Annotated in this window: 84 protein-coding genes; 53 read left to right on the top strand and 31 right to left on the bottom strand. The window is 41.9% G+C overall.

The annotated features are described in order from the left end of the window. Positions 1 to 42 precede the first annotated feature (42 nt). Positions 43 to 339, bottom strand: a complete 297-nt coding sequence (locus MTBBW1_RS04515; protein ID WP_080799856.1) for a helix-turn-helix transcriptional regulator — start codon at positions 337 to 339, stop codon at positions 43 to 45. Positions 340 to 890: 551 nt separating this feature from the next. Here MTBBW1_RS04515 and MTBBW1_RS04525 point away from each other — a divergent pair. The 10 genes from MTBBW1_RS04525 to MTBBW1_RS04575 all read left to right on the top strand — a co-directional run bounded on the left by MTBBW1_RS04525 (position 891) and on the right by MTBBW1_RS04575 (position 12,151). Continuing rightward, a complete protein-coding gene (locus tag MTBBW1_RS04525) occupies positions 891 to 1,595 on the top strand; it encodes a substrate-binding periplasmic protein (RefSeq protein ID WP_080799858.1) in 705 nt (234 codons plus the stop codon). Between the two features lie 13 nt (positions 1,596 to 1,608). Beyond that, positions 1,609 to 2,037, top strand: coding sequence for a response regulator (locus MTBBW1_RS04530; protein WP_080799861.1), 429 nt, complete (start codon positions 1,609 to 1,611; stop codon positions 2,035 to 2,037). Positions 2,038 to 2,552: 515 nt separating this feature from the next. Further along, positions 2,553 to 2,804, top strand: a complete 252-nt coding sequence (locus tag MTBBW1_RS04535) for a hypothetical protein (RefSeq protein ID WP_222423985.1) — start codon at positions 2,553 to 2,555, stop codon at positions 2,802 to 2,804. Positions 2,805 to 2,810: 6 nt separating this feature from the next. After that, entirely contained in the window at positions 2,811 to 3,218 is a 408-nt protein-coding gene (locus tag MTBBW1_RS04540) for a pepsin/retropepsin-like aspartic protease family protein (protein WP_080799863.1), read from the top strand. 420 nt (positions 3,219 to 3,638) lie between these two features. Next, positions 3,639 to 4,115, top strand: a complete 477-nt coding sequence (locus tag MTBBW1_RS04545) for a cache domain-containing protein (RefSeq protein WP_186441078.1) — start codon at positions 3,639 to 3,641, stop codon at positions 4,113 to 4,115. A 105-nt stretch (positions 4,116 to 4,220) separates the two neighbouring features. Further along, the gene (locus MTBBW1_RS04550) at positions 4,221 to 4,976 is read left to right on the top strand and encodes an RNA ligase family protein (RefSeq protein ID WP_222423986.1); all 756 of its coding nucleotides are present in this window, start codon (positions 4,221 to 4,223) and stop codon (positions 4,974 to 4,976) included. A gap of 15 nt (positions 4,977 to 4,991) precedes the next feature. Next, positions 4,992 to 6,779 carry a methyl-accepting chemotaxis protein gene (locus MTBBW1_RS04555; protein ID WP_080799867.1) on the top strand — a complete coding sequence of 596 codons (1,788 nt, stop codon included), beginning with the start codon at positions 4,992 to 4,994 and terminating at the stop codon, positions 6,777 to 6,779. A 95-nt stretch (positions 6,780 to 6,874) separates the two neighbouring features. Continuing rightward, positions 6,875 to 7,723: a hypothetical protein gene (locus tag MTBBW1_RS04560; RefSeq protein WP_080799870.1), complete on the top strand. Its 849-nt coding sequence runs from the start codon at positions 6,875 to 6,877 to the stop codon at positions 7,721 to 7,723. Positions 7,724 to 8,135: 412 nt separating this feature from the next. Then, positions 8,136 to 9,026 (top strand): phosphorothioated DNA-binding restriction endonuclease, encoded by an 891-nt coding sequence (locus MTBBW1_RS04570; RefSeq protein ID WP_080801070.1) that lies wholly within the window; start codon positions 8,136 to 8,138, stop codon positions 9,024 to 9,026. A 158-nt stretch (positions 9,027 to 9,184) separates the two neighbouring features. After that, positions 9,185 to 12,151, top strand: coding sequence for an ABC transporter substrate-binding protein (locus MTBBW1_RS04575; protein ID WP_186441079.1), 2,967 nt, complete (start codon positions 9,185 to 9,187; stop codon positions 12,149 to 12,151). A gap of 197 nt (positions 12,152 to 12,348) precedes the next feature. On the opposite strand, the gene MTBBW1_RS04580 is transcribed toward MTBBW1_RS04575, so the two are convergent. Further along, entirely contained in the window at positions 12,349 to 12,750 is a 402-nt protein-coding gene (locus MTBBW1_RS04580) for a PilZ domain-containing protein (protein WP_080799881.1), read from the bottom strand. Positions 12,751 to 13,219: 469 nt separating this feature from the next. Between MTBBW1_RS04580 and MTBBW1_RS04585 the strand changes: the two genes are divergently transcribed. From MTBBW1_RS04585 to MTBBW1_RS04610, 6 genes are all read left to right on the top strand, one after another. Beyond that, a complete protein-coding gene (locus tag MTBBW1_RS04585) occupies positions 13,220 to 16,192 on the top strand; it encodes an ABC transporter substrate-binding protein (RefSeq protein ID WP_186441080.1) in 2,973 nt (990 codons plus the stop codon). A 35-nt stretch (positions 16,193 to 16,227) separates the two neighbouring features. Continuing rightward, positions 16,228 to 17,568 (top strand): TolC family protein, encoded by a 1,341-nt coding sequence (locus MTBBW1_RS04590; RefSeq protein WP_080799888.1) that lies wholly within the window; start codon positions 16,228 to 16,230, stop codon positions 17,566 to 17,568. A gap of 244 nt (positions 17,569 to 17,812) precedes the next feature. Continuing rightward, complete coding sequence (locus MTBBW1_RS04595) at positions 17,813 to 18,073, top strand: DUF433 domain-containing protein (RefSeq protein WP_080799891.1); 261 nt, start codon at positions 17,813 to 17,815, stop codon at positions 18,071 to 18,073. 75 nt (positions 18,074 to 18,148) lie between these two features. Beyond that, positions 18,149 to 19,969 carry a peptidase domain-containing ABC transporter gene (locus tag MTBBW1_RS04600; protein WP_080799895.1) on the top strand — a complete coding sequence of 607 codons (1,821 nt, stop codon included), beginning with the start codon at positions 18,149 to 18,151 and terminating at the stop codon, positions 19,967 to 19,969. A 98-nt stretch (positions 19,970 to 20,067) separates the two neighbouring features. Continuing rightward, positions 20,068 to 21,354 (top strand): HlyD family type I secretion periplasmic adaptor subunit, encoded by a 1,287-nt coding sequence (locus MTBBW1_RS04605; RefSeq protein WP_080799899.1) that lies wholly within the window; start codon positions 20,068 to 20,070, stop codon positions 21,352 to 21,354. A 60-nt stretch (positions 21,355 to 21,414) separates the two neighbouring features. Continuing rightward, on the top strand, positions 21,415 to 22,806 hold the full coding sequence (locus MTBBW1_RS04610; protein WP_080799903.1) for an FAD-dependent oxidoreductase: 1,392 nt from the start codon (positions 21,415 to 21,417) through the stop codon (positions 22,804 to 22,806). A 422-nt stretch (positions 22,807 to 23,228) separates the two neighbouring features. Here the strand turns inward: MTBBW1_RS04610 and MTBBW1_RS04615 are convergent, their stop codons facing one another. Together MTBBW1_RS04615 and MTBBW1_RS04620 are read right to left on the bottom strand one after the other, a co-directional pair. Further along, positions 23,229 to 23,990 (bottom strand): transglutaminase-like domain-containing protein, encoded by a 762-nt coding sequence (locus tag MTBBW1_RS04615; RefSeq protein WP_080799906.1) that lies wholly within the window; start codon positions 23,988 to 23,990, stop codon positions 23,229 to 23,231. A 22-nt stretch (positions 23,991 to 24,012) separates the two neighbouring features. Then, positions 24,013 to 24,840, bottom strand: coding sequence for a crotonase/enoyl-CoA hydratase family protein (locus MTBBW1_RS04620; RefSeq protein WP_080801073.1), 828 nt, complete (start codon positions 24,838 to 24,840; stop codon positions 24,013 to 24,015). Positions 24,841 to 25,222: 382 nt separating this feature from the next. On the opposite strand from MTBBW1_RS04620, the gene MTBBW1_RS04625 reads away from it, so the two are divergent. Both MTBBW1_RS04625 and amrA read left to right on the top strand, forming a co-directional pair. Continuing rightward, complete coding sequence (locus MTBBW1_RS04625) at positions 25,223 to 26,107, top strand: methylenetetrahydrofolate reductase (RefSeq protein ID WP_080799909.1); 885 nt, start codon at positions 25,223 to 25,225, stop codon at positions 26,105 to 26,107. A 133-nt stretch (positions 26,108 to 26,240) separates the two neighbouring features. After that, a complete protein-coding gene (amrA, locus tag MTBBW1_RS04630; protein ID WP_080801076.1) occupies positions 26,241 to 26,843 on the top strand; it encodes an AmmeMemoRadiSam system protein A in 603 nt (200 codons plus the stop codon). 284 nt (positions 26,844 to 27,127) lie between these two features. Here amrA and MTBBW1_RS04635 read toward each other — a convergent pair whose 3' ends face one another. The 13 genes from MTBBW1_RS04635 to MTBBW1_RS04695 all read right to left on the bottom strand — a co-directional run bounded on the left by MTBBW1_RS04635 (position 27,128) and on the right by MTBBW1_RS04695 (position 43,534). Next, positions 27,128 to 28,213 (bottom strand): AAA family ATPase, encoded by a 1,086-nt coding sequence (locus MTBBW1_RS04635; RefSeq protein WP_139786662.1) that lies wholly within the window; start codon positions 28,211 to 28,213, stop codon positions 27,128 to 27,130. Between the two features lie 125 nt (positions 28,214 to 28,338). After that, on the bottom strand, positions 28,339 to 28,842 hold the full coding sequence (locus tag MTBBW1_RS04640) for a hypothetical protein (protein ID WP_080799912.1): 504 nt from the start codon (positions 28,840 to 28,842) through the stop codon (positions 28,339 to 28,341). A gap of 1,099 nt (positions 28,843 to 29,941) precedes the next feature. Further along, a complete protein-coding gene (locus MTBBW1_RS04645; RefSeq protein ID WP_139786663.1) occupies positions 29,942 to 30,169 on the bottom strand; it encodes a hypothetical protein in 228 nt (75 codons plus the stop codon). Between the two features lie 66 nt (positions 30,170 to 30,235). Then, on the bottom strand, positions 30,236 to 31,846 hold the full coding sequence (locus tag MTBBW1_RS04650) for a fumarate hydratase (RefSeq protein WP_080799918.1): 1,611 nt from the start codon (positions 31,844 to 31,846) through the stop codon (positions 30,236 to 30,238). Between the two features lie 433 nt (positions 31,847 to 32,279). After that, entirely contained in the window at positions 32,280 to 33,014 is a 735-nt protein-coding gene (locus MTBBW1_RS04655) for a fumarate reductase iron-sulfur subunit (RefSeq protein ID WP_080799921.1), read from the bottom strand. Then, positions 33,014 to 34,984, bottom strand: a complete 1,971-nt coding sequence (locus tag MTBBW1_RS04660; protein WP_080799924.1) for a fumarate reductase flavoprotein subunit — start codon at positions 34,982 to 34,984, stop codon at positions 33,014 to 33,016. Before MTBBW1_RS04660 ends, MTBBW1_RS04655 begins: the two co-directional genes overlap by 1 nt. Positions 34,985 to 35,006: 22 nt before the next feature. Then, positions 35,007 to 35,852 carry a fumarate reductase cytochrome b subunit gene (locus MTBBW1_RS04665; RefSeq protein ID WP_080799927.1) on the bottom strand — a complete coding sequence of 282 codons (846 nt, stop codon included), beginning with the start codon at positions 35,850 to 35,852 and terminating at the stop codon, positions 35,007 to 35,009. Positions 35,853 to 36,303: 451 nt separating this feature from the next. Continuing rightward, positions 36,304 to 37,173, bottom strand: a complete 870-nt coding sequence (gene sucD, locus MTBBW1_RS04670) for a succinate--CoA ligase subunit alpha (RefSeq protein WP_080799930.1) — start codon at positions 37,171 to 37,173, stop codon at positions 36,304 to 36,306. Positions 37,174 to 37,185: 12 nt separating this feature from the next. Next, a complete protein-coding gene (gene sucC, locus MTBBW1_RS04675; RefSeq protein WP_080799933.1) occupies positions 37,186 to 38,343 on the bottom strand; it encodes an ADP-forming succinate--CoA ligase subunit beta in 1,158 nt (385 codons plus the stop codon). Positions 38,344 to 38,513: 170 nt separating this feature from the next. After that, positions 38,514 to 39,662 (bottom strand): methylmalonyl Co-A mutase-associated GTPase MeaB, encoded by a 1,149-nt coding sequence (gene meaB / locus MTBBW1_RS04680; protein ID WP_080799934.1) that lies wholly within the window; start codon positions 39,660 to 39,662, stop codon positions 38,514 to 38,516. Further along, positions 39,662 to 41,785: a methylmalonyl-CoA mutase gene (gene scpA / locus MTBBW1_RS04685; RefSeq protein WP_080799936.1), complete on the bottom strand. Its 2,124-nt coding sequence runs from the start codon at positions 41,783 to 41,785 to the stop codon at positions 39,662 to 39,664. Before scpA ends, meaB begins: the two co-directional genes overlap by 1 nt. 231 nt (positions 41,786 to 42,016) lie before the next feature. Next, complete coding sequence (mce, locus tag MTBBW1_RS04690; protein ID WP_186441081.1) at positions 42,017 to 42,421, bottom strand: methylmalonyl-CoA epimerase; 405 nt, start codon at positions 42,419 to 42,421, stop codon at positions 42,017 to 42,019. Positions 42,422 to 42,883: 462 nt separating this feature from the next. Next, positions 42,884 to 43,534, bottom strand: a complete 651-nt coding sequence (locus tag MTBBW1_RS04695; RefSeq protein ID WP_245809260.1) for a TetR/AcrR family transcriptional regulator — start codon at positions 43,532 to 43,534, stop codon at positions 42,884 to 42,886. 795 nt (positions 43,535 to 44,329) lie between these two features. On the opposite strand from MTBBW1_RS04695, the gene MTBBW1_RS04700 reads away from it, so the two are divergent. Next, positions 44,330 to 45,034 carry a substrate-binding periplasmic protein gene (locus MTBBW1_RS04700; RefSeq protein ID WP_186441082.1) on the top strand — a complete coding sequence of 235 codons (705 nt, stop codon included), beginning with the start codon at positions 44,330 to 44,332 and terminating at the stop codon, positions 45,032 to 45,034. Positions 45,035 to 45,222: 188 nt separating this feature from the next. Here MTBBW1_RS04700 and MTBBW1_RS04705 read toward each other — a convergent pair whose 3' ends face one another. Then, entirely contained in the window at positions 45,223 to 46,641 is a 1,419-nt protein-coding gene (locus MTBBW1_RS04705; protein ID WP_245809261.1) for a trimethylamine methyltransferase family protein, read from the bottom strand. A 518-nt stretch (positions 46,642 to 47,159) separates the two neighbouring features. Between MTBBW1_RS04705 and MTBBW1_RS04710 the strand changes: the two genes are divergently transcribed. From MTBBW1_RS04710 to ilvN, 23 genes are all read left to right on the top strand, one after another. Then, positions 47,160 to 48,557, top strand: a complete 1,398-nt coding sequence (locus MTBBW1_RS04710; protein ID WP_245809262.1) for a vWA domain-containing protein — start codon at positions 47,160 to 47,162, stop codon at positions 48,555 to 48,557. Further along, on the top strand, positions 48,547 to 50,256 hold the full coding sequence (locus MTBBW1_RS04715) for a sensor histidine kinase (RefSeq protein ID WP_080799947.1): 1,710 nt from the start codon (positions 48,547 to 48,549) through the stop codon (positions 50,254 to 50,256). The genes MTBBW1_RS04710 and MTBBW1_RS04715 overlap by 11 nt, the downstream gene beginning before the upstream one ends. Before the next feature lie 37 nt (positions 50,257 to 50,293). After that, the gene (locus MTBBW1_RS04720) at positions 50,294 to 51,094 is read left to right on the top strand and encodes a response regulator transcription factor (RefSeq protein WP_080799951.1); all 801 of its coding nucleotides are present in this window, start codon (positions 50,294 to 50,296) and stop codon (positions 51,092 to 51,094) included. 140 nt (positions 51,095 to 51,234) lie between these two features. Then, on the top strand, positions 51,235 to 51,642 hold the full coding sequence (locus MTBBW1_RS04725; RefSeq protein WP_080799954.1) for a hypothetical protein: 408 nt from the start codon (positions 51,235 to 51,237) through the stop codon (positions 51,640 to 51,642). Between the two features lie 78 nt (positions 51,643 to 51,720). Beyond that, positions 51,721 to 52,638 carry a hypothetical protein gene (locus MTBBW1_RS04730; RefSeq protein WP_080799957.1) on the top strand — a complete coding sequence of 306 codons (918 nt, stop codon included), beginning with the start codon at positions 51,721 to 51,723 and terminating at the stop codon, positions 52,636 to 52,638. Beyond that, positions 52,635 to 54,731, top strand: a complete 2,097-nt coding sequence (locus MTBBW1_RS04735; RefSeq protein WP_080799959.1) for a transglycosylase domain-containing protein — start codon at positions 52,635 to 52,637, stop codon at positions 54,729 to 54,731. Before MTBBW1_RS04730 ends, MTBBW1_RS04735 begins: the two co-directional genes overlap by 4 nt. Positions 54,732 to 54,904: 173 nt before the next feature. Beyond that, entirely contained in the window at positions 54,905 to 56,257 is a 1,353-nt protein-coding gene (locus MTBBW1_RS04740) for an SPOR domain-containing protein (protein WP_186441083.1), read from the top strand. Positions 56,258 to 56,558: 301 nt separating this feature from the next. Further along, positions 56,559 to 58,115, top strand: a complete 1,557-nt coding sequence (locus MTBBW1_RS04745) for a type I restriction-modification system subunit M (protein ID WP_080799968.1) — start codon at positions 56,559 to 56,561, stop codon at positions 58,113 to 58,115. A gap of 81 nt (positions 58,116 to 58,196) precedes the next feature. After that, complete coding sequence (gene fic / locus MTBBW1_RS04750; RefSeq protein WP_080799970.1) at positions 58,197 to 58,802, top strand: protein adenylyltransferase Fic; 606 nt, start codon at positions 58,197 to 58,199, stop codon at positions 58,800 to 58,802. 1 nt (position 58,803) lies between these two features. Next, positions 58,804 to 59,658 (top strand): BRO-N domain-containing protein, encoded by an 855-nt coding sequence (locus MTBBW1_RS04755; RefSeq protein WP_080799973.1) that lies wholly within the window; start codon positions 58,804 to 58,806, stop codon positions 59,656 to 59,658. Continuing rightward, entirely contained in the window at positions 59,651 to 60,994 is a 1,344-nt protein-coding gene (locus MTBBW1_RS04760; protein WP_222423988.1) for a restriction endonuclease subunit S, read from the top strand. The genes MTBBW1_RS04755 and MTBBW1_RS04760 overlap by 8 nt, the downstream gene beginning before the upstream one ends. A 10-nt stretch (positions 60,995 to 61,004) precedes the next feature. Next, positions 61,005 to 62,054 carry a PDDEXK nuclease domain-containing protein gene (locus MTBBW1_RS04765; RefSeq protein WP_080799976.1) on the top strand — a complete coding sequence of 350 codons (1,050 nt, stop codon included), beginning with the start codon at positions 61,005 to 61,007 and terminating at the stop codon, positions 62,052 to 62,054. Beyond that, on the top strand, positions 62,047 to 65,160 hold the full coding sequence (locus tag MTBBW1_RS04770) for a type I restriction endonuclease subunit R (protein WP_080799979.1): 3,114 nt from the start codon (positions 62,047 to 62,049) through the stop codon (positions 65,158 to 65,160). The genes MTBBW1_RS04765 and MTBBW1_RS04770 overlap by 8 nt, the downstream gene beginning before the upstream one ends. Positions 65,161 to 66,003: 843 nt before the next feature. Further along, positions 66,004 to 67,053 carry a 3-deoxy-7-phosphoheptulonate synthase gene (locus MTBBW1_RS04775; RefSeq protein ID WP_080799981.1) on the top strand — a complete coding sequence of 350 codons (1,050 nt, stop codon included), beginning with the start codon at positions 66,004 to 66,006 and terminating at the stop codon, positions 67,051 to 67,053. A gap of 166 nt (positions 67,054 to 67,219) precedes the next feature. Further along, positions 67,220 to 67,789, top strand: a complete 570-nt coding sequence (locus MTBBW1_RS04780) for a manganese efflux pump MntP (RefSeq protein WP_080799983.1) — start codon at positions 67,220 to 67,222, stop codon at positions 67,787 to 67,789. A 36-nt stretch (positions 67,790 to 67,825) separates the two neighbouring features. Next, positions 67,826 to 68,614, top strand: a complete 789-nt coding sequence (locus MTBBW1_RS04785; RefSeq protein WP_080799986.1) for a class I SAM-dependent methyltransferase — start codon at positions 67,826 to 67,828, stop codon at positions 68,612 to 68,614. A gap of 50 nt (positions 68,615 to 68,664) precedes the next feature. Continuing rightward, positions 68,665 to 69,756 carry an AmmeMemoRadiSam system radical SAM enzyme gene (amrS, locus tag MTBBW1_RS04790; protein ID WP_080799989.1) on the top strand — a complete coding sequence of 364 codons (1,092 nt, stop codon included), beginning with the start codon at positions 68,665 to 68,667 and terminating at the stop codon, positions 69,754 to 69,756. 514 nt (positions 69,757 to 70,270) lie between these two features. Next, the gene (locus tag MTBBW1_RS04795) at positions 70,271 to 71,143 is read left to right on the top strand and encodes a UbiA-like polyprenyltransferase (protein ID WP_080799992.1); all 873 of its coding nucleotides are present in this window, start codon (positions 70,271 to 70,273) and stop codon (positions 71,141 to 71,143) included. 74 nt (positions 71,144 to 71,217) lie between these two features. After that, the gene (locus MTBBW1_RS04800; protein ID WP_080799996.1) at positions 71,218 to 71,826 is read left to right on the top strand and encodes a UbiX family flavin prenyltransferase; all 609 of its coding nucleotides are present in this window, start codon (positions 71,218 to 71,220) and stop codon (positions 71,824 to 71,826) included. A 199-nt stretch (positions 71,827 to 72,025) separates the two neighbouring features. After that, positions 72,026 to 72,268 carry a BrnT family toxin gene (locus MTBBW1_RS04805; RefSeq protein ID WP_245809263.1) on the top strand — a complete coding sequence of 81 codons (243 nt, stop codon included), beginning with the start codon at positions 72,026 to 72,028 and terminating at the stop codon, positions 72,266 to 72,268. Next, positions 72,258 to 72,512: a type II toxin-antitoxin system BrnA family antitoxin gene (brnA, locus tag MTBBW1_RS04810; protein WP_080800000.1), complete on the top strand. Its 255-nt coding sequence runs from the start codon at positions 72,258 to 72,260 to the stop codon at positions 72,510 to 72,512. The genes MTBBW1_RS04805 and brnA overlap by 11 nt, the downstream gene beginning before the upstream one ends. 232 nt (positions 72,513 to 72,744) lie before the next feature. After that, positions 72,745 to 74,199 carry a CCA tRNA nucleotidyltransferase gene (locus MTBBW1_RS04815; RefSeq protein WP_080800003.1) on the top strand — a complete coding sequence of 485 codons (1,455 nt, stop codon included), beginning with the start codon at positions 72,745 to 72,747 and terminating at the stop codon, positions 74,197 to 74,199. A 73-nt stretch (positions 74,200 to 74,272) separates the two neighbouring features. Beyond that, the gene (ilvN, locus tag MTBBW1_RS04820; RefSeq protein ID WP_080800006.1) at positions 74,273 to 74,758 is read left to right on the top strand and encodes an acetolactate synthase small subunit; all 486 of its coding nucleotides are present in this window, start codon (positions 74,273 to 74,275) and stop codon (positions 74,756 to 74,758) included. Positions 74,759 to 75,121: 363 nt separating this feature from the next. Here ilvN and MTBBW1_RS04825 read toward each other — a convergent pair whose 3' ends face one another. From MTBBW1_RS04825 to MTBBW1_RS04840, 4 genes are all read right to left on the bottom strand, one after another. Further along, positions 75,122 to 75,733: a PD-(D/E)XK nuclease family transposase gene (locus tag MTBBW1_RS04825; protein WP_080800009.1), complete on the bottom strand. Its 612-nt coding sequence runs from the start codon at positions 75,731 to 75,733 to the stop codon at positions 75,122 to 75,124. 2 nt (positions 75,734 to 75,735) lie between these two features. Next, complete coding sequence (locus tag MTBBW1_RS04830) at positions 75,736 to 77,541, bottom strand: PDDEXK family nuclease (protein WP_080800012.1); 1,806 nt, start codon at positions 77,539 to 77,541, stop codon at positions 75,736 to 75,738. 356 nt (positions 77,542 to 77,897) lie between these two features. After that, positions 77,898 to 78,677 (bottom strand): enoyl-CoA hydratase/isomerase family protein, encoded by a 780-nt coding sequence (locus MTBBW1_RS04835; RefSeq protein ID WP_080800015.1) that lies wholly within the window; start codon positions 78,675 to 78,677, stop codon positions 77,898 to 77,900. A 193-nt stretch (positions 78,678 to 78,870) separates the two neighbouring features. Beyond that, positions 78,871 to 79,689, bottom strand: a complete 819-nt coding sequence (locus MTBBW1_RS04840; RefSeq protein ID WP_080800018.1) for an RDD family protein — start codon at positions 79,687 to 79,689, stop codon at positions 78,871 to 78,873. A gap of 683 nt (positions 79,690 to 80,372) precedes the next feature. Between MTBBW1_RS04840 and hybA the strand changes: the two genes are divergently transcribed. From hybA to MTBBW1_RS04855, 3 genes are read left to right on the top strand one after another with little or no spacing between them, the layout of a single operon-like run. Then, entirely contained in the window at positions 80,373 to 81,332 is a 960-nt protein-coding gene (hybA, locus tag MTBBW1_RS04845; RefSeq protein WP_080800021.1) for a hydrogenase 2 operon protein HybA, read from the top strand. Continuing rightward, a complete protein-coding gene (gene nrfD, locus MTBBW1_RS04850) occupies positions 81,332 to 82,534 on the top strand; it encodes an NrfD/PsrC family molybdoenzyme membrane anchor subunit (protein ID WP_080800025.1) in 1,203 nt (400 codons plus the stop codon). Before hybA ends, nrfD begins: the two co-directional genes overlap by 1 nt. 29 nt (positions 82,535 to 82,563) lie before the next feature. Beyond that, positions 82,564 to 84,570: a tetrathionate reductase family octaheme c-type cytochrome gene (locus MTBBW1_RS04855; RefSeq protein WP_342743882.1), complete on the top strand. Its 2,007-nt coding sequence runs from the start codon at positions 82,564 to 82,566 to the stop codon at positions 84,568 to 84,570. Between the two features lie 92 nt (positions 84,571 to 84,662). Here MTBBW1_RS04855 and MTBBW1_RS04860 read toward each other — a convergent pair whose 3' ends face one another. After that, on the bottom strand, positions 84,663 to 84,926 hold the full coding sequence (locus tag MTBBW1_RS04860) for a hypothetical protein (RefSeq protein ID WP_080800028.1): 264 nt from the start codon (positions 84,924 to 84,926) through the stop codon (positions 84,663 to 84,665). A gap of 460 nt (positions 84,927 to 85,386) precedes the next feature. Between MTBBW1_RS04860 and MTBBW1_RS04865 the strand changes: the two genes are divergently transcribed. The 8 genes from MTBBW1_RS04865 to MTBBW1_RS04900 all read left to right on the top strand — a co-directional run bounded on the left by MTBBW1_RS04865 (position 85,387) and on the right by MTBBW1_RS04900 (position 106,847). Beyond that, positions 85,387 to 86,943, top strand: a complete 1,557-nt coding sequence (locus MTBBW1_RS04865) for a histidine kinase N-terminal 7TM domain-containing diguanylate cyclase (RefSeq protein WP_080800030.1) — start codon at positions 85,387 to 85,389, stop codon at positions 86,941 to 86,943. A 271-nt stretch (positions 86,944 to 87,214) separates the two neighbouring features. After that, a complete protein-coding gene (locus tag MTBBW1_RS04870; protein ID WP_080800033.1) occupies positions 87,215 to 90,763 on the top strand; it encodes an EAL domain-containing protein in 3,549 nt (1,182 codons plus the stop codon). Between the two features lie 314 nt (positions 90,764 to 91,077). Beyond that, entirely contained in the window at positions 91,078 to 94,320 is a 3,243-nt protein-coding gene (locus MTBBW1_RS04875) for a response regulator (protein ID WP_186441085.1), read from the top strand. A 526-nt stretch (positions 94,321 to 94,846) separates the two neighbouring features. Then, positions 94,847 to 99,643 (top strand): transporter substrate-binding domain-containing protein, encoded by a 4,797-nt coding sequence (locus tag MTBBW1_RS04880; RefSeq protein ID WP_080800040.1) that lies wholly within the window; start codon positions 94,847 to 94,849, stop codon positions 99,641 to 99,643. Positions 99,644 to 99,735: 92 nt separating this feature from the next. After that, complete coding sequence (locus MTBBW1_RS04885; RefSeq protein ID WP_245809264.1) at positions 99,736 to 100,935, top strand: response regulator; 1,200 nt, start codon at positions 99,736 to 99,738, stop codon at positions 100,933 to 100,935. A gap of 33 nt (positions 100,936 to 100,968) precedes the next feature. Continuing rightward, positions 100,969 to 101,970, top strand: coding sequence for a diguanylate cyclase domain-containing protein (locus tag MTBBW1_RS04890; protein WP_080800049.1), 1,002 nt, complete (start codon positions 100,969 to 100,971; stop codon positions 101,968 to 101,970). Between the two features lie 306 nt (positions 101,971 to 102,276). Then, the gene (locus MTBBW1_RS04895; protein WP_080800052.1) at positions 102,277 to 102,999 is read left to right on the top strand and encodes a response regulator; all 723 of its coding nucleotides are present in this window, start codon (positions 102,277 to 102,279) and stop codon (positions 102,997 to 102,999) included. 347 nt (positions 103,000 to 103,346) lie between these two features. After that, the gene (locus tag MTBBW1_RS04900; protein WP_080800055.1) at positions 103,347 to 106,847 is read left to right on the top strand and encodes an AfsR/SARP family transcriptional regulator; all 3,501 of its coding nucleotides are present in this window, start codon (positions 103,347 to 103,349) and stop codon (positions 106,845 to 106,847) included. 197 nt (positions 106,848 to 107,044) lie between these two features. On the opposite strand, the gene MTBBW1_RS04905 is transcribed toward MTBBW1_RS04900, so the two are convergent. From MTBBW1_RS04905 to yedF, 8 genes are all read right to left on the bottom strand, one after another. Continuing rightward, positions 107,045 to 107,716, bottom strand: coding sequence for a hypothetical protein (locus MTBBW1_RS04905; RefSeq protein ID WP_080800058.1), 672 nt, complete (start codon positions 107,714 to 107,716; stop codon positions 107,045 to 107,047). A 304-nt stretch (positions 107,717 to 108,020) separates the two neighbouring features. Next, the gene (locus tag MTBBW1_RS04910) at positions 108,021 to 108,500 is read right to left on the bottom strand and encodes a HyaD/HybD family hydrogenase maturation endopeptidase (RefSeq protein WP_080800060.1); all 480 of its coding nucleotides are present in this window, start codon (positions 108,498 to 108,500) and stop codon (positions 108,021 to 108,023) included. Positions 108,501 to 108,853: 353 nt separating this feature from the next. Then, entirely contained in the window at positions 108,854 to 110,491 is a 1,638-nt protein-coding gene (locus MTBBW1_RS04915) for a nickel-dependent hydrogenase large subunit (RefSeq protein ID WP_080800063.1), read from the bottom strand. Between the two features lie 167 nt (positions 110,492 to 110,658). Next, complete coding sequence (locus tag MTBBW1_RS04920) at positions 110,659 to 111,606, bottom strand: hydrogenase small subunit (RefSeq protein WP_080800066.1); 948 nt, start codon at positions 111,604 to 111,606, stop codon at positions 110,659 to 110,661. Between the two features lie 250 nt (positions 111,607 to 111,856). Continuing rightward, a complete protein-coding gene (locus MTBBW1_RS04925) occupies positions 111,857 to 112,405 on the bottom strand; it encodes a hypothetical protein (protein ID WP_080800069.1) in 549 nt (182 codons plus the stop codon). A gap of 74 nt (positions 112,406 to 112,479) precedes the next feature. Further along, on the bottom strand, positions 112,480 to 112,791 hold the full coding sequence (locus tag MTBBW1_RS04930) for an IscA/HesB family protein (RefSeq protein ID WP_080800072.1): 312 nt from the start codon (positions 112,789 to 112,791) through the stop codon (positions 112,480 to 112,482). Between the two features lie 53 nt (positions 112,792 to 112,844). Continuing rightward, a complete protein-coding gene (locus MTBBW1_RS04935; protein WP_080800074.1) occupies positions 112,845 to 114,137 on the bottom strand; it encodes a (Fe-S)-binding protein in 1,293 nt (430 codons plus the stop codon). A gap of 353 nt (positions 114,138 to 114,490) precedes the next feature. Next, positions 114,491 to 115,051, bottom strand: coding sequence for a sulfurtransferase-like selenium metabolism protein YedF (gene yedF / locus MTBBW1_RS04940; RefSeq protein ID WP_281255615.1), 561 nt, complete (start codon positions 115,049 to 115,051; stop codon positions 114,491 to 114,493). Positions 115,052 to 115,343 lie beyond the last annotated feature (292 nt).

A 115,343-nucleotide genomic window follows, 5' to 3' on the forward strand; every position in this document is an offset into this window, starting at 1 on the left:
TTACCTTCTTTTTGTTTTTAAATGCCATGGAGTCAACAGGGTTTAAGCAACTGATACGATATAGTCAAGGTTTTCCTGCCTTAACATATCCTGCAATGCTAACTGCAACCAGAATTGTACGGGTTGCTGAATCAATCTTGCAATCTTTACTGCATGGCTGGGTGATGGAATACGCCTTCCTTTCTCAATCTCACATAGGCTTTGCGAAGATATTCCGAGCATCAAGGCAAATTCTTTCCGGGAAAACTCCTCACACTTTCTGAAAGATTCAAGAGCATTGCCGAACGTCAGAACGCCATAATCTCTTTGAAGTTCCTTGATTCCATATTCAGTACTCATGTTTATTCACCTCTATAACGTACATGGCTGATGACCGCCACAATCGAAAAGATGAAAGTCGTTTTAAAAACAGGCTGTTACCGAGACTTTCATATAAAACCTCTATGATAATTTTATTTTCATGTTCGACATAAAAAGCCCTGTACGATTTGGATAATCTGATTGACCTTTGCCCTTTTCTATCCCCTTTCAAAGGTTCATCATGATAACCAATATATCTTCTTAAACCTGTAATCCCAATATCTTCAACCTGTCCAGCCCAAATCTGTAATTTTCTTACAATATGGCAAGGTAATTTCATAAGCTGCTTCTGGACTTTTTTGGAAAATATAACTTTATTCATACTTTAAACAAATACGTCTTTAAAGGGTAAAAAACAAGTGGATATATCCAGCACCAATAATAAATGTGTCGATATTTTTCTCATTCCTTTTGATTTTTTTTGAGCAATATGTTATTCTGCAAAAATATTAAAGGGAGAGAACATCTTCCATCCGCAGTTCCTGTTTTTCGCCATTATTTACCCTGAAATCACAAAAAAGGAGATCAAGATGAAACATCTATTTGTTAATTTTATTTTTACAATATGCGCCCTGATTATCTCTTTTAATGTAAATGCTTCCGATGAAAAACTTCTTTTGATGACTGACGAACGTGCTCCTTTTGAATTTGCAAATGACAAGGGAGAACCAGACGGAATTGCTGTAAAAGTTATGCAATGTGCCCTTGAAAAAATGGGTATCCCCTTTGAGATCAAGGTGGTACCCTGGAAAAGAGCACAGGAATTGACAAAACAAGGCAAAGCTGATGGTTTCTTTTCCGCATCACAAAACAGTGCAAGGGACGAATATGCAACCCTATCTTCTGTTGTTGTTGATCAATACTGGAGCTGGTACCTGTTAAAATCAAGCAAATTTGACCCCAAATCAGAAAACTTCAAAAAAGAGGCCAGAACAGGAAGCTGGTTTGGTTCAAACTCCCTTAAATGGCTCAAAAATAACGATTATATAGTTAAAGCTGACCCACAAAGTGTGGAACAGCTGATCAAGCAACTCCAGGTTGACAGAATTGATGCTGCATTTGGCAGCAACACTGTTTTTGATGATGCATTAGAAAAAATGGGCATAGGAGATACAATTCACTCATTCAAGGAGCTTCATAAACCCATGGGAGTATATATCTCAAAACAATATCTTGAAAAACATAGTGACTTTATGGAAAAACTCAATGATGCCATAGGACAATGTACCCATTAAGAGGAGAGAAGCAATGAACACAAGGCTGCTTCTTGTGGATGATGAAGAGGAATTTGTCGATACACTTGCAGAACGTCTTGCCCTGAGAAACTTTCAGGTAACCAGGGCATATTCCGGGGAACGGGCACTGCAACTGTGCAATGATAAAAATTTTGATGTGATTCTGCTTGACATTATGATGCCAGGCATATCAGGCATTGATGTTTTAAAAAAAATTCATCAAAAGATGCCTCTAACCCAGGTGATAATGCTAACAGGTCATGCCACTGTCAAAAATGCCATTGAAGGCATGAAGCAAGGCGCCTTTGATTTCCTGCTGAAACCGGCAGACATGGAGCTGCTTACTTCCAAAATTACTGAGGCCGTTGAAATTAAACAGAAACATGAAGAACGTATCCGTAAGGCTGAAATGGAAAACATAATAAATCGTCGGGGATGGTAAGGCTCCCTTAATTTACTCAAAATCGACATCTTGTTGGCTTTTTTGGCATTTATTGCATTTGTCTGAATCAGGATAACCAGGATTTACAGGATGCTCAAGATTTTTATCCTGTAAATCCTGGTTATCCTGGGCATCCTGATTCAGACAGTATTAACAAGGCTCATAAGGTCATAGGTGTCGTTTTTGAGTAATTTAACGCCATTCGAGCAGACTTCTCCATAACTATAGACTTCCAGAAAAATATTTTTTCAGATCAACTCTGAAGGGCAACCACATAGGGTTGCCCCTACATTGTGCTTGCAATTTAACTATCTGGAAAACTATATTTGCTTTTGAATAAACCTTCACGTTTGCGAGGGCATCACAACGATTCATGAAAGCCATGACATATCAATATATTATGGAGATTTTAAAATAAAATATCATAAAATTCTCGTGCAAAAATAATCGACAATATAATCAAGCAACTACAGACATTTGACAGGCGAACCATCAAGTAACAGGAATTTATTTTTATGGAAACAGCACATGTTCTCAAAAACACTCAAATAATGGACACTCTGGACGGAATTCTGCCTTCGGTCAGGCAGCTCACACCAGTTGACAAACTCAAGCTGATTCGCATTCTTGCTGAAGACCTTGATAAAAACAAATATATGTTTCCTTTTGAACCTGATAAAATTTATGACTTACCAACACCTTATAACACATTTGGCGCTGCTGAGATATTAATAGAAAAGCTAAAACAACCAGATACAGAAGTCTGAAAAAATATGAAGGTCAAATACACTATAGTCGATCCAGCACAGAACGAATTGGACAGCCTCCCCCGTTTAATATTGTCACTAAGTTCCAAAAACCAACAGGTTACAGCCTCGGGTTTAGTTGACAGCGGGGCAACAATAAACGTACTTCCTTATCAAATCGGCATCCGGTTGGGAGAACTCTGGGATGACAGAAAAGCAAATATTCATCTTGCAGGTAATCTGGCAAAATCCATGGGGATTCCTTTGGCATTAAAGGCAACGATAGGAGACTTTGAACCTGTAAGACTGGCATTTGCGTGGGTCAAAAATGATAATATCCCTTTAATTCTCGGGCAAGTAAATTTTTTTATGGAATTTGATGTGTGCTTTTACCGATCAAAACTCGAATTTGAAATCAAGCAGAAATCTATGTAAGGACATGGACTAAAGTTTTTTCCGGTTATGATTTGGATATACTCTGAAATTTCCAGGGCACCCCACTTAGGTAAAGAGGAAAAAATATATGTCCGACTACTTTAAGGAACTCGTCAGTCATAAATTCTTTCAGTAGCCACCACTCATAGTATTTTTAAAACGAATCAAAATACAATATATGGTGGCTTACATGAGAAGTTACGACTCTTGAGTTAAGGAACAGAGATGAAATAACTTGGACATTTCATTTTGGTCCACCGTTGAATAGCGGTGCATCTCGATATCAAATTGGGAAATTATTTCGTCCTCATTCCTAACATATTCAAAGTTGACACATATATCACTTATTGGCATTCAATTTTTCCTCAATGCCATATGCGGCATGAAAACAACACAACAACTTTTGCAAAGGAGAAAAACATGAAAAGTTTCAAATGGTTTACTGTCATCTTGGTACTGTCTGTTTTTGTATCACAAATTGCAACATCAGAGGAACTTGCCACAAAGGAAGAGTGTATCCAGAAATGCGGAGAAGTTGCTGCAATCATAAAGGAGAAAGGCGCTGATGAAGCCATTAAACTTGTGAATGACAACTCAGGTCCATTTGTCTGGAAAGACACATATGTCTATATTATGGATCTTGAGGCAACCATAGTTGCACATGGCCCACAGCCAAAATTCATAGGAAAAAATCTTATGGGTCTAAAGGACCCTGTCAGCAAACAACCCTGGTATCCCGCTCTTTTTGAAAAAATAAAGGCAGGAACCAACAGTGGCTGGTTTGATTATCACTGGAAAAAACCAAATGCAGAAGGTGTCTATACAAAAAACTGCTACTTTGAACAAGCCGGTGACCTTGTTGTGTTTGCAGGTATTTACGGCGACAAAGTAAAATAATTATTATATCCCGAAACCACTGACAACGCCCACAAAAAAGCATACCCCTGGAAATTTGTGTAAACGGACATAACTAACGCTCAGTCACCCCCGATCATGGAAATAATGCATCCATTTCCACGGCAAACCGTCATGGGCAGAGTCCGGCCACCCCCCGACTATGGAAACAATGTATCTTTTTCCACTGTAAATAATAAGTCAGGGTTTCGGGACAACAGGGAAACCGGAGACACAGCAATGAAAGCATACCACAAAATTCAAACCGTATTTCTAAGGGATCCTGAAACAAAATATAAGTCATTGCTTGAAGGAACATTTGCAAAACCTGAATTTGAGTATCTTAAAAAAAACATGTGGATTTTTACAGAAAAAGTTGACGGGACCAACATCCGTGTCCAGTGGGATGGAGACAGCTTAAGCTTTTTTGGTAAGACAGACAGAGCTGAAACACCTCCGCATCTTCTGAAAAAACTTGAAGAGCTTTTCAAGCCGGACACATTCAAAAACTGTGAACTTCCACCTTTGTGCCTCTACGGAGAGGGCTATGGGGCAAAAATACAAAAAGGTGGCGGCAACTACATACCCGACGGTGTCAGCTTTATCCTTTTTGATGTCAATATCGAAGATATGTGGCTTGAACGCCATAATGTCGAGGATATTGCGGCAAAGCTTAACATAGAGGCAGTTCCCATTGTTGGAAAGGGGACACTTATTGAAGGTGTTGAAATGGTAAAAAACGGCTTTACTTCAAAACTTAGAAAAACACCTCCCGAAGGCATTGTAATGCGTCCTGAAGTTGAGCTTTTCAACAGACGGGGAGAACGGGTCATCGCAAAAATCAAAATGCAGGATTTTGCATAGGAAAAAAAAGAGACCATGAAAAAAAGACGATTTGCGCTACTGCCCCAGGGCCTGTTTCCCAAAATACTGATAATATCACTTCTGGGAATTACAGGAATCATACTTCTTGCAACAATCATTTTCCATGTCTCGTCCAACAGCAGAAAAGCCATTGTTTCAAGTCAGTCAGGTAATACAATTATTCAGAAGGTTCTTCAGATCTGTATGCTGGAAGGTAAATATATCAACTCAAGTGATAACTCAATCCCACCCCTAATCGAAAAGCACCTCATGGAGCTACAGAAAACCATAGATGCCTCAGAACAGGAAAATGTCGATCCCGAAATTAATGATCTTCTCAAAAATACCAGGGATCTGCAAAAACAACACCTTGATCTCCTTGAAAAGCTCATACCCCAGGTTAAAGATCTCAATGGACTTGTCAAGAAAATAACGGCACACTTTAATGCTGGCAACGAACATATACAAAAAATGATAAACCTGCTGAACGAAGAGGAGATGGAGCTATCCCTGATGGTGGAAGAGCTGCCCCAGCCAAAGGCTCAATTGCGTGATCAGGCCAGCCAGTTTCTTGGCAATTTCCAGACAATGGTTGTAACTGTTCAGCAGCTTCTGCTTGATAATGACGGCGAGGCATTTATCAAAAAAAGGGAAAATCTTTTAAAAAGACTCAACGAAAAAAGAGTCAATACAGGAGCGCAGGCAGGAGTTGTCAATGAAGAGCAGTATTCCGGATGCTGGGCTGATGTGGAAAAAGAGCTTGAAGCAATAGCACCTCTTCTTGAATCACTCTATACCTTCTGGGATAACAGGGAAAACCGGAAAACAGAACTCCTGGCAATCAATGAAAAGATGAACAGCAATGCAGAGAAACTTGTAACCATTGCCACTGGGTCTGTATCAGAAGAACTTGATTTTGCAAATTCAATAACAATCGTTGCCATATGCACCATAAGTGCAGCCCTGCTTATTCTTGGATTTCTGATTGCACGCAGCATAACAAAACCCATTAACACAATTACAGAGGGGATGAAACAGGGAGCGGAACAGGTGGCACAGGCATCCGGCCATGTTGCATCTTCAAGTCAGTTGATGGCCAAAAGTGCATCTGAACAGGCAGCCGCCATTGAGGAGTGCAACTCATCCATGAAAGAGGTGGCATCCATGACCCGCACAAGTGCTCAAAATGCAGGCAGGGCAAACAGCATGATGGAAAAGGTATCTGATCTTGCAAAAAAAACCTATGATTCAATGGAACAGCTTACACTCTCCATGAATGCCATATCAGAGGCAACCAATGACACTTCAAGAATCATAAAAACCATAGAGACAATTGCATTTCGTACCAATCTTCTTGCACTTAATGCTGCTGTGGAAGCTGCAAGAGCAGGGGAAGCCGGTGCAGGGTTTGCAGTTGTTGCCGATGAAGTGAGAAATTTATCCATCCAGGCTTCAGATGCTGCAAAAAGCACAGCATCAATAATAGAAGGCACTCTTAACAAGGTCAAAAACGGCCATGATATTGTTTCCACAACCAGGACGGCATTCAGTCAGGTTCAGGAGACCACGGCAGAAACAGCTAAAATCCTTAACAATATTGACAAACTCTCATCCACCCAGTCCAACGGCATTGAACAGATAGACAAAGCAATTGATGAGATTAACAGAACAGTTCAGGACAATGCTGCCAATGCAGAAGAGTCAGCCTCTGCATCAGACGAGATGCACTCGCAGTCTGAGCATCTCAAGGACTATGTGACAAAACTTACTCTTCTGATCAACGGAAAAGTATCCCACTTGTAAGCAACCTCAATTCTCATTATATTGCCTTTATGGAAAACAACATCGAAACAAATAGTCACGAAGAAAGAGTCAACTGGCACCGATTACTCGGTTTGATGATTACACCTCTTTTTGAAAAACTTGGATGTGAGGTCACTGTTGAGTTTGATCTCTCTTTAAAAAAACAGCTTCTTGATGTGGTGGTTGTATATAAAAAGTTACCTCTCTTTTTTGATGACGTTAATCCTGATTATTATGAGGGTTTTGAAAATCTCAATGAACACAATCTTATCTCATTCAAATCCTTTCATGAAGTTTTTAATATGGACGCACTTGAAGAATTTTATGGGCATTTCACAAACTATAAAAAAATCAAAAATCTTAAAAGTGGTGACAACATAAACCTCTATGCTGTCACAAACCATTTTCCTGAAACACTGTTTAACAGATTTAAAGGTACTGGCCTTATTGAATGCATTGTAAAAAACAAAATTTATGATTGCAAGGTTCTGACTCCGGTACGCTTCATAATTACAAAAGACTCCAACCATCCAGTACTTGGGCTTTTTTCTAATAATACAGAACAGATTATGAAGAGCAGAGAACGCCTGCAAAAGGATGTTTGGCTGCTGAAAAATATCAGTGGTTATCTATACAAACTTTATGATTACTATGGCTTAGAGGGGGTTGAGATGCCTTATACAAAAGAGATGTTTGTTAAAGAATATTATCCGGAATATTATGGTCAATTTCTCCTTGGTGAACAGAAAGGACGCAAAGAAGGACGACTGGAAGGACGACTGGAAGGTCGCAAAGAAGGTGAACTTTCAGGGAAAATCCAGTTGCTTCAACAAATCCTGAAACAACCTGTATCTCCAAAAGAAGAATTGCTTTCAAAAGATGTTAATGAACTTCAAAATATCTATAATCATCTTGAAAAAATGTGGCAACAGATTGAAAACTAAAAAACGCCATACAGGTTAGGGCAATCACAACAAGTAAGGCACAAAGTGCAAAAATCTTTTCAGACTATATGTAGATGCCTTATTGGGCATGTTTCATTTATCGGTTTACATTTTTTTTGAAACAGGATTTTAATGATTTGTCATCATGTTAATCCTTAAATCATCTATATGGTTAAATATTTTTCGAATAGTGCAAACGACTTTTTATTTGATACAAGGGATGTTTTTTATTGATGCCATAATTGTTCAAATTCTTTTTTTGACGGCCCTCTTACTATTCCGGGCTGAAGCCCTGTACTGCTTTGAAGAATACAAAATTATTCCATTTATTCAGACATATGCAATAAATAAAGGGATGGCCGATTTTGAGTATTAAATTTTCATTATGCTTAAAACCAAAAAATTCAGTAATATGAATGTCACCACCGCCAAAAAACTTTTCGATAATATTTCCATGTGGAAAAAGGGTGGACAGAGAGCTCCGCACAAACCACTGCTTATCCTGCTTACTATTGCACATTGCATCGAAAGTAAAAACAGGTTTATCAGCTTTTCCGATATAGATCAAAAACTGAAACAACTTCTTATAGAGTTTGGCCCTGCAAGAAAAAGCTATCATACTCAATACCCTTTCTGGCGACTACAACATGATGGGCTTTGGGAGCTGACAAACACAAGCTCTTTTGCCGGTAAAATCGGCAAAGGAGATGCTAAAAAAAGCGATCTTGTCAAATTTGATGTACATGGTGGATTTTCTCAGGATGTATATGAATTCCTGATGTCAAACCAAGATCAAATACCAATAATCGTCTCATCCATATTGGACAAAAATTTTCCATCCTCAATACATGAAGATATTTTGCTGGCAATCGGGCTTGACCTTGAGTCTGACTTCAGCACAAAAAAACGCCGTGATCCCAACTTCAGGGAAAAAATACTGAATGCTTATGAATATCAGTGCGCTGTCTGCGGATTTAACGTAAGAGTCGGCAATTCTATTGTAGCACTTGAAGCTGCCCACATTAAATGGCATCAAGCAGGAGGTCCTGACAGTGAAGAGAATGGAATTGCATTATGCGCTCTGCATCATAAACTTTTTGACAGAGGGGCTTTCACTCTGTCCAATGATATGAAAATCATGGTCTCGGACAGGGCATACGGTACAAAGGGGTTTAATGAATGGCTGATGGCTTTTCATGGAAAAAGAATAACTGATCCCCAGAGACCTTCGTTTTTTCCTGAACCTCGATTTCTCTCATGGCATGTAAAAGAAGTCTTTCAAGGCTATGAAAGGCACCATTAAAAATTGCCTGGATAAAAACATCCTCCCACATCCCCTCAAAAAAACAACACCCCTGACATTTATGCGAAAAACTTGACAATATCACCAGATTAGGCCAAACATAAATTTTTACTACACAACTCATGATGACCAGCCCCAAGCTTTTCTGGAGAACACAATTGCTTATAAAACATAACTACACCCCCGAATATTCAGCAACCTTTTATCAAAGAGTGCCTGTTATAATTATTACATGGATTATGTTTTCCATCTTGTTTCAGACAACGGCATTTTGTAAAAACAGTCTGGAAACAGTCACGCTTCAGCTTGCCTGGAAACACCAGTTCCAGTTTGCTGGATACTATGCAGCACTACATAAAGGCTACTATGAGGTCGCAGGTCTTGATGTAAAAATCAATGAAGGAGGAGAAGGTAAATTTGCCAGGGAAGAGGTTTTAAGCAACAGAGCACAATATGGTATTGCCGGAGCAGAGCTTCTTCTGCACAAAGCTGAAGGGGAGCCGTTTGTGGTTCTTGCGCCTATTTTTCAGCATTCACCCTCGGTTTTGATTACACGGGCGGATTCCGGTATATCCAATCCCCAGCAGCTTATCGGCAAACGGGTAATGATGCTTCCGGAAAACAAGGATGCCGATATTCTTGCTGTTCTCTTAAACGAAAATGTCTCCTTGGATAGCATAGAGCGCCTTGACCAGTCCTATAACATAAATGATCTTATTGAAGGCAAAACAGATGCTGTAACTGCATATCTGACTAATGAACCGTGGCATATGCAGCAACTTGGTGTTAGAGCCAACATAATAAGACCATCCACATATGGTGTCGATTTTTACAGTGACTGCCTCTTTACAACCGACAGTGAAGCAAAAAAACATCCAGAACGGGTAAGGTCATTTTTGACAGCTTCCATTAAGGGATGGGAATATGCCATGCAGCACACAGAGGAGCTTGTTGATATCATTATCCTGGAATATGGAGTTTCAAAGACAAGGGAACATTTGCTTTTTGAGGCCGAAGCCATAAGAGGAATCATGCTGCCTGATCTAATTGAAATCGGGCACATGAACCCTGGACGATGGAGACACATTGCAAACACATATGCCAGACTTGGCATGCTGCAACCTTCGTATCCCATAGATGAATTTATTTACAATCTCAACCCTGAAAACGATTACAGATGGATGCGATGGGCTCTTATCTTCCTTGCCCCTGCTACCATTATTTTTACAGTTATTTCAATATCTCTTCTCTACCTCACAAAAAAGCTCCAAAAGGAGATTAAAGAGAGAAAAAAGGTGGAAAATGCTTACAGAGAATCACGACGGGAGATTTCAACCCTTCTTGCCAACCTGCCGGGCATTGCTTTTAGATGTAAAAATAAGGAAAATCAATGGACAATGGTCTATATAAGCGAGGGTGTATATTCATTGACAGGATACACCCCTGATGAACTGATCAACAGTGATGTGATGACATTCAAGGAGATTATCCATCCTGATGATCGTAAAATGGTCGGAAAACACATAACCAGCGCAATTGAACAGCAGTTACCCTATGAACTTGAATATAGAATAATAACAAAAGACAATAAAGAAAAGAACCTGTTTGAAAAGGGTATTCAAATATTTTCGGATACAGGGGAACCTATGTTTATTGAAGGGTTTATTTCCGATATCACACAGAGGGTACTTGACCAGAAGGAGAAAACCAGCCTTGAGATTCAGCTTCATCAATCTCGCAAAATGGAATCAATAGGAACCCTTGCAGGTGGAATCGCACATGATTTCAACAATATAATGGGCATTATTCTTGGTAATGCAGAGCTTGCCATGATGAACATATACCCACATAGCTATCTGGATAGCACAAGAAACAACAAAAATGATATTGATGGCAGAAAATCCTTTCAAAAGAGTACCTTCGGCTCTTCTGATATTGACACAAACCAACTTCAACACTACCATGAAGAGAGCAACCGAGATTATCTTTATGAAATACACACAATAGAACAGAACCTCAACGAGATTAAAACAGCCTGTCTCAGGGCAAAGGAAGTTGTGCGTCAGCTTCTTGACTTTGCAAGAAAGTCAGATCCAATACAAATAGAGATCCAACTCAATTCAGTTATTACTGATGCCCTTAAGCTCCTGAGATCATCACTTCCTGCAACAATTGATATAAAATTCAATCTTGCAGAAAAATCTCCGACCATTCTTGCAGATCCTACTCAGATGAGCCAGATCATAATCAACCTGTGTGCCAATGCCACCCATGCAATGCCGGATGGTGGTCTTCTTCAGATAATCTCCGGCAGCGTCAACCTTGAACACAAAAGCCATTTTAAAAAGAGCATGGAGAAAGGAGAGGAGAAAAACGACAAACAGCTAACAAGAAAAAATATTGCTGAAATGTTTCGTGATCTTCCGGAACAAAAGTATGCTATACTCATAATAAAGGACACCGGACACGGCATTTCAGAGGAAAATATAGACCGTATTTTTGACCCATACTTCACAACCAAGCCTGTGAACGAGGGTTCAGGATTTGGTCTGGCTGTGGTACATGGAATAGTACGCCAGCATAAGGGCGGAATTTCAGTTGCAAGCAGGGAGGGTGAAGGGAGTACTTTCACGATACTTTTACCTTTAGCAGAGCCAACCATTGAGCATAACATAGAGCCTGAAATCTACATGGCAAATGAAAAAAGAGCAGAAAAAAAAGATTTTAGTGAAGGCAACAGTGAAAATGTTACAATCCTTTTTGTTGATGATGAGGCTTCCATTGCAGAGATTGGAAAAGAGGTACTTGAAAGGAGCGGTTACACAGTAACAACAAAAACAGACCCCCTTGAAGCTCTTGAAAAATTTAGGGAAAATCCTGATGGATTTGATCTTCTGATAACAGATATGGCCATGCCAGGAATGTCCGGCAATCAGCTTATATCTGCCATACAAAAAATCAGACCTGAATTGCCTGTAATTTTAAGTACAGGATATGCAAGCGGCAGCCAAGATGAGAAAAAGGGGAAATTTCATAAGGATATTGATGCCTTTCTCTCAAAACCCCATGAGTTTCATGAATTAATAAAAACAGTGCAGAGGGTTATAAGCAGCAAGCGGATATGATTGAACAGTGAGGGATGCAACAAAGAATGAAAGTATAGTATTCCAGATAATTAAATTGACAATTAAAAAGCCTAACTATCTGTTATATAAATAAATTTTTGAGTAAAAAAATATTTTTCTGGAAATCTATAGTGCCTCTTCAAGTTTAAACTGACGGGATATTTGCAAGATCCACATCCGCCCCCAATATGGATTATCTACTCTTCAGCAAGTTGTGCCATTACATCAAGAATTTTTTTCAGCTTTTCCTGGTTCATCTCATTTAGATCAACAAATTCGCAACCTGCGTCAAAATCAACAAGCTGCATGGAGCGATTTGGGCCAACCCATTTTATGCGGGCTTTTTCCTTCATGGAAAACTCTTTAAGGTCCATATCACAATCCCTGCAACCAAGGACAATCTCAGCATCAATCTCCTTGCCAGGCTCAATCTCCCTTGCTGCTGAAAAACCAAAACCCTTAACGGAGATATCCTTTATGATGCCCATGTGCTCCCTGTCATCATATTCAAAGCGAAAAATCAATTTGATACCAAGGCGCTCGGCAATTCGCTTGTATTTTTTTTTCTGAAGAAATCCAGCAAGGCAACCATTGTCAATTTTCTCCTGTTCTGTAAGATTTTGTTCAGATACTTAAATGACCATCATAAAGAGAATAAATACATATGACTTACTCAAAATCGACATCTTAGTGTTTTTTCAGCAATTATTGAATTTGTCTGAATCAGGATAACCAAGATGGGATAGGATGTTCAGGGTAGATAATCCTGCCTTATGGAATTGATTTTTAATAACTTGCCCATTCATCTCGCCCCCAGCCACATTTTACAGACTTGGGAGGGGGAGTTTGGGTACGTTAATTAAACCCAATTACTATCCTGTTAATCTTGATTCAAAAAGTTTTGACAAGGCTTCCAAGATCATAAGGTATCGACTTTGAGGAATTATGTAATGGCATTCTAATGAAGTCAAGGGAATTATCATTGACTGTTTTCTTGACACTCACGCCTTTTTTGGGATAAACATTGTCATCTAAAGGATTCAAACCCAATAATATCAAGGAGTGGACGTGAACAAGCAATATCGTTTTTTACTTTTGATCATTGTAATTATCATAGTATTGAGTATCATAAGCTCATTGATTGTAAAAAATGCATGGTTCAAAATATCAGAGGATGATATCTCATATATTGGACTTGTTGCACCTTTTTCCGGTGTCGGAGCCGGAATAGGTTCGTCAATGGAAAAGGGAATCAATCTTTTTGTTGACGAATTCAACCAGGCACAGATATTCCAGAACAGAATACTTAAAGTTGTCCAGCTTGATGACCAGCACACACCGGAAGGTGTTGAAGCTGCTGCCCGGGATCTCATAGAGCGCAGCGAAATACTTGCACTGATAGGCCATATAAGCTCTGATGCTGCTTCCACTGCTTCAAATGCCTTTCAAAATACAGATATGACAATGATCAATACCTCCTCCATTGAGGCGGGCATATCAAATAGTCACCCATGGCTCTACTCCAGCGTATTCAACGCAACAAGGCAAACTGGTTTTATTGCAAACTATGTCCGCAATGTCCTTGGCAAAAAAATCATAACCATCATACATTCAGATTCCGGCAGCGGCAGGGAGATGGAAAAACAGTTCTCGGCAATCTATGCAAGATTTGGAACCAAAATCCATTACACACATGAGTTCAGGCAGGAGTATCCGAAAGCTTCCATTGCCTCTATAATAGAAGAGATCCGTGATAAAAAAGATCTGGGAACCATCTTTTTTGCAGGGGATGCCTCCTCTGCTGCCCATTTTGTGGTGCAGGCAAGGGATGCTGGAATAAAAAGCCTAATTGTGGGAACAGATGCACTTGCCACAACAGGATTTACAGAAGCTGTGGCTTCGCTGATAAAGGATAAAGAGAGCCTTCCTTCCTATACTGACAGTATGATAGTCTCTGTTCCCCTTCTTTATGATACAGCCGGAAGTGAAGCCCAACAGTTCAAAAATCTGTTTCTTGAAAAATACGGCTCAGATCCTGACTGGATTGCAGCCTATGCCTATGATGCTGTACGTCTTGTGATTCGGGGAATCATTGCACAGAAGAGTGACAAAAATGAGCCACTGGATTTTTCAGTTGCAGCCTGCCGCAAAAGCATAAAAAAATACCTTGACAGCCTTACCACTCCAAAAACAGCCATGGAAGGAATTACAGGAAAAACATTTTTCCCTCCATCCGGAAGCAAGCAGCTTCGTTCGGTTCAGGTGGGTATATACAACGGCCGCAATATAATTGCAGCACCGACACAGTTACAGCCCCTTGGTCCAAACAGCTCTGTCAACTACTTTGAAGAGCTTAAAAACGGCAGAATGCTCTATGTAAATGACCGTTTCATGTACAAAACAAATGTAATCTACACAGGCATTGAACTTCACAACATTACTGACCTTAAAATGGATGAAAATCAGGTAATACTTGATTTTTCAATATGGTTCCGCTACCAGGGCAAGTTTAATCCGGCAGATATTGATATTCTCAATGCTGTTGAGGAGATAAAACTTGAAGAGCCAATTGAAACAAGCCAGAATAAAGAGATCTCCTTTAGAAGATACAGGGTAAAGGCACCCTTTTTTATAGATTTTATGGACAAAAAACTTCCCTACGGACAGCACGTTATGGGGCTATCCTTTCACCATCAGAACCTGAATCGCAACAACGTTGTATATGTTGTTGATGTACTTGGAATGGAGTTTGATAAGGGCATCACACTAAAACAGCAGCTTTTACAAAGACGTGCCTTAAGTCCAACCTCAGGATGGCGAATTGACCAGGCATCCCTTTCCCAAAGTATGTTTACAACATCCACGCTTGGAAGCCCTGCATATGTAGGTTATGGAACAACCGAACCTGAATTTTCAAAAATTGATTACGCTGCTATTTTCAGTGAGGACAGAATTGATTTCCGCTCTCTTGTGAATGCAGAGTACCTTATTTATATAGGCATCTTCGGAATAATAGGCAGCCTTGCCGCAAGATTGATGGACAGGCGGCTTCACGGCTTTTTCTGGCGGACATCCTCCTGGCTAATGCGCCTTGCATTCTGGCCTCCACTGCTTCTCTCATTTGGTAATCTCATTGTAAACAGCGCCATCAACAATGATGTCTCCATCCACTACATACAGCAGATAATAATGTATTACGACATGTGCTGGTGGATTATGCCTGCGGGCCTTGTTGTAATTGCACTGGAAAGATTCCTGTGGGTACCCCTTGAAGATAGAACCAAACGAAAAGTTCCTAATCTGATCCGCCATTTTACAGCAGCTCTTGTATTTACATTTGCATTCTGCGGTATTGTTGCATTTGTATGGGAGCAGACACTTACAAGTCTGCTTGCCACAAGCGGTCTCTTCGCCATGATCGTCGGTCTTGCTGTACAGGGAAACATTGCCAATGTCTTTTCAGGTATCATCATAAACCTTGAACGACCATTTTCCGTGGGGGACTGGATAAAAATCAACGAGATAGACTCGGTAAATGTTGTTGATATGACATGGCGTACAATAAGGCTTGAGACACTTACCCAGCACGTTGTTTCAATTCCCAATGGAAAAGTGGCAGATTCTGTTGTGGTCAACTACTCAAGAAAAGAGAGCCTCAGAATAGATGTATTCCTGCATGTTTCGCCAAAGCATAAACCATCGGTTATCAACAAGCATATAAAAGAGGCCATAGCCGACATTGAGGGCATCAACAAGGTAAAGGCTCCTGTAAATGTGATTATGGGAATCAAACCTGTTGTCAATAAATGGGTGGCCGAATATGTCATACGCTTCTGGGTCACGGACTGGAAACAGCAGTTTGGCATAAAGGGCAACATATGGAATGCTCTCTGGGAGCGTTTTACAGCAGAAGGAATATCCTTTAATGCAGTGGAAGATCCCCTCGCTCTGCCTGAAACTTTGCAAAAAGAGGCAAAAGGACTTCCGCCGGCTGACAGCTCTTCTCAAACCGGAGCTGCTCCTGATCTTGCAAAAGCATGATCAATACCCTTAAATAGTTAAAGAACAATACATCTATGAATTCCAGTAAACATAATATTATTATTTTCATTATAGTCTTATGCTGCCTGACTCTCTCCCTTATGGGCATCTGCTTTGGGGAGTCTCTGGTATCCCTGCCGGAATTTCCCTCCGGCAACTCATATTTTTACGGGATTCTCAAACCTGTGATGGCAGAGCATGAAAGGATCAAAACAGCGAAGGAGGCTGTTGAGCAATCCCGAGAACAGATACGCATAAGCTTTGGGGCACGGTACCCTACTTTGGATCTTACACTGGAAGCAGGAAGAGAAGATGAAATTGACAAGGAAGACCCTGAACACTACAATAATATAATACTTAAACTGAACCAGCTTCTGTGGGATTTTGGCAAAACAGATGCATCAATTGAGAGGGCACGAAGGGATCTTATTGACAAGGAGCTTAACCTTGCAAAGGTTACCCAGAAATTTATCCTTGATGCTGCCCTTGCATATCAGAAACTGCATCGCGCATACATGGTGCTTCAATTCTCCTTAGATTCCGAAGAGAACATCAGGCGCCAGACAGGTCTCGAAGAGATAAGGGTGGCAGAAGGTTCCGGATACACAACAGATGTACTTCAGTCAAAATCCCAGCTTGCATCTGCCATTTCAAGGCGCCTTAAAAATGAGGGTGATTTTCGCATGGCAGAGAGCGAGTACATTGAAATTTTTGGGACTCTGCCTGAAAACATCACAGCCATGTTCCCCCTTAATCCTGAAAGATGCGTTCCCATACCGGAAGATATTAAACCTGTACTTCAGGCAGCAATGGAAAAAAACCTTGATCTGCGACTTGCCAGGAATCGCATGGCAATGGCTGAAATTGACCTTAAAAGTGAAAAAAACAACGCACTTTTTCCTGATATCAATCTTACCCTGGAAACCTCGGCATCTGATAATTACAACAGCGTTTTTGGCTCCACCCGAGACTATAAGGCAATGGTCGCAATGACAAAAAACCTGAATCTTGGTTTTACTGAAAAAAACAAAATAAAGGCAGCAACACATAACCTTCTTCGTGAAAAATATCAGGTTGCAGACCAGGAGAAAACCATTGAAAAAGCTACACGCATGGCCTGGCATCGTCTCAAAACATCACAGGCCACAACCGAGACCTTGACAGAGCAGGCAAGGCTTACAGCAGGCTTTCTGGAACTTGCCAGAAAAGAGCGTGCACTTGGTAATCGCTCCCTTATGGATATCCTCTCCGGAGAGACATCCCTTATCAATGCAAGGGCTGACAGCTATGCTGCAAAAATAGATATATCCCTTGCCATGTTCTCACTTATGGAGACAACAGGAGTACTCTCACTGGAGCTTTTCAATATCCAATAATGATTAGCCTGCAAAAAATCTGGTTTCAAAAGAATTTTCCAGTCATAAAAGACTTTTTTATGAGACCATAAAAACTTAAAAGATGAGATTATTGTATCCTTTTTTGAATCTCCGGAGTAAATTGTTGCCATGCAACCTCACCCCCCAGCCACATCTCCATGACTGGAGAGGTGGAGAAGTGTAAACTACTTTAATCTGATATGAAGGATGCCAAAAAAAATTAACTCAAATGAGGTTATGAATAATGTTTATACCTAATGATCTGCTCTCAAGAATCACTATAGATTCAAACGTAATGCTTGGAAAACCTACTATTTGTGGTTTAAGAATTACAGTGGAGCAGATTCTGAAATCATTATCAAACGGAATATCTCAATCAGAGATTCTTGAAGAATATCCCGAACTTGATGAAAAAGATTTCCAGGCTGTATTTGCATACGTTGCCATTCTGGTGGAAGAGGAACAGGTTTTTCCTGTGGTCATGAATCCGATCTATAAAAAATAATAAAGGAGAATGATATGCCTGAAAATTACACAGAACACTCCTGCATATTCTTGAACATAATAAATATTTTTCAAAATGCGTGAACTAATTCAACGCCTCTCCAGGCACCCCTTTATTACCATTGAGCTTCTCCTTGCCTCATTTTTTGCAAACCTTCTTGGACTTGCATCATCGCTTTACATTATCCAGCTTCTTAACAGATATGTCTCCCACGGGGTTGATGCAACGCTTTTTACTCTGACATCCGGTGTCTGTATTGCAGTTATATTTGAATTTGCATTCCGGAGAGTACGCTCAATTCTTGCTGGCAGTGTAGGAAAAGAACGTAACTATCAAATGATGCTGGGCATATTCTCTGTCTTGACCAAAGGCAGAATGAAATCCCTTGACACTATTCCCCAGAGACTTCGCCAAGAAATAATGAAAGGCAGCAACAGCGTAGAGGATGCATATAAACCTGCTAATATCAATGCTCTTTTTGACCTTCCCTTTTCCTTTATGTTTTTGGGTGTACTCTCTTATATATCAATTCTTCTTGGCTTCATCACGCTATGTTTCATGTTGCTGACCGTAATTATCGCCACTTTCAGCAAACACCTTATTACCCCAAGGATACAGCAGTTAACAGAAACTTCTATCAAAGGTAATGGTCTTTTTTCGTCAGCCAATAACTCTCCTGACATGATCAGGCTTTTTGACAGGGGTTCATTTCTGCTTTCAAAATGGCGAGAGAACAGTAAAGATTTTCTTCAACAAAGAAACAGAATGGCCGACAGTCAGGATCTTCTTCAGGGAATCACCAGAACGGTGCAATCCTTATTGAGCATCTCCATATATGCAGCAGGAGCAATTCTTGCTGTAAAGGGGAACTTTAATGTGGGGCTTTTAATAGGAGCCAACATACTTGCAATGAGGGCAATTGCCCCAATCAACAGAGTTGCCCAGCTTGGGGATGCATTTACAAACGCCTCCCAGTCACTGGAACGCATCAACAGATTTGCATCCATTGAAACTGAAAGAGATGGAGGCGTTGCATTAAAAAACTACCAGGGTTCCCTTAAACTCAACGATGTCGCATTCAAGTATCCTGGCATGAAACAGCCTCTTTTTGAATCCTTGACCTTAGATATTTCACCTGGCTCTGTCCTTGTTGTAACAGGGGAGAACGGAACAGGTAAGACAACCCTTACCCGTCTTGTTTCAGGACTTCTGGAACCTGACAGAGGGCAGATTCTGGCGGACGGGGTGGATATCCGTCAGCTATCCCTGCCCTGGTGGCGCTCTTGCCTTACAATGGTTCCCCAGGATATAGCATTTCTGCCGACAAGCATAAAAGAGAACCTTATGGCTGCAAATCCAGCAATTGACGATGCAGCCATAAACCGGATAATAAATCACTCCGGTCTTTCATCCTTCATTGACCAGACATCCATGGGACTTGATACACAGCTTACCCTCAACTCCGAGTATCTTTCCACAGGATACAGGAAACGACTTGCCATTGCACGGGCCCTTGCAGTAGGGGGGAAACTTGTCATAATGGATGAACCCACAGAGGGTCTTGACCCAAAGGGATGCAACACCATATACTCGCTGCTTGTAGCGCTTTCACAGGCACGTTATACCATGATAATATTCTCACAGGATCCCAATATCATCAAAGGAGCAGGACGTATTCTTGATCTCAATTCAAAGCCTGTGCCAAGAATAAGAACAAACAAAGGAACTCCTGCCCAGGCAAACAATGGTACCCTTCATGAAAATCGTACCTTCCATGAAAAAACAACTAACCTTAAAAGAGATAACAGAGTCGCTGCCCCAAATGTCAATATGGTGAAAAAAGATGAAAAAACTCCAGCCATGAAGAGTCACTCTCTGCCAAAGGAGAAGATATAAATAAAGATGCCGGAACCTGTAAACCGTAATGGCCGGAGTCCGGCCACCCCCGACTATGGAAATAATGTATCTATTTCCACGGTAAAAAAAGGAAGTTTTTGCATCTTCTTTCCGAACCCACTGCCGCCTCAAAAAGCAGCCATATATTTCTGTTTACTCTTATTTTCATGATTCTCGCCTTTTTTTTATGGGCTGCAACAGGCAGGCTTGACGTTGTAAGCCGTGCTACAGGTGAGGTTGTCCCATCAAGCAGGGTAAAAACTGTACAGCACCTTGAAGGCGGAATAATCAGGGAGATACTTGTAAAAGAGGGAGAATCTGTTGAAACCGGCCAACCTCTGGTTATACTTGAATCAACTGCAAGCTTTGCAGATGTGGCTGAACAGAGCATTCAGATGACCTCGCTTCAGGTTAAAATCATACGGCTTTCAGCAGAAATCAATGGTGAATCCAAGCTTGATTTTCCGGAGCAGCTTAAAAAGGAAGAGCCTGAGCTTACCCGCAGGGCAGAAGCAATATTCAACAATCGTAAACAACGATTAGATAGCCAGATAAAGGTGCAGCAAGCCCTTGTAAGCCAGTATCAGTTCCAGATTGAGGAGATAAGAGGAAGAATTGCCGGAACCACACAGGTCAAGGATTTTATTGAGGAACAGGTGGGAATAAGTGAAAAACTTCTCAAGCACAGCCTTTCAAATAGGATGAACCACATTGATCTTCTAAAGCAGCTTGCAGATCTTGAATCACAACAAAAGGTTGACCATGCCTCACTCAAACGAATCAGCGCAGCCATCAGAGAAGCCCAGAGCCGTCTTGAACTTGTGCGGAATACATTTTTTGAAGAGGCATATGATGAGTTAAGGGATGCCCAGCGAACATTTGACATCATAAACCAGCGCATTCATAAAGACCAGGACAGCCTTAAACGAACCATACTAAGATCACCTGTTGACGGCACTGTAAAATCCCTTTTTGTCTCAACAATAGGCGGAATTCTGACTCCTGGCGGGGCAGTTGCCGACATTGTACCGGCTGAAGATCGTCTTATAATTGAGGCAAAACTTCAGGTTGGAGATATAGGGTATGTTCAGGAGGGTCAAAAGGTTATGCTAAGGCTTGCTGCATCAGATTCATCAAGACTCGGACAAATAGACGGTGAGGTTATCCACATAAGCCCTGACTCAATACTTCAGAAAGAGGGGCCGCCATTCTACAAGATCAAAATCACCACTGAACAGACATATTTCGGCACAGAAGATAAACCCTATAACCTCTTTCCGGGGATGGTTGTTCAGTGCAGCATAATTACAGGCAGTAGAACCGTGCTTGAATATCTTGCAGGGCCGTTTTTTCTTTCCCTTGAAACAGCCCTTCTTGAACGCTGATGTTTCAATTAACTCACTATCTGCAAAATGTGGGATAAAATCTAAAAAAAGGAAATCATCATGAAATTTGTCATAATTGGCGGGGATGCCGCCGGCATGAGTGCTGCAAGCAGGGCAAAACGAAAAGATCCGCAAATGGATGTGACTGTTCTTGAAAGGACAATGGATGTATCCTACAGCGCATGTGGAATGCCCTACAATATTGCAGATCCGGGACGTAATATGGATGACCTTATTGTCAGAAAGGCAGAGGTCTTCAGAGAAAAAAACAAAATTAACCTCTTGACAGGTCACAGGGTTGACAACATAGATCGTGATGCAAAGAGAGTTTCTGGAGTAACATTTGACAATCAAGAGTTCTCATATTCCTATGATAAACTCCTGATTGCAACCGGAGCTGTTCCTGCCATACCAGAAATACCAGGGGCAAACCTGCCAGGCGTCATGGCACTGAAAAGCCTTGAACAGGGAAGAGCAATAAAGGCATATATATCCTCCAATGGCATCAAAAAAGCTGTAATAATTGGAATGGGCTATATAGGACTTGAGATGTGCGAAGCACTTCGGGCAAGGGATATTGATGTCACAATGGTGAAACCAGGTCCGACATTTCTGCCATGGATGACTCCTACACTTGCTGATGTTGTAAAAAAAGAGCTGGAAGATAATCAGGTAAACCTGCTTTGCGGATGCAATATTACCAAAATCGAACCGGGCAGGGACAGGGCATTGACAATACATTGCCAGGCAGCTAACGGCAAAGGTGATAAAGAGCAGGAGATTTCTGAAGCAGGAGAAAAAAAACTTGATGCAGGTATGGTCATTGTGGCTTCCGGAGTCATTCCATGCAGTGACATTGCAATTGCAGCGGGCATTGAGACAGGCATCCAGAACGCAATTTCTGTTGACAGAACCCTCAAGACCTCGGACGAAAATATCTATGCTGCCGGCGACTGTGCAGATGCCTATCACGTTGTAACAGGCAAAAAGTGCTGGATTCCCCTGGCACTGAGGGCAAATCGGGCAGGATGGGCAGTTGCAGATACAGTTTGCGGAGCCGAAACAGAATTACAGGGTGTGGCTGGAACTGCTGTATTTAAAGTTTTTGATCTCCAGGTTGCACGCACGGGGCTTTCCATGAAAGAGGCACTTGATGCAGGATTTGATGCAGTTGAAGAGACAGTTCAAACAAGATCAAAGGCACATGGTCATCCAGGGGCTGGAACCATTCATGTCTCAATGGTGGGTGACAGGAAATCAGGTCGCCTGCTCGGAGTACAGATGGTTGGAAAAGATGGGGTTGCACACCGTATAAATGCTCCGGCCGTAGCTCTGCATGCCAAAATGAGTGTTGCAGATTTCATCCAGACAGATCTTGCATATGCTCCGCCATTTGGACCTGTATGGGATCCGGTTCTAACCGCTGCAAATCAACTTGTTAAACTGATATAATCAACTTGTTAAACTGATATACTTTTGCATAGTAGATATATATTTTTTTTGAGCATTATCAATGCTGTCTGAATAACTCAAGATCGACATCTTATTGCTTTTGCATAAGTTATTACAGTTGTCTGAACCAGGATAACCAGGATGGATAGGATGCTCAGGATAGATAATCCTGCCTTATCTTGTTAATCTTGGGAATCCTGATTCAGACAGTGTTGACAAGGCTTACAAGATCATAGGTGTCGACTTTGAGGAATAATGATACACGGGATAATAAGGACTCAAATCTGACACCTATTCTCTTTGAAGCCTTGTCAACGCTGACTACTAAATCAGGATACCAGGGATGATAAGAATTTACAGGATAAAAATTGTGAACATCCTGTAAATTCTGGATATCCTGATTCAGACAAAGGCCAAAAAACTTAGCCTCCTACAGCATCTTTTCTATTCTCTTCAATGGCTTCACTGTGAAAATCCCCAGTGGCAAGAGGTGATGCATCTTCTAATGCTGATTTCTCCTGCTCCTCCAATGAAAGAATTCTGAAAAATCGGGGATAGACCTTTTTACACTCCCTTACAATCTCCTCAAACGGCATATCATCAAAGTGCCCCCTGTCCTTGACATACTCCATGTGTCTGTTTCCAAGGGTATCAAATTCGTGGAAAAGGGAGTCATGAACCCCGTCAAATTCCAAAGGTTTTACATTAAAATTTGTGCATAGCTCAAGATTAAATGCTGGGGTGGCTTTTACCCATTTTCCCTCAATATACAACTCTGTATATCCGTGATACATGAAAAGATCGGTCTCCATAAGATCCCGCAGTCGCTTTGTACTCAGATGGTTTCTTACATCTGCAAAACCAGGCCGAGCAGGAATACCGTGGTACCTTGCAACCGCAGTCAGAAGAATAGCCTTGGCTACACAATAGCCTCTTCTTTTTTTCAAAACTGAAGAGGCTGTAAAGTTATTTTTATCCAGTTTAAAGTCATATGGATCATAACGGATTTCATCCCTGACCGCATAGTATAATTTTACTGCCTTCTCTTTTGTACTCTCATGGGGTTTACAACATCCATCAGCAAATGATCTCACCTCTTTGCTGTTGTAATCCATAAAAAAAGTAGGTTGCAGGTATCTTTCAAAATCATTTTGTTCTTCAGTTTTATTATCACTGCTGTTCATAAATCTTCCCACCTGTCATATGTCAGTTACCTGTAAAAACAGGCTTTCTCTTTTCAGTAAATGCCGTAAATGCTTCCATAAGATCATTGGACGGAATTATATTGCTGCTTATTGATGCAACATAATCAAGACCGTCTCCAATGGATTTACCAACTCCGTAGTTCAGTACATCCTTGCTTGCCTGCACCGCAAGAGGTGAGTTATCTGCAATTTCCCGGGCAAGCTCCTCTGCTTTTTCCATGAGAATTTCAGGAGTATCATAGACATCATTAACCAGTAGTATCTCTTTTGCCCTGCTTGCTGTAATATTTCTTGCAGTATATGCAAGCTCCCTTGCATGCCCTTGTCCCACAATAAGGGGAATTCTCTGCAATACACCTACATCAGCAACAAATCCAACTGCCGCCTCCCTTAGAGAAAAAACAGCATCTTGCGAGCATATTCTGATATCACATGCTGTTATCATGTCAAGCCCTGCCCCTACACAGTGACTATGGACGGCTGCAATTACAGGTTTACGGCAACTTTCAATGCATGTAATGGCATCCTGAAGTTTTTTGATTTTGGGCAAAAGCTTCCATTTGATACCACCTTTTTGACTGTTGTCCATAAGCTCCGGCAACTCTCCGATCATCTCCATCAAATCAATACCTGCTGAAAAACATGGGCCTTTGCCGGAAATAACAACAACCCTTATATCTGGATCACTATCAAGCTCCTCAAAAATTTTAAGCGGCTCTTTCCACGCCGGAGGATTCATTGCATTTTTCTTTTCAGGACGATTGAGATAGACCCATGCAACAGGGGGCTTTTTTTCAACAAGATAAAACTCCAAAGGTTTTACTTCCATTATCTTTTTTTCTCCTTTTATATGAAAGTCCCCGCAAATGGCTGTTTTCATAAAGACTTTAATCCCTTCGATTGTGGCAGAAATTTGCCATGTATGTTATATTACAATCTTAATTCAAAACATTTATTCATCTGGAAAGCTATTATGAACACAAAAATAGACAATGAAATAGCACAAGAATAAAAGGAATCAAAGAAGAAGATAACAGAGGCGCCACTATTTTTTTATTGTTTTTGATTATTTCCATTGATTTTTTTCCATATGTCGCTATTTTACAGTGGCATTTCAAGAGCTATAACTCATAAAATAAAAACATTATTTCCCTGAGCAAAAGCTGACTTCAGGAAAAATCAATTTTTCACTGCCAAAAGGAGGTATTTTAATGCGAGTTGCAAATCTATACAAAACCCAGACAAAACCGAGCCTTTCCTTTGAGTTTTTCCCACCCAGAGATGAAAACGCCGAAGAAGGTTTTTACACTGTTCTTGATGAACTTTCCACCCTGAACCCTGATTACATGTCCATGACATTTGGAGCAGGAGGTTCAACCCGTGAAGGCTCATATCAGGCTGTAAAAAAAATGATTGAGGAGAAAAAGCTGCCTACAGTTGCCTATCTTGCAGGTTTTGGCCTTGCTCCCCATGAAATAACTGAAATTCTGGATCGTTACAAAGATCTTGGGGTTGAAACAATCTTTATCATAAGGGGTGACGAACCCAGGAACAGTGATTTCAAACCACATCCTGAAAGTTTTAAATATGCTTCGGATATTCTTAAGTTTGTGAGCGGCAAATATGATTTTGATCTGGGCTGTGCAGGCTATCCGGAAGGCCACATAAACGCCCCAAGCCTTGAAAAAGATATTGAATATCTCAAGCTGAAACAGGATAATGGCGCTCAATACGTAATTGCACAATATTTTTATGATAACGAGTTTTTTTACTCCTACATTGACCGCTGCAGGGCAGCCGGAATAACAATTCCAATCATTCCTGGCATTATGCCCATATATACTGTAAAGTTAACCAAAATGCTCTGTAAACTCTGCGGCTCAACAATTCCTGCCGATCTGCAGGCTCGCCTTGATGCATTTCCGGAAAAACCAGATCCCAATGAAGTGGCAGCCCTTGGTGTTGATGTTGCCTTTGAACAGTGCCTGGATCTTCTGACACACGGAGTTGACGGACTTCATTTTTACACAATGGACAGATCACCTTCTGTAACCAAAATAATCCAGAAACTCAGGGAAAAGGGTTCTTTGACCTGAAAAAAGTTCCACCTGTGTAGCAACACCCCCTCTCCACTGATGGAGAGGGGAACAGACATGGCTGCAATGCACTCACCCCCAAATATGAAAAATATATCCATTTGATGGTAAAGAGATGAAAGGTAGCAAAAAAATGACCAACCAAGATATTCAAAATGAATTTTCAGAAGATCAGGGGCAAGCCCTTTTAAGGTTTGCAAGATTCACCATTGGCGAAAAATTGGGAATTACAGAGAAAAATCATGACCAGAAAGAGATTATCAAAAGCCTTGAAAATGAAATATTCAACAAAAATTCAGGGGTATTTGTAACTCTTAATATGGATGGAAATCTAAGGGGCTGTATAGGCTCACTGGAATCAAGGGAATCAGTAAAACAAGGAGTTGCAAGAAATGCTGTTAATGCAGCTTTTCATGACCCAAGATTTCCAAAACTTACAAAAGATGAATTCGCAAGGGTTCATATGGAGGTAAGCATCCTCTCAGAACCTTCACCTCTTGAATATACTGACAGCGAAGAGCTGCTTTCCAAATTAAAAGCCGGCATACATGGTGTAATTATAAAAAAAGGAGGGGCACAGGCAACATTTCTTCCCCAGGTATGGGAGCAACTGCCGGATAAGACATCTTTTATGTCACATCTTTGCAGGAAAGCCGGCCTTTATAGTGAAGAGTGGAAAAAAGGTAAACTTAAGGTGATGACCTATACTGTCCAATATTTTGAAGAAGGAGAATAGATATCACATATGAAAAAATAGGTTTAAAACCACATCATCAACTCATAAATCGGTTTTCAATATTTTCCATTTTTGAAAATAAACATATATGTTTAATTCCAAGGGATTTTAAGGCATAATTCATCGTCATCACAATCTTTATCTAAAAAATTTATTATGCCCTTTTTGATCTATGTCATTATCATGGCTTTGAATTTATGGATTTACCATGACTTTTTATCTATAGGGTTCCCAGAAAACAATTCTTTTTTTATATTTTCAATTATGTGGATAAGAAAAGAAATCTAAAGCAGAAGTGTCTCATCCTGTGCGACTTTGCGAATAAGCTCCTTGTAATCCAGAGCACCGTTACATCCTGGGGCAAACTCAAAAATCGTTTTTCCATATGAAGGAGCTTCACTGAAACTCTCGTTATAACGTATTGGCTTGCAAATGAACTGGCTGTAGAGCTGCTTGAGTTTTTTAAATATCTCCTGTGGATGTTTAACGCGAGTATCCATAAATGTAGGTACAATATACTTAAGGGAAACATCCTGACGATATTTATGAATGGAACTTAAGCTTTTCATGAATTCAGAAAGCCCCTGGAGAGACATAACCTGCAAGGCCACAGGAACAAGGATTTCGGTGGCATAAAAAAGAACATTAATGGTGAGCTGATCCCATCCTGGAGACGTGTCAATAATCACAAAATCATACTTGTGATCAACCTGACTCAATGCTTCAGACATTGTCCACTCTGCACCAAAGCTTTTTTTGTCAATGATACGCTTAACCCCGGCAAGAGATCTTCCACCGGCAAGAAGCCATAAATTCTTTCTGGCCTCTATTGTTGCCTCTTCTGCCGTAAGCTCCCCTGTAAGAAGCTCTGTCAATCCGGCACCTGGTTTTTTGCCAAGATTATACGCTGATTGTCCCTGGGTATCTGTATCAATAAGAAGCACTTTGTAACCAGCAAGTGCAAGTCCAGCACTTAAATTAACAGATGTGGTTGTTTTACCCACTCCTCCCTTACTTAAAGAGACAGATATCCTTCTTGTTGTTTCTGTCTTTTTTGCCGGCAGTTCTGGTTGCTGTTCCTGCAACTGTTCTGTCACAGAAGAAATTGCAGGCTGCTCTGCTGCCTTTTTTGCTTCAGGAAGAGGAGGAGTATTTGGTGAAGAAATGGGAGGAACCTTATTTTTCAGGAGCTCAGACTGTTTTTTGACTTCAGCCATGTCTGTTCCGGAATCTGGCATCAACTGTTGCAAAATCACAGGAAATTTATGTCCGCAGGCCTTGCACCTTGCTGCAATTCTCTTTCCTTCAGGAATATTGGCAATATTCACTCTGTGTTGTTTTGAGCACTTCGGGCAGACAATAACAGTCACTTGTCCTCCTTATTTCAAAGCTTTATCAATAAACATGGCAGGTTGCACATAAGATGGTTGAAGTTCCTCTTGCCTTGGAAAGTCAGACACACATCATGCAGCACTTGCACTCATTCACCGGTAACCTAATCAATGCTGTTGCTGTTTTTATCAGAATCATCCTGAGTATCACTGTTATCCTGAATATCATCACGTCCTTTATCCAGCATCTCTTTCTTCAGTGATTCGCAAACTCCAGCAAGCTGATTCTGAAAATCCTCTGCCTTAGTGAGATTAGTGTCTGACCATTTTACTCCAAAAAGCGGAGGCTCCCCCTTGATTGATGTGATGTGTACAATTTCACAGTCAACATCAGGAAAACGGCTATCTCCAAGCAGCAGTTCGCATCCGGCAAGAAGCATACCTCTGGCAAAGGAGTGGTCTTTTACCATCAATATACCGGCCCCTTTTGCATTAATATCTTCTATGGGAAATTTTGTACCATTTATGATGATTGCATATCTGTCTTTATCTCGTATGGGGATCCTGAAGGTCTTTCTTACCGCATCAGGGTCCTGATCATCATCTTCTTCAAGTTCCAGAATTTCAATGAATTCTTCCGTAAATTCATCCATGGCTTGTTCATTCATGATCATTCCCTTTTACAAATATTATTTTTTATCGGATAATATATCAACATAGAAATAAGCAGGCAAGAAAAAAAGCATCAAGAAAACTGCTTTTAATAAAATATTAAACAACACAAGCAGATTTTCTCATAAAAGTCAAAGGAACAATAGCCAATTATTCAAGAAAAAGATATTTTTTTAGGTAATCCTTCATATCATATTAACTCAAAATCGACTTCTTATTGCTTTTTCAGAAGTTCTTGCATTTGTCTGAATCAGGATAACCAGGATGGATAGGATGTTCAGGATAGATAATCTTGCCTTATCTTTGTTAATCTTGGGAATCCTGATTCAGACAGTGTTGACAAGGCTTACAAGATCATAGGTGTTGACTTTGAGTATTAAAAATACTTAACACTTCTTGGCATCCTTCATTTGAACCCAAAAATACTTTAAACTTTTTTGTGAGAGATTCCCGCCACACAGAATTTTCTATCCGGAAAGTGTAAACTGGGAAATGAAGCATGCCCACTTCTTTGATGAAAAATCCGGCATCATTCATATCAACTCAAAAATAGTTTATACTTTTCTAAAAACTCTGAACCATGATTAAAGGATTTAAGGATTAACACCATTAAAAATCAAGGTAATCCCTTAATCATGACAATCATGGTTCAAAAAAAGTATAACCCGGCAAATGAAAGATGCAAAAAATTCCGATTTTTTAACAAAACATACCCTCTCCTGTAATTGAGAGAGTGCATGATTAAAAAAATTACAAAAGGAGAATATAGTATTCCAGATAATTGAATTGGCAAGGCCAATGAAGGGGCAACCCTATGTGGTTGCCCTTCAAAGTTGAGATTAAAAAATATTTTTCTGGAAGTCTATATACTCAAAATCGACATCTTATTGCTTTTTCAGAAGTTATTGCATTTGTCTGAATCAGGATAACCAGGATAGATAGGATGTTCAAGATAGATAATCCTGCCTTATCCTGTTAATCTTGGGAATCCTGATTCAGACAGTGTTGACAAGGCTTACAAGATCATAGGTGTCGATTTTGAGTAGATAACTAACATGGCGATTCTCGCCACAATCCAAGGGATGAAAGTCGTCCTCAAAACAGAACGTAGAGACGTTGCATTGCAACGTCTTTCATATAAACGGCCATGGCAGAACCTTCTGCCTCAACGAAGCATGAAAGCCCCGCGCAACCAAAAACGGCGGGGACTTTCTTATAAACAGCCACGGCAAACATATTTGCCACAACGAAGCATGAAAGCCCCGCGCAACCAAAAACGGCGGGGACTTTCTTATAAACAGCCACGGCAAACATATTTGCCACAACGAAGCGTGAAAGTCCTGAAAACCTTTAACCACGGGGACTTTCTTATAAAGGCTTTCAAAAATATCAGAGAAGACCACTATAAAAATCATTGCCTTTGTCATCAACAATGATAAATGCCGGAAAGTTTTCAACTGTTATCATAAATACAGCTTCCATGCCAAGCTCTTCATACTCAACAAGTTCAACCTTCTTGATAAAATCCTTACCAAGCCTTGCAGCAGGACCTCCGGGAGATCCCAAGTAAAAACCGCCATAGGTCTTGCAGGCATCTGTTACCTGCTTTGAACGGTTACCCTTTGCAAGCATTATCATGGATGCCCCCTCTTTCTGGAACAGAGGGACATATGGATCCATTCTTCCGGCTGTTGTAGGACCAAATGAACCGGATGCTTCACCTTCAGGGGTTTTTGCAGGGCCTGCATAGTATATAATATGATTCTTTATGTAATCAGGAAGCCCTTTACCGCTTTCAAGGCGTTCATTGAATTTTGCATGGGCAATGTCTCTTGCAACAATAATGTTTCCTGAAAGCTCAAGCCTTGTAGCAACGGGATATTTGCTCAACTGAGTACGTATCTCATCCATTGGTCTGTCAAGATCAACCTTGACAGGTTCTGACATTTCAGGCTCTTTTGTAGGCAAATATTTTGAAGGATTCTCCTCAAGTTGCTCCAGAAAAAGCCCATTTTTTGTAATTTTTGCCTTGATCTGACGGTCAGCACTGCAACTCACTCCAATGCCCACGGGACACGATGCACCATGTCGGGGCAATCTTATCACCCTTACATCCAATGCAAAATGCTTGCCGCCAAACTGTGCCCCAAGGCCAAGTTTTGAAGCGCGCTCCATAACCTTTGCTTCAATACCCCTGTCCCTGAATGCATGACCTGTTATATCTCCTTCAGATGGAAGAGAATCCAGATAACGTGCAGATGCAAGCTTTACTGTTTTAAGATTTGTCTCGGCAGATGTGCCACCAATTACAAATGCAATATAATAGGGAGGACATGCAGCAGTACCAAGGGATTTCATCTTCTCGGTCATGAAATCAAGAAGAATCTCCTCAGAATTAAGTACAGCCTTGGTCATCTGGTACAAAAATGTTTTATTGGCAGAGCCACCCCCCTTTGCCATAAAAAGAAAGCGGTACTCATCACCTCCTGTGGCATAAAGATCAATCTGGGCAGGCAGATTGCATTTTGTGTTCTGCTCCTTGTACATGGTAAAAGGGGCATTCTGGGAATATCTCAGATAATTTTCCGTATATGCCTTAAAGACTCCCTTTGAAAGAGCCTCTTCATCATCTGCGCCTGTCCAGACCTGCTCTCCCTTTTTACCCATTACAATTGCTGTGCCTGTATCCTGGCACATTGGATAAAGTTTTTCTGCTGCAATAACCGCATTCTTGATAAGTTCAAGTGCAATGTAGCGGTCGTTATCGGAGCTTTCCGGATCATCCATTATTTTCTGAAGTTTTTCAAGATGTTCCGGACGATAAAGATGAGAAACATCCTTGAACGCTGCATTTGCAAGCAATGTAAGGGCTTCCGGTGCAACAACAAGCATCTCTTTGCCGCAAAATTCGGAAACACTTACATGATCAGATGATATTTTCCTGTATGTGGTATTATCATCTCCAAGTGGAAACATTGGTTTATAATTAAAATCACTCATTGATTCTTATCTCCTGAAAAACAAAGTGATTTTATCATCTCCAAGGGAAGAACCCAGGTTTATAAATAAAATCACTCATTGTTTTTTATCTCCTGAAAAGCAAAAAGGTGTGCCATTACCATAAAATGACGAAATATGGGCATCTTTCATATACAGCAAAATTAATTTACACTTTTTTGATGCAAAGTTCAAAAAAATGTAAACCGACAAATGAAAGATGCCCAGATAAGGATACCTAAATATAACGTACATGGCTGATGACCGCCACAATCGAAAAGTTGAAAGTCTTTATTAAAACAGCTACTTACTGAGACTTTCATATAACGGCCATGGCGGTATTACAGCCACAATCGAATGGATGAAAATTCCCAAACTACGGGGACTTTCATATAAAACATCCACTAAGGGAAAACAGCACACCAAACTAACGATTTTATTTCACCAGCGCCATTCTGCGTCTCAAATATGCAATCTGGGTCTGATGCGGAAGATCCTTTGGACAGTAATCCTGGCAACCCAGAAGGGTCATGCAGCCAAAAACACCATCATCATCGCCAATAATCTCATAGAACTCTTCATCAGATCGCTTATCCCTCGGATCAATTGCGTACCGTGCAAGGCGCATAAAACCAACTGCACTCAAAAAGCCTTCACGCATTCTTTTTGTGGCACATGCAGATACGCAGCAGCCGCACTCAACGCACCTTTCAAGTTCATAGATCTCATCTGCAACATCAGGATCCATTCTCTCTTCAAGGCGGTCAAGATCAACATTGTCTGCATACTGATCATGTATCCAGCTCTCAACCCTCTCACTCATGGCTCTCATGAATTTTCCGGTATTAACGGAAAGATCACCTATAAGCTCAAATCCAGGAAGTGGCAAAAGCTTTATCTCGCCTTCCGGGAACTTGGATGTAAGTGTACGGCACGCAAGATCTGGCTGGCCATTTATAATCATGGCACAGGAGCCGCAGATTCCGGCACGGCAGATAAAATCAAACTGCAAAGAGGGATCCTGATTTTCGCGGATATCGTTCAATGCAATGAAGATGGTCATTCCCGGAGCTTCCTTGACCTCATAGGTTTTCATGGTGGGAATGTCCCCCTTGATCTGGGGATTATATCTCAATATATGAAATTTAAGTATTCTTTCCTGGTCACTCATTATTTAAACCCCCTGCCGATTCTCTCGTTCTTGCCTCTGAATTTTTCAGGTATCTCTATTGGATTGAGAAGCTGCTGCAACTCAAACCTGTCTGCTGTTGGATGGGCTTTTTTGATCTCTTCAATTTCGGCCACACGTTTTTCAGTATCTGGATGGTGGATTGTGTTATCCACACCATATCCCCTTGAACCCGGAGGCATCTCCATCGTCATTACATCCAGCTCCTCGTATGAAACCTGGGGGAGATCCTCATTTTCATCCTTCCAGTATGTAAGGGTCCTCTTGAGCCAGTCACGATCATTTCTTTCCGGATAATCTTCCCGTGCATGGGCACCACGGCTCTCTTTTCTGAGCATCGCACCATAGGCAACACACTGGGCAAGACGAATCATCTTGGGAACTCTTATGGCTTCAACAAGTTCAGGATTTGATGAGCTTATCTTGTGTCTCAAGGCGATATTCTTTGATCTCTGATGCAGAACCTTAAGCTCTTCAACTGCCTGGGTAAGATCTGTCTCGTTTCTGAAAATTCCCACCTTATCCATCATGATCTGCTGCATCTCTTTTTTAAGTTCAAAGGGATTTTCACCTTTGTCCCGTTTCAGCAGAGTGGTTATTTTGCCCTCTTCGCGCTCCATGAAGTGTTCAATGAGCTTTGTGTCAATCTTAAGTGGATTTTTTTCGCAGTAATCTGCTACATATTCACCCACAATCATGCCGGCAACAACTGTCTCTGCAACAGAGTTTCCGCCAAGGCGGTTAAAACCGTGCATATCCCAGCATGCAGCTTCACCTGCTGAAAAAAGACCTTTAAGTGTGGGGCTTTCACCTGTTGAATTTGTACGCACTCCGCCCATGGAGTAGTGCTGGGTGGGTCTGACAGGGATATACTCTTTGACAGGATCAATGCCGAGGAAATATTCGCAGATCTCCTTGACTTCACGAAGGTTCTTTTCAATGTGCTTTCTGCCAAGAAGGGTGATATCAAGCCAGAGATGATCTCCATACCTTGATGGAACACCCTTGCCTTTTCTCATGTGTTCTGTCATGCGGCGTGATACTACGTCCCTTGATGCAAGCTCTTTTTTGCCAGGCTCGTAATCGGGCATGAAACGATAGCCATCCTTGTCAAGAAGAAGCCCTCCGTCACCACGGCAACCTTCAGTTGTAAGAATTCCCACAGGAACAATTGCTGTGGGATGAAACTGAACAGCTTCCATATTGCCAAGGGAAGCAACCCCTGTCTCTAAGGCAATGGCACATCCTATGCCCTCAGAGATAACAGCGTTTGTAGAAACAGAGTAAAGACGACCATATCCGCCTGTGGCAATGGTTGTGGTCTTTGAGACATAGGCTATGAGCTCACCTGTTATAAGGTCACGGACAATGGCACCATGGCAGATCCCATCCTCATGAATAAGGGCAATTGCCTCTTTTCTCTCATGCACTTGAATACCAAGCTGTATGGCCTTGTTATCCATTGCATAGAGCATTGTATGGCCTGTTCCATCAGAGGTAAAGCAGGTTCTCCATTTTTTGGTACCGCCAAAATCCCTTGCAGTAATAAGACCATGGGACTCATTTGGCTCTGTAATCGTCACTTTTTTACCATTTATAACAACTTCCCTGTCTCCACGTCTTACGCGGCTCCAGGGCACTCCCCAGGCTGCAAGCTGGCGGATTGCCTTTGGAGCTGTGTTGACAAACATCCTGGCCACATCCTGGTCACAGCCCCAGTCACTCCCCTTTACTGTATCTTCAAAATGGACTTCCTCGTTATCTCCCTCACCCTTGATGCTGGCTCCAAGGCTTGCCTGCATGCCGCCCTGGGCTGCTGCGGAGTGGGATCTTTTGGCCGGCATAAGGGAAAGAACAATACTGTCATAACCGCGCTGCCGGGCTGCAATGGCGACCCTTAATCCAGCCAGACCACCACCAATGATCAGTGAATCCGTATATACAACTTTCATTTATTACTCCTCGTGTGGTTATTTATTCATGTGCGGTTTCTTTGTTGGCTTCTTCTGCAGAAGCAGCATCTGATGAAGCTGTGTCTGCAACAGAAGATGATGAATCTTCTGCAGAAACTGTACTTTCCACTGAAGCGTGTGCGCCATAACGCTCTCCCACACGATCCCTGTGGTTAATACCTATAACCGAAAATACCAGCAATGCCAGAAGTCCCAGCGCAAGAAAAAATATGGTCAGGCGTTTTTTCAACAATTTCAGCTTCTCTCTTGACTCCACAGGATTGTCGCCGGCAAACCATCCCCATTTCATACAAAGACGGTAAAGGCCAATTGTTCCATGAAGCTCCACTGCAAAAAGCAGAATCAGATATAGTGGCCACATGCTGTGTGAAATAACCCTGTCAGCAGAAAGATAAGGGTCAATCTGACCAGGGTTGCTAAGCATCACAAAAAGATGCACTGAACCAAGGAAAAACATAATAAAAGCGGTCACAACCTGAATATACCACAGATTTGTATCTTCATGTTTCATCATACCCATCTGCTGCCTGAAAATGGCATGCTGTTTCCAGGATATGGGAAACTTTCTCACTCCAAGGGCAGCATGTATTATGAAGAGAGTCGAGACACCGGCCACAGCAAGAAAAACCGCCGCAGGAAATCCATGACCTGTGTCGGAAAGAAAAGAGAGCTCCATAAATTTTGCCACAAAATTAAAAGCACCCTTTCCAAGCAGAATACTTGCAACAAGCATCATGTGAACCCACATGAAAAGCCCCAGCACAAGACCTGTTCCGCTCTGAAGCAGATCAAGTCTGGCAGGAATCCTGCTCTTTTTAATCTTATCGTTTATTATCAAACGTTCCATTTATCCTCCTTGACAAACAAAAGAGTCCCTATTGAACCAAAAGGGTGCAGACTCCCCCGAACCTGCACCATATCACCTAAGCAAACGGGCATTATTGCATATCAATAACCCCAATGGGCGCGCTTCATGACCACTTTACACTTTCTGAAACAAAACTACGTTTTTCAGGGTGTTTTCCCCAAAAAAGAGTAAAGTACTTTTGTGGATATATGAAGGATGCCCTCCAAGGCATGAAAATAAGAGCCATTCTCACTGCAAAGGAAGATATTTTACAAATGGTTTCATTTCCACTGAAGACTATCTTCTGTCATCATAAATTTTGATGTTAAGTTAACACCTTGTTTTTTTACTCTCAGGGATTTAAGAATAAACCAATACCCTTTTAAAATCTCCCCTGTCGCTGCTCCATGAGTGGACAGAGGTGATCAGGGCAATTGTTTTTATTCCGAGTCTAAAATACCTTTTTTGAGATCTCGCCGATCTCGCCGAGGTTTTCACATACATGGATGCCATTTGCCTTCATGGCTTCCACCTTGGCCTGCCCTGTACCACTGCTGCCGCTTATGATGGCTCCTGCATGCCCCATCCGTCTTCCAGGAGGAGCGGTAAGTCCTGCAATGAACCCGACAACAGGTTTTGTTACATGGGCTTTGATATACTCAGCAGCCTTCTCTTCGGCATTTCCCCCGATCTCGCCAACCATGACAATCCCCCGGGTGTCTGGGTCTTTTTCAAAGGCTTCAAGTACATCAATAAAATTGGTACCATTTACTGGATCTCCGCCTATACCTATACAGGTGGTCTGCCCCAACCCCTGCTTTGTGAGCTGGTCAACAACCTCGTAGGTAAGGGTTCCGGATCTTGATACAACACCCACAGGCCCCCCGGCCATATGGATTTTGCCAGGCATGATTCCAATCTTACACTCCCCTGGCGTAATGATACCAGGGCAATTAGGTCCGATGAGACGACATTTTTTAGTGGCAAGAAAATGCTTTACCTTCAGCATATCCATCACAGGAATCCCTTCTGTGATTGCCACTATCATATCAACGCCTGCATCGGCTGCCTCCATGATGGCATCAGCACCAAAAGGAGGCGGCACAAAAATAAGGCTGGCATTGGCACCGGTTGCTTCAACAGCGTTTCGCACTGTATTGAAAACCGGAATTCCGTCCATATCCTGACCACCTTTGCCTGGAGTCACACCAGCCACAACATTTGTGCCATATTCCACACACTGTCTTGTATGAAACTGGCCTTCACGGCCAGTAATACCCTGTACAAGCAGTTTTGTCTCTTTGTTTACAAATATACTCACAACACCCTCCCCTTAAACGGCGGCTGCAACTTTGGCGGCTGCGTCCTTAAGATCAACTGCACTGGTGAGATTCAAGCCTGATTCAGCAAGAATCCGTTTACCCTCTTCCACATTGGTGCCTTCCATGCGAACCACAACCGGAATGTTAATACCGGTCTTTTTTGCAGCCTGCACAACACCTTCTGCAAAAACGTCACACCTCAGAATTCCGCCGAAGATATTGATAAGAACCGCCTTTACTTTCTGGTCCATAAGAATAATACGAAGGGCATTTTCAACCATCTCGGCTGTGGCTCCACCCCCTACATCCATGAAATTGGCAGGCTCAGCTCCGGCATTCTTGATTATATCCATGGTTGCCATGGCAAGGCCTGCTCCGTTAACGATATTTCCGACATTACCGTCAAGGTTGATGTAGTTGAGATTAAATTTTGAAGCTTCCACCTCCTGGGGATCCTCTTCGTCAAGATCACGCAAAGAGAGAAGATCCTTGTGGCGAAACATTGCATTGGAGTCAATATCCACCTTGGCATCCAGTGCAAGAACCTGATCATCCTCGGTGATAATAAGTGGATTTATCTCCACAAGGGAGCAGTCATTTTCAACAAAAAGGGTATAGAGCTGTTTGAGCATGGCCGAGAACTGTTTCATGGCTTTGGATGGAATGTCAAGCCCGAATGCAACATCCCGAAGCTGATAACCCTGGATTCCACAGAGAGGGTCAACATATACTTTTATAATTTTTTCAGGAGTTTTAGAAGCAACTGCCTCAATGTCCATACCACCTTCACGACTGGCCATGATGACTATGCAGGCACTTTCCCTGTCAACAAGGAGACTTAAGTAAAGTTCACTTGCAATCTTCTGTCCTGCTTCCACAAGAATCTTTTTTACCTCTTTACCCTCAGGCCCTGTCTGGTGGGTCACAAGGTTCATGCCCAGAATTTCATCAGTAAGGGTTCCAACTTCATCGTTAGATGCAGCAAGTTTTACCCCCCCGCCCTTTCCACGACCACCTGCGTGTATCTGAGCCTTGACAACCACGGGATAACCACCAAGACCGTCTGCAATCCCCTGTGCTTCATCCCTTGAGAATGCCACCTTTCCTTCAGGAACCGGTACACCGTATTTTCTGAAGATCTCTTTTGCCTGGTATTCATGTACTTTCATAACTCATCCTTAAAAAAGACTGAACGGACATGACTGCGATGCAGCCCCTCCCCAAAGAAAATTGGAAAGTTGTATCCATTTCCACGGTAAACAAACATGGCGGACGTTCCGCCACCCCCGAATATGAAAATTTGTATCCATTTTCACGGTAAAAAAATAATGCCATATGATTACAATGATAAAAAATATGAAAGCAGCTTTTCAGCTGCTGAAGTAGGTGATAGTCGCTGCTCCCTGACATCGTGAGTCATTTCCGGCAGATGGGCAATCACCTGTTGGTTTTCCTTAAAAGATGCCTTTAAACCTTCATCAATAAGATGCCACATCCAGTCAATGGCCTGCTTTTTTCTCCTCTGTTCAAACTCTCCACTTGCCTTCATCTTATTGCGATGCTCAAGTACTGTTTCCCATACTTTATCTGTACCACCTGCAACAACCGAGCTGCATGTCAAAACAGGGGGTCTCCAGGTTGGGGACTCAGGTGTTACCATGTGCATGGCAATCTCATACTCCTGACGCGCTATATCTGCTCTTTTCAGGTTGTCTCCGTCTGCCTTGTTAATTGCAATGGCATCGGCAACCTCAAGGATACCTTTTTTAATGCCCTGAAGCTCATCTCCTGCACCTGCTATCATGAGAGCAAGAAAAAAATCCACCATTGTTGCTACAGTTATCTCTGATTGCCCTACTCCAACAGTTTCAACAAGAATCACATCATATCCGGCAGCTTCACAAACAAGCATCATCTCCCTTGTGCGTGCGGCAACGCCTCCAAGTGTCTCACCAGATGGAGATGGGCGGATAAATGCCCCCGGATGTGATGAGAGCTTTTCCATTCGGGTCTTATCTCCCAGAATGCTGCCGCCGCTTCTCCTGCTTGAAGGATCAACCGCAAGCACTGCAACACGATGCCCCTTGTCAGCAAGCGAGAGACCAAGGCTTTCAACAAAGGTGCTTTTACCCACACCAGGCACACCTGTAATACCAAGGCGAACAGCCTTTCCGGTGTGGGGCAGCAACATATCAAGAACATCACCTGCCATGCGTCTGTGGAGAGGCAGAAGACTCTCCACAAGGGTCATGGTTTTTGCAATTATCCGACGATTTCCAGCAAGAACACCTTCCACATATTGCTGAACCTTATGATTTCCGGTGATAACAACATCTGCATCCTGCTGAACCTCATGATTTCCCGCGATAACACCTCCTGAACCTTGCTGAGTCCCATGATGTTCACTGATAACGCAGTCTGTATCTTTCTGAATCTTATGACTTACGATGATAACTTCATCTGCATCCTGCTTCTGATATAAACCCATCACGCACCAATTACATTCAGGGTCCTGTTGGCAGATTCTGTTACCACTGTACCTGGTCCAAAAATGTCAGACGCACCTGCGGATTTAAGAAATTCATAATCCCCGGGTGGAATGATCCCTCCAACCACCACACGAATATCCTCTGCACCCTCTTTTTTAAGAGCAGCAACAAGAGCGGGAACAAGGGTCTTGTGACCGGCAGCAAGGCTTGATACTCCAACAACATGAACATCGTTTTCCACAGCCATGCGTGCTGCTTCATCAGGTGTCTGAAACATGGGGCTTATATCAACATCAAATCCAAAATCAGCATAGGCAGTTGCAATAACCTTTACTCCTCGATCATGGCCATCCTGTCCCATCTTGGTAAGAAGTATTCTTGGCCTTCGTCCGGTTTTAGCCTGAAAATCAGAAGTTCTTTTTCTAAGTGACTCAAGTATCTCAGAGTCACCAAATTCAGATGCATATACACCAGATATACACTGGGTGGTCGCCACAAATCTGCCAAAAACTTTTTCCATGGCATCGGAAACCTCACCAACTGTTGCCCTTGCCCGAACAGCCTTGATGCATGCAGCAAGAAGATTATCGCTTCCGGCAGCAGCCTTTGTAACATTTTCAAGAGCCTCGGCAACAACCCCTTTGTCCCTCTTTGCCTTGATATCCACAAGACGTGCTATCTGCTCCTCCCTGACAGCATCGGAGACCTCAAGAACCTCAATGGGTGGTTCATCCTCAATGGTATATTTATTGACACCAACAATGACATCCTTGCCCTGGTCAATACGTGCCTGGCGTCTTGCAGCAACCTCTTCAATTCGCATCTTTGGCATTCCGGTCTCAATGGCTTTTGCCATGCCGCCCAGATCATCAATCTCCTTTAATATCTTCCTTACTTCATCAACGATATTCTGGGTAAGGGTTTCAACATAGTAGGAACCTGCAAGGGGATCAACAACGGAGCAGACCTTTGACTCTTCCTGGACAATTATTTGGGTATTTCTTGCAATCCTTGCAGATGTTTCTGTGGGAAGGCCTACAGCTTCGTCAAATGAATTTGTATGCAGAGACTGGGTTCCGCCAAGAACCGCAGACATGCACTCAAGTGTGGTACGTATAATATTATTGTAGGGATCCTGCTGGGTCAGACTCCAGCCAGATGTCTGGCAGTGGGTTCTGAGCATTTTGGATTTTGGATTTTTGGGATTAAACTGCGACATAAGCTCTGCCCAGAGAAATCTTGCTGCCCTAAGCATGGCAATATCCATGAAAAAGTTCATTCCAATACCAAAGAAGAAAGAGAGGCGCGGAGCAAATGCATCAACATCAAGACCTGCAGCAATGGCAGCCTTGACATACTCAATGCCGTCAGCCAGGGTAAAGGCGGTCTGAAGAACAGAATCGGCGCCTGCCTCCATCATATGATAACCACTTATGCTCACTGTGTTGAATTTTGGCATATTTTCGGAACAATATCCGATAATATCAGCTATTATCCGCATGGATGGAGTTGGTGGATAGATATAGGTATTACGTGTCAGATACTCTTTGAGAATATCGTTCTGGATGGTTCCTGTTAGCTGCTCCTGCTTTACACCCTGCTCCTCTGCTGCAACAATGTATCCTGCAAGAATAGGCAGAACAGCTCCGTTCATTGTCATGGATACAGACATTTTATCAAGTGGGATCTGATCAAAAAGGATTTTCATATCCTCCACAGAATCCACAGCAACACCTGCTTTTCCAACATCCCCGAATACCCTGGGGTGATCAGAATCATATCCGCGATGGGTTGCCAGATCAAAGGCCACTGAAAGCCCCTTTTGTCCTGCTGCAAGGTTCTTGCGATAAAAGGCGTTGGACTCTTTTGCTGTTGAAAATCCCGCATATTGTCGTATTGTCCATGGACGCCCTGCATACATGGTGGCCTTGGGGCCTCTTACAAAAGGCTCCACTCCCGGAAGGGTGTCCACAAACTCAACATTTTTCAGATCCTCGGCAGTATAAATGGGCTTTATCGTGATTCCTTCAGGGGTATCCTTATAAAGGGATTCCAGGGGTTTTCCCCGAAGTTCCTTTGTTGCCATCTCCTTCCAGACATTCAAATCAGACTTCTGCGACATTGGCACACTCCTCTTTATTCCGGCAGGTTATAATTTTAATTTTTTCTTTTCACCATTAATAATTTCAGGTAATTAGGACTTAAAAAGTTTTAAACTTAAAATTTTTACAGCTCAAGAGTCCTAACTTCTCAAATCCACCACCACATATTGTATTTTCAATTCTTTGAAAAATACTATCTGTGGTCTCCATTTAGAGAACTTATGAGTAACGAGTTTTCAGGTTCATCAATCCTAATCTCTCTCGCAGAGTTCAACAAGAACTCCAGCCGTTGCCTTGGGATGCAGAAAAGCGATCTTTGCACCTCCTGCGCCCATACGGGGAGTTTCATCTATCAGGCGAATTCCTTTATCTTTAAGCTCCTGAAGGGCTTCTTCAATATTTTCAACCCTGAAGGCAATATGCTGAACCCCTTCCCCCTTCTTTTCAATATATTTTGCAACAGGACCATCCGGTGCAGTGGATTCAAGAAGTTCCACCTCACTTTCTCCCACCGGAAGAAATGCAGTTGTGACCTTCTGGGCTTCCACAGTTTCAGTGCCGGCAAACTCAAGTCCGAGTACATCAGTCCAGAATTCTTTACCGTCTTCAATGCTTTTTACAGCAATACCGAGATGATCAATTTTTGTTACTTTCACGATTACCTCCATGTTCAAGCAGTTAATATACCCAAAGGTGACATCCATGACCGTTCAAGATTTATCAATTCAAAATTGAGATGTCAAAATTGTTTTCTGGAACTCTATAGATTCATTATCTCCTAAATACTCAAAATCGACATTTATAACATCTTGAGCCTTGTCAATACTGTCTGATTCAGGTTTTCCAAGATTAACAAAGATAAGGCAGGATCTATCCTGAACATCTTGTTTATCCTGGTTATCCTGGTTATCCTGGTTATCCTGGTTATCCTGATTCAGACAAATTCAGCAAATTCAGCAAATTCAGCAAATTCAGCAAATTCAGCAAATGAAAAAAAAGCAATAAGATGTCGATTTTGAGTAAATAGCAAAAAATACTTCTTGCCAGGCATAAAAACATATAAGAAACATTGTTATCGTTATTTAATAAGCAGTTATAAGCGATCCCCACAAATAAGATCAGTCACCGCCGGACACTGTGATGCCGCACCAAACAATCTCAAAAAGCTCGTTGGCCTGGGCGGCAAGACTACCCTCACCACCTCTTTTAACCCACATGACAAACGAGCGCTGAACAAGCCCCATCATAAAATCCAGCAAAATTCCTGCTCTCACTTTAGAATTCAGTACACCTTCCTCCTGCCCTTTTTTCAGAACATCAAGGTAAAGTGTAATCATTTTCTTTTGTTCAAAAGTTTCATCTGCCATCCAGGTAGCCATGGGCAATGTCATAAAAATAATTCGTCCCAAATGAGGATTTCTCTCATAGTAATCCAGTTGCAACCAGAGCACCTTACGCAATTTTTCCTTTAGATTTTCAATACCCTGAAGATGATCCACAATACGCTCGGTAAGTTTGCTCAACCATATATCAACAAAGGTAAACACCAACTGTTCCTTGCTTCCAAAATGCTTATAAATAGTACTGAAACTGACCCCGGCAGCCTTGGCAACATCCCGGATATTGGCTTTATGGAAATCGGAATTGGAAAAAATATCCAGAACAGCCTCTTCCAGCCGCTTACTTACCTCGGGACGCAGTGAGAGAGAGTCGTTTTTTGTAATATCTTTTTCACTCACAATTTTTTGTCTGTTCTTGCTCGCAACCAAATTACAGGCACCCTTTAAAATAGACACATCAACAACAGAACATGCATCAACATAAAAATAATGTTTCACATGATTTTTAAACACAAAGCAATGATATTATTGATATAATTAACAAACATTCGGATAGATTTAAAAAATTGAGTAACAATGTTATTCAGTTCATTACCACTCGAATCCCCACCTGTCAAGAGTTAAAATTGAATTCCCTTCATTTAAAAAATGACCCCGAAATAACTTAGCCTATCGTTAACCACCGTGGCTAACAAAGGAGATAGAGATAAAAGTTTCTTGAGCTTAAAATAAAATTGTTTTTTAGGCTTTAACATCATATAGTTAACTCAAATTCGAAACCCATGACCTTTTGAGCATTGTCAACAGTGTCTGAATCAGGATGCCCAGGATTAACATGATAAGGCAGGATTCTCTATCCTGAACATCCTTTCTTCCTGATTCAGACAAATGCAATGAGTGTACCCTTTAATGAGTGTACCCTTTTTTGAATATCCGGAGTAAATTGTTGTCATGAAACCTCATCCCCCAGCCCCCTCTCCATGAGTGGAGAGGGGAAGTTTTGAAGAAAGAAAAATGCCGGCTGACTAAAAAAAAAGCCGATTGCTGATACTTTAACATAAAAGGGCATGATTGATTACGTATTAATCACCCCCAAATATAAAAATAATAGTCATTTTTACGGTAAAAAAAGATAAAATGATAATGAAACATATGAAATTTTTATTTTCAGCCATATATCCACTTCTGCTCTTCTTACAACCAGCAATTTTAAATGGAGAGATTTTGAACTATGCCATATTTCCGGCTCCGCCTTACATGATTTACTCAGAAGAGGATGACGACAGTCAAATCCATGGAATAGACATTGATATTGTTAAAGAAATTGCAAATCAAATGAATTTAGAGGTGAAATTTTTAAGGTGCCCATGGGCGCGCTGTCTTGAGCGAATGGAAGCAGGCATAGTTGATATCCTGAGCAGCGCTTTTAAAAAACCGGAAAGAGAAGTGTTTATGAATTACTTCCAGCAGCCTTATCTGGAAAAATTACCCATAGCATTTTATCTCAAAAAGGGTAAAGGGACTATTATCAAAAATTATCAAGATATTTATGCTCTCAGAGAAATTGGAGTATTAAGAGGTGCCAGCTATTTTGAACAGTTCGATACAGACACAAAAATAAACAAATATGCTGTTACGAGTCAGAAACAACTTCTTCTAATGCTGCTTGCAGATCGTCTTGAGGCAATTACAGGATATGTTCACACCATAAACTATAGGGTCGTTGCCGAAGGTTTTACAGGAAAAATTGAAAAATCCCTGTTTGAATACAATGGAGTTTCAGAGGTCTATATGGCAATAAGCAAAAATTCTCCATTTGCCGAAAGAGTTGATGAATTCAATAGAATTAATGATGAACTGCTCAGGAATGGGGTGATTTATGGTATTATAAAAAGCTATTATGACAAATATACTCCTGTGGGGGAATAAAAAAGCCTGGCCACCTGACCAGGCTGTGTGGGAGCCGTCACAAAAAAATAAAGAATTGACCACGGAGACAAAAAACTGACCGCAGAAACAAAAAATTAACCGCGGAAACAAAAAATTGACCGCGGAAACAAAAAAAGAGCCTGAAACTTCTGCCCAGACCCTTTTCAATCAATTAAGAAATCACATTGTTAATACTCTTTTTTCCGACGTGTCACATATTCCCTTAAAGCATCTTCCAGCCCCTGATCAATTGGGGGCTTAACAAAACTTTCAAGCCTTTCAGGAAGCATCTGCGATGCGATTTCCGAGACCCTCATCCCGCCGCTTTTCTTCCATTTGTGGTAATCCTTTCTGGTAAAAAGCTGTGGCTGGTAAAAATCTCGACAGTGTTTAAAGGTTGAGGGATGCGACAGATAACTTCCATCGCTGCCAATGGTTTTAATGGTTTCAAGATCAATTGATTCCACAGTAATATCCATTGATGTTAATGTTCGTCTGAGCATCCTGCACACCTCTTCATCCAGAAGCCATTTTTCAAAACTCATGGATATGTAAGAGCCAAGCTGACCACATGCATGGAATATAAAATTGGCTCCGTTTCTAAGGGCAGTACTCATCATAAGTGTCCCTTCTGCAGCAGCCTGGGCATCAGGACAGTGGGCATTGGTGATCATACCGCCTGTACGGCATGGCAGATGATAATAGTTGGCCATCTGCACAGTTGCAGATGCAAGTGTTACAGATTCCGGTGCCCCTACAGCAGAGGTGATGGTTCGCATGTCAGTTGGAGCAGATACAGAACCATAGACCATTGGAGTTCCGGGGTTTATAAGCTGTATCAGGACAAGACCTGCCAGGATTTCAGCATTGGCAAGGGCAATCAATCCAGGAAGAGAAACAGGGCCGCTCATGCCCGCCATTACAAGATTTGTTATCACAACAGGCTGGCCGTAACTTGCCATAATCATGAGGCTATCAAGCTGATCATCTGCATATTTCAATGGAGACATGGCATTGATAATTACAGCTATATGCGGATTTTCCATCAATGCCTCTTTTCCACCTGCCACAATTGCAGCCATTTCAAGGCAATCCTGGGCAGCACTTCCAAAAACACCTGTCCCCATGCTCGCCTTATCGCAAAAAAGATAATTGGCAAGCATCATTTCAAGATGAGCTGTTTCAGCAGGGATATCACCGGGCTGCACCATGGTCATTCCCATCATGTCAAGCTGGTCAGATGTCTGAACCATGCGGCAGGCATTTTCGTAATCAGCAAACGTCGCCATACGCATCTCTCCGTCATTTCCCATAACATTGGGTGCGCTGGCTGTGGGCACAAACACAAAATGATCCTCGCCAATTATCACATTTTTTTCCGGATTTCTGGCCAGGATCTCAAATTTGGAAGGTGTTGTACCTATGGCTCTGTCCACCTGCTTCTCAGTAAAAAAGACCCTGGCACCATCGGTGCGAAAACCCCTTTTTTTAAAAATTTCAACTGCTTCCGGAGCCATGAATTTTACACCTGTATCCCCAAGTATCTGCATGGAAGCATCATGGATACGCCTCAACTCGTTTCTGCTGAAGACCTGCATTCTGTCCATCAACGATTTCCTTTTTTTGCATTCTGATTTTTTACATCAAAGATTGATCAAGATTGGCAACGATTATTCTGACCATCTAAAGTAATATTTTCCATCTGTCAACAAATTGGAAAAAAGCTTAAAAAAAATGCACCTTTTGCCCCCTCTCTGCTCTTCTTTTTTACAACTTTTTTACATCTTTTTTACACTCTCATGACAAACTTTTCCGAAGATATGATAAATTCAAATAACGTACATGGCGGATTACCGCCACAATCGAAGGGATGAAAGTCGTTTTTAAAACAGGCTGTTACGGAGACTTTCATATAAAACCCTCATGATTGCAAAGAGATCACAACGATGGATAAAAATCATGATATATCAGTATACTATGGAGAGTTTCTAAAAAAGTATCTGGAATCTATGATGCCCGTGTAAACTGACATGATTGCGTATCAATCACCCCCAAGTATAAAAATGATAGTAATTTTCACGGTAAAGATAGAACATTTCAAAACCCCTAAAAAAAGGAGCAGAAAATGACAAACACATTAAAGATCAAAAACAGGTTTTACTCAACTCATGGCAAATTACCCAAAAATATCTGCATGATTATAACTGTATATATAATGTCGCTGATATTTTTCGGCATTTCAGAGGCTGGTGAAGCAGGTGATTTTAAAAAGGTGTCATGCCGTGTGGAAACTGAAAAAAGTATCCTCCAGGCAGGCCATTCCCAGACAGTAATTGTCAAGGTAACGCTTGATGCTCCGCCTGCACCAAAAACCCTTCCCCGCCCCCCTGTCAATTTATCTCTTGTTCTTGACAGATCAGGTTCAATGTCCGGCTCAAAACTTGACAGGGCAAAGGATGCCACTGTTGAAGCCCTGAAACGCCTTGATGCTCAGGATATCTTTTCCCTTGTGGTTTATGATCACACAGTGGATAGTGCTGTACCTGCCCAAAGTGCCCGATATACAGAAGGAATTGTTCCAAAAATCATGCAGATACAACCAGGCGGAAATACAGCCCTTTTCGGAGGAGTAAGCCAGGGTGCAGCAGAGATAAGAAAACACCTTGAGGGAAGATATGTTCACAGAATCATACTTCTCTCTGACGGCCTTGCCAATGTAGGGCCAAGCACCCCTGAAGATCTTGGACGACTTGGTGCTGCACTCATAAAAGAGAACATATCTGTCAGCACAATAGGTGTGGGAACCGATTATAACGAAGATCTTATGGCACGACTTTCGCAAAACAGTGATGGGAATATTTATTTTGTCGAATCCAGTATAGATCTGCCCAGGATATTTACGGCAGAACTTGGGGATGTCCTGAGTGTGGTTGCCAGAAAAGTTGAGGTGACAATAGAGATGCCAGAAGGTATGCATGCTGTTAAAATAATAGGTCGCGAAGGCAGAATACGCAATAACAGTGTTGAAATTTCCATGAATCAGCTTTATGGTGATCAGGAAAAATATGCATTGGTGGAAATCGCCGTCCCTGAATCCGGCAATGGTCAGGAGATGGAAATTGCAAGGGCAACAGTCAGTTATGAAGATCCTTTTACACTCAAAAATGTTGTAAGCAAGGGGGTTGCAACTGCCCGTTTCAGTGACAACAGCGAAAAGGTTGAAAAGTCCGCCAATATTGATGTAGTAAGAGAGTATCAGCTCAATCTCAATGCCCTTGCACAGGAAGAGGCCATAAAGCTGTCTGATAAGGGGAAACAAAAAGAGGCTGTTGAGACCCTTAAAGCATCAGCCGCAAAACTCAAACATCTTGGCGCAGCTTACAGTGATGACAAACTGCTTATGGAGGCTGATGAACTTGAAGTCAAGGCAGAGGCCATTGAAAAGGAAGGAATGAGCAAAAAAAGCCGTAAACTGCTCAGAACAGACTCATATCAAATGAAAAATCAGCAATTTGCAAAATAATGGCTCAATTATGCAGCAGGGCAATATCAGTAGCAACCGTTCAATAATATTTTTCTGGGTTCTTCTTGTTATTCCAACAATAATCATTGCAACTGCTGCCTTTAACCTCCTGGAACACGAACAGGAGAGGATAAACCAATCTGCACTTGCAGCACTGACTGACGGGACATATTCAATAGCCGGAACAATTCACACCACAGTATCAGGCATTCAAAAAAACCTTACACGTTCCCTTGTGGAAATCCATCATGATCAGATTGAAAAAACACTTACTCTGTGGAAGGAGACAAACCCTCTTATAAGAAATATCTTTATCCTGAGTGAAAACAAGGGACTTATTTACCCTTTCAAGGGAGATAATATTTTGAAATCCACAAACGAAGAGCAGCGTTTCATAAAGCGTTATGATTCGCTCTTTTCCGGCCAGACAAAATGGGTTTGGAAGTCAGACCGAATTTATCAGCCAGGGGATAATACGCTCCTTGATTTTGCATCACCGGAACCATTTGAAAGCAAGTCATCAGGAAACAGTGGATGGATTCCCTGGTTTTCCGAAAACAGGCTATTTATTCTGGGCTGGGTCAAATCTGAAATAACAGAAGAAATAACACTACCTGGCAACAGAGACTCAAAAAAAAATGAACCCCTCATTTACGGAGTGGAGCTTGAGCTTATGACCCTGCTCTCCGGTCTCATAACAGCACTTCCGACGTGGAAGCATCAAAATGCAGCATATACAATCCAGAACGGCAGCAGCGAAATTCTCCATCAGGCAGGAAGCTTTCCTGTAAGCAAAAATAGCACACCGCACATCATCCAGCCAATATCACCACTTCTTCCCTACTGGCAGATAGCTGCATATCTTGATGAAAAAAGTGTTGAGAGCCGGACATCATTCATGGTTATATCAGTGATGCTTTTATCTGTGTTTCTCATATCCATTCTGTCGGGAGCAGGGCTTATAACCTGGCAGGCCATTACTCATAGAAGGGACGCCTTGCAAAAGACATCCTTTGTTTCATCAGTATCACACGAACTCAAAACACCTCTGACCAGCATAAGAATGTATGCAGAGCTTCTTCAGTCCGGCAGGGTGAATTCTACAGACAAAAAAGCAGGATACCTTGCAGTCATAGTAGATGAAAGCCAGCGCCTTACCCGTCTTGTTAACAATATACTTGATTTTGGAAGACTGGAGCAGGGACGCAAAACCTACAACAAAACTGATTTTGATCTTGGTCAGCTTATTCTCAATATTGTAAAAACACACAATATCAGACTTCAGGAAGCGGGCATGGTATCTGAAATTTCAATCCCCGATTATCCATTGCCTGTAAAGACAGACAGGGATGCTCTTGAGCAGATTATATTAAATATTGTGGATAATGCTGTCAAATATGCCTCCAGCGGAGTAAGAATCAGTTTTTCAATTAAGCTTCATGAACAGAACATTGATAAAAGAGAGTCTTCATATTATACTCTTTCAATCTGTGATAGCGGCCCTGGTATTCCCAAAATACACAGAAAAAAAATATTTGATAAATTTCACAGGGTGGATGACTCTCTCACATCCAGAAAACCCGGTTCCGGCCTGGGGTTGAGCATAGCAAGAAAAATGGCAAGGGATCTTGGCGGTGATCTGCTGCTTGTATCTCCGCCAAGCGGTGGCTGCTGCTTTAATATCAAAATAAGGCTTTGATTCAAAGCACCACATGGGTTAAAAAACACATTAAAAAATGAAGCTGATAAATTCCATACACATTCTTGTGGCTGAAGATGACAACAATATCAGAACAGGAGTTGTCGATACCCTTGAAAGTGAAGGGTACAAGGTCACAGAAGCGTGCAATGGCATGGAGGCCATAAAACGTTTTGAGACTGAAAGATTCGATCTTCTGCTTCTGGATATAATGATGCCGGAAAAAAGCGGTTTTGATGTTTGTATGCACATAAGGAAAAAAAATGAAAACCTTCCCATTATCATGCTTACTGCCAAGGGGGAGGAGATTGACAAGGTGATGGGCCTCAAACTTGGAGCAGATGACTACATCACAAAACCATTTGGTATCAATGAGCTGCTTGCAAGAATTGCTGCTGTTTTAAGGCGATGCAAAAGGGAGATCATAAGCAATGATAAACAGATCACCAGAAGCAATGAAAAAACAGTCGCCGAAAAGAATGAAAAACCATTCTCTTCTTCCTGCTCTGAAGAGATTGCGTGTGCAGATAATTTTGACTTTGCAGACATGATTGTGAACACTTCTCAATACAAGCTTATCCGGAAGGATAAAAACATTGATCTGAGCCAGAGGGAAATTAAACTTCTGCGTATTTTTCATGACCACCCGGGGGAGGTTCTAAGTCGTGACAGACTTCTTAATGATGTGTGGGGCATTGACTACTATGGCACAACCAGGACACTTGATCAGCACATTGCCCAACTCCGGAAAAAAGTGGAAAATGACCCCTCTCTTCCAAGAGTGATTACCACTGTTCATGGGGTGGGGTATCGTTACAATTCAAAGGCAAATGTTTAACAACCTTAAATAAAACAATAGCTTATCTTTTTTGTTAATATTTATTTTCTTCGCCTCAATATTAATACTTCATTACCTTTCTAATTTTTTTTACTCTTTTTGTCTGAATCAGGATAACCTGGATTTACAGGATGATCAGGATGAAAAAAATAGCAGGAGGAATTATGGAAAAAATAAACAGAGGTACTTTTTGGGGATGGTATGGCGGCATAATCGGCGGCTCCATTTTTCTGCCGATGCTCTCATTTCTATTTATCCATACAGGCCACTATATGCTATCTTTATGGTGCATGGCAGGTTTTCTGTTAACAGCAATCTATGCAATGCGTGTAACTCCCTGGAAATATCCTGACACTTCCTATGGCAAGCTCATAATTCCGGTTGTATCCATTCCCGTTATTACAGCAATTGCCATTGCAGTAGTAAAACCTGAATATAAGGGGCAAACAGTCAATATCTGGCAAGTTCTTACCTGGATTCCTCTTTTTATGACTCCGGTTCTGACAACGTGGAAAGTAACTTACAAAAAAAACCAACATAAAACTTAAAAAACGTCTATACTCCAAGTATCCGACTATCCAAAAATACCTTGCAAAAAAAGACAATTTTGTGCATAGAGACACATCATGACACTATGGTATGAACCTGAAACAATCAGTGAGTGGCTAAAACGGGGATTTTCTCTTTTAAATATTTTGATTCTCTCCACAGCCGTACTTCTTGTGGTCTCTGAAATGAGATTTGACTGGTGTGAATACATGATCGGACACTATCTTGCATCCATCAACAGTTCACGTCCGGAAACAGGGGCGATATGGAAAGCAGGGGAACACTCATCCAAAGCCCACATTGTACTTAAAAACATCATTGAAGAGCGCCAGGATGCTGCAAGATATGCCCAGGAAGCCACATCATTTGCAGAGCTTGCTTCAGGAATTCTTCCCGGTCAATGGGCAAACATTGACAGGGAACAGTTCAAAAGACTCTACCTTGCACTGCCCCCTGCCATTGCATCAGAGATTATCTCCCCAACCCGCCTGATATGGCTTTATGGAGGAGACAAAATCCATGATGGAGAGGGACTTCACAGAATCTTCTGTGAGGGAAAAACAGAAGGGCTTGATATATTCTTCCTTAATGCAGGCAACAGGGTACTGCATCATATTAATCTTGATAAAAAACGCCTTGATATCATTGAACGGGGAGAAGAGCCTTTCATGGGAACCCTTGACGATATCCCCGAAATTGAAGGTCGTATCTACAGTGCAGACCTTTTTTTCAATGCGCTCTTCAAGCTGCCGCCGGAAATCCTTCCTGACCTTATCACAACACCACATCTTCTGCTGAATCAGCGTGGTGATATTCTGCGGGCAGGAATCTGGAACGAAGTAGAATCAGGCTTCATAAAAATCGGATTTGAAATCAGGGAAAACGGAGAGTACATGGTGCTTTTTATCAAGGCCAGAGAGTGGGCAGTTTGGAGACTGAGCGCTGTTCTTTCAGGCCAGAGGATTCCTGAACCTCAGGCAGGAGAAAAACCTTGAACTGGCTCACACTTTTTATCCGTTTTTCACGTCTAACTTTCTATACAGCTCTTCTGCTTGGAAGCGCAGGCATTGCTGCCATCTCCATAACAATATTTATTGTGGCAAAGGATCTACCCAAACTTCCGGAGCCCTTAAGTCGCATAATAGAGACCCCCAAAACAGAAATCTATGCATCAACAGGAGAGCGCCTTATAACCCTTGGCGGCAGGGAACCCGTTCTTCTGTCCAGAATCTCTCCCCATTTCATAAATGCTGTTCTCGCTGTTGAGGATCACATGTTTCAGGAGCACTTTGGTGTCAACAAGCTAAGGACATTAAAAGCACTCTACGTTACCCTGATGAAACCCGGAAGAATTGAAGGAGCATCCACTATCACCCAGCAACTTGCAAAAAATCTATTTTTCAGCTTTGAGAGGACATATCTTAGGAAATTTAAAGAGATGCTTGTTGCCTTTCAGATTGAATACTCCTGCACAAAAGAGGAGATTCTCCAGGCCTATGTCAACCAGATTGCATTTGGAGCAGGAGCACAGGGTGTTGAAAAGGCGGCACAGGTATTTTTTGGAAAATCTGCTGCACAACTTACCCTTGGAGAAGCAGCGCTTCTGGCAGGACTTCCCAAATCCCCTACAAATTATAACCCGTACAGACACTATGATCGTGCATTAAAAAGAAGAGATGTTGTTATAAGACGCATGAAAGATGCGGGTTACATAACACAAACACAGGTAGATGAAGTGGTGGCAAGCAAGCCCACCCTTCACAAAAACCATGCAGATGCCAGAACCGGCAGCTATTTTCTGGATGCCATTATAGCGGAGCTTGTCCAGAAGTATGGTTCTGATGTGGTTTATCACGGAGGCATAAAGGTTACTGCCAGCATTGATGCCAACATGCAGGATATTGCCACCCGTGCTCTGCAGCAGGGCATGGAGAACCTTGATAAACTGATGGGCCTGAAACCTGATGATGAACCCCGTCCCCAGGGGGCTCTTGTGGCCATTGACACAGCCTCGGGAGCTGTAAAAGCAATGGCAGGCGGCAGAGACTACTACAAAAGCGAATATAACAGAGCAATATACAGCAGGCGCCAGCCTGGCTCCGGATTCAAACCATTTTTATACTATACAGCCTGCGAAAAACTCAACATCCACGGTGGAACACTTATGGTGGACTCCCCTGTATCCATTCCTGTGGTTGGTGCCCCGGTATGGCAACCAGGCAATTTTGAAAGGACATTCAGAGGCCCTGTAATATTAAAACAGGCACTTACCCATTCGATTAACACAATTGCAGCAAAGCTTGTCCATAAGACAGGCCCTGATGCAGTCATTAATACTGCAAGATTGTGCGGCATAAAAAGCCCTCTTCAGAGTGTGTACTCTGTTGCCCTTGGTACTTCGGTTGTAACACCCATTGAAATGGCATCTGCCTACAGCACTATTGCCTCAGGAGGTATCAAACACGAACCTTTTCTCATATGGCGTGTGGAAGACGCTTTTGGAAGGGTGATATATGAGCATCTGGTCAGGGGTAAAAAAGTGCTTGATCCAGACATTACATTTCAGGTTATTGATATGATGAAATCTGTAATTGACAACGGCTCCGGCAGATCCATCAGAGCATCCGGGTTCACCCGTCCGGCAGCAGGGAAAACAGGAACCACTGACTCATACAATGACGCATGGTTTACAGGCTTTACTCCATCTTTATGCACATCTGTCTGGACAGGTTTTGACAGGGAAAGGAAACTGAGGCAGGCAAACGGACTTGGAATCACCGGAGGTAGAAGCGCTGCACCAATATGGGCGCAATTCATGGAGGAAGCCCTTAAAAATCAGCCTCCACGGGATTTTATAATTCCTGACGGCATCCATTTTGAGGAGGCTGTTGTCACCACCGGATATAAATTTGACAGAAAAAAGAGACCCCAAATCAATGTGACAGAAAGCGATTTAACAGAAAGCATATCACAAAGTGTTAATCCTGGGTATTCCGAAACACCGGAAAGCAAGCCGGAAACAATGATTGTTCCCCTGAAACCAAATCAGCAACTGAGAAAACTTCCAATACCGGAGCTTTCCCAATGATCTTTTTTATAAGAAACATTGCAGTCAGGTTATGGTTATCCTGTGCCGCGGGGATTCCTGCATCTTTTCTGATATATCCGGACATCCAGCATTTTTTTCCTGCCCATGGAAACATGTCCATCTTTTTTTCCATATTCATTATTTTATTCCTGTTTTTTATCACGGGAACCTTAATGAACATCACTGGAAAATCCTCTATTATCAGACAAATCCGGGAAGCAGAGAGATGGGAAAGAGCAGGTATTTTACAAAAAACAGAATCATGCTATCTGAAAGCATTAAAAACATTTGATTCATGTCTCATCTCTCTGCTTAATGCAAAAAAAACCGAACTTAAACTCACTGGTGCAGTTGCACGGTTTTATCTTAACTTTCCAAGTGGCAATTCTACTCTTGAAAAGACAGCCCTCTCTTTTCTTCACTCCAATCCTGATCAAGTGGAACTTGCCCTCTTATGGGTTAAAGATAGATTTAACAAAGAGTCCTTTTTGCAGTTAAACCCAAGAGAAGACACACTTATTACCCGCATTGCAGATCATGTATCCTCAAGTGATCATGAGCTTGTCCAGTACCTTGCCCAAATTTTCATCAAAACAGGACGAACAGATTCTTCTGCAAGAAGGATATATGCAATGACCCTTGATAACGATCGTCAATGCAGCGAAAACATGCGTGATGAAATTGAGGCTCTGATAACAAATCCAGACCTACACCCCGCCGTTGCAAATCATATATCAAGCTTAGAAGAGCATTTAGAATCAGACTCAGCCAACCCCACGGAAACTCAATCTGCTGACTATATTGAAACTTCATCTGACGATTTTGAATCCATCAACAGCCAAGAGAGATTTACCATATCCCGAATGGATATGAGAAAAAGAAAAAAAGATATTTCAAAATCTAAAAACTTTGAACACTTTAAACATGTTATTCTGACAAAATTCCGAACACTTTCAGATCTGCCTTTAAAAACAATAAACATGCTCCTTAAAATCATAAGCCTTACTCTTAAAATGATATTAAGAAGCCTTGTTATTGCTTTCAAAATAACAAAAAAACTGATTGAAACCCTGATCCATGCCATATCAACCAATGAAACAGCAAGAAAAAGTTTCAAATGGACACTTTTATCACTTGTTTTTGTAGGTATTATTATCCTTTTAAGCAACACAGTAATGCATCTTTTCAAAAAACCGGCAGTTTCCACTCCTGCCATTCTTACTAAACCCCCTCAAGAGGACAAAGATACCTTTGAACCTCCAATACCTTCCCTTCCAATGAGATTTACAATACAGGTTTCTGCCTATATTAAAAAAGAACATGCCGAGGAGTTCCTTGAAATGCTGAAAAAAAGAGAGATAACTGCATGGATATCCACTGCCGAAGGTGGAGGGAAAACATGGTATCTTGTACGTATCGAACAGTTTGCAACAAAGGCAGATGCTGCATCATACGGTAACAAACTCAAGGAAGAGGGGCTTATTGATGACTATTTTGTGGATAATCTGGACACAAAGGAAAAATGATGTCCCATATTATGATCTGAATACTCATTCATTTATCTGTTCCTGCTGAATGACAGCTTGATTATCTGGTTTTGACTTTTCAATGAAAAACTAAAAACTTTAGATAACTTACTGATATTGTTTACAGCAATCCGACAAAAAATTCTGTCATTTTCAATACTCTTTACAAATATGAGCAATATACTATATCGGGAATTGTGTAATAATTTGATATGCACATTTAGTGCTATAGCATCGCACCTTATTTCCTATAATACCAAGACGATCTTGAGCCAGTGGCTATTTTATACAGGAGAACCCAATGACAAGTAATCAACAACGTGCGGCACTGCAGCGCCAGATCTGGCAGATCGCCAATGATGTACGGGGCGCAGTGGATGGCTGGGATTTTAAGCAGTATGTACTCGGCACCCTGTTTTACCGCTTCATCAGTGAAAACTTTTCCAGCTACATCGAAGCCGGTGATGACACGATTCACTATAGGGAACTGGACGATGGGGTGATCACTTGGGAAATCAAAGACGATGCCGTTAAAACCAAAGGCTACTTCATCTACCCCAGCCAGCTGTTCGCCAATATTGCCAAAGGCGCCAACACCAATGAGAGCTTGAACACAGATCTGGCCGCCATATTTTCCGCCATTGAAAGCTCCGCCAATGGTTACCCGTCGGAGCGTGACATTAAAGGCCTGTTTGCCGATTTCGACACCACCAGCAACCGCCTCGGCAACACCGTCACCGACAAGAACACCCGTCTGACCGCTGTACTCAAGGGCGTGGCCGGGCTGGATTTTGGTGCCGATTTTTACAATGAAGGCCACGGTAGCCAGATCGACCTGTTCGGTGATGCCTACGAGTTTCTCATCTCAAACTACGCCGCCAACGCCGGTAAATCCGGGGGCGAGTTTTTCACCCCCCAGCATGTATCCAAACTGATAGCCCAGCTCGCCATGCACAGACAGACCAGCGTCAATAAAATTTATGACCCGGCCTGCGGTTCCGGTTCCCTGCTGCTGCAATCCAAGAAACATTTTGACGCCCATATCATTGAAGAGGGCTTTTTCGGCCAGGAAATCAACCACACCACCTACAATCTGGCGCGGATGAACATGTTTTTGCACAATATCAACTACGACAAGTTCAATATCCAGCTGGGCAACACCCTGATCGATCCGCATTTCGGCGATGACAAACCCTTTGATGCCATCGTCTCCAATCCTCCCTATTCGGTGAAGTGGAAAGGCAGTGACGACCCGACGCTGATTAACGATGACCGCTTTGCACCCGCCGGTGTACTCGCCCCCAAATCCAAGGCCGACTTTGCCTTTGTGCTGCACAGCTTAAGTTATCTTTCCAGTAAAGGCCGTGCGGCCATTGTCTGCTTTCCCGGTATTTTTTACCGAGGCGGTGCCGAAAAGAAAATCCGCCAGTATCTGGTGGATAACAACTATGTGGAGACCGTGATCTCACTTGCGCCCAACCTCTTTTTCGGCACCACCATCGCCGTCAACATTCTGGTGCTCTCCAAACACAAGACCGACACCACCACCCAGTTCATCGATGCCAGCGGCCTGTTCAAGAAAGAGACCAATAACAACATCCTTACAGAAGCGCACATCGAACAGATCATGCAGGTGTTCGACAGCAAAGAGAATGCAGAACACTTTGCCCAGTCCGTCGATAACGACAAAATCGCTGAAAACGACTACAACCTCTCCGTCAGCAGCTATGTGGAAGCCAAAGACAACCGCGAGGTGATTGATATTGCAAAGCTCAATGCCGAGCTGAAAACCACCGTCGCCAGGATTGACCAGCTACGCTCGGACATTGATACCATTGTTACGGAAATTGAAGGATGAAACCACGAATGGACAAGAATTAATAAAAACTAATATTAGTGAAAATTCGTGTTCATTCGTGGTTACAAAACGGGGTGAAATATGATTTTAGAAAATAAACTGGGCATTATCGATCAGGTTGAACTGGCCAGGGTCGAAGAAAAAATAAGCAAACAAAAAGCCCGCCGGCTTTTTGATACGGGCGATATTGATCGGGTAAATGTCGGAACCTTTGAAGGCCTGGCCTTCATTCATTCCTATCTGTTTGGGGATATTTATGATTTTGCGGGAAAAATCCGCAAGGTGAATATTGCCAAGGGCAATTTTCGTTTTGCGCCGGTGATGTATCTGCAAGCATCCCTGAACCACATCGATTCCATGCCCCAGGGCAAGTTGGATGAAATCATCGAAAAATATGTCGAGATGAACATCGCCCACCCCTTTCAGGAAGGCAACGGCCGCGCCACCCGCATCTGGCTGGATTGCATGTTGAAACATGAGATCCGCAAGGTCATCGACTGGAACCAGGTCGATAAAGAGGAATACCTCTCCGCCATGGAGCGCAGCCCGGTAAAAGATGTGGAAATCAAGGTGCTGCTGAAAAGTGCGCTGACCGACCGGATCAATGACCGCACCCTGTTCATGAAAGGCATCGACGTCAGCTATTTCTATGAAGGGTATAGCCAATTTAAAACCGAGGAGCTTTAGCATGAGCAAAAAAGAGACTATCAAAGTTTTTGAAGACCGCAAGGTTCGTACCTTATGGGACAATGATACAGAAGAGTGGTATTTTTCCATTGTTGATGTAGTGGCTGTTTTGACAGAAAGCCCGAATCCCCGCAAATACTGGAGTGTACTGAAAAGTCGTCTGAAGAAAGAGGGCAGTGAGTTGACTACAAATTGTAGTCAACTGAAAATGACCGCCTCTGATGGGAAGAAATATAAAACCGATTGCGCCGATACCGAGCAACTTTTCCGCCTGATCCAATCCATTCCATCACCCAAGGCTGAGCCGTTCAAGCTGTGGATGGCGCAGGTCGCCAGCGAACGTATCGACCAGATTCAAGATCCGGAACTTTCGATTGAACAGGCGATGAAAGACTACAAACGCCTGGGCTATTCGGACAACTGGATCAACCAGCGATTAAAGTCCATTGAAATCCGCAAGGAACTCACAGACGAATGGAAAAAGCACGGTCTGGAGGAAGGGGTACAGTTTGCCGCACTCACTGACATTATCTATAAAACCTGGGCAGATAAGACAGCCAGGGAGTACAAGCAATTCAAGGGTCTGAAAAAAGAAAACCTGCGGGACAACATGACCAACAAAGAATTGGTTCTTAATATGCTGGCTGAACTCTCCACCAAAGAAATTTCCGAAGTGACCGATCCTGATTCATTTCAGGAGCACAAGCATGTTGCCCGGCAAGGCGGGGAAGTCGCCCGAAACGCTCGATTGGAGCTGGAAACCAAAACCGGAAAAAAGGTGATTTCTCCTCTGAATGCCAAAGATGCGGCCATGCTGCATCTGCCTGATCCTGGTCAGGGGGATGGCCATGAGTAATCTTATGGAAGAGGAACCACGGAAGACACGGAAAACACAGAAAAATGGCTTTATGGAAAAACTGCTGGATGGGGCTGAGGTGGAGTGGAAGGCGTTGGGGGAAGAAAGTGTTGGTGAATTCATCCGAGGTGGTAGTTTGCAGAAAAAAAATTTTACTGAAACGGGTGTAGGCTGCATACACTATGGTCAAATTTACACACATTACGGAACTTATGCTGATAAAACAAAAACTTTTGTTTCAGAAGAATTTGCTAAGAAATGCAGAAAGGCGCAGTCAGGAAACTTAGTTATAGCAACGACAAGTGAAAACGATGAAGATGTCTGCAAGGCTGTTGCTTGGCTGGGAAATGAAGACATTGCAGTAAGCAGTGATGCATGCATTTATAAGCATAAATTGAATCCTAAATATGTTTCATACTTCTTGCAAACAGAGCAATTCCAAAGTCAAAAAAGGCAATACATTACAGGCGCAAAAGTGCGGCGAGTAAATGCAGATAATTTGGCTAAGATATTAATCCCCATCCCGTGCCCGGAAAACCCCAAAAAATCGCTGGAAATCCAGGCTGAAATCGTCCGTATCCTGGATGCCTTCACCGAGCTGACCACCGAGCTGACCACCGAGCTGACTGCACGGAAAAAACAATACTGCTACTACCGTGATCAGTTGTTGCGTTTTGACCTACCTGCCGGACAGGCGGGAGAAGGAGAAGCCTGCCTGTCGGGCAGACAGGTGGAGTGGAAGATGTTGGGGGATGTGGCCTTAGACTTTGGTCGGGGTAAATCCAAACATCGACCCAGAAATGATTCGAAACTGTATGGTGGTGACATACCTTTCATACAAACAGGTGATATTCGGAATGCATCTCATATTATTCAGAAATTTAGCCAAACTTACAGCGAGTTTGGATTAAAGCAGAGTAAATTATGGCCTAAGGGCACCTTGTGCATCACCATAGCTGCCAATATTGCTGAAACATCCATATTGGGATTTGACGCATGTTTTCCTGATAGTGTTATTGGTTTTATTGCGAACCCTGAGGAAACAAGTTCAAGTTATGTTGAATATCTATTGTCGTCACTCAAAAAACAGTTAGAAGAAAAAGGTCAGGGTAGTGCTCAAAGTAATATCAATTTAGGGACATTCCAAAATCTAAAATTACCTTTTCCATCACTTGCCGAACAAACCCGCATCGTAGCCATTCTGGATAAATTCGACGCGCTCACCACTTCCCTCACTGAAGGCCTTCCCCGGGAAATTGAGTTGCGCCGGAAGCAGTATGAGTATTACCGCGATCTGCTGCTGAATTTCCCAAAACCGGAGGTTCAGGAAGGATGAAGGTTTAATTATGAAGGATGAGTTTAAAAACGGCTTAACCCATCAGCAGTCTGATCATCTGCTGCGAGATATAAAGACGCTGATTGATCAGGGTCGGCGTCAGGCCGTTGCGGCGGTAAATAGTGCCTTGACCGTTACCTATTGGCATGTGGGCAGACGGATCAATGAAGAGATCCTGAAGGGAGAACGGGCGGAATACGGAAAAAAGGTGGTGGTGTCACTGGCTAAGGAACTGATTACACATTATGGCAAAAGCTTTGAGGCAAAGAACCTCAGGCGGATGATGCAGTTTGCGGAGGTTTTTCCTGATGTTGAGATTGTCGTTCCGCTGGCACGACAATTGAGCTGGTCTCATTTCCTGGCGTTGATTCCTCTGAAATCAGAAGATGCCCGACTTTTTTATGCCCGCACGGCCTGTGAGGCCAGTTGGAGTAAGCGGGAGCTGAGAAAACAAATTGAGCGTAAAGCCTTTGAACGCTCCGAAATCGCTGATACCAAACTGGCTCTGGCGGAAGCCAATGATCTCAGTGGGAATTTCAAAGATCCTTACTTTCTGGATTTTCTCGGATTGAAGGAGGGCTATCTGGAAAACGAACTGGAAAGCGCCCTGCTCAAGGAGCTGGAGCTGTTTATTCTGGAACTGGGCAAAGGCTTTGCCTTTGTGGAACGCCAAAAACGCATGATTATTGACGGCGAGGATTTCTTTCTCGATCTGCTCTTCTTTCATCGCAAGCTCAAGCGTTTGGTGGCGATAGACCTAAAGATTGACCGCTTTAAAGCCGGATTTAAAGGACAGATGGAACTCTATCTCAACTGGCTGAATAAATACGAACGTCAGGAGGGTGAAGAGGCACCGATCGGTCTGATTCTTTGTGCGGAAGCGGGTGCCGAACAGGTTGAACTGCTCAACATGCAGAAGGACAACATTATGGTTGCAGAGTATTGGACGAGCCTTCCGCCGAAAAAACTACTCGAGGAAAAACTGCACAACGCACTGATTGAAATCCGCGAAAGGCTGGCGGAACGTAAATTATTAGAGAAGGGTGGCACCCATGATTAATTATACCAAACCCATCGCGGAATCGAAAAATTTTATCGTTCTGGATAATTACACCCAGGAGTGGCAGGTCTGTGAGACCTATCAAAGCGAGTATGCTTTAGAATCTGAATTTATTAAGGACCTGAAAAATCAGGGCTATGAATTTCTGCCCGATCTGAATACGCCCGAGAAAATGCTGGCCAATGTTCGTGAACAGCTGCAAACCTTGAACAGGATGCAGTTTTCAGAGGGGGAGTGGATGCGCTTTGTGGAGACCTATCTGGACCAGCCCAGCGATACCATCATCGATAAAACCCGTAAAATCCATGATGACTATATCCACGACTTTGTCTTTGATGACGGGCATATCCAGAACATCTATCTGGTGGACAAGAAAAATATTACCCGCAACAAATGTCAAGTGATCAAGCAGTTTGAGCAAACCGGCAGCCACGCCAACCGCTATGATGTGACGGTGCTGATCAACGGGTTGCCGCTGGTGCAGATCGAGCTTAAAAAACGCGGTGTGGCCATTCGGGAAGCCTTTAATCAGGTACACCGCTACAGCAAGGAGAGCTTTAACAGCGACCATTCCCTGTATAAATATCTGCAGCTGTTTGTGATCTCAAACGGAACGGACTGCCGGTATTTTGCCAATACAACGAAGCGCAATAAAAACAGCTTTGATTTTACCATGAACTGGGCAAAGGCCGATAACAGTCTGATCAAAGATCTCAAAGATTTTACGGCCACCTTTTTCCAGAAAAACACCCTCTTGAATGTGCTGCTGCATTATTCGGTGTTTGATGTGAGTGATACCCTGCTGGTGATGCGCCCCTATCAGATTGCGGCAACCGAGCGCATTTTGTGGAAGGTGAAAAGCTCCCATGAAGCAAAAAACTGGAGCAAGGCGGAAAGCGGCGGCTACATCTGGCACACCACGGGTTCCGGCAAAACCTTGACCAGCTTTAAATCGGCGCGTTTGGCCACGGAGCTTGCGTTTATCGATAAGGTGTTTTTTGTGGTCGATCGCAAGGATCTTGATTACCAGACCATGAAAGAATATCAGCGCTTTTCGCCGGACAGCGTTAACGGCTCCGACAGCACGGCCGGACTCAAACGTAATCTGGATAAAGATGACAATAAGATCATTGTGACCACCATCCAGAAGCTCAACAACCTGATGAAAGGTGAAAAAAACCTGACCATCTACACCAAGCAGGTGGTGTTTATTTTTGATGAATGCCACCGCAGCCAGTTTGGTGAGGCCCAGAAAAACCTGAAGAAAAAGTTCAGGAAGTTTTATCAGTTCGGCTTTACCGGCACGCCCATTTTTCCGCAAAACGCGCTGGGTGCAGAGACCACGGCCAGTGTGTTTGGCCGCGAGCTGCATTCGTATGTCATCACGGACGCCATTCGAGATGAAAAGGTGTTGAAGTTCAAGGTGGACTATAACGATGTTCGCCCGAAGTTTAAGGCGATTGAAAGCGAGCAGGATGAGAAAAAACTGAGTGCCGCGGAAAACAGACAGGCTCTGCTGCACCCTGACCGTATCCGGGAAGTCACCCAGTACATCCTGAATAACTTCCGGCAGAAAACCCACCGCCTGCAAGCCGGTGGCTTTCATAGACATGGGGGTTTTAATGGCATGTTTGCCGTGAGCAGTGTGGATGCGGCCAAGCTCTATTACGAGTCGTTCAAACAATTGCAAAAAGAGAGTGACAAACCACTGAAGGCAGCCACCATCTTCTCGTTTGCTGCCAATGAAGACCAGGATGCGGTGGGTGACATTCCGGACGAGAGTTTTGATGTGTCAGCCATGAACAGCAGCGCCAAGGAGTTTTTGAGCGGGGCCATTGCGGACTACAATGCGCTGTTTAAAACCAATTTTGGCGTGGACAGTAACGGCTTTCAAAACTATTACCGAGATCTTGCCAAACGCGTGAAAAGCCAGGAAATCGACCTGCTGATTGTGGTGGGAATGTTTCTGACCGGCTTTGATGCCCCGACTCTGAATACCTTGTTTGTCGATAAAAACCTGCGCTACCACGGCCTGATGCAGGCTTACTCACGCACCAACCGTATTTATGACGCCACCAAGACCTTTGGAAATATTGTCACCTTCCGTAATCTGGAGCAGGCGACCATTGATGCCATTACGCTCTTTGGCGATAAAAACACCAAAAATGTGGTATTGGAGAAAAGCTATAAAGAATACATGGAAGGCTTTACTGATGTAGTAACCGGTGAAGCAAGGCGAGGGTTTCTGGAGGTGCTAAGAGAATTACATCAGCGCTTCCCCAACCCGGATGAGATTGAAAAAGAATCGGATAAAAAAGCCTTTGCAAAATTGTTTGGTGAGTATTTGCGGGTGGAGAATGTGCTGCAAAACTACGATGAATTTGCCAGCCTGAAAGCCTTACAAAGCGTTGACATGACCGATTCGGAGGCAGTAGAGGCATTTAAAGCCCTGCATTATGTAACCGATCAAGATTTGCAGGCCATGCAGGAGATTGAGATGCCTGCTGAACGCAACATTCAGGATTATCGCTCTACCTATAACGACATCCGCGATTGGCTGCGCCAAAAAAAAGCAGGTGCAGAAAAAGCCGAGTCAAAAATCGATTGGGATGATGTGGTATTTGAAGTGGATCTGCTTAAATCGCAAGAGATCAACCTTGACTACATTCTGGAGCTGATTTTTGAGCACCACAAGAAGACCAGAAGCAAAACCAAGCTGGTTGACGAGGTGCGCCGGGTGATTCGCGCCAGCCTCGGTAACCGCGCAAAAGAGAGTCTGCTGGTTGATTTTATTAACCAGACCGACCTTGATCAGATTGGTGATAAGGCCAGTGTGATTGATGCCTTTTTTACCTTTGCCCAGGCGGAGCAAAAACGAGAAGCAGAAGAATTAATTGGCTCTGAAGGTTTGAATGAGGAAGCAGCAAAGCGCTATATCGTCACCTCGTTAAAGCGGGAGTTTGCCAGTGACAATGGCACAGAGCTCAATGCCATCCTGCCTAAGATGAGCCCGTTAAACCCGCAATATCTTCCGAAAAAACAGAGCGTGTTTCAGAAAATAGCGGCGTTTGTCGAAAAGTTCAAAGGTGTGGGTGGGCAGGTTTAGGCGTAGCCATTGGATCAATCGGACAGCTAACAAAACGGCGGTTTTTAACTGTCACCCCCCGAGTATAAAAGTTTGTATCTATTTCCACGGTAAAGTGCAAATCATTCTGGATCAGATCTGGATTGTTGATAAACTCAAAATCGACATCTTATTGCTTTTTCAGAAGTTATTGCAGTTGTCTGAACCAGGATAACCAGGATGGATAGGATGCTCAGGATAGATAATCCTGCCTTATCTTGTTAATCTTGGGAATCCTGATTCAGACAGTGTTGACAAGGCTTACAAGATCATAGGTGTCGACTTTGAGGATAAAGAGAGACTTGAAAAGAAATTCGATACAATTATCAAAAAAAGCTCAATCAGGTGTTATTGAAATTTTACAGGAAATCTTCTCTCTCTGAAACTTTTAGTTGGACGAGTCCAGATTGAATAGCTGACTGGGTAACTCTGGATGCAACATATATTAAGAAATTATCTGGCTAAATCCTGAAGCGCTGGCGGAGACTTCAGCTTTGGACTTTTTTAAAAAAAATCAAAGAATGATTGACAACATCTCTGTGACTATGTATAGAAACAGAACTTGATATTAAAAAGAAACTGAACAGCAAATACCAAAAGGATTTTTCACCCAACATGAATTTTGATTTTACAGGCATCTACTATTATTTTAGCACCTACTTTTATAGGAGCCTGCCTGTGCTGTTCTGATTTCCACCATTACCACCAACAAAGAAAAGAGCCGCAGGCAAAAACCTGCGGCTTTTTCTGTTTTAAGGCGGCGGGAAACCCAACAAAAAAAGTATAAAATTCTGCGGTTTAAAAACCAAACAAGGAGAACACAAGATGAAACAGACCTATGATATTAATGTTGAAGCTTTTTTGCCCCTGACCGCCCCTGATGAATTCAAGAAACTGCTTCCAATCCCACCTGAATCTGAGGATGCCGTTATAAATGGCCGCGAAGAGATCAAAAAGATTCTAACAGGTGAAGACAATCGCCTGATGATCATAACAGGCCCTTGCTCAATTCATGATGAGAAGGCAGCCCTTGAATATGCAGAAAAACTTTGCGTATTGCGTGAAAAAGTTAAAGACACTTTTGATGTTGTCATGCGGGTATATTTTGAGAAACCCAGAACAACTATAGGATGGAAAGGACTTATAAACGACCCCTACATGGATGACAGCAGGGATGTTATGGAGGGGCTAAGACGGGCAAGAAAGCTTCTCATAGATATAACATCCATGGGAATGCCCACTGCAACTGAACTTCTTGATCCCATTATCCCCCAGTTCATAGCAGGACTTGTCTGCTGGGCAGCAATTGGCGCAAGAACCACGGAATCCCAGACACACAGGGAGATGTCAAGCGGTCTTTCCATGCCCGTGGGTTTCAAGAACTGCACTGACGGCGCACTGAACACTGCCATCAACTCCATGATTGCAGCAAAATCCCCCCAGAGTTTTCTCGGAATTGACCAGCATGGCAAGGCTTGTATTGTTAAAACCAAGGGCAATCCATATGCACATATTGTACTCAGAGGTGGTAAGCGTCCCAACTACGATTCAGTCAGTATCAGGGAAGCTGTTGAGACTCTCAAAAAGCAAGAGCTTTCCCAGGCAATTATTGTTGACTGCTCCCATGCCAATTCAGGCAAAAAATTTGCAGGACAGGCCATTGTATGGAATGATGTCATCAATCAATGTATTAACGGCAATAGTGCAATAAAGGGCATGATGCTTGAAAGTAACCTTTGCGAAGGCAACCAGAGCATGTCATGCGGGCCTGAAAATCTTGAATATGGTGTATCAGTAACAGATGAGTGTATCTCCTGGGAAACAACCGAAGAACTTATTCTTTCAGGACATGAAAAACTTTCCGGCAAAATATAATAAACCCTAATGATAGCGAGGATATCACAGCTTGTGATTTTGCCATTACATCTTACAGGTATAAACCCTCATGATAGCGAGGATATCACAACAATGCATGAAAAAGCATTCTCAAATAACAATGAATCTTCGGATAAATAGAGACTCTCGCCGGAGATTCAAATAAATGCATATAGCAACAATTTTATTCATTGCCACAGCACTTGCAATGGATGCATTTGCTGTGGCAATAACAGCAGGCTTTCAGATACGGGATCTCAATTTCCGTCACATTTTCAGGCTATCCTGGCACTTTGGCCTTTTTCAGGCCATAATGCCTGTTATCGGCTGGTACTCCGGTCGTGCAGTTGTGACCCTAATTGAGCAATATGATCACTGGATTGCCTTTGGGCTTCTTTTCTGGATTGGATTTGGAATGATAAAGGGAGCCTTTGACACAGATGAAGATAAAAAATGGATTGATCCAACCCGTGGAAGACGTCTTGTTATGCTCTCAATTGCCACAAGCATTGACGCACTTGCTGTTGGCTTCAGCCTCGCTGCCCTCAAAGTTTCAATTATTCTCCCTGTAATCATGATCGGTATTACAGCCTTGGCTTTTACATGCATCGGCCTTTTTATCGGCAACCGTTTCAGCACATCTGCTACTGCCGGAAACAGGGCTGAACTCATCGGTGGAATTGTTCTAATTGCCATTGGAATCAAAATCCTATTCGAGCATAAGGTTTTCTCTTGAAACTTCCCATGATTTCAGCATAGAATACATCTCATTATGGGATATGTATTTGACTTCAATGATTCTAAAAACTATGAACTTCGCTTCCTGAATCCAAGGAATGTCCATGCCTTTGATCTTCAAATGGGGCTTATGCTGAAAATGCTCGCCCCAGAACCGGGCAGGTCAATTCTGGATATAGGTTGTGGTACAGGCAGAACCCTTGAGCCACTTATTGGGCATGATCTTCTTCTCACCGGAATTGATCCGTCTCCATATATGCTTGACATTGCAAGGGAAAAACTTGGCGACAGGGCAGATATCCACAGAGCTTTTGCAGAGCAGCTTCCATTTGAAGACAACACTTTTCATTACTCCTTTTTTTTCACAAGCCTTGAATTTACAGAGATGCCTGCCAAAGCAATTGAAGAGGCATGCAGGGTAACAAAAGACAGAGTATTTATTGGTGCTCTTAATAAATATGCACCTCTGAATATACTGCGGAAACTCAAAAGCATATTTATTAAAAAACCCCTCTACCAGGCACGCTTTTTCAGCATCCTTGAGCTTCGCCAGATAAGCTTTGACATTCTTGGAGATGTGCCAATTCAATGGAAGACCACTCTTCAGTTTCCATTTAACAGAAGCCGGATATGCAGATGGATTGAAACACTTTCTCTTGTTGAAAAATCCCCATTTGGTACTGTCATAGGTATGACCATCACCCCTGTACCAAGGTTTACCACCCGTCCACTCTCCCTGAAAATCAAAGAAAAAGGGTTATATAATCCTGTGAGCGGCTTTGCCATGAACAAACAGAATGCCCATGAAAACCGCATACAATGAAAAAAACAGACTGACTCCATGCAAAACATTTAAAATAAAACGAATTTACCATGAAAACACTGCTGTTTAAAAAACTTGAAAAAAACCGTGTAAGATGCGGAATGTGCAATCATTTCTGCACCATTGCCAACAATCGAATAGGACTTTGTGGAGTACGTGAAAACAGAGAAGGAGAGCTTTACTCACTTGTCTATCCCAAAATTATTGCAAGGGCAGTTGACCCTGTGGAGAAAAAACCACTGTTTCATCTTCTGCCTGGCTCCACATCATTTTCCATTGCCACAGCAGGCTGTAACTTCCAATGCACCTTTTGCCAAAATAGCGGAATTTCACAAATTCCCCAAAATCCGCCCAATTCTGAAAGTACATCTCATTTTATTCCATCCTTCAATCCTGTTTTTGAAGTCACTCCACCCAAAAGAGAAATTCCGGGTGTTGATATCTCACCCAAAACACTTGTTGATCAGGCAAAAAAAGCAGGATGTGCTTCCATTTCATACACATACACAGAACCCACAATATATTTTGAACTGGCATATGAAACCGCAAAAATTGCCCGTTCACAAGGCCTGTTAAACATTTTTGTCACCAACGGATTTATGTCACAGGAAGCACTCAGGATTGCGGCACCTTTTCTGGATGCTGCCAATGTTGATCTGAAGGCATTTACCGATGATTTCTACAGAAGATGGTGCAATGCACGCATTGAGCCTGTAAAAGAAAACCTTATTCTAATGAAATCACTTGACATACTTGTGGAGGTTACAACACTTCTGATACCAGGGCTTAACGATGACCCTGAAGAGATAAAGGCCATGGCAAAGTTTATAGCAAATGAGCTTGGGGTGGATACCCCCTGGCACATAAGCAGATTTCATCCTGACTATCAGATGAGAGACAGAGGTTCAACTCCTGTCAATACCCTTATAATGGCATATGAAACCGGTAAGAATCAGGGCTTAAGATATGTCTATACAGGCAATGCCCCAGGTCTTGACTCGGAAAATACATTTTGTCATCTCTGTGGAGCAATGCTTATAAGACGACACGGCTATGCCACTCAGAACTTTGTCACAGACAGTGGCGCCTGCCCATCATGTAATACAAAAGTTTATGGCATATTTCAAACAACACCTGCATAATTTATTGTGTCTCAAATCCGTTGCCCTGACAAAGAAAATATTGTCCAGACAAGCATCTTTGAACTTAGCAGCCCTTCGGGCGGGCTTTTCCATAACCACTTGCTTTTGCAGGATAAAAATGAAAATACCTATACTATTGAATTAGAAAATCTCCATCACATACTGACATATAATGATTTTCATGCATAGTTGTAAATCCCTCACAATCATGAGGGTTTAATAAAAAAGTCCCCCTTTTTCGGCATCTTTCATTTATCGGTTTACACTTTTCTGAACCATGATTTTCATGATTAAGGGATTTTCTTGATTATTCATCATGTTAATCCTTAAATCCTTTAATCATGGTTCAAAATTTTCCGAAAAGTGTAAACTACTTTTGAGCTGATATGAAGGATGCCCCTTTTTCTAAGGCTATTAAGGACTTTCATGCTTCGTTGTGGCAGATGGCTCACATGGCCGTTATAGCCATCCACAGGTTTGTAACATTACCCAAAATTCAAGGAATAACAACCAGATGTCATTCAGCACATTCAGCAAAAGAGTTACGCTATATGGAAAAATGATTAAATTCTCACACACAATCTTTGCTCTGCCATTTGCCCTTTCTGCTGTTGTCATGGCTTGGCGGGATCATGAACCCAAAGCAGGAGACTTGATGTGGATTCTTGTGGCCATGGTGGCAGCGCGTTCTGCTGCAATGGGTTTTAACAGAATTGTTGATGCTGATATTGATGCCATAAATCCCAGAACTGCAATAAGAGAGATCCCTTCTGGCCTTCTGAACATAAAGGATGCAAGGCTCTTTGTTGCGGCCTCATCAATTCTTTTTATCTTTGCAGCAGCCATGCTGGGAAAACTATGTTTCATCCTCTCGTTTCCTGTGCTATTTATTTTGCTTTTTTACTCTATAACCAAACGTTTTACCCAATATTGCCATCTCTACCTTGGATTTGCCATATCCCTTGCTCCTGCAGGTGCATGGATTGCCATAACAAGTACAATATCCTGGAGTATAATTTTCCTGACACTTGCCCTTATGACATATATTGCAGGATTTGATATTCTCTATGCCTGCCAGGACATTGATTTTGATACAAATCAGGGGCTTTTCTCAATGCCCTCACGCCTTGGAGCAACAAGGGCAATGATCATATCATCACTTCTTCATCTTATGACATTTATATTTCTTGTGATCATGCACTTTACCTTTGGAATGCATTCGGTGTTTCTCATTTTTCTTGTAATTATAGGCATTCTGCTTGTTGCAGAACACCGCATTGTAAAACCCGACGACCTTTACCACATTGACATTGCCTTTTTCAACATAAACAGTCTTGTATCTATTCTGCTTTTTGCAGGAGTAGTTGTTGAAGCCATTGCAAGATAACTCCTTTTGCATTAAGAAATGATCACGAAACAGTAGCACCTTTCACCAAATGAACAAAAATAAAAGTGTAAACCATGACTTCAGACAAAAAATTCATTGTAGCCATCACCGGTGCATCAGGCACCATTTACGCCATTCGGCTTTTAAAAAACCTTCTTGAAGGTCCCAATCACGTCATTCTAATCATATCCGACGGCGGTATAAGGGTACTTGAGCATGAAACCATTTTCACATGCGACAGCAGCATGCAGGATTTTCTGGCTCTTGAAGGGACACGTTTCCATTCCAGGTCATCACTTGAAATTTTCAGCCAACATAACTTTTCTGCCGGCCCTGCAAGTGGTTCATTTATCCATAACGGCATGGTGATTGCCCCCTGCTCCATGAAAACCCTTTCTGCTGTGGCTTCCGGATTTGCAGACAATCTTCTCACACGCTCCGCCGATGTATGCCTGAAAGAGAAACGTCCTCTCATCCTTCTTCCAAGGGAGACTCCGCTGAATCTTATTCATCTTGAAAACATGACAAAAGCGTGCCGTGCAGGTGCCACAATAATGCCTCCCTGCCCATCTTTCTATTCATTTCCACAAACAGTTGAAGCCCTTGCCGACAGTGTGGTTGCAAGGATTCTGGATCATCTTGGAGTACAGAACAATCTTGTCAAAAGATGGTCAAATTTGTAAAAATTAATTCCTCAACAAACTGTTTTTTTCAAACATTTTAAACAAGGATTCTGGCGGGTAACTGTCATCTATGATATAATGATTGAATTTGAATTTGATGCAAACAAAAGCCAATCAAATTTAAAGAAGGAATTGATTTTTAATAACTTGCCCATTCATATCACCTCCAGCCACCTCTTACAGGCTTACGATGGGGAGCTTGGGTAAGTTAATTAAACCCAATTACAAACATGGTATTGACTTTGTGGATGCTCAAAAACTTTGGAACGATATGAATCTGCTTGAAATACCAGCAAAAACAGTAGATGAACCTCGTTTTTTAGTTATTGGAATTATTGAAGAAAAATATTGGTCAGGTGTAATCACATACCGACATAAACGCATTAGAATTATTTCCGTACGCCGTTCAAGAAAAGAAGAGGTTGATTTATATGAAAGCTAATGAGTTTGAAAATAAATTTGATGAAGGGGAATCAGTACTGGATGCTTTGGACTTATCCAGTGCAAAAAGAAGCCTTCTGACCAGTAAACGTGTGAATGTTAGTTTTCCAGTCTGGATGATCAAGCTAATTGATAAAGAAGCCCATCGCGTAGGTGTAAGTCGTCAATCCATTATAAAAATGTGGCTTGCAGAACGCCTTGAAAAAAGTCAAACACAAACTACGGCTTCTTCAAGTTTAAACTGACGGGATATTTTTCAGAAATTTCAAAGGTTCGATGTGTTTTATATCCGACAATTAAACCTTGAAAGAACACTACACTCAATCTTCTGTAGAGTTGAGTACACCCTCTTTAAATGGATCTCGCCTCTCCAGATCTAAATGTGCTTTTCTCAATCTTAATCGCCTAATTAACCGGCCACCCCAAACCACGAAAACAAGCTTTTTCACGCTAAAAAAGCAATAAATAACACTAACTATGCACTCAGATAAAAAGACAACCTCCAATATTGCAAAGACAACACAAAACCACTCAGCTACTTATGTATTTGATATTGTGAACAAACTTGTTTCAAGAGGATTCAAGGCTTACATTGCAGGCGGTGCTGTAAGGGATATGCTGCTTGAAAATCCCTCAAGGGATTATGACATTGTCACCAATGCACCAATAGACATCATACCTGATATTTTCAAGGGAAAAACCGTCAAAAAAGTAGGAAAAAGTTTTCTTGTATCTATAATTGATGGAGTTGAAGTGGCATCATGCAGGTCAGGTGCAGAAAACGTGCAAAGTGAATCTGAAAAAGGGCACTATTACACTGAACAGCAGGATTACTCTAACAAAAGTAATTTTATGTCATTTCCGGAGTGTGATTTTATGTCATTTCCGGAGTGTGATCTTGCCCACAGGGATTTCACCATAAACAGCATGGCTTTTGACCCCCTTGCAGAGAAACTGATTGACCCCTTTGGAGGCAAAAATGATCTGATAAAAAAAATCATCAGGTTTACAGGAGATCCCTGCAAACGCATTGAAGAAGATCCTCTGAGAATGGTTCGGGCATGCAGGTTTGTATGCTCAATCAAGGGGGGCCTTGCATCATCAACCTTTCGGGCTATCATGAAACACAAAGACTTATTAAAGGAACACACCGCATTTGAAAGAGTCAGGGCGGAAATCATGAAAGCCATGTCCCACGAAAAGCCATCTATCTTTTTCAGAACACTTCTTGATACAGGAATGCTTGAAATAATTATGCCATCTCTTCACAGATGCGTTGAACTTGACGGAGGCCCCCACCACGGAGAGACAGTATTTGAACACTGCATGATGACAGGAGATTCTCTATCTCCCAGAAAACCACTTCTGAGACTTGCCGGATACCTTCACGATGTGGGCAAATACGATGCAGCAACCATAAAGGATGGCGAACTGACATTTGCCGGCCATGAAAAGATGGCAGAAGAAGTAACATCTGACCTTAAAAAGCTTCGGTTCAGTTGCCGTGAGATAAGCTATATAGATGCTGTAATAAAAACACATATGCGTCCCCTTAAAGAAGATACAACAGCAAAAGCTGTGCGAAGACTTCTTGCATTTCTAAATAGACACGGAGTCAAATGGAAAACATTTCTTCAGATGAGGATTGCTGACAAATCGGCCAATCTTGCCAAGGCACCATATATGCCTGAAGATATAAAACTGAGAGTTTCTAAAATCAGGCAGGAACTTTACAGGCAGGATAACATTGCTTTTAGCATTAAAGATCTTGCAATAAACGGCAACGATGTCATGCAAACCTTAAATATCAAACCAGGTAAAGCTGTGGGGGAAATCATGGATACTTTGTTGGAAAAAGTTCTTGAAAATCCTGAAATCAATACACCTCAAGACCTCAAAAAAATACTTATGAGTTTCAAGCACAAAGATTAATACTACAAGGACAATACCGGAGCAAGGGCTTAGGACACCACCAAGAGAAACATGGAGAGGAGGGTAAAACATTATGAATGAAAAAAAATATGTAATAACCATGCTTGTGGAAAACGAGCCAGGTGTAACAGCACGAATCACAGGACTTTTTGCAGGCCGTGGCTATAACATTGAGACCATATGTGGAGCTCCCACAGCAGATCCTGAACTCTCCAGAATAACCATTACAACTGTGGCAGCACCTGCCCAATTTGACCAGTGCATGAAACAGATCCAGAGATTGACCAATGTAATAAAACTTCGGGACATGACCGGAGAAGAGGCAGTAAAAAGGGAGATGGCTCTTATTTGCGTAAATGCCGAACCGGAACAGAGAAACCTTATCCTTGAAAGAGTGGAGCCCTATCGCGGCAAAATAATTGACATTGGTTCAAAGACCTTGACCATGGAAGTTACCGGCAAAGAGAACGAAATTGACGAACTTCTGGTACAACTATTACCATTCGGAATTGTGAAACTTGCACGTTCAGGAGTACTTGCGTTATACAGGGAAAACTGATGGCTCTTAAAAAAAATTCCCGATAATCATTTTAATTTCTCAAAATCGACATCTGATTGCGTTTTCAGAAGTTCTTGCATTTGTATGAATCAAGATAACCAGGATTGATAGGATGTTCAGGATAGATAATCCTGCCTTATCCTGTTAATTTTGGTAATCCTGATTCAGACACTGTTGACAAGGCTTATAAGATCATAGGTCTCAACTTTGAGAAATAACAAGGCTAAAGAGATCTCTTGGCCCCACCCTCATGGCTTTTTTAGGTAAAATTTGGCATCATATCTTTTTGATCTATCCTTAACAGGTTCTAAATGTTTTAATATGTGCCTTTACTACAATTGCAAGAAAGATAACTGAAGCAGCTCATTTTTTTGATTTAACATGCATCCATTTGTACTCGACCTTTTCAAGCATTGCTTTAAGCTCTTCTACACTCATCTCTTTTAATTCATCACTTAAAGGAACCGAAAGTCCAAGGATCTCATGGAAAAGACGAATTTTACCTATAACTTCACCTTTACCAACACCAATTTTTTCACCTTCAAGTCTTGCTGATTCAATTCCTGAATAATAATCCCTTTTCCACTTCATATGTGCTTCATAGGCATCAAGAAGGGCTTCATCACGGGTGAATGCCTCATATTTTTCATGGGCCTTACTTATCTGGGGATTCTCTTTAAGCAAAATTTTCATGGCTTCATCTCCTTCTGTTTTACCCTCATTTTTCAAATAATAGAGCCATTGCTCCAACTGCTTTTCCTTATTATAATTTCCAAGCCCTGGAAGTTCAAGGAAATGCAACACAAGATGATCTGTAAGGTAAAGCTCCGGATCCCTGCATTCCCTGAGCATAAAACCTAAATGATACCTGCCTGTCTCTCTGAAAAGTTCAAAATCAAGTAAAAGACTTTTATGCTCTTCTTTACCAAATAGGTATTTTATGAAAATGTCTGATGTTGGTTTTACATATATCATTGTTAACCTTTTTCTCTTAAGCCAGAACCATGATTTTTATGATTAAAGGATTTACCGTTATCAAAAAACCACGTAATACCCTCTGCCGTTCCAATCCCCTTCTCCCTGCAGAAATTAAGAGAGTTATCGGTAAATCCACCGGTGGATAAAAATGCCGGTAGAATACTTTTAATTTTATTTTTATTTTGTGCTTCATAAAAAACACACTTTTCCTGAAAATCCTGCAAAGCCTTTATTCCAATTTTTTCCTTTCTCTTTTTCACTTCAACCAGCACAACCCTTCCGCAATCCGATTCTGCCAGTACATCTATCTCCATCTCTTTGCCATCCGGCCTGTGAAACTTCACACGCTGCTTTACATTAATGATATTCAGTTCCACGTTTTTCTCATCATCTGATAGGCCATCAAAATATACAGAGAGAGGAAATCTCTTGCGGCTTCTGAAGTCCGTTGCAAGCTGGTATTCGGCAAATTTTCCCACCAGATTGTTAAGTTTTCCCCGGAGCGCCTTTTTATCCTTTTGAAGCTGATCCAGCTCTTCATTGAAATCCTTTTTCAAATCCGGCTCAAAGTTACTGATCTCTTTTTCAAAGCGATTCCGGAGGATGAGATAAAGGGTGCCGTCCTGAAGCCCCTTGAAATCAATATCTGAAATCCCTTCGGTGAGAAGATCTGCCTTTACAAGGATACGCAGTTTTTCCTGTATCTCATTGGGGGTAATATCCATTTCCAAGGTCTCTTTCAGCTCCTTTGGTGTCCAGTAGCGATCAGCATGTTTACTCATGTGCAGCAGAATGGTCTTTGCATGGATGTCGTTGACTCGCTGGAGGGTCAGCTCAATATATTCGCCCCAGGTCATGGACATCTCAGACCTTCGATCTGAAATCTCGAAGTTGACGGTATTGACCACTCCCTGACGGGTGGTGAGATCTTTGCCCTCAAATTCGCTCTCCATGACGCAGGATATAAAAAAAGGATCAGACTGACAGAGCTGATTGATCTGGGTTGCAGTTTCGTTTGTTATAGGCTCTTCATAATACTCGGCATATTTGAACACAGCCTGCAATCCCTCTTCCGGGGTGAGATAGGGATTCATAAAAAAACGTTTCAGGCGACCAGCTTCGAGATATTTATCCAGAATACCCACAAGCCATCCAACATAGGAGCCGGTAACAAGCATGGGAGCTATCTTGGATTCCGATACTCCGTGGAAACTGCCGGCTATGGTTTCGTCTTTTCCGGTTTCACAGGCTTTATCCCGATAGATATATTCGGTGAGATTCTGAAATTCATCAATAATGACAAGAAATCTGTGATCAAGTGCTGCTGCAAATCGTTCCGGTGCTGTATAGGCGAGTTCCCAAATTCGACCATAAAAGCGATCTTCTTTTGCTCTCATAATAATATTCACATCATTTACAATGTAAGTGTGTGATTTTGATTTTCCCCAGGTTTTAATTGCTTGTAAATCCATGGGCATCGTAACAAGAGGCTCTTTCCTTTCCAGAAATGAGATATATTGGGATGCAAATGAACAGTAGTATTGTATGGCAAAGTCAGGGAACCATTTTTTCTCCTCACCTATCTCAAAAAAAAGAGGGATCACCTTGCCGTTTTCGCTCCATAACTGATTAAAAAGCCTTTGAATAAAGGCGGTTTTGCCGCTCTTACGGCGGGCAAGGATCACCCGTGATTTTGAAAGCCGCTTGGGAATACGCTCAATCCATTTATGAAATAGGGCAAACTCCTTTTCACGCCCTGTCAAAAGTTCGGGCTCACCGATTCGTTCAGGTAACGGGTATCTCATGGGTTGACTCCTTAAAACATAAAAATGGACATCTTATTGCATTTTCAGCAGTGCTTGCATTTGTCTGAATCAGGATAACCAGGATGGATAGGATGTTCAGGATAGATAATCTTCTCAAAATCGACATCTTATTGCTTTTTCAGAAGTTATTGAAGTTGTCTGAACCAGGATAACCAGGATGGATAGGATGCTCAGGATAGATAATCCTGCCTTATCTTGTTAATCTTGGGAATCCTGATTCAGACAGTGTTGACAAGGCTTACAAGATCATAGGTGTCGACTTTGAGTAATCTTGCCTTATCCTGTTAATACTGTACATCCTGAAAATCCCTGCATCTACAGATGCAGGGCAATGATTATTTTTCCTGCCAGACAGGATTTCGTTTTTCAAAAAAAGCTGCAACCCCCTCCTTTGCGTCATCTGTGGAGCAAAGCCTTGCAAATGCTTCATTCATAAAATCAAACTGGCTTGTGTAGGGAAGATCTTCAGATGCATAGAATGCACTTTTGGCAATCTGGACAGCAATGGGGCTTTTTACAGCAAGCTCCTTTGCCCACTTCATGGTTTCATCTTCAAGCTGATCTTTGGGGACAATTTTATTTATAAGCCCCATATCAAGAGCCTCCTGAGCCTTGATAAGCCTGCCATACAGCAAAAGTTCCAGTGCCTTTTTCCTGCCAACTGAACGCGCCACCGGAATCACAGGCCCGACACAGTTAAGGCCGACATTAATTGCGGTAAGCCCCATTTTTACATTTTCCGCTGCAATTACAATATCAGCCGAAGCAACAAGCCCCATTCCATTTGCAGCAGCCACCCCCTGCACCTGTGCAATAACAGGCTTTTTCATCCTGGAAATTTCCACAAGGGGCTTTTCCATTCGCTCAATCCATCGGCGATACTCAATTGTGGATTTGCCGGCAAGTTCGTTCACATCAATGCCGGCGCAAAATGCCTTGCCTTCACCCTTTAAAACAATAACCCTGACAGCAGGATCATTTTCAAATGCCATTAATGCACTGTACAATTCATCTGCCATTTCTGTGCTGAATGTATTGAGATGATCAGGTCGATTTAAACAAATGACGCCAATATTGTCTGACTGGTTATCCACCAGAATGGTTTGATACTGCATCGTGTAAACTCCTTTTATTTTTGTTATAACGTACATGGCTGATCACCGCCACAATCGAAGAGATGAAAGTCGTTTTAAAAACAGGCTGTTACCGCGACTTTCATATAAACTTACATGGCGGATGCCCACCACAACCAAAGGGAACAAAGTTCTTTAAAAACAGGTAATTACGGAGTTTTCATTTAAAAAGGGCTCAGGATAATCTGATCACTTTGGTTCCGGGAATTCTGTCATGCCAGCCTCCGGAGCCTGAGAAAAATGAAAAAATCTCAAATGGAATAAACCTGCATAAACTCCTCCCCAAAGCCTTTCCAAAAGAGAGGTTCTCTCCATCAACAGTTACCGCTTTTGTTTTAGTTATCAATTTGCCAAATGTTCTGCCCCAGAAAAATTCCAGTATAAGATAATAAAAAAAGAAAATTAAATAAAAGAAACCGGCTTCATTAATCTGAAACATGACTATAAATAAGACACTGATAGCTATACATGCCACAATATCGAGACAGTAGTTCAAAAATCTGTCCCCCTTTGAAGCCAATGGTGCATTATCCCAGGCATCAGTAGTATGAATCTCCTCAAATGTTACATTTCTATAATTTTTTCCAGAACTATCCCTGGCACTATTTCCGGTTTGCAACCGCGAGTTAAGGTTATCATTGTTGTGTGCATTGGAAGATTGGCGATTCTGAGCAACATTGATTTGTTGCTTTTTTTGAAACATATCAGCAGAGTTTCCATCCATTTTTGCTGATCTGTCCACACTTCTTGTTTTAACAATATAGGCGCAGTTAATGCACACATCAGAGTCTAACTGTTCAAACCTGCATACGGGACATACCATCTTATCAGCTTGTGGATTGCCTTTTTGTGGATTAGCAGTTTTTTCCTGCATTGGCTGAGGATTTCCTGCCTGCGGGTCATGTCTGTTTCTAATTGCGGATTCATCAAGGTCAAGGTCAAAAGTTTCACGACTCTTTTGATTGCCATTGCCATATAGATTATCAGTAACCATATAGGTCTCCTTATTTTGAATGGATTACAGATTATTAACTCAAAATCGACACCTTATTGCTTTCCCGGTAGTTATTGAACTTGTCTGAATCAGGATAACCAGGATGAAAAAGATGTTCAGGATAGATAATCCTGACTTATCTTGTTAATCCTGGGCATCCTGATTCAGACAGTATTAACAAGGCTGAAAAGATCATAGATCTCAATTTTGAGTATTAACGTTTACCATCACTCATCAACCGTTACCACCATCTTAAGTAGCGCAACATAGCGCCACCAAGACATCTATTTTCTCATATATTAAGCTATTAATTTATTGCGTTACACACTCTAATACAAAAATCAAGCCTTACCTTCTATCTCCATATCACAAAAATAAAATTGCACGGCAGATAAAACCTGTGACTGGCACAAAAATTGATCATTTAAAGGTGGATAGACAAATAAAGGGAGATAGACAAATACCCTTACCATGAAAATGACTATTATTTTTATATTTGGGGATGGCCGAAATTAGGCTATGAGTGTTTACCATTAAAATGACTATCATTTTTATATTTAGGGATGATTAATACACAACCTTGAGTGTTTAGAGTCAAAATAGATACAAAATTTAACATTTGGAGATGACTGCATCCAAGCCATCTCCGTTTAACCCTTCTGTGAAACCTTAAAGGAGGAATCATGAAGATCAATCGACGCAATTTTTTCAAGGTCATGGGTGCGACAGCAGTTTCAGGCAGTTCGCTTGCAGCTCTTCCATCCGACCTTACAGCCTGGGAATCAAAGGCTCCGCCTGATCCCTATGGATGTCTTGTGGATCTCACCAGGTGTGTTGGATGCCGCAAATGCGAAGAGGCATGCAGCCAAGTAAACGGCCTTCCGGCACCGGAACGTGCCAATTGCCAATGTACAATCTTTGAGAAGAAAAGAAGACCAGATGACAAGGCATTTACAGTTGTAAACCGCTATTTTACCGGCAAACTGGACAATTTTGACAAACCCCTTCCAACCTATGCAAAGGTTCAATGCATGCATTGCCAGGATCCTGCCTGTGTATCTGCCTGCATTGTAGGAGCTCTTACCAAGGATGAAACCGGAAGCGTAAGATACGATGTCTCCAAATGCATTGGTTGCAGATACTGTATGGTGGCCTGCCCCTTTGAAATTCCGGCCTATGAGTACCATGATCCCATAACTCCAAGGGTAATGAAATGCACCTTCTGTTATGACAGGATTTCCAAGGATGGCGGAGTTCCTGGATGTGCAACCATCTGTCCCACAGAAGCCATTACATTTGGCAAAAGAGCCGATCTTTTAAGAGTTGCCCACAAAAGACTTGATGAGAATCCTGGCAAATATATCAACCATGTTTACGGAGAAAAGGAGGCTGGCGGTACATCGTGGCTATACATATCATCTGTTCCCTTTGAAGATGTAAATCTTCCTGCCCTTCCGGACAACCCCTCTCCAAAACTTTCCGAAACCATACAACACTCTCTTTTCAGCTATCTCTGGTCGCCCATTGTGCTTTTCAGTACCCTTGGTGCTCTCATGTACAAATCAAACAAGAGTAATCCAGAAAATTCCAACGGAAAAAGAGGTACTTTAGAAGAAAAAAATATAACCAAAGGAGGTGCCTGATGAGCCATAAAGCCGCACCTTTAAACAAAAAATTCTGGACACCTGGCGTTCTTGTAATGGTGGCATTCATGATTGCAGGCGGTATTGCCATTCTGGCAAGATTCACAGGTGGCATAGGCTATGTTGCAAATCTGAGCAACGCCAGACCATGGGGATTGTGGGTGGGAGTTGATGTTGCAACCGGTGTTGCCCTTGCTGCCGGAGGTTTTACCACTGCGGCACTTGCACATATTCTTGGAAAACACTTTTATGAACCTGTGACCCGGCCCGCACTTCTTACAGCACTTCTGGGCTACACATTTGTTGTTCTGGGGCTTCTTGTGGATATTGGCCGTTCCTGGGCAATCTGGAAGCCAATGTTTAACTGGAATACAAATTCCGTACTCTTTGAAGTTGCCATGTGTGTAATGGTATATCTGCATGTACTCTATATTGAATTTATTCCAATTGTTGCAGAGCAGTTCAAGGACAGGGTAAACCTGCCCGGGCCTCTCTCCATTTTCAACGCTCTTGTCAATCTTCTACTGAAAATGGCTGATGCCATTCTTGATAAAATAATGTGGATATTTGTAATACTTGGAGTTGTTCTCTCCTGTATGCATCAGTCAAGCCTTGGCTCTCTTATGCTTATTGCCCCCACAAAAATTCATCCATTGTGGTACACCCCGATACTCCCTTTGCTGTTTCTCACATCTGCATTTGCTGTTGGATATCCCATGGTGGTTTTTGAAACAACCATTGTCACATCCTCCTTTAATATTGATTCAGAGATGGAGGTTCTTTCCCCTTTAACAAAAATCACAACATTTCTTCTTGGAATCTACATGTTTCTTAAAATCGGGGACATGCTCATCAGAGGCACATATGTTTATCTCTTTGATGGGACATATCAGACAAATTCCTTTATTGTGGAGATGCTTATTGGTGTCATAATACCCTGGGGAATGCTTCTCTTTGAAAAGGTAAGAAGATCAAGAAAAGCTCTTTTTACAGCAGCCACAATGATTGTTGGAGGTGTTGCTCTTAACCGAATCAATGTATTCATAGTAGCCTATAAACCACCATTGAGCGAAGGTGGCTATTTTCCTGCACCAGGAGAAATTCTGGTGACTCTGGGTCTTATTGCAACACTTATGTTTATCTATAGAGTCATTGTCACCTACCTGCCTGTTCTGCAGGCACCCAAGGAGGTATCCTCATGATAAAAAAAATTGTTTACTTCACAGCTCTTATGCTTGTGACAGCCTTGATGCCAATGCATCTTTCCATCCATAAGGCATCTGCTGCATGGACAGCTCCTGATCAGGAAGATGCAAAAAAAAGGGCAAAAGAAGTGGTTCCTTTCATCAAAGAATATAAGGATGAACATAAAACCGCCAGAAAAATATCTCTTATGGATGCAGGAGTATCAATTAATGATGTAAAGGATGTCTATTTTCTTCTGGACAGCCCCATCATAAAAGAGCGTGAAGATCACTACGAACCTGTAAGATTTGCACATAAACGTCATGCAGCTCTTACCAAAGATTGCAGCAAATGCCACCACCTGCGGCCAAAAGATGAAAAAGAGCTTGAAACAACAAGGTGTTCGGCTTGTCACCAGGACTCTTTCAACTCTGAACATCCTGAAAGAATCGGCCTTAAAGCTGCCTATCACCAGCAGTGTATTGAGTGCCACAGAACTGAAGCCAAGGGCCCTGTTGACTGTAAAGGATGCCATCTGCAAAATGTACCTGACCACAAAAATCTTGTGAAACTGCCTGACAATGCAGATGTATTTCAGGTTACGGCAGAGTGTCTCAGATGCCACGATGCCCAGGCAAACGATATGCTAACAACAGCCCACTGGCTGTGGCGGGGTCCATCTCCCTACACAACAGGCCACAGAAAAGATATCATGCATGGCAAGGGCACAACTGCCCTTAACAATTACTGAATCAGCCCAATCAGCAACGAGGCTCGTTGCACAAGCTGTCATGCAGGATATGGTTGGAAAGATCAGAACTTTGATTTTACAGATAAAGGAAAAATGGATTGCCTTGTATGCCATGACACAACCGGCAAATACAAAAAAGACCCTCCGGCAGCAGGAATGCCGGAAAAAGATGTTGATCTGAAACTTGTTGCAGAAAATGTAGGGCACTCAAGCAGGGCAACCTGCGGTGCATGTCACTTTAATGGTGGCGGAGGTGATGCCATAAAACATGCTGATATGTCAAGGCAGCTTCTTGAACCAGACAGAAACTGTGATGTCCACATGGGAGGATATGACTTTTCTTGCACCGAGTGCCATAAAACCAGAAATCACAAAATCAGCGGCAGAAGCTCATCTGTACCTGTTGCAGAAGGAGAGGTAACCTGCCAGCAGTGCCACTCGGAAGAGCCTCACTACTGCGGAAGCCTTCTGGATCATCACCTGAACAAACATGCAAAAACCCTTGACTGCAATGTGTGTCACTCACCTGTATTTGCCAAGTGCAAAGCAACCAAGACATGGTGGGACTGGTCAAAAGCCGGAGACAAGAATCGTAAACCCAAAAAAGACAAATACGGCCAACCTGACTATGACTGGAAAAAAGGGGAGTTCAAGTGGGAAGAGTCTGCTGTTCCATCATATGCATGGGACTCGGGCTACATGAACCGCGTACTCATAGGAGACAAGGTTAACATCAACGCTGCTGTAATTAATCTGACAGAACCTGTCGGCTCTATCAAAGATCCAGCATCCAAAATAACACCTTTTAAGATCATGAAAGGTGTGCAGGCAGTTGACACTGACAACAACTACATCATTGTGCCCCATCTCTTCCCCCGCGACAAGGAGGACAAAACAGCATACTGGAAAAACCTTGACTGGGAAAAAGCCTTTGAAGACGGCATGAAAAGCGTTGGCCTTGCATACAGCGGTGCATACAGATGGAAGGAGACCTGGATGTACTGGCGCTTAGAGCATGAAGTTATGCCCGCTGATATGGCTCTTTCATGTGTTCAGTGCCACGACAGTCTGAAAGGTGAAAAGACCTGCAACCGCTGTCACCAGGACAACCGTGATGTTGATTTTAAAAATATTGCCCACAAGGGAACTGACTTTTCATTCATGAAATCCCAGGGAAGGGATGTGGAACATCTGATTGAAAAGACAGATTATATAAACTTCAAGGCCCTTGGCTATAAAGGGGACCCCATCATCCACGGTGGCCGTTTCAAAAAATTGCCTATGGGATATAAAGATCAATAAACTGACTTTACCATGGGAATAGATACATTACTTCCATGATCGGGAGTGGCGAAAAATCCGCCATGTCCGTTTACCTTAAAAATGGGCAGATGTCATAGATCTACATTGCGCCCATTCCCGTTTAACTCTCCAATTAACACTCTTGCCCCTCTCCACTGCCATGAAGAGGGGCAAAAAGTGATATTGTAACAAAAGAAATTACAATCAGTTAAGCCACTTCCCTGCCATTCTTGCTCGTAAATAGAGCCTAATACCCGTTTGCTGAATGCTTTCTTTTGGATTGTCGCAGCCCCAAATGTAATCGAAGAGCGCATGCCATAACCGTCTTCTCTAACTTTTTCCAATTGAACATTCATATTTTCCTCATGCCAACTTTGTATATTATTGGCTTACTCAAAGTCGACACCTATGATCTTGTAAGCCTTGTCAACACTGTCTGAATCAGGATTCCCAAGATTAACAAGATAAGGCAGGATTATCTATCCTGAGCATCCTATCCATCCTGGTTATCCTGGTTCAGACAACTGCAATAACTTCTGAAAAAGCAATAAGATGTCGATTTTGAGGGCTTAACATGATGTCCGCAATTTTATATAAGGATCAAACCCAAACATAAAAACATTGAAAAAATGAAGACTTAAGTGTAAACGAGATACAGCTCCGTGAGCCTGAAAGGCCGTTATGATCCCCTCGCATTCGCAAATTTATTGCACAGCATGGGGCACCGGTTCTGTCGAGGATGCCATTGTTAAGTCCATAGTTTTAGCAACCATTGAGACAATAGAAATTAAAATTCATGAGAATAGTATTTAGGTTATGAATATCGAATTGGCGCATATAATGCTTTTTGTAAGCTTTTTCTGCTGCATTTCTCTTTGTATCTATAGTTTAAAATATAAATTCACTCACTTGAATTTTATTTTTTCACTTTTTACAGCAGCAGCCGCTATTTATACACTTGGTTATGCATTTGAGTTGATGAGTGTAAACCTCGAAACCATGCTTTTCTGGTCTAAAATTCAATATATAGGGATACCTTTTTTGCCAGGATTATTAATAGCCTTTACCTTATGCTATACAGGCTATGAAAATAAAGTAACTAATTTTGGGTATTTAATATTTTTTGTTATTCCTGTTATTTCATTTATTGCCAGATGGTCAAATCAGTATCATCATCTTTTTTATAAAAATACTGCCGTTTTTAATTCTCATCTGGGGCCTATGTTGAGTTTTGAGCCAGGTATTTTTTATTTCATAAACATTATATATCTCGTCTTTGCACTGAGCTATTGTACAGTTGTATTTATCAATTACTTTCTAAAAACAGCATTTGTGTATCGAATGCAGTCATTATTAATCATAGCTTCATTGACTATTCAGTGGTTTACCTTGATAATTTATTTGAGTGGAACCTGTCCAAAATATTTTGATATCAACCCCTATATGTTTACAATTAGTGCAATCCTTTATGCATTTTCCATCTACCGTTTTTCACTTTTTAATATTATTCCTGTTGCGCGAGAAGTTATATTTGATGAAATGAATGATGCAATAATTATTATTAATCCTGAGATGCAACTCATTGATTTTAATAAACGCTGTGCTTCATTATTTAATGAAATTAACGATAAGGCTATAGGAAAAAATATTGAGCAAATTTTTGTTTCTCGACCAAAAATAATAAATAGTATTAATAATATTTCTGTTGCAGAGGTTGAGGTCATCATAGAAAATGGTACTGACAGGCTCTTTTTAGAACTATCATTCAAATCTATAAAAACAGTAAATAAAAGCAGTGCTTGCACAATTATTACATTTCATAATATTACTGAAAAGCGGATTTTAATGCAAAAGCTTGAAAAATTAGCTACTGTCGATCCTTTGACCGGAGTGATTAACAGGCGACAGCTTGAGATTCAGGCTGATATTGAAATGAAACGTTCTATCAGAATGAATACCCCACTTTCTGTTTTGATGTTTGATATTGATCATTTCAAAAATGTAAACGATACTTGGGGGCATCAGTGCGGGGATCAGGTATTGAAGCAATTCGTTGTAACTATTTTGGCTAATATACGTGAAATAGACTGCTTCGGAAGATTCGGAGGTGAAGAATTTATAATGATAATGCCAGAATCAAACCGTAACGTTGCAACAGCCATTGCTGAAAGGCTGCGCAAGATCGTTGAAAAAACGACTCTGAATATAGACGGAAATATGACCAGCATAACCGTTAGTATAGGTATCTCAGGAAGATGGAATAATGAAAACATTTCAATGGATTCACTTATTAAATATGCGGATAATGCTTTGTATGCTGCAAAGCAGAATGGACGCAACAGAGTTGAGATTGCTGAATTAACCCTGATGTAAAAAAAAACATCGTGATGAAAATTGCAATAAAGATTCATATAATACAATACTTCTGACAGTTTTTATGAGCACTTGTTTTTATTGAACCAAAACACTTAGCCATCCCATATTTCAATAAAACTTCTGGCATACATACTTGAAACAGGGCATAATTAAGAGCATTTAAAAAACCCTTCTTATCTGATTCTATCTAAAGGCAAATATGTAAAGAGAATGAAAGCAGGAGCAGGCTTTAATATGATGCACTGGCTCCCTTTTTTGGAGAATTATTATGAAACAGAAAAATAAAGTCCGGCTTGGCCTGATGGCTCCTTTTTCCGGCATAGTTCAGCTCTATGGGAATGAGATATCCAATGCAGGAATCATCGCCTGTAATGAAGTTAATGAAGCGGGGGGAGTTCTTGGCCGTGAACTTGAATTGATTATACTTGATGATGGCAGCATGCCTGAGAGGGCCGTGCCTGCGGCAAAACGACTGATCAATGAATTCAAATGTTCCGCCATCATAGGCAACCTTCTTTCAAATTCAAGAATAGCAGTGTCAACACTTGTGTCAGAGCCATTGAAAATTCCCTATCTTAACTTCTCGTTTTATGAGGGCAGCATATTAAGTGAATACTTTTTCAGTTTTTCAGCACTTCCCAACCAGCAAATTGACAAAATGATTCCCTTTATGCAAAAAAAGTTCGGCCCGAAAATGTTCTTTGCCGGCAATAATTATGAGTGGCCAATAGGCTCCATTGATGCAGGGAAAAAATCACTTCTGCAACATTCAGGTGAAATAGTTGGAGAAGAGTTTCTGCCCATTGGTGTCTCAATGTCAGAAATCGAAGCACTTCTTCTGAAGGTCGCCCGTTCAGGAGCTGATGTTTTTGTCCCCTATTTTGCAGGAACCGATCAGATCCACCTGCTGAATACATTTACTGAACAGGGACTTAAAGAGAGAATGGCCGTTGTTATGGGACATTATGATGAGGCAATGGTCAGCCTCCTTTCTCCAGAGGTTCGTGAAGGTTTTTACTCTTCCAACACCTATTTTATGTCCATAGATAGTGACATAAACCGCTCATACCTTGCCCGTCTTGCAAAACTTGAGGAGATAAAGGGTATATGGCCTGCCGGCAATGGTTTTCTGACCAACTTTGGAGAAGGAACTTATATTTGCGTAAAAGCATTTGCCAAAGCAGTTAATCAGATTGAATCTCTTGACTCTGATGCTGTTGCAATGGCTCTTGAAACCATTGAAGTTGAAGGCCCCCAGGGTGTTGTATCAATGGACCCTGCCACACATCATGCAACGGTAAACACATACCTGTCTAAATGTAATGCCGAGGGGGTATTTCAAATTATAGAGTCCTTTGGACGAATCCCGCCTGTGATACCTGAACGCTACAAAAAAGATATAACAGTCAGTATGGTGAAAAGTTCTACTCTCGGAAAAACAACTGACAGGAGTACTCCTGGGGAAGCAACTGACGGAAGCAGTTTTGGGGAAGCAACTGACGGAAGCACTCTTGGGGAAACAACTGTCAGAGGAACCATTGGGCAAGCAGTTGACAGGGAGAATATTGGGGAAGCAACTTCAGACTCTTTTAAGGAGAAAAGAAGCTCAAGTGAAGAGCAGGACAAGGGTTTTAAGAAAATATGGAATAAAATGAATGACAATTTCTCCAGCATCACCTCCCGAATCCTTGAAACTGCCAATGTTGTAATCATTGCTGCAAACAGGGACGGCATCATCCTTGAGGCCAACCGTGACGCATATCGTCAGTTCGGGTATGTTCCGGATGAATTACCAGGTTTATCCGTTCACCTGCTTCTCCCCCCCAACCATCGTAAAAAGCATGTTGATCTTTTCAATCAATTTGCGGAAGGAACTGTCACGGAGCTTCCCATGGGCAGACGGGGCAGAGTTCAAGGATACAGAAAAGATGGTACACTCTTTCCTGCGGAGGCGAGCATTGCAAAATTTTTCCATGAAGATAGGTGGATATTTGTCGTTACTCTCCGAGACATAAGTCAACGCAAAAAAGACGAAGAGACACTAATATGGATTGCCACACATGACTCCCTTACAAAACTGCCCAACCGTACTTTGATAAAGGATCGCCTGAGAAACGCATTACTTCGCACCAAGAAAAACGAAGCAGGAAGTGTACAAACCAGCGGCAACAACGTTGGAGTGCTATTTATTGACTGTGACGAATTTAAGTTAATCAACGATACTTATGGTCATAATGTAGGTGATGAACTTCTTTTAAGCATTGCCGACCGGCTTATAACAGCAACCCGTCCCGGTGATACTGTGGGAAGGCTTGGCGGAGACGAATTTGTTGTATTATGTGAAAACATAAGTACGGAACAGACACTCATAGCAATTGCCGAGCGAATCAACGAAAGGCTCCGTTCTCCGTTTGACCTGATGCATTCCAATACGCTGAAAGTTCATATCAGTGCAAGTATCGGTATTGCTATAGGACACGGCTCCACCCATTCCCCTGATGATATGCTCAGAAATGCTGATGCTGCCATGTATCTTGTCAAAGAGGGTGGAAAAGATGGCTGGCGTCTCTTTTCAGATAAGATTTACGAAAACCTGACACGTAAATTGAGCATTATCAACGGTCTTAAAACAGCCATTGAGCAAAACGAATTTTCCCTTGTCTATCAACCGATAGTTGGAGCCAACAGCCCCATAATAAAAGGTGCGGAGTCTCTTCTTCGCTGGAACAGAAAAGATGGCCCTGTTTCACCTGCTGATTTTATTCCTGTGGCAGAATCCAGCGGAGCCATCATCGCTATTGGACAATGGGTTTTCCGTGAAGCCTGCAAAATAGTTGCCCGTATCCAGAGTGAATTTGTCAACACCACCCCGCCCTACACATCCATTAATGTCTCAACCCGTCAACTTGATGATGAGGGTGTTGTTGAACAGTTCAAGGATATTCTCAATGAAACCGGTGCAAAACCTGAAAATATCGTGATTGAAATAACTGAAACATCCCTTATGGTTGATGTTAACAGAAACATAAAGGTTCTCAACGAACTTGCATCTCTCGGGATGAGAATTGCTGTTGACGACTTTGGAACCGGATACTCATCACTGTTGCAACTCATCCGAATGCCGGTCTGCATTATAAAAATTGATCGTGAATTTATTGATGGCCTTGACAAAAAATCTGAAAGCCGCGCCATAACCTCATCTGTAATAAAAATGGCAAAAATCATGAACAAAAAAACCATAGCAGAAGGCGTTGAAAATGAAGCAGAGCTGTTTGAACTTCAGGCTCAAGGGTGCGATATGATACAAGGATACTATTTTTATCGTCCAATGCCCGCAGATGAGTACCTCACTTTGCTTAACCGTAATACCATGCTTCCGAAGAGCACCAGCGCACCAGGAGTCTATGTTGCTATTTATCTGAGTAAAGCATCTGATACAATTAGAGATGATGAAATTCAACAGATTTTACATGCTTCACGCAAAACTAATTCAGAGCTTGGAATTACGGGATTTCTTATTTTCAATAAAGGGTACTTTCTTCAGTTGCTTGAAGGCAGACAGGATTCTGTGGAAAGACTTTTAAAGACAATAACAGATGACCGGCGCCATGATGATGTCAAAATAGTTCTTCGTACCTTTAATGAACAACGCCTTTTTGCAGACTGGACCATGGGGTTCTGGAACATGAAAGAAACCGGTTCAGATATTGATTTTTCAACATGGCAAAAAAACACCTTCAGCCTCCTGGAAATATCCAATGACGCAAAACTGTGTTATGCTTTTTTTGAGGCCATATCTTCAAAAAATTTAATATAATGGCCATGTCGGACATACACCATTTACGCTACAAAATCTAAACATTGATGGCTTTTTCGGTAGTTATTTAATTTGTCTGAATCAGGATAACCAGGATGGCCAGGATGTTCAGGATAAATAATCCTGCTTTATCCTGTTAATCTTGGGTATCCTGATTCAGACAATATTCACAAGGCTCAAAAGATCATAGGTGCCGTCTTTGAGGCTCAAAAGATCATAAGTGCTGTCTTTGAGGCTCAAAAAGATCATAAGTGCTGTCTTTGAGGCTCAAAAAGATCATATGTGTCATCTTTGAAGTTATAATGGAGGCTCTTTTGCAACCACCCCCAACTCCTGAAAACGAAAAAGAACGTATTGAGGCATTACGCAATCTTAAAATCATAGACACTCCTGAAGAGGAGCGCTTTGATCGCCTCACACGTCTTGCCAAACACCATTTTAAAGTACCCATTGTCCTCATAAGTCTGGTGGACACCAACCGTCAATGGTTTAAGTCATGTCAGGGGTTAAGCGTAAGAGAAACCCCACGGGAGATATCATTCTGCGGCCATGCCATTCTCACGGATGAACCTCTGATCATTCCCGATGCCCTTGCTGATGAGCGTTTTTTTGACAACCCGCTTGTGACCCAGGCACCATTCATACGGTTTTATGCAGGAGCACCACTGCACGCACCGGAAGGCTATAGGGTGGGCACGCTCTGCCTTATTGACAATAAACCCCGTGGATTTTCTCCGGAAGAGGCAGCCCTTCTCATTGATATTGCAAGAATTGTTGACGCAGAGCTGGAACGGACTCACCTTCTGAAGGCCAACAAAGAGGCTGTTGAAAACCGCAAACGCCTTGAGATGAGTGAGGCCCGCACAACTGCCATACTCAATACCGTAATTGACGGTATTGTCACCATCAACCACCATGGTATTATTGAGGTTTTTAACCCTGCAGCCCAGCGACTTTTTGGCTACCAAAGTAACGAAGTGATCGGTCATAATGTAAAGATTCTGATGCCCCAACCCTTTCACGGGGCACATGACGGCTACCTGCACAACTATCTTGAATCGGGTAATGCCAGAATTATAGGCATCGGACGGGAGGTCATAGGAAGGCGCAAGGATGGCACCACCTTTCCCATGGAGCTTGCGGTGAGCGAGATGCACTCCGAGGGGAAACGCTACTTTACCGGCATTGTGCGGGACATTAGCCAGAGAAAAATTGACGAGCAGACGCTGATTCAAGCAAAAAAAGAGGCAGAACTTGCCAATAAATCCAAGAGTAACTTTCTGGCCAACATGAGCCACGAAATCCGAACACCCATGAATGCCATAATAGGTATGAGCCATCTTGTACTCAAGACAGAACTCACCAATAAGCAGCAGGATTATATTACTAAAATCCAATCCTCTGCCCATGCTCTTCTCGGTATCATTAACGACATTCTCGACTTTTCCAAAATTGAGGCAGGCAAGCTTTCCATGGAGTCCATTGAGTTCCGACTGGACGAAGTGCTCAACCACCTGGCAACCATCATAAGCATAAAGGCCGAAGAGAAGGGACTTGAGCTGCTCTTTTCACGATCTCCGGCCCTTCCCAATGTACTGACAGGAGATCCCCTCCGTCTGGGGCAGATTCTGGTCAATTTGACCAATAATGCCATCAAGTTCACTGAAACCGGCGAAGTTGTGGTAACAGCAGAGCCGGCAAGGGAGGAAAAGGATAGAAAAGAGCTTCGTTTTATTGTTAAAGATACCGGCATCGGAATGACAAAAGAGCAATCTGCAAAGCTCTTCCAGGCCTTTTCCCAGGCAGATACAACAACCACACGCAAATATGGAGGCACCGGCCTGGGGCTTTCCATATGCAAGCGGCTGGTGGAGATGATGGATGGCACCATAGGGGTTAAAAGTAGTGTTGGTGAAGGGAGCACTTTTACTTTTACCGCATGGTTTGGTCATAAAAAGAGCCTGGGAAAAACTGACAAGCTTCTCTCCTCCAGCCTAAAAGGTATGCGTGTGCTGGTGGTTGACGACAATCAGACATCCCGTACTATCCTAAAAGAGATTATGGAATCCATGTCATTTGTGGTCAAAACGGTTAATTCCGGACCGGAAGCCATAGATGAGCTGGAGCTTGACAGCCGCAATAATTTAGAACATGGCTACAAAATAGTCCTTATTGACTGGAAAATGCCCAGAATGACAGGTGTTGAAGCCATTCGCCGCATCCGAAAGTCACCATTAATACCTTTACCACCCAAGCTTATTCTCGTTACTGCCTACGGACGGGAGGAGATCATTGAAGAGGCCACATCCGCCGGAATTGACGGTATCATACTAAAACCTGTCAATCCGTCCCTGGTGCTTGATACCATCATGAACACCTTTGCCGAAGACGGGGAACAGATAAGAGATGTTGCCCGGCCTCAACCTATTATACGGGATGTGGATGCCATCAAGGGTATGCTTGGAGCAAAGGCTCTGCTGGTTGAAGATAACCATATAAACCAGCAGATAGCTGTGGAGCTTCTCGAAGAGCACGGCATTGATGTAACAGTTGCCAGCAATGGTGAAGAGGCAATTGAGATGATTAAATCCAACAGCTTTGAAATTGTGCTCATGGATATCCAGATGCCGGTTATGGACGGTCTTACAGCAACGAGAAATATTCGCAGGCTCCAGGGTTCCCATTACAGAGAACTCCCCATCCTTGCCATGACCGCCCATGCAATGGCCGGGGATCGACAAAAGAGTCTTGATGCCGGAATGAATGATCACCTGACCAAGCCCATTGACCCTGACGCCCTTTTTGATGCCCTGGTTCGATGGATACCGAGGCGTGACAGAAAGTTACCTTTACCTGACAGACTGGAACAGAAAACAGAACCCTCTGTTGATCTGCCCGAAAGCATTCCAGGCATTGATTTGACAATAGGATTAAAGCAGGTTAGGGGAAACAGAAAACTTTTTGCCAAACTGCTCAGGGAGTTCAATGAGGATTACAGGGATGTCACTACCCGCATAAAAAATCTCATGAAAAAAAAGGATATTGCATCTGTACAGAGACTCGTTCACACTATAAAGGGAGTATCCGCATCAATTGGAGCTGCTCAGTTAAGTGTGGCTGCTGCTGATATTGAGAACATTCTCAAAAATGGGAAGCATGATGACCACCACAATTTTGATCTTCTCTTTACTTACTTTGAAGACAACATAACACAGGTTATGACAGGACTCTCTTTGCTTAGCCTAACCAAAGCCTCTGACATTCATGAAAAAAAAGCCGGATTTGAAGAGCCTCTGAACGATACTCTTACCGATACATTGGAAGATATTGATACCATTTTGTTGCAGCAGCTTTTCAATGAGCTTGCAGGCTTTCTCGATGCAGGCCATGCAACAAGATCATCTTCAACTCTGGAGCAAATTTGCACGCTCGGTGGCCATACCATTGCTTCCCAATTTGACGGGATCAAGGTACTTATTGATGATTTTGAATACGAAGAGGCTCTGGAAGCTCTCCGTAAACTCTCAACCACTTTGAATATTACATTGGAAAATTAGTATATTCTCAAATTTGACACCTATGTTTTTTTGGGATCTTTCACTTGTCAGTTTACACTTTTTTTGAACCATGATTTTCATGATTAAGGGATTACCTTGATTTTTAATGGCATCTTTCATTTATCGGTTTACACTTTTTGAGCCTTATTCTTTTGTCTGAATCACGGATTAAACGGATTAAAAGATTACACAGATTGAAAAAATGGCATCCTTCATATCATCCCAAAAGTAGTTTACACTTTTTTTGAGGAAAGCCCCCGAAAACCGGAGATTCGCTTCAGAAAATGTAAAGCAGCAAATGAAACATGCCGAAAAAATCTGTGTAATCAGCGTAATCTGTGGCAATCCGTGATTCAGGCAATTAAAGAAAAGTGTAAACTACTTTTAAGCTGATATGAAGGATGGCTTTTTAATCGTGTTAATCCTTAAATCCTTTAATCATGGTTCAGAATTTTTCGAAAAGTGTAAACTAATTTTGAGTTGAGATTAAGGATTTCTTTTTTTTAATGAAACTTACGAAGGTAATATGAAACTGAGAACCATAATTTTAATACTGTTCATATTGGCATTCCTCTCCACGGCAACAATATCCATTGCAATTTCCGGAGAGGAGCAACAGGGCAGCTATAACATGGATGCCTCAACAAAACCACTTGTCGTTGCCCTTAGAAACGATCTGCCTCCAATGTTTTTCCTCAATGTTGAAGGCCAGCCTGTGGGCATGTATGTGGATGTCTGGAAATTATGGAGTAAGAAAACAGGGCATAAAATTCGTTTTTATATGGCAGCATGGAAAGATATACCTGAAAGCCTGAAAAACGGTTCTTCTGATATTATAGGGTTGCTTTTATACTCAAAGGAGAGGAGGGAATGGATTGAGTTTTCCCAGCCTCTTTATGATACCAGTGCCCGTATTTTTTATCCGAAAACTATGCCTGACAATCTTAACATAAACGACCTCAAAGGAAAGAAGTTGGGCGTTATAAGCGGCATTGCCAATGAACAGGATATTCGGAAAAGTTATCCTGATATTGAGCTTATCTTCTTTCCCACGGTAGAAGATATGATTCGTGGTGCTCTGGATGGCAAAGTGAGTGCCTTTATCAATTCCCCGGACTCTTCATTGACAGTTCTTGGGCGTATGGGGTTATCGGGCAGGTTTCAGATATCCGAGGAGGTACTTTTTCCAAGGACCCTTCACGCAGGGGTTCTCAAAGGCAATAAAGATCTTCTTGCACTTGTTGACAGAGGATTTAATTCCATTTCAAATCAGGAACTTGCTGACATTGAAGCACGATGGATTACTGACCCCTCAAAGCGGCATTACAGATCAGCAGATAATATCCGACTCACCTCTGCTGAGGAAAGATGGATCAGACATAATAAAAAGGTTAAAGTCTCTATGCCGGATGGATTTCCGCCAATGATGTTTATGGAAGGCAACATTTTCAAGGGTATGGTTCCAGAGTACCTTGAAATCTTTAACGAAAAGACAGGCTTGCAGTTCGAGTTTACAAAGGCTTGTCTGAGTGAACTGCCAGAACAGATCGAAAAACGGCAAACAGATATCTTCCCATCATTCACGGAGCTTACTCCCACCCCTTTTGTAAATATGAGTGTTCCCTGTTTTTCATTATCATGGGTAATTGTAAACAGGACAAAAAGTGCTTTTGTAGCAGATCTGAAAGATTTGAAAGGTATGACGATTCTGGTTGTCAAAGATATTCCTCTTTATAAGCGCATAATAAATGACTACCCTGAAATCAACATCCAGACTGCAGAAAAGCCGTTTGATGCACTTAAAGCTGTTTCATCAGGCAAGGCAGATGCCTTTGTGGGGGCACTTCAAATTGTCGGTTATATGATTCAAAAACATGATCTTGCCAATCTGAAGATAGCAGGAACTGTTAAATATGAAGATTTTAAGTTCATGTTTGCTGCCAGAAGTGACTATCCTGAACTTACAACTATTTTGAACAAGGCAATTAATTCGATTTCTCAGCAGGAGCATGATGAAATTTTTCATAAATGGATGCCTGTCAGTTTTGACTACTCTGCTGACTGGTCAATTTTTATAAAGTGGGCAGTGATATTTGTCATTTTTTTCATTGCCCTTATGGGGATAACTCTTTTCTGGAATAGACGCCTTGCTAAACAGATCAATGAACGAAGACGCACAGAGGACGAGTTAACAATAAGTCTGGAAAAATATAAAATCCTTTTTGACTCATTTCCCATCGGAGTAAGCGTTACCGACGAAAAGGGCAATCTGGTGGAAGTGAATCGTGAATCCCAACGGTTGCTGGGCATTTCCAGGGAAAAGCACAATGAAAGAAAAATTGATGGCAATGAGTGGGAAATCATTCGTCCCGACGGCTCTGTCATGCCACCGGAAGAGTATGCAGCTGTCCGTGCAATAAAAACACAGCAGTTAGTAAAAAATGCTGTAATGGGCATTGTAAAAGGAGATCAGGAGACACTATGGCTCGATGTTCATGCAACACCTGTTCCTCTTGAAGGTTATGGAGTGGTAATTACCTATCATGACATCACCGATCGTAAACATGCTGAAAAAGAGCGGGCAGAAAACCAGAAGCAATTGCAAAGAAATATTCAAATTACCCAGACAAGGCTTTTTCTTGTTGAATATGCCAGAACCCACAAATTTGACAAACTGCTTTCAAAGGTTCTTGATCAGGTGGGAATGCTGGTTGAAAGTCCGATCGGATTCTATCACTTTGTGGAAGAGGATCAGCAGACTGTTTTCCTTCAGCAGTGGTCAAGCCGTACCCTTCAAGAGTTTTGCAAAATGGGGGCAAAAGGGATACACTACCCTGTTAACAAGGCAGGTGTCTGGGTTGACTGCGTCCATCAGAAAAAACCGGTTGTGCATAATGACTATGCATCCCTGCCCCACAAAAAAGGCCTGCCTGAAGGTCATGCTGAGGTAATACGTGAACTTGTTGTTCCTGTCATTCGTCAGGGTAAAGTATTGGCCATTCTTGGAGTTGGAAATAAAAAGGACAAATACACAGAACAGGATGTTGAAACAGTCTCCTACCTTGCCGATATCACATGGCAAATTGTAGAACAAAAAAGAACTGAAGAGCTGCTTAAAGGGGTACTTGACGGCTCGTTAATAGGCATTATGGCATTTAGGTCTGTACGGGACAGCAATGGAATCATATCTGATTTTAAGTGCCTGCTGGGAAATCGTGCGGCATGCAAAATGGTTGGATATTCCCAGGAGGTGCTGAAAGGCCGTCGTTTACTGGAACTTATGCCGGGCAATAAAATGGCAGGCTTGTTTGACAAATATGTCAATGTTGTCAACACAGGAATCCCCCTTCAGTTGGAGCTGCACTATGGTTATGAAAATTTAGACCAGTGGTTTTCCATTTCTGCTGTGGCACTTGATGATGGTTTTCTTGTAACTTTCAGCGATATTACCGACCAGAAAAATGCAGAAGCAGCCTTAATTGAAGCAATAGAGGCGGCAGAAGCTGCAAACCAGGCAAAATCAGCTTTTCTGGCCAACATGAGCCATGAGATCCGAACGCCCATGAATTCTGTTTTAGGATTTTCAGATTTACTGATTTCAGAACTCACTGACAAAAAGCATAAAAGCTATGCAGAGAACATTAGAACCAGCGGGAAAGTTTTGCTGAACCTGATTAACGATATTCTGGATCTTTCCAAAATTGAAGCCGGAAGAATGGAGATAAAGTATGGAGCAGTCAAACTGCACGATCTTATCCGTGAAACAGAACAGTTCTTTTTGCCGGAAATATCCCGTAAAAAAATCGACCTGATAATTGAGATATCTGATGATTTTCCTGAATGTATCATGATTGATGACGTGCGTTTAAGACAGATTCTTGTTAATTTAATCGGCAATGCCGTAAAGTTTACACATACAGGTTGGGTAAAAGTTATTGTGGAAAAAATTGACATGCCGATACGCGATGAGAAAACTGATCTGTCGATGCACGACGGCAAAATTGATCTGCCGGTTCACGATGGCAAAACTGCTCCGCCGATTCACGATGACAAAACCGATCTGCCGATTCACGATGAGAAAACTGATCTGTCGATGCACGATGACAAAACTGACCTGCCCTTGATCAATAATAAAATTGCTTTAAGGATTAGTGTTGAAGATACGGGCATTGGCATTCCTGAGGAATCCCATCAAAAAATATTTGAGTCATTTTCCCAAAATGAAACCCAGGATGCCAAAAAATATGGAGGCACAGGGCTGGGACTGACCATCACAAAGCATCTGGTCAACATGATGAATGGGAAAATTACGGTAAAAAGTGTTATCAACAAAGGGAGCACTTTTGAGATACTATTCAACGACATTGATGTGCCTGAAAAAACAGTCAATTTGAGCCAGGAAAGCCTTGCAAAGCCTGAAAAAATCTATTTTGAACATGCCATGGCCTTGATTGTTGATGATATTAAATTAAATAGAGTTTTACTGGTGGAGACATTAAAGACGCTTAACATAAAAGCCATAGAAGCTGAAAATGGAGAAGAAGCGGTGTTGGTGGCAAATAAATACCTGCCGGATATTATTTTCATGGATATTGAAATGCCTGTAATGGACGGTTATGAAGCGACAAGACAAATCAGGGAAAATGATAAACTAAAGGGGATACCCATTATCGCAATCACCGCAGCAGGAATGAAAAAAGATAAAGATAAAGTCATGCAAAGCGGTTTTGACAGCTATCTTTTGAAACCTGTTCAAGTCACTGCTTTGGTAAATGAATTAAAACAACATATGCCACATACTCCAATGGTTAAAAAAGAAAAAAATCACTCCGTCACAGATCTGTTTGAGAAAAAAAGCGGTGAAAATGGCGAAGATAGTGAAGGTAATGAAAATAGAGAAGAGAATAAAAATGAAGAACATAATAAGAATGTAGAAAATAATAAAAATGAAGAAAATAACAAGAATGCAGAAGGTACTGAAAATGGAGGAGATAATAAAAAAAAAGACGGTAATATAAATGGAGATCAACGATCACCTGAAATTCTGAAAACCCTATCTCAATTAAAAACAAGACTTGAAGAAAAATTTTTGCCCCAATGGGAAAAAAATCATGATAAATTATACATAGACTACATAGAACAATGGGCAACAGAACTTAAATCAACAGCCGCTGAATATGATTACAGGCCGTTGATAGAGTGGTGCAATGAAGTGTTATCACAAATTGATCTTTTTGATATGGAACATTTGCCGAAAACTTTGGATACTTTTCCTCAATTAATTGATGATTTGCAAAGTTTGATTGCAGACAAAAACTTGTAATTTCAAACATTAAAACCATCGAACCACAACTTTTCATTATCTATTGCACTTGTCTGAATAAGGCGCTATTTATCAGACACAAAAGAGAGCAGATGTCGAATTTGAGTAAACCTTCATGGCCGAATTCAACTGCCACCCCCGACCATGGTAAGGGTATTTTCACGGTAAAAAAGGGAATCTCCATGTTTAACAAAACCCCGGGTATTTTAATAGTTGATGATATGCCATCCAATTTGCAGGTGTTAGGGCAAATACTTAAAAGTCAGAAGTATATTATTATGGTTGCGTCAAACGGTCAGACAGCACTTAATATGGTTGTTGACAGAAAACCTGATCTTATACTGTTGGATATCATGATGCCGGAAATGGATGGATTTGAGGTGTGCAGGAGATTAAAAAGTTCTGATGCAACAAAATCTATTCCAATTATTTTTTTAACTGCCAAAACTGACTCTGAGGATGTTTTAAAAGGCTTTGAAATGGGGGCAGTTGATTATATAACAAAGCCGTTCAACGCTGCTGAGCTGTTATCACGGGTCAGAACACACATTGAACTCAGGATGCTTCAAACAAACCTTGAAAGTGCTGTGGATAGCCGCACCAAAGAGTTGCATTCTGCATTGGATAAATTAAAAATAATGCACAGTACTTTGCAGGGCACCTATCTTGAAATCATAAACCGTCTTGCCCTTGCTGCTGAATATCGTGACAATGAAACAGGACAGCATGTTTTAAGAATGAGCCATTTTTCATCGCTTCTTGCCAGGGCTGCCGGTTTTGATGAGAACTATTGCCATAACCTGCTGCACGCAAGTTCCATGCATGATGTGGGTAAAATCGGCATACCAGATTCAATATTGTTGAAACCAGGCAAACTGACCAGTGAGGAGTTTGAGATAATGAAAAGCCACACAATCATAGGAGGGGAACTGCTGTCAGGTATTGATTCAGATGTATGCCATCTGGCCAGGGCCATTGCATTGACCCACCATGAAAAATGGAATGGTAAAGGATATCCAAATGCACTTTCAGGTAAAAAGATTCCCATGGAAGGGCGAATTGTTGCTGTTGCAGATGTGTTTGATGCATTGACATCAGTTCGACCGTACAAAAAAGCATGGGAGACAGATGATGCCATTGCACTGCTCAAAAAAGAAAAAGGTGAACATTTTGACCCATACCTTGTTGACCTGTTTATTGATAATCTTCCAGGAATACTTGAGATAAAACATGAGTTTGTGGAAGATGAGGAACTGACAGACACTGCAGAACCAGAAGGCGATCAAAGTTAAACCTGAATGCTAAAAAAACGAAGGTGAAAAATAATGGGACAAAGAAGAGACACAATTCTTATTGTGGATGATGAACGCTTTAATCTCAACATTCTACAGGATCTGCTTGATCCGCAATACGACATTATGGTTGCTAAAAACGGTTCCCAGGCTTTGAAAAGAGCTGCAGCCTCACCACCGCCTGATTTAATTCTGCTGGATATCATGATGCCTGCCATGGATGGCTATGAGGTATTAGAGCGCCTTAAAGCTGACAACCGCACAAAAGAGATACCTGTTATTTTTATTACTGCAATGGGTGACTCCATTGAAGAGGCCAAAGGTTTGGAGCTTGGTGCTGCCGATTACATCATAAAACCCTTTTCACCTCCGGTTGTTACGGCAAGAATCCGTACCCAGCTCAATCTGAAATGGAGCTTAGAGAGAGAGCGTCAGCTCAATCGGAAGCTCTCTCAGCTCAATGATACCCTGGCGGACAAGAATGAAAAATTGCATGAATTCAACGTAATTCTTAAAAATATGGCAAGTTATGACGGACTTACCGGTATCCCCAATCGTCGCCGTTTTGATGAATTTCTGGATCAGGAGTGGCAACGATCAATACGAAACCGAACCCCCATCTCCCTGATTATGATGGATATTGATTTTTTCAAGTTCTATAATGACAATTATGGCCATGCCGCTGGTGACGAATGCCTGAAACAGGTGGCACAGGCACTGTTTCAATCAATTGAACGCAAGGTTGACATGGTGGCACGTTATGGTGGAGAGGAGTTTGCCTGTGTGCTGCCGGAGACAGATGCCACCGGGGCAAAGCTTGTTGGGCAAAGATTGAGATCGGCTGTAGTATCACTGCATTTACCCCATGAACACTCCGAGGCCGAAACCATGGTAACCATAAGTCTCGGTGCAGCAACTATGACACCAGAGCATGGAAATGACCCTGAAATGCTCATTAAAAAAGCGGATGAGAAACTCTATCAAGCCAAAAAAGAGGGCAGAAACCGTCTGGTATGCGCAATTTCAGATATTTAAAAACAACTCTTTAATACTACTTTGTTAGCTTATCTTTTTTGCTGTCTGAATCAGGATAACCAGGATAACCAGGATGTTCAGGATACTTAATCCTGCCTTATCCTGTTAATCCAGGGTATCCTGATTCAGACAATTTATAGAAGTTAACAAAGTAGAATTAAAGTATCGGACTTAAAAAACTTACGTGGCTGATGTCCGCAACAATGGAAATGTTGAAAGTCTCTTTTAAAACAGACTGTTACTGAGACTTTTAAATAAAATAATGAAAAATTCAGAAACATCATGGTAACAATTTAGGAGTATCAATTGAAAGTCCTTGTAATTGATGATGAGAAACCAACTCTCTCCATGTTCAAGCTTTTTCTTACTGCTTATGGCTATCAGGTTTTTGTGGCACAAAGCGGTGAAGAGGGTGTTGCAGTTTATGAAAAAGAGAGACCCCAGATTGTATTTACTGATCTTAAAATGCCCGGTATAGATGGCATTGAGGTATTAAAGCGCATCCATCTGCTTTGTAAGGCACATGCAAAGAGCGTTCAGGTCATTATTATCACCGGCCACGGAGACATGGACAAGGCCATAGAAGCACTTGATCTTGATGCATCGGATTTTATCAGCAAGCCTGTTGCAAAAAAAGCACTTGATGCATCTTTAAAAAGAGCTGAACTTCGTATAAAACAAAGCAGCGAAAGAAAAAACTTTGACGAAATCTCCTTCCAAAGAACAGATACAAAATTGCGGGTAAAAATATCAGGAAAACTTACAAGCAACTCCGAAACAACAGAAAAACTTGGAAAATACCGTAACAAATCAATGCTTGAAGGGATTGAATCTCTTTGTATTATCTTTGATCAAAATTTTTCCATCAAAAAAGATGGAATTTCATGGTTGATGGCTTTTATTTCAGAAATACGCGATGTGGGAATAGAAATCACCATGGAGGGCTTATCATATAACTATATCCGCTTTTTTCAAATGGCAGGTCTTCATGAAATTGCAACTATTATTGAATCCAACACAGAGGAGTAGAAGTCTGATCAAGCAAAGAGGAGGCAGGCGTGTACGTTACTATAAATATCCCCATAACAGCCTGTTTTAAAATGGCTTTCATTTCCTAAATTATGGCATTCATTTGCCATGTACGTTTAAAAAAACTTACTCAAAGCCGACAGCTATGATCTTTTGAGCCTTGTCAACACTGTCTGAATCAGAGATACTCAAAGTCGACACCTATGATCTTGTAAGCCTTGTCAACACTGTCTGAATCAGGATTCCCAAGATTAACAAGATAAGGCAGGATTATCTATCCTGAGCATCCTGTTCATCCTGGATACCCTGATTCAGACAAATTCAATAATTAGTCAAAAAGAGATAAGATGTCGATTTTGAGAACTTATGCTGATAAAATGCTGACTGAAAAACCCTTTAAAAAAATATCCCATCTTTTTAACCCACCCAGGGTTCATGGCATTATTATACGTAAACGCCTTGACAACCTTCTTGATTCGTCAAGGACAAAACCTCTGGTTCTTGTTCAGGGACAGGCTGCACAGGGGAAATCAACACTTGTGGCCTCCTACCTTAACCGCTGTTTCCCTGACAATGCTGTATGGCTTCATCTTGGAAAAAGAGAGTCTGACCATACAAATATGTTCGAGCTTTTGCTCCATGCCATTTGCAGCCGAGACTCTTTAATGAATATAAATTCTGTAAAAGAGGAGATAAGCCCTTCCCTTGCAACCCTTGGAGCAGGGGATGAAATATCTCGGGAAACAGAAATTATCACCTCCCTTTTGATACCACGTGAAATTCCTTTTGCCATTGTGCTTGATAACCTTGAATCCCTTGATGACAAGGCATCATCCCACTTACTGATACAGAACATCGTGCAGGAACTGCTTCATCGTGAAACGTCTGTCCAGTTAATCATCATTTCAAGACTGATTCCATCCATGGGAATCTCAATGTTAAAGGTAGAGCATAGATCCCTTCTGCTTAAAAATGATGATCTTGCCTTTACACTTGAAGAGACCGCCGACTTTTTCATAAATCGGCCAATTCACAAAATCGGCAATAAAAAATCTGACCTTTTCAAATGGCTGGAAAACCAGACAAAAGACAACGGAACCATTGAAAAAAAAGAGCTGGAAAATCAAACAATTGCCAATGAAACCATTGAAAAAATTTACAAAATCACAAATGGCTGGGCAGGCGGGCTTGCACTGATAGCAGAGTCAATGGAAAGGGGTGTTGATATCTCCCGCCTGCCACATAACCTCACAGCCGAAGCCCTGCAATATTTCTCCCACGAAATATACGATCTGTTACCACACCACATCAAGCATTTCCTTATCAGAGTATCTCTTTTTGACGAAATTGATACCGAAATAGTTGAAACCCTTTGTGACACACCAAAGGCCGGAGAAATACTTGATTATCTTGAAAAACGAAACCTTTTCATACAGCGCCTTACAGGAAAAAATAACAGAATTTACTACCGTTTCAACACACTTTTCAGAAATTTTCTATACAAGGCACTGACAGACAATCTTTCTCCGGATCAGTTAAGGCAATTCAGGATTCGTGCAGCACGTTTTTTTGAAAACAGAGGAGAGACAGAGCGCTCTGTACCTTACTATCTTGATGGAGGAGAGCTTGCAATGGCTTCCGACATGATCAAGAAATGTGCAACGGATCTTTTGCTCAAAGGTGCTCTGCCCAATCTAAGAAGATGGTTAGAAGCCCTTCCTGATTCAATGGTACAAAATGACCCCTGGCTTCTTTTTTACCTGACAATGACAAGAAGGATCCGGGGAGGAAAAAGAAATGTTGACGATTTTACCAGAGCCCTGGAAATCTTTAGGCAAAAGGGTGATACAAGAGGGTGCATGCTCTGCACAGCCTACCTTATTGAAGCCTGCGTATTTGTCAGAAAATCGTCTGAAAAAATTCTGGTATGGATACAGAACGGCGAAAAACTTCTGGCACAAAACAGAGGAAACCCACTTTTCAGTTGGGCTCAGGCCCTTCTCTGGCAGCATATCGCCTTTGGTTATATTGCAGGAGAAGTTGATATACAAAAGGGGCTTTCATCCTGTCGAAATGCCCGACTTCTTGCCAAAAAAATCAATAACAGTGAAATTGAGCTGAATGCTTCAATAATAATGGCGTTTGGATATGTCAGAAGCGGTAATTTTCCTGGGGCAGCAAAACTTCTCAAAGCTTTGAAAAACATGACAGATGAAGGAAGGCACCCTGAATACAGGGCATTAAACCAGCTTGTCAGGATTGACCTTGAACTGAAAAAAGGCAACTTTAAAACAGCCGATTACTACCTTGCAGAATCAGAGGCAGATGTTGAAAAATTTGGCCTTCTGTTTCTATATCCAGGCTTTATTGAGCTTAAAGCCATGCACAGCATTTACACCGGCAAATTTGAAAATGCAAAGCGTTTTGCAGAACATCTTTCCGATTTTTCAATTTTGTCAGGAAATACCTTCTATCTTGCCCAAAGTTGTCACATCAAGGCCATGGTCAATTACCATGCTGCATTATCCACTCAGGAGTTACCTTCAGGATTTGAAACAGCCAGAAAAGAATCTGAAAAAGCCTTGCAGCTCTTTTATGAAAAAAAAGGAGAAGATGCCCATATGTACAAAGCTCGCCAGCTTTATGGAATGATTCTCTTCAAAAGCAAAAAGTTTGTTGAAGCGCACAGGGAATTTCAGGAGACCCTCGGCTATTTTGCAAAGGCATCTTCTGATATCTCATGGTGCGAAACACTATCCATGACAGGGCTTTTATGCTGGGAAGAGTCAATGCCTGGCAAGGCACAGGAGTATATACTTACTGCCATAAAAAAATTTGTAACAGCAGGATATCAACGATTCTCTCTTATGGCCACTTCTGATTTTCTTGATTTTCTCATCCTTGGATTATGCTTTGATACATCAGATGAGCTTTTTTCGCCCGTTTTATCCTTAATAACAGACAAACTCCCAGGGCATGCATCTGAAAGAATTATATATATACTGTCACACCCCCTTGTTCAGAAACAGCCGCAATGGCAAAACCGACTAAAACAGATATACCGCTATACCCTTCCAAAAATTACCATAAATACTCTGGGTCAATTTTCGATAATGATAAACAGTCAACCTGTCAACGATGATACCTGGGAAGGAAATAAACCAAAACTTCTGTTGAAATCAATCATATGTCATAGCAGCCATCATGTACCAAAGGAAAAACTCATTGAGGATATCTGGCCTGATGCCACTTCAAAAGCTGGAGAAAAAAACTTCAAGATAAACCTCCATAGAATACGGAAGGTGCTGGAACCGGATGTGGACAAAGCAGCAGGCTACAGTTACATTACCCTTGAATCAGGCAGAGTCTCCCTTGATCCCATGCTTGTGACAACAGATATTGAAATATTTGACCAACTACTGGATCAGGGATATTCACACCTTGCAAGGGGTGATGAGCTACTTGCAATATCATTTTTTGAACAGGCAGTACAACTATACAAAGGTGATTTTCTGGCAGAAGAACCATATGAATCATGGATTTATTCCAAAAGGGATCATCTGACAGGCAGGTTCCTTGACCTTTTAATGACAATGGCCAGAATCCATGAAGAGCGGGATGAGCCTCTTAAGGCAATAAAATATCTTAAAAAAGCAATAGAGAACAATCCGGGATACGAGGAAGCATATCAAAACCTGATGATCGTCTATGCTGACTCTGGTATGCTGAAACCTGCAAAAGAGCTATATGAACAGTGCAGACAGACCCTTTACGAAGAGCTTGGGGTGGAACCGGATGCCGAGACGAAAAATATCTATAACAAAATTCTTTCCCTGCACCCCTTATGAACCTGGAGGTTCTGTCAGCTTGGTACGCCCCCAATTCTTCAATTCTTGGCCTGCTCCCAAATCTCTTGGCCTGAGCACAATCCCACAAGTCTATTCCACCATTCTACGCCGCTTCCTGTTAATACAGATATTACTGAAAGCCGATAAACAGCGAGCTGATTTTTGCCACATCCCCCCAAAATTTCTTTGGCATCTTCCTAAAGCAGTGCCAAACCACGCATAATTTCGGCAAATTCCGGATTCTTGCCAGCAAACTGCCTCAATGCCTGAAGCTGCCTTCTCAAAAGGGAACCATCTGAGTGATCAAGATCAAGATCATCATGCACTTCTCGCTCCAAAAGGTTTAGCTGATCACTTAATGGCTTTACCATTGTTCGACGATCCCAGGCAATATAAGCAAAAAGAGCAACAATCAAAGTCACAATAGAACCAAAAAAAACAAGCATCGTGTTATAGGAATCATCCAATCTACTGTTAAGAGCTTCATTGCTTAATTTCATCTCGGATCTAAGAGCTTCATTGCTTGATTTCATCTCGGATCTAAGAGCTTCATTGATTGATTTCATCTCGGATCTGAGAGCTTCATTGCTTGATTTCATCTCATCTCTCAAATCGGACATCCTTGATGAAAGGGCTTCATTGCTGGATTTCATCTCATCTCTCAAATCGGATATCCTTGATGAAAGGGCTTCATTACTGGATTTCATCTCCGATCTAAGGGCATCCTGCCCTGCTTCTAATCTTGCAAGCTTTTCGGTAATCTCACGATCAGAAATTCGAGGTGCAGTTTCCACCGCAAAAGTTAACAACGGTAACAAAAAATGTAAAAATACAAGTATCATAAAATATAACAATTTAAAATTTATCATCGGTATTCCTCACATTAACAGTCTCATAATATCAAAAAAATCAACTCTCATATTTCTTATCAATATAAACATCTGCAAAACAAAAGACAATAAAAAAGGGAACAAGTATTATGTACCTGTCCCCATTTTTTCCTTTGATATTTCTTATGATATCCGGTGTTAATCCAAACATAAACGCTGAAATCAAAGTTTTTACGAGTCCATCCGGATTCTATCCCTGAAATCCTGATCAACCAGTGACCTTTCATCCCGTATAAACGTACATGGCGGATTACCGCCACAATCGAAGGGATGAAAGTCGTTTTTAAAACAGGCTGTTACCGAGACTTTCATATAAAATCTTCAAGATCATCCTTGCCACAGGCTCAACCTGGGCGGCAATTGCAGGGGTAAGCTCTGTGCTGAGAGTACTTATATCCTGGGGCTCCACACCAAGTATAACAGTCTCCGGCACATTTCCCATAAGCCTGCAAAGGCTCAATGCCTCCAGAAGGTCAACCTGATGTATGGAGTTTTTACCAAGAATCCTATTGGGAATATCATCACCTTCAAGGCGATGCAGATCACCTGGTTTTCCCCTGTTTATTATGGTATCAACCACAATAAGCCTGCGGGCACTTGAAATTACCCCAAGAAGATTTATCCCAAGAACCCCTCCATCCACAACTTCAATATTATCAGGCAAATCATACTCATTCTGAAGTTTTTCAACTACCCTGATACCAAATCCATCATCAGAATAGAGAATATTGCCAACACCAAGAACCATGACATCACTTTTCATTGATCTCAACCTGTAATTCATTCGTCTGTTCTAAATATTTACCGTAAAAATGACTATCATTTTTATATTTGGGGGTGATTGATACATAATCAATCGTGCTCGTTTACTCAAAAACGACACCTATGTGCTTTTGAACCTTGTCAATACTGTCAGACTCAGGATGCCCAGGATCACAAGGATTTACAGGATAAAAATCCTGAGCATCCTGTAAATCCTGGTTATCCTGGTTCAGACAAATGCAATAACGTACATGGCGGATTACCGCCACAATCGAAGGGATGAAAGTTATTTTCAAAACAGGCTGTTACTGAGACTTTCATATAAAACGCCAAAAAGTTGTCGATTTTGATTATTTAAACCACCTGCACCTTGTAAGTCTCATTGCTTTCAGGATCAACAACATGCACAGCACAGGCAATACATGGATCATATGAATGCACTGTTCTTAATATTTCCAGGGGTTTTGATGCGTCAGCAACAGGTGTTCCGATAAGTGATCTCTCCACAGGTCCCTTATTTCCCTTTGCATCAGCAGGACCGAAATTCCATGTGGAAGGGACAACATACTGATAATTCTTGATCTTGCTATCTTCAATCTCTATCCAGTGCCCCAAAGCGCCCCTTGGTACATCGTTAAGACCAAAGCCTTTTCCTGTTTTTGGCATCTCCCATGCCTGATAGGTCTTTTTATCACCACTTGCAATATTGCTCTTAAGTGTTTCAAGCCAGTCGCCCATGGCATTGCCTATCACCTGTGTCTCAATTGCCCTTGCAGCGGTCCTTCCAAGTGTTGAAAAAAGTGCCTCTTTTCCAATAGATAGTTTTTTCAAAACACCATTTACAGCAGCCTGAACATCAGCATTACCATGGGCATATGCCACAAGCACCCTTGCAAGTGGGCCAACCTCTGCTGCAAGACCATCATATCGTGGAGCTTTAAGCCAGCTATAGCTTTTATCTGTATCGTAAACAGGTTCCCCCTGAATGGGGCGTGTCTCTCCAGCAAAAGGATGTCGAGCTTTGCCTTTTTCATACCATGCACGGGTGACATCTTCTGTGATCATATCGGGGTTGATATTTTCAACCTCCAGCCCCTTGCGAATGAAACCAGCAGGCATAAGTTTTTCATTTTCGGCAGTGTCATTGGCAAAATCCCCATAGGCAAGAAAAGCATCGTTGTTGCCACCAATTGCACCCCAATCCTTGTAAAATGAAGCAATTGCCAAAAGATCCGGAATATAGATCTTATCAATAAAATCTGTTGTCTCTTTCCATATCTCTCCAAATTCATGAATGCGATCCGCACTTAAATCTTTGACAGATGTGACACCCCCAACAACCAAAAACTGGGGATGCGGATTCTTGCCACCAAATACAGCGTGCATTCTTGCCGCTTTTGCCTGGAGCTTGAGAGCTTCAATATAATGTGAAGCAGCCATTAGATTGGCCTCGGGTGGAAGGAGATAAGCTGAATGTCCCCAGTATCCATTGTTAAAAGGACCAAGCTGACCGCTTGAGACAAAGGTTTTAAGTTTATCCTGAATCTCCCTGAAATATTCGCTTTTTTGGGGCATCCCGCTTACGTTTTCCGAAAGCTTTGCAGTTTTCACAGGATCTGCATCTAGGGCACTTACAATATCCACCCAGTCAAGTGCATGGAGATGATAGAAATGAACCAGATGATCATGCTGAAACTGTGCCCCGTGGATCAGGTTTCTAATGAGACGTGCATTATCAGGGATTGTGATATTGCAGGCATCCTCAACCGCTCTGACTGATGAAAGTGCATGAACATAGGTACAGACCCCGCAGGATCTCTGTACAAAATGATGAGCATCCCGTGGATCCCTTCCCGTAAGCATCATCTCAATGCCACGGAACATCTGTCCCGAGCACCAGGCATCCTTTACCTTTCCGTTTTCAATCTCAACCTCTATTCTCAAGTGTCCTTCGATCCTTGTAATAGGATCAATGATAATTCTTTTACCCATAATAATATCCCCTGATTAATAATAGCAATTTTGATGAGCCTGTAAAACATTCCACCCTGAGCTATACTAATTAATTATTATGTAATTATTAGTAATTGACAGGCTATTGTTATGGAAATTTCGAGGCCACGAATATTGATAGTTTTAACTTTTCACACGAGCATCAATCATGCCTCTTCGTAAAAAGGTGTCATTGTATCCCAAAAACCAGGCTCGCTGCACCCTATGCATGGGTGGCCAGCCTGTATGGGAAAACTTGTGCCATCATTAAATTTTGCAGTGGGACAGTTATTATAGGTTTCAGGGCCTCTGCAACCCATTTTGTAAAGGCAATATCCCAGTTCAGCCTCCTTTGAACCGAACTCTTCTACATACTCGTCATTTTCAAAATGCTTTAATCTTGGACAACGGTCATGAACTGTTTCTGCATATGCAAAAAGAGGTCGTCCCAGCTCATCAAGTTCTATCTTCTCCTTATTTAGATATTTCACTATTGTTGCAAGCAAGTTCAAAGGATTAGGCGGACATCCAGGAAGGTTTATGGTTGCAACACCAATGGCATCTTTTACGCCTTTATATCCGCCAGGATTGGGAGCGGCTGCCGGAAGACCTCCGTAAGCTGCACATGTACCAAGGGCTATTGTTGCAGCAGCATTGGGAATGATGGATTTTGCAATTTCAAGAAAGCTTCTGTCAGCAACCTTACCGTAACCACCATTATATTTTGTGGCAATGGAGCCTTCAACCACGCATACAAATTTCCCTTTGTATTTTTCCACTGCATCGTGAAGTGACTTTTCTGCCTGATGCCCTGACGCAGCCATTATGGTTTCATGATATTCCACAGATATGGTTTCAAGAATTATAGCTCCTACATCAGGGGTTCGCAAAAAAGCTTCCGAACACCCTGTACACTCTCCAAAATGGAGCCATATAACAGGTGGACGAGGTGATGCAGCAGCCTTCTCAACTGCCTTCACCACCTGCCCTGTACAGGATAATGTCAATCCCATTGATGCAGTCAATGCTGTACAATATTTAAGAAAATCCCGCCTGGAGACACCTTTTGCTTCAAGACGATCATAAAACTCCTGGTTTCTGTCTTTTTCTTCCATAGCACCTCCTTGATGCTGTTTTAAAGTTATCTAAAAATCCAAATTTTACTGCATATTCAGCAGTTATTGCATTTGTCTGAATCAGGATAACCAAGATGGGCAGGATGTTCAGGATAAATAATCCTGCCTTATCATGTTAATCATGGATATCCTGATTCAGACAGTATTAACAAGGCTCAAAAGAGAACAGGTGTCGTCTTTTAAAAATTATCTAAAAAGCAATATTATATCTATTTTGTTTTTAATAATACTATTGAATAAACCCTTGAAATATCTCCCTTAAATCCTTCTGGGTAATTTTTTCCATAAGAATATCATCGTAATCAGCCTCTTCATCCAAATCTGGAATATCTGTTTTTATTGAAAAAGCCTTATTCCCGCCACCATCCACATGGGCAACCTCCATTGGGTCTGTTACTGAAGAATTGGCTCTACAGGATAATCCCTGATGCTCATAAAGGTTCAGATTTGGCAAAAAATTATCTATTTTGAGATTGCGATTTTTATCAAGCCATGTATCACAACTATCATGACTTCCGGTATAAAGGACGTAAACTGCTTTACGCTCTTTAACGCAGATCATTCGGTATCCTTTTCCAAGGTCATATTTAAGGCATTTTTTAATCCTGGCATCACCGTTACGGCTCAACTTTCCTGCATGAACAGGTTTTGTTCCCGTTGCAAGAGAATGGATTATCTGTTCAGCTTTTTTTGCAGCAAAAGCAGGAGTGTTTTCCTGATCCTGCAAGCGCTGAAACTCCTTTTCAACCTTGGTGTGAATATATACATGTTCAATCACTGTATGGACTCCCTTTCAGGTTGAATGTCCGGAAAGTCAGATCAATTTATTTCCGGACAATATGGTTTTATTGTTTATGAACAGCAGGAGCCTTTTGTGCCGCATGAAGAGCATCCTGATGACAGTTGAAGGCTTGATTTCAAGTGAAACCCCATGCCGGAGTAGTCAATCTCAACCGGCTTTGCCTCATCAAGAAGTTTGCTATCCATAAGATACTCTATCCCCTCAACTTCATGAACTGAATCGTTACCACTTTTATCATCCAGTGCCATGGCAAGCTGGGGGCCGCCGCATCCGTTATTTAAAAAAATTCTTATCGGTTTGATCTCTTTGCCTTCAAAATATGCTTTAATCTGCTCCCTGGCAGATTCAGTAACTGTGATCATTTTATCTCCTTTATCGTGAAAGTATGGAGGGCAGTTGGGTCACCCATAAAGTATTAATCCAGCCCATATTCAGCAAGATCAGGCCCAAGATATGTTCTCTCGTTTTCACCAAGAATCCCAAGTGATAAACATATAAGTGTCCAAAGGTGAACAGTGTGGTACCCCCCACGAAAATGGTGGGAGAGATCCTCAATTTGAGCATGACAATTATGACATGGAGTTACCACATAATCTGCACCTGTGGCTTTTATCTGATTGAACTTTATGACACCATATTCACGTCGCTCATCATTATAACCGGACTGTAAGGCTCCTCCTCCGCCACCGCAGCAAAAATTGTTTGACTTGTTGGGAGTCATATCCACAAAATTTTCCTCCCCCACAACCTGTTTCACAACAAAACGCAGATCATCGGCCATACTGTCCCCACGGGATTTACGAATGAGATTGCAGGGATCCTGTACCGTAAATTTAATATTTCCGGTATTCCAGTCGGAATTGACAGGAAGCTTGCCCTCCCGTATCCACTGTGCATAGAGCTCCACAATGCTTTTGAGTTCAAATTTATGGGGGATATTGAAACGCTGCAAGCCTGACCACAACGCAAAAAAGGAGTGTCCGCATTCGGTGTTGACAAGGACTTTGCATCCAAGTCTGTCTATGTGTTCTGCCTGCTCACGGATGATATGCTCCCAGGAAGAATCATCGGCAAGGAACATGCAGTAATTCTCTCCTGCCCACATGGTGGAGTAGTATGTCCAGTCCGCTCCTGCCTTATGCAGGATTTTCCACAGGGGCAGAAGTTCATCAGGCTCTGTTACAGGCTCACGGGAATTCTGGTTCAGGGCAAAAAAAGCCCCTTCCCTGTCAATATCTGCCTTAAGCTCTTCAAATCCAGGCTGGGTCTCCCGGCACTCCTCGGCCAGATCTTCAACGGTGAATTTAAAATCATCCAAAGGAACGCCCATGGCACCTCCTCTGGATTTAAGATGGTGGTCGCAGGAACCAAGAATTCCCTTGGGTCTCTCTTCCCTTGGCCACTTTGATCTAATGTAATAGATCAATTGAGGGATATTCAACTGCATCGGGCAAATGTCATAACATCTTTTACACATGGTGCATGACCATACCCATGGATGACGTTCAAGCTCGGCATCCATACCGAGCACTGCCATCCTGACAAATTTTCTGGGATCCATATCCATGATCCCTGTGGCAGGGCAGCCGCTGGAACAGGCGGCACAAGTCAGGCAGGCGGTAAGGTTACCGTCCTCTATTAATGCATTTACCTGATCTTTAATTCCATTTACTTTCCTGAATTCATTCAGTTTCAATACGTCGAGCATCCAAAAACCTCCAACAACTGGACAGGCTTATGCCATGACTCAACAGCGGGTAAATCATGGCAAATATAAATGCAGCTGCCGGACACGGGCAGCTCTCGGACAAGGCTGTCAGTGTTGGTAAATTATTGAATTCATTGAAAGCTCCACAGAGATTAAAGTAAATATTAGGTGAACCACTTATTAAAACAGAATATGATGTGTTTTCAGTGTAAACAGGCATGATTGATTACGTATCAATCACCCCCAAATATAAAAATGATAGTCATTTTCACGGTAACCTGTCATGACAGCAGAGACAAGACATGCCTTGTCTCTACTGCCGCCCCCGAATATGAAAATTTGTATTCATTTTATTACAGTTGTATAACTTTATCAGCCAACTGCATAGCTGTAACAATATCAAGCATATTAGTGGTCTCTCCCACCTTTTTAGCATCCATAAGATTAAAATGGGTAAGGCAGGTACCACAGACCAGAATCTTAAGACCATCGGCTTCATAACTTTTCAAATCATCAAGCACTTCTGAGCCTTCAATGGCAAGTTTCACACCATTGTTTACAAAGACAAGACGCCACAGCTCGTCTCCCATCTCCTTGATGGTTTTCAAAAAACTGATCATAAGTTTTTTCCCAAGCTCATCATCTCCAAAACCCATTCTGTCAGTTGCAGCAAGCACCATGATCTTCTGTTTATGACTTTCAGCGGCTCCGGAAGTTGCATCAGAAGCTGCACCTGCTTTCTGATTTCTTGATTCACTTTGTGTTTCAGAGTTTGTACTCTCATTTACAGGGGAATCATCTGAAAACTCAACCGTTATTCTGAAATCGCCGCCTTCCCGAATAACATCAACACCCAATGACCTTGAGCCAAAAAATCTTGAAACATTTTCCATGGAAGCTTCATTATCAACCAAAACAGTAATGGCTTCTCTGGTTCCCTTATCTACTGCTTTTTTTTGCCATCAAAACAGGAGCTGGACAGGCCAACCCCCTTGCATCAATTATCTGTGACATATATCCTTTTCCTGTTCAGGTAATCCCTTTTCAATGCTGTGAACTTAGAAATTAATTTTTAATAACTTGCCCATTCACCTCGCCCCCAGCCACATTTTACAGACTTGGGAGGGGGAGTTTGGATAAGTTAATTAAACCCAATTACTTAGCGCCCTTTGGACGGACTTTGTCATAATTATTATTTTCGGGCAT

The sequence above is a fragment of the Desulfamplus magnetovallimortis genome, from assembly GCF_900170035.1.
GTDB classification, from domain to species: domain Bacteria; phylum Desulfobacterota; class Desulfobacteria; order Desulfobacterales; family Desulfobacteraceae; genus Desulfamplus; species Desulfamplus magnetovallimortis.

What these genes read in the sequence shown, in the direction of transcription:
- MTBBW1_RS04540 (WP_080799863.1), top strand. Translation starts at nt 2,811, where the DNA reads ATGAAGGTCAAATACACTATAGTCGATCCAGCACAGAACGAATTGGAC.
- MTBBW1_RS04800 (WP_080799996.1), top strand. Translation starts at nt 71,218, where the DNA reads ATGACTTCAGACAAAAAATTCATTGTAGCCATCACCGGTGCATCAGGC.
- MTBBW1_RS04865 (WP_080800030.1), top strand. Translation starts at nt 85,387, where the DNA reads ATGAATATCGAATTGGCGCATATAATGCTTTTTGTAAGCTTTTTCTGC.
- MTBBW1_RS04880 (WP_080800040.1), top strand. Translation starts at nt 94,847, where the DNA reads ATGAAACTGAGAACCATAATTTTAATACTGTTCATATTGGCATTCCTC.
- MTBBW1_RS04840 (WP_080800018.1), bottom strand. Translation starts at nt 79,689, where the DNA reads ATGGTTACTGATAATCTATATGGCAATGGCAATCAAAAGAGTCGTGAA.
- MTBBW1_RS04650 (WP_080799918.1), bottom strand. Translation starts at nt 31,846, where the DNA reads ATGAGTGATTTTAATTATAAACCAATGTTTCCACTTGGAGATGATAAT.
- amrA (WP_080801076.1), top strand. Translation starts at nt 26,241, where the DNA reads ATGACCAACCAAGATATTCAAAATGAATTTTCAGAAGATCAGGGGCAA.
- MTBBW1_RS04625 (WP_080799909.1), top strand. Translation starts at nt 25,223, where the DNA reads ATGCGAGTTGCAAATCTATACAAAACCCAGACAAAACCGAGCCTTTCC.
- nrfD (WP_080800025.1), top strand. Translation starts at nt 81,332, where the DNA reads ATGAGCCATAAAGCCGCACCTTTAAACAAAAAATTCTGGACACCTGGC.
- MTBBW1_RS04815 (WP_080800003.1), top strand. Translation starts at nt 72,745, where the DNA reads ATGCACTCAGATAAAAAGACAACCTCCAATATTGCAAAGACAACACAA.
- MTBBW1_RS04740 (WP_186441083.1), top strand. Translation starts at nt 54,905, where the DNA reads ATGAACATCACTGGAAAATCCTCTATTATCAGACAAATCCGGGAAGCA.
- sucC (WP_080799933.1), bottom strand. Translation starts at nt 38,343, where the DNA reads ATGAAAGTACATGAATACCAGGCAAAAGAGATCTTCAGAAAATACGGT.
- MTBBW1_RS04770 (WP_080799979.1), top strand. Translation starts at nt 62,047, where the DNA reads ATGATTAATTATACCAAACCCATCGCGGAATCGAAAAATTTTATCGTT.
- MTBBW1_RS04620 (WP_080801073.1), bottom strand. Translation starts at nt 24,840, where the DNA reads ATGGAAGTAAAACCTTTGGAGTTTTATCTTGTTGAAAAAAAGCCCCCT.
- ilvN (WP_080800006.1), top strand. Translation starts at nt 74,273, where the DNA reads ATGAATGAAAAAAAATATGTAATAACCATGCTTGTGGAAAACGAGCCA.
- MTBBW1_RS04665 (WP_080799927.1), bottom strand. Translation starts at nt 35,852, where the DNA reads ATGGAACGTTTGATAATAAACGATAAGATTAAAAAGAGCAGGATTCCT.
- MTBBW1_RS04915 (WP_080800063.1), bottom strand. Translation starts at nt 110,491, where the DNA reads ATGGGTAAAAGAATTATCATTGATCCTATTACAAGGATCGAAGGACAC.
- MTBBW1_RS04660 (WP_080799924.1), bottom strand. Translation starts at nt 34,984, where the DNA reads ATGAAAGTTGTATATACGGATTCACTGATCATTGGTGGTGGTCTGGCT.
- MTBBW1_RS04590 (WP_080799888.1), top strand. Translation starts at nt 16,228, where the DNA reads ATGAATTCCAGTAAACATAATATTATTATTTTCATTATAGTCTTATGC.
- MTBBW1_RS04600 (WP_080799895.1), top strand. Translation starts at nt 18,149, where the DNA reads ATGCGTGAACTAATTCAACGCCTCTCCAGGCACCCCTTTATTACCATT.
- MTBBW1_RS04885 (WP_245809264.1), top strand. Translation starts at nt 99,736, where the DNA reads ATGTCGAATTTGAGTAAACCTTCATGGCCGAATTCAACTGCCACCCCC.
- MTBBW1_RS04730 (WP_080799957.1), top strand. Translation starts at nt 51,721, where the DNA reads ATGACACTATGGTATGAACCTGAAACAATCAGTGAGTGGCTAAAACGG.
- MTBBW1_RS04795 (WP_080799992.1), top strand. Translation starts at nt 70,271, where the DNA reads ATGTCATTCAGCACATTCAGCAAAAGAGTTACGCTATATGGAAAAATG.
- MTBBW1_RS04640 (WP_080799912.1), bottom strand. Translation starts at nt 28,842, where the DNA reads ATGAATGAACAAGCCATGGATGAATTTACGGAAGAATTCATTGAAATT.
- MTBBW1_RS04860 (WP_080800028.1), bottom strand. Translation starts at nt 84,926, where the DNA reads ATGAATGTTCAATTGGAAAAAGTTAGAGAAGACGGTTATGGCATGCGC.
- MTBBW1_RS04825 (WP_080800009.1), bottom strand. Translation starts at nt 75,733, where the DNA reads ATGATATATGTAAAACCAACATCAGACATTTTCATAAAATACCTATTT.
- brnA (WP_080800000.1), top strand. Translation starts at nt 72,258, where the DNA reads ATGAAAGCTAATGAGTTTGAAAATAAATTTGATGAAGGGGAATCAGTA.
- MTBBW1_RS04910 (WP_080800060.1), bottom strand. Translation starts at nt 108,500, where the DNA reads ATGAAAAGTGATGTCATGGTTCTTGGTGTTGGCAATATTCTCTATTCT.
- MTBBW1_RS04655 (WP_080799921.1), bottom strand. Translation starts at nt 33,014, where the DNA reads ATGAGTGACCAGGAAAGAATACTTAAATTTCATATATTGAGATATAAT.
- MTBBW1_RS04765 (WP_080799976.1), top strand. Translation starts at nt 61,005, where the DNA reads ATGAAGGATGAGTTTAAAAACGGCTTAACCCATCAGCAGTCTGATCAT.
- MTBBW1_RS04615 (WP_080799906.1), bottom strand. Translation starts at nt 23,990, where the DNA reads ATGAACAGCAGTGATAATAAAACTGAAGAACAAAATGATTTTGAAAGA.
- MTBBW1_RS04515 (WP_080799856.1), bottom strand. Translation starts at nt 339, where the DNA reads ATGAGTACTGAATATGGAATCAAGGAACTTCAAAGAGATTATGGCGTT.
- MTBBW1_RS04755 (WP_080799973.1), top strand. Translation starts at nt 58,804, where the DNA reads ATGAGCAAAAAAGAGACTATCAAAGTTTTTGAAGACCGCAAGGTTCGT.
- meaB (WP_080799934.1), bottom strand. Translation starts at nt 39,662, where the DNA reads ATGGGTTTATATCAGAAGCAGGATGCAGATGAAGTTATCATCGTAAGT.
- MTBBW1_RS04870 (WP_080800033.1), top strand. Translation starts at nt 87,215, where the DNA reads ATGAAACAGAAAAATAAAGTCCGGCTTGGCCTGATGGCTCCTTTTTCC.
- MTBBW1_RS04905 (WP_080800058.1), bottom strand. Translation starts at nt 107,716, where the DNA reads ATGATAAATTTTAAATTGTTATATTTTATGATACTTGTATTTTTACAT.
- MTBBW1_RS04710 (WP_245809262.1), top strand. Translation starts at nt 47,160, where the DNA reads ATGACAAACACATTAAAGATCAAAAACAGGTTTTACTCAACTCATGGC.
- MTBBW1_RS04525 (WP_080799858.1), top strand. Translation starts at nt 891, where the DNA reads ATGAAACATCTATTTGTTAATTTTATTTTTACAATATGCGCCCTGATT.
- MTBBW1_RS04900 (WP_080800055.1), top strand. Translation starts at nt 103,347, where the DNA reads ATGTCGATTTTGAGAACTTATGCTGATAAAATGCTGACTGAAAAACCC.
- MTBBW1_RS04720 (WP_080799951.1), top strand. Translation starts at nt 50,294, where the DNA reads ATGAAGCTGATAAATTCCATACACATTCTTGTGGCTGAAGATGACAAC.
- MTBBW1_RS04785 (WP_080799986.1), top strand. Translation starts at nt 67,826, where the DNA reads ATGGGATATGTATTTGACTTCAATGATTCTAAAAACTATGAACTTCGC.
- MTBBW1_RS04570 (WP_080801070.1), top strand. Translation starts at nt 8,136, where the DNA reads ATGAATGTCACCACCGCCAAAAAACTTTTCGATAATATTTCCATGTGG.
- MTBBW1_RS04780 (WP_080799983.1), top strand. Translation starts at nt 67,220, where the DNA reads ATGCATATAGCAACAATTTTATTCATTGCCACAGCACTTGCAATGGAT.
- MTBBW1_RS04545 (WP_186441078.1), top strand. Translation starts at nt 3,639, where the DNA reads ATGAAAAGTTTCAAATGGTTTACTGTCATCTTGGTACTGTCTGTTTTT.
- MTBBW1_RS04725 (WP_080799954.1), top strand. Translation starts at nt 51,235, where the DNA reads ATGAAAAAAATAGCAGGAGGAATTATGGAAAAAATAAACAGAGGTACT.
- scpA (WP_080799936.1), bottom strand. Translation starts at nt 41,785, where the DNA reads ATGTCGCAGAAGTCTGATTTGAATGTCTGGAAGGAGATGGCAACAAAG.
- MTBBW1_RS04935 (WP_080800074.1), bottom strand. Translation starts at nt 114,137, where the DNA reads ATGCTCGACGTATTGAAACTGAATGAATTCAGGAAAGTAAATGGAATT.
- fic (WP_080799970.1), top strand. Translation starts at nt 58,197, where the DNA reads ATGATTTTAGAAAATAAACTGGGCATTATCGATCAGGTTGAACTGGCC.
- MTBBW1_RS04550 (WP_222423986.1), top strand. Translation starts at nt 4,221, where the DNA reads ATGCATCCATTTCCACGGCAAACCGTCATGGGCAGAGTCCGGCCACCC.
- MTBBW1_RS04610 (WP_080799903.1), top strand. Translation starts at nt 21,415, where the DNA reads ATGAAATTTGTCATAATTGGCGGGGATGCCGCCGGCATGAGTGCTGCA.
- amrS (WP_080799989.1), top strand. Translation starts at nt 68,665, where the DNA reads ATGAAAACACTGCTGTTTAAAAAACTTGAAAAAAACCGTGTAAGATGC.
- hybA (WP_080800021.1), top strand. Translation starts at nt 80,373, where the DNA reads ATGAAGATCAATCGACGCAATTTTTTCAAGGTCATGGGTGCGACAGCA.
- MTBBW1_RS04745 (WP_080799968.1), top strand. Translation starts at nt 56,559, where the DNA reads ATGACAAGTAATCAACAACGTGCGGCACTGCAGCGCCAGATCTGGCAG.
- MTBBW1_RS04920 (WP_080800066.1), bottom strand. Translation starts at nt 111,606, where the DNA reads ATGGAAGAAAAAGACAGAAACCAGGAGTTTTATGATCGTCTTGAAGCA.
- MTBBW1_RS04890 (WP_080800049.1), top strand. Translation starts at nt 100,969, where the DNA reads ATGGGACAAAGAAGAGACACAATTCTTATTGTGGATGATGAACGCTTT.
- MTBBW1_RS04560 (WP_080799870.1), top strand. Translation starts at nt 6,875, where the DNA reads ATGATTACACCTCTTTTTGAAAAACTTGGATGTGAGGTCACTGTTGAG.
- MTBBW1_RS04830 (WP_080800012.1), bottom strand. Translation starts at nt 77,541, where the DNA reads ATGAGATACCCGTTACCTGAACGAATCGGTGAGCCCGAACTTTTGACA.
- MTBBW1_RS04555 (WP_080799867.1), top strand. Translation starts at nt 4,992, where the DNA reads ATGAAAAAAAGACGATTTGCGCTACTGCCCCAGGGCCTGTTTCCCAAA.
- MTBBW1_RS04705 (WP_245809261.1), bottom strand. Translation starts at nt 46,641, where the DNA reads ATGGACAGAATGCAGGTCTTCAGCAGAAACGAGTTGAGGCGTATCCAT.
- MTBBW1_RS04535 (WP_222423985.1), top strand. Translation starts at nt 2,553, where the DNA reads ATGGAAACAGCACATGTTCTCAAAAACACTCAAATAATGGACACTCTG.
- MTBBW1_RS04775 (WP_080799981.1), top strand. Translation starts at nt 66,004, where the DNA reads ATGAAACAGACCTATGATATTAATGTTGAAGCTTTTTTGCCCCTGACC.
- MTBBW1_RS04595 (WP_080799891.1), top strand. Translation starts at nt 17,813, where the DNA reads ATGTTTATACCTAATGATCTGCTCTCAAGAATCACTATAGATTCAAAC.
- MTBBW1_RS04760 (WP_222423988.1), top strand. Translation starts at nt 59,651, where the DNA reads ATGAGTAATCTTATGGAAGAGGAACCACGGAAGACACGGAAAACACAG.
- MTBBW1_RS04930 (WP_080800072.1), bottom strand. Translation starts at nt 112,791, where the DNA reads ATGATCACAGTTACTGAATCTGCCAGGGAGCAGATTAAAGCATATTTT.
- MTBBW1_RS04835 (WP_080800015.1), bottom strand. Translation starts at nt 78,677, where the DNA reads ATGCAGTATCAAACCATTCTGGTGGATAACCAGTCAGACAATATTGGC.
- MTBBW1_RS04530 (WP_080799861.1), top strand. Translation starts at nt 1,609, where the DNA reads ATGAACACAAGGCTGCTTCTTGTGGATGATGAAGAGGAATTTGTCGAT.